This is a genomic window from Streptomyces sp. NPDC096311 (assembly GCF_044763085.1).
Classification (GTDB): Bacteria; Actinomycetota; Actinomycetes; order Streptomycetales; family Streptomycetaceae; genus Streptomyces.
In genome coordinates this window covers 3,180-114,702 of record NZ_JBIWFN010000030.1, presented here as the reverse complement: position 1 = coordinate 114,702, position 111,523 = coordinate 3,180, and the positions used below count along the sequence as shown (strand labels likewise).

Here is a 111,523-nt window from a genome sequence, read left to right as displayed (position 1 = left end):
TGCTCGGTTTCCACGATGTACCGGATCCTGCGCGACAAAGGCCAGTCCGGAGAGCGGCGCCGCCAGGCCACCCACCCGGCCAAGGCCGTGCCCGAACTGGTCGCCACCGCCCCCTCGCAGGTCTTCACCTGGGACATCACCAAGCTGGCCGGACCGGCCAAGGGCAACTGGTACCACGCCTACGTCGTCATCGACATCTTCAGCCGCTACATCGTCGGACACACCGTGGAGCGCGCCGAATCAGCCGAGCGTGCCGAGGAGTTGATCCGGGACACCATCGAACGCAACGGCATCGTGCCCGAGACTGTCCACGCCGACCGGGGCACCTCCATGACGTCGAAAAAGGTCTCCCAGCTGCTGATCGACCTCGGTGTCACCCGCAGCCATTCCCGGCCCAAAGTCTCCAACGACAACCCCTACAGCGAGGCCCAGTTCAAGACCACCAAGTACATGTCCGACTACCCGGAACGGTTCGATTCCCTGGCGCACGCCCGCGAATGGTTCGACGCGTTCACGTCGTACTACAACCATGAGCACCGGCACTCGGGTATCGGCTGGCACACGCCTGCCAGCGTCCACTTCGGCACCGCCGAGGAGGTCCGCGACCAGCGCGCCGTCACCCTCGCCACGGCATACGCCCGCCACCCCGAACGCTTCGGCCGCCGCCCCACACCACCCGAGATACCGCAGAAAGCATGGATCAACGACCCCGCCAAACGCAGGGAACCAGCACCACAGATCTCATAGCACCACAAATGTCTCACTGGACTTGAAATCTTCCGGGCGAGCCGGACCAGCGTGGCCAGGGGCATGCCGGAGGGCAGGTCGGACAGCCAGAACTGCACCGGCTCGGGCTCACCAGCGGGCCACTCGGCCAGCAGCCAGCACTCCGGCAGCTCCGGGCCGTCAGTGGCCTGGCGGACCTCGCGTCCCGCGGGCCGGATACGCAGGGCCACGAAGCGGGAGTACATCCGCTTGCGGCCGGAGCGGCCGGTGCCAGGCCGGGAGCCCTCCCGCCACTGCACCGGCCGGGCTGCCTTCCGGCCCGCGGCGATGACCAGCTCCTTCACCGAGCGCGGCTTGTCGGGATACTTCGCCACCGGCGGGCGTCCGTTGCCCGAGTACGGTTCGGCCACCGGCACCGCGTCGGCGCTCTGGGCCGACAGTGTGGTGGAGATCCCCACCACGTAGTTCAGGCCGCGCTCCTGCAGTCCGTGCCGGAACGCGGCGGCGTCGCCGTATCCGGCGTCCGCGATGGCCAGCGGCACTTCGATGCCCCAGGAGCGGGTCTCGTCGAGCATGTCCAGGGCCAGCTGCCACTTCTCCACATGCCCGACATCGTCCGGGATGCCGCAGGCGGTGCGGCGGGCGATCTTGTCCGCATCGGCCTTCGGTGAGGCGGGATCCCATGTCCGGGGCAGAAACAGCCGCCAGTTGACCGCCGCCGAGGCGGTCCCGGACGCGAGGTGGAGTGAGACGCCGACCTGGCAGTTGGTGACCTTGCCCGCGGTGCCGGTGTACTGCCGCGACACACACGCCGAGGCGGTCCCGTCCTTCAAAAACCCGGTGTCGTCGAAGACCAGGGCGTCCGGCCCGATCGCCTCCTCCATCCGCCAGGCCAGTTTCGCCCGGATGTGTGCCGGGTCCCAGGGGCTGGTGGTGATGAAGTTGGCCAGTGCCTGACGATTGCCGTCCTCACCGAGCCGGGCGGCCATCGGCTCGACCGACTTACGCTGCCCGTCGGTCAGCAGCCCCCGCAGGTAGACCTGCCCCCAGCGGCGCTGGTCATTGCGCGCGAACGGCTCGAACACCTCCGCCGCGAACTCCTCCAACTCACCACGCACCACAGCAATCTCGTCCGGAGTCACACACCCTCAACGCCACACCGGGCCCGGAGGACACGCACCACCACAGCCGACCTGACCAAGCACTACTAGTCAGTTCTTGTGCTGGGGGTGGGCCGCCGGTATGGGTTCGAAGAAGGCGAGCTCGTCGAGCTCGCAGCGCACGCCGTAGATGCGTGCGGCCTCCAGGGCGGCGAGGTCCTGGTGCACGAGGTCGTCCGGCTTCGTCAGCCAGTGGACGAACACCCCTGTGTCGTCAACGCCGCTCCGGGAATGCCGGACGATGATGCCGATGCTGTCGGGGACCGCGCCGAACTCGTATTCGAGGTAGCCGCTGGGCTCGGCGAGGAGGACGTAGCTGCCGACGGCGGGCCGGACACGCTGCTCCACCGCTTCGCGATGGGCTCAAGTAGTCCTTTGACCAGGTCGCCCACTTTGCCGCCTAAGCCAGGACGAAAGCGTTGCCGGGGTGGACCGGGCAACAGTCGGCGTTGAAGGGGGAGTCCATGTCACCGTCGGCCTCTTCGGAGCAATCGGCCACCGGGCACCTCCATACGAGGGCGGATGGATCAGGGCCGGGGAGGCTCGCGAAAATCGTCTTGCTGCCGTGGTTCTTGGCCTTCGGCTTCCGTCCGATCAGGTCCGGTAGGAGGAAGGCGAGTCCCATCGTCGCGAGGGCGACGGCGAAGACGATGAGGATGATGGGCAAGCCAGGCATGGTCTGGAGCGTGTTCATCGGCGTGGTTTCCTTCGCGACCGCAGTGGAGGGGAAGAGGAAAGGCAGGGCGAAAAAGCCGCTGGTCAGCGAGTCTCGCTGTAGCCGCACTCGGAGCACGTGTGTGTGACCTTCTTGGCCTTCTTGCTGGCGCGGACGCCGTGGGCGTTCGACGCCATGTCGATGGCGCAGTTCGGGCAGTTCATGGCTCGGCTCCTGACGTGACGAGGATGTTCTTCAACGCCAGATCCGGATCAGCTCCGCTGATCCCTTGTGCTCACTGCCTTCACGGGACAAGCAAGGCGAGCCACGAAGAAGAAAAAACACAGCACCCCGGCGCAGCGTCTGCCCGAAGGCAGGCGCGCACCGGGGTGCTGGGGAAGCCGGAGCCGCGGAGATCTCCAGGGGCGCACCGCAGGGATCATCTGCGGTGCTCAGGAATCGAACCTGTTCCGCGGTCGGTCTGCACGGTGTGCCAACTGGCGTACGCCGAGGATCAGTCGACGCACTACGGGTCCGAACCGCTCCGTGCAGAAGTCGTGGTGGTGTGTCGTAGATCGCCCGGATCAGCTGCTCTGATCTCGGAAGGCCGGGGTTCATTTCTCGCGCATCACGGCACTCGCAGGAACCGATGGGGAGGCCGACCGTGCTGCCTTCGCACGCGCCGCCGCAGGATCTCACGGTGTCCGCGCCCTCCTCGCAGACGATGGCGATCCCGCACCCGGGGCAGGGGGGTGGCGGGCGCGGGAGCTGAGGGTGACCCGGTCAGCAGGGCTCGGCGAGCATGCTGGCCAGCGCGCGGTCCAGGTTCGTGAGGAACCCGGGCGTTTCCGCCTCCCGGCCGTAGGGGGACGGCCTTCGCGGTCCGTCGGAGAAAGTCGCCGAGCGCCTGACCAGGCAGGCTCAACTCGGAGGTCCCGTGTGGGGAATCCAGGCGAAGGCGCAAGGTGTGCGAAGGCAGATCGGTGGGCTCGATCTGCACATCGCTCATTCCCGCGGGCCCGCTCAGTCCGTCCCTCAGCAGCTCCCGCCCTAGGGTCCACATCACTGGCGCATGGTCACCGCCCAGGTCGAAGGTGACCTCGACGCAGTGGGGGGTGTCCGGCGAGTAGGACACGCGGGCCAGGACACACGCGGCTGCCGGGAAGTCGAGGTGCACGTAAAACTGCGTTTCCATTCGGTGCTCCACTTGAAATGTTGCCCCAGGCGGGCCGGTGCGTTGCCGCAGAGGCGCTCAGAGCCCCCGGCGCGGTGCTCTGCCGCGCCAAGCCAGCCGGGGAAGCGGGCGGGCGGGGGTCTGGGTACCGGGCCGGGCCGGTACGCGCAGGCCCACCCGGCCGGGGAGTGCGGCTGGGTGGGCCTGCGTGAGGGAGAGAGCTGCGAGGGGCACGGATGCGGCGCCGGAACGAAGCCGCGGCGAACCGCGGGGCGTGCCCCGGAAGGTGGCTGCCGGGACGCTTCGTCTTCTTGCGAGGGCTGCTCTTACAGGTGAGGGTTGCGGAAAGCCTCGTCGGTCGAGTCGGCGGCCTCTCGGTCCTCGCGATTCTCGATTCTCGCCGCGAACGCTCTCCACGGCTCCGCAGCGGGCTCGCGCGGGTACTTGTCCTGGTTGATCTCGCGGACGAGCGCGGTGATCTCGTGCTGCGGGCGGCCCAGGAGCCCCGCGGCGCCCATGAGCCGGTTGGCCTCGTACGCGGCGGAGGTCAGCGCTTCCTCGACCTCGGAGCGGTGCGGGTTCTCAATCGCGGCCCGCAGGGCCTCGGTCAGCCGACAGTACGACTGCATCGCGGCCCGGGTCGTGTCGTCCATGTCAGCTCGCCTTTCGAGTACGGCAGGTGGGCTACTCACCGAGGTCACGTGGGTTTCCCCTCGGGTTGTGTCGGTGGAAGGCCCCAGGGATGTCGACTCCGTGGGGCCGGGCGACTGCGTGGGTGCCAGTCCCTCACAGCACACGAGAGGGGATCGTGCGGAGCGATGCGCGGCTGAACCGGCGTTGGTCGAGAACGGCCCCGGCCGGTTCCCGCTAGCAGGGCTCAGCCGAACGGCAGCTGCTCGTCCTGTACGGCGCTGGCGTGCGCGACGGCGACGGGAGCGACAGTCGCGACCGGGGCGGGAGCCTGGGCCTGCAGGTTCTGGTTCTGGACCTCGGCCTTGGTAACGCGCTCGGCCAGGCGGGCCTGGGTGGTCGCGCGGGACTCCAGGAAGGAGATGTTCTGGATCTCGAGCTTGACCTCGAAGACCTCCACCCCGTTCTTGGTGTAGCGGTTCATGCGGGGCTCGTAGCTGAGGGAAACCAGGTCGCCCTTGTGCACATGCGCGAAGGGGCCGATGCCCGGGGTCTGGGCGCGGACGAAGGCCTCGAACGGAAGGGCGTCGGAGATGCGGTTGCCCTGGGCGTCGGTGTAGCTGCGGTCAACGAAGACGGTGAGCATGACCTTCTTCGAGCCGTCCTTGTTCTCGAAGACCTTCGGGTCGTTCGCCAGGCGGCCGATGACGGAAGCGGTGCTGTTCGGGTTCGACATGATGAATTCTCCTGGAATACAGCGCAGCGCCCGGATCGATGTCATCGTCCGCGCGCAGTGGGTGGGTTGTTGAGATGTTCAGTTGTCTGTCACGCCACCATCCGGATCAGCTTCGCTGATCAGATGATGTTCTCTTTCAGTGCTTCTTCCGAATCAGCTGTGCTGATCGAATGCTTGTCATTCCGAGTCCCGAATCGGCTTTGCCGATCAGACTCGTGTTCTTCGCTGGGTTACCGGCCACTCCCCCGACCAGACCTCCGGCGTGATGCCCGGATGTCCCGCAACTCGGCCTCGAGTTGGTCCGCTCGTGCGGTCCTCGGCGTTTTCGAGCTCCAGCACGCGGAGCTCGTCGTCGTGTACGAGCACGCCGGTCAGCTCGATGCAGCCGAAGTCGACGGTGACGTCGTGCGTCACGGTGATCGTGGAGTCAGCCATGGTGGTCTCGCTCTTCTCGTGATGTGGATGATGGACGCCCACGGGCGCGATCGCTTCGTGGGTTCGAATCCCACTGCTGTGCTGGAGCCCATGAGGCCGGCTATGCGAAAGCGGAGGCATCAGCTGATCGCGCCCGTGGGCGAGGGGATGCAGATGCCTCTGCAGATCTACTTCCGGATCACTGCGTCGATCCAGATCAGTCACCAGCCAGTGCCTGCTCGTGATACAGCTCGCAGATCTGGGCAACGGCTTCGGCCGGAGGCTCGTAGACCGGCGGCAACTCGCTGATCGTGACGTCGAGTTCCCGAACACCCGGCAGTGGCGCAGGCCGCGGCATGGCCTTGCCCTCGGCGGTGTCGAGGTACTGCGAGATCGCACGCTCGATGCACCGGTTACGGGTCAGCACTCTGTTCATGCCGTCGACCGGATCGAGGTTCAGGTCGAGGGTCACCGCCCGGTTGAGTGCCTGGCGCACGCGGCGCTCGATGGTGCGGTGCGCGTTCAGATCGATGACGGTGTCCTTGTATCCGAGCAGCACCGTGTCGAAGACACCCTCTATGCTGTCCGGGAGCTGCCAGCCGGGCAGGTGCCCGAAGGTGCCGTCGGTCTCAGGGTCTTCAGCGTCGAGCAGATGGTTCCAGTCGTCGCGCCGGCGCTTCCACTCGTCGTCCGAGACCTTCGCCGGCCGGTCAGCCTGGTTCTGGTAGTGGTAGTCGACGAAGATCGGGTGGCCATCGACTTCGAGGGCCAGGAGCGCGTCGGTGTACGCGCGGTTCCCGGCGAAGGGGTACGCCAGCCGGTGTGTGCCGTAGTCGTCGTCGACCTGGCCGAAGACGATGCTGAAACGCAGCGGGTCGTGGAACGTCATGCGGTTATCGAGCCCGGCCTGCTCGTCGAGCCAGAGCTTCCGGGCCCGGTAGACGGTGTAGTTGTGCAGGGGGCCGCCCATGTCGCGTTCGCGCACCTCGGTGTCATCGACGACGCGGGCGACGTTCCTGGCGATGACGGGCACAGCCAGCTCGCGGAAGACCTCACGCATGCGTTTGGAGATCACGCGGGTGAGTTCGAAGAGGCCGGGCGCGTGCGCGGTCAGTCGCAGCCCGTCATACAGCTTGGTGCTCATCGGATTTTCCGTTCTCAGGATGCTCCTTGAGCTGTCAAGCAGCTGGAGCGAGGTCGTTTTGAGTGATATGCGTGGCCGGTGTGCTGGTCAGGGCGTGGTGGACCTCGCGGGCGACGAGTCGCTTGCTGCAGCGCATGATGTCCTTCTTGGACAGCCCTTCCTTGGTGCGGCGTTCGACGTAGGCGCGGGTGCGTTCGTCGAAGCGCATCCGGACCAGCCCGATGGTGTGCAGCGCGTTGTTCGCGGCCCGGGCGCCGCCGCGGTTGAGGCGGTGGCGGTGGGTACGGCCGGAGGAGGCCGGGATCGGAGCGACACCGGCGAGGTGCGCGAACGCCTTCTCGGACCGCATGTGTTCGGGGTTGTCACCGGCCAAGGTCAGCAGCTGGCCGGCGGCCTCGGGGCTGACGCCGAACAGCTCCAGCAGCGTGGAGGACGCCTGCTTGACCAGCGGGCCGATCTCGGTGTCCAGGGCCTGGTGGCGGCGGGCGGTCCACAGCGCCCTCACCGCCTCGCCACGGTGTCCCGGCTCTTCGGCGTGCCGGCGGTCAGCCGGACAGCACGGCCGTCGCGGCGGCGTAGGGGTCGATCGGGTCGGACTTGCCCCCCCATCTGCCGCATTTTGCTGTCCGGACGGACCATGTCCCCGACGGCGACACCGGCGGCAGCCAGCACCGGGCGAGCCCGGCACCGTAGGCGCCGGAGTCCCCCGTCCACATCGGCCGGGGGCGACGGAAGCAGGCGGATGTTCTCGGTCAGGCGCGGATCGCGCCCATCGGGTCCGGCACCTGCACCAGCAGGTGCACCGGCTCGCCGGGCACCGGCGGGATCGGTTCGGCGGTCAGGATGTCTCTGCACTGGGTGCTGGCCTGTGCGTTCAGTTCCTTGTGGATCAGCGTGTGCAGCTCGATCGGGTTCATCGCTGGACCTCCTTGACGCTCGGGGTGCCGTTGAACTTCGCGACCCACGATCCAGGCGGTCCGGTCAGGCGGGCCGTTGCGGTTCCGTCCGGGCTCGGCGCCCAGCCGGCCATCGCCGTCCGGCGCGCGTCCTTCTCGTCCAGCGCACGGACCGTCGTGGTGATCGGAGCCGTGATCGTGACCGTGAACGTCTTGAGCGGCGGCGCCGTCCTGCGCCACTTTCGGTACTGAGCAACGGCGTGCTGGTAGCGCACCAGCTCCCGCACGCACTGCTCGATGCGTGCGAACCCGCGGGCCGCGTCGTGGCTGGTGGTGTCGATGTCGCTGAACCGCACCCACTCTCCGGTACCGACCCCGCAGGGACCCGAACGCTCGTACAGGGTGTCCAGCGGTGCGCCTGCGGCCTTCGCCTTCGCGCAGCGGTCCTTGATGTACTCGGCGTGAGAACCGATCTCTACAGCCCAGGCGACCATGTGCAGGTAGCCGTGGTGCTCGGCGGGGTCCGTGACGTGGTTGATGGCGCCACCGTAAGGCGGGTCGAACTTCGGCTCCTGCACTGTCAGCTCTCCTTCGCGCTCAGGCTGTAGGCGGTCTCGATCTCGGCGCTGTCGTTGTTCTTGCCGACGGAGGTGGGGCGGCCGAAGAACCCGGCGCTGATGAGGTCCGTGTCGCGTTTGGTACGGACCAGGTAGTGGGAGTTGTTGTCGGGGTTTTCGGACACGGGGTTCCTCCTGGGGTGGTTGGCCGGGCGGCCACCACCACGCCCCCGAAGGGGCGGACGGAAGCTGTCCGGTCAGCTGCGCAGGCGTCGCTTCGCCGCGTACAGCGCGCAGGCTGCGAGCGCGATCTCGTTGTGCGCGTTGGTCTCGGCCTCCAGGAAGTCCTCGTCGTCCTCGTCCCAGGACAGGCGGGCGTCCTCCCAGGAGAAGACGGCCGCGTCGAGCTGGATCTCGGCCAGGGCCAGCTGTTCGCGCGGGTCGGTGGGCTCCTTCGGCAGCACGACCCAGCCGCGCTCCTCGCACCACACGCCGCGGGTCGCATGGTCGTGCAACCGACCGTCCGCCGGTCCGGTCACCGCATCGGGGAAGTGCTCCCCGGGCGTCAGGGTCGGGCCGTAGATCTCGACGGCGCCGGTCTCGATCTGCTCACGGGTAAACGTGGTGGGCGTCGGTTTGCCGGCCACGGTGCCGTCGGCCTCGGGCAGCCAGATCACCTTCGAGCCGTCGCGGCGGATCACGTCGTAGGAGAGCTGACCGAGCATGTCGGGCTGCCCGGGGCGGCGGAACATGACGATCATCCGGTCCGGGTCGATCTCGTGCCATTCGCGCGGCATGGTCGTGTTCATTGCGGAGGTGTCCTTGTCTCTAGGTCAGGCGTTGGAGTCGCTGATCAGCGGGCACGGCTCATCGCCGCAGTTCTCGCAGGATTCGCACTCGTCCTTGCAGCGGTGGCTGGAGACCTCCAGGGCCTCGGTGAACGCGGCGCGGACCTGCTCGGGGAAGCGCGGGTCGGTGGAGTGCTTGTACATCGAGCAGGCCCAGGCGTGGTCTTCGCCGGAACGACCGCCGTCGATGGTGTGGTGGTGGATGTTGTGCGGCAGCAGCGCGTCGATCTGGGCGCCGTTGACGAAGGTGGTGGTGTCGGGATTACCGTCGGAGTCGATGTAGGTGATGACGTCGATCCGCGGGCGCCACAGCTGCGTTTCCGGCTTTGTTCAGGCTGACTAGCGCTCGGACTCCCTCAGAACCCGAAGCTCACGGCTGAGTTGGCCGCCGAGCTTGACGAACTCGGTCACGTCCTCCTGCCGCGGGCGCCGGGTCTTCTTGCCTTTGCCGGCCGCCTTGACCGGCGGGCGGTAAACCTCTGCGTCCTCCGGGTTGCTGCCGGCGTACGACACGGTGTGCAGCACTTGCGTGAGGTACCTGCGCAGCCAGGTCGCCAGCCGGGGGATGTCCCGCTCGCCCAGGTCCTCGTTGAAGTGGAAGCCACTCACTGTGCGGGCGACGGCGTCGGTGACCGTCGTGGACTCCGCTCCGAGCGGCACTGTGCACCGCAGTGTCTGGAGCACCAGCCCTTCGGGGGTCGAGATGTACCCCACGAACATCACGCCCAGGTCCTCGAACCGGTCGTCGTTCGAGGAGCACAGGCGTTCCCCGTCGTCCCACCGCCCGAAGGTGTAGGCGACGAGGGGGATGCCGATCGCGTCCCGGTAGTACTGCGTGTCCTCGTCGGAGAAGTCCGGGGTGTTGAGGACGATGAGTGGGTTTCTGTACTTCAGACCCCTCACCACAGCCGTCGGCAGCTCAGCCGGCGACTCCGACAGGGTGGCCAGCAGGTACTCATCCATCGCGAGAACCGTCTTGCCGCCCCTCCACAGCTCGTGGATCGCGGCGTCACGCCCCATCGCCGACATCTCGCGGCGGTCGTTGGGACGGACCGGGATCAGACCCTTCGGCACCTCCTTGGTGCCGGCCGTCAGGTACGCCACCAACTCCTTCAGAGACGGGTACCTGCTCACACCTCCCTGGATGTGCGACGCCATGGCCTTGACCATCTCTCTGGCCAGTTCCAGCGTCTTCTTGTCGGTGCGCTGTTCCACCTCTGCTCTCTCCTCTCAAGAAAACGAGAGAGAGCCCCACCGGACCACCGGCAGGGCTCTCTCGCTGTGTCTGTGCTACATGTCCTTGTTCGTCTTATCGAAGGCTTCGCGGACCTCGGCCGGCACACGCCCGCGGCTGGCGATGTCGGGCCAGCCGTTCGATCTGGCCATCAGCGTGCGTCGGACGGCGTCGAGGAACGCGGCTGCCGGACTCACCGAGGTAGGTCAGGGTCATGTTCGGTTCGAGCTTCGTGGGCATGAGTTCTCTCCTAGGAAAGCAAAAGGCGGTCCACCGGAATGGTGAGCCGCTGAGTTGTTCTGATGTCCTTGGGTCTACTGCTCTTCGTGACAGAGCCCGTTGTCGATCAGGTACGTCTTGTCGGCAGCGAGCTGCCGGATCCTCTCGATGTGGCTGGAGCTGGTCCTGGCCCGCGTCGCGGCTGCGCCCGTGATGATCCTCATTGCGGACTGCCACTCTTCTGCGCTGCCTTCTGGCTGGTGCGCCTGCTGTAGTCGTCCGATCAGGCGGTAGGACCGCACGAGATCCTGGGCCAAGTCGCTCGGTGCGGGAAGCAGCATGTGGTGGAGGCTGCTCCACGACGTGGTGAGCAGCGCGGTCGAGCTGACAACGGCGATCTTCATTGGTCAAGGGTTCCTCTTGGAGATGAAGACGCGCCCGTTCCCCTGGACGAAGACCTCGTCCTCCCTGAGCACGTATTCCTTGGAGAAGCCGACGATCCGCAGCATCTTCGCCAGGTGCTCCTGCACGTCGCTCACCGGTGCCCCTCCTGCTCGATGATCGTGGCCAGCGTCAGCTCGGCCCACTGCTTCTTGACGTTCTCCACTCCGAGCCTGGAGTTCGGGTGGCCCTCGCGCGGGTTCGGCACATTCTCGCGGATCGTCATGCTGCCGATACGCGAGCCGTCGCTAAGGCTGAACTTGCGGCCGTCGAACTCGGCGTACTCGCACGCCTCGGTCGACTCGCAGTTGTAGACGCTCGTGATGCTGTCGACGAAGATGCTGTTGCCCTTGAGGCTCTCTCCGAAGTACTTCACGGCCAGGGAGCGGCGGACCTCGCCGAACACGTCCAGTGACATGTTGTGATCGTCGGCGTACTTCTCCAGCAGGACCACGTCTGTCTTACGTTCCGCGGTCTCCTCCTGCCCCGGGCCGCCGCGCGGGTCCCGGTAGTACCAGATCACTTCCACCGTTCGGGCCAGACTCACTTCTCCGTCGTTCATCGGCTGGTTACGCGGTGCATGAGGGTCCAGCCCTCGGTGCCCACGGTGGCGCTGCTCATTCGCCCTCGCCTTCTGATGTCGATGTCGTTTCGTCGAGCCATTCCAGGTCGCCGACGCCGTGCCAAGTCCAGGACGCCAGACCGGGATTGACGCCCGGCGGGACGTCCCAGGTGATGAGGACGATGCGGTCGCTGAAGCCACGCCCAGTGATGGCGCCCTTTGCATCCTCCGAATGCGGGGACGCGGAGACGACGCCCCGATCCCACGGGAAGTCGTCGGGGTCGATCGTGATCGGCATCAGCGCGTCAGCTCCAGCACGCGGTCTCTGGCGGCCCGCATGTTGATTCGGACCGGGGCCTCCCCGCCGGTCCACTGACAGATCAGGAAGCCGGTCGCGTAACCGATGCCGCTGTAGCCCTGGTCGATGTGCTCGGCACCGATCACGCGGTAGATCGCACCGACGAGCCGGAACAGAGTGCCGGGCACGATGTCGCACGCGTACGTCCAGCAGTCGGCCGCGTAGTAGGCCACCGCTGCATCCGGGATATCCCACGGACTGGCGTAGGTGCCCTCGATCTCAGGGCCGGCGACCAGGTTCGAGAGGTCGCCCAGGAGCTGGCCGGCCTCGTCGAAAATCTCGACGGTGTACGGGAATCTGCGGCACTCACGAATTGCTGCTGCGTCCTCGGTGTCGAAGTCCCACCACGTGTACGCGTCGGGTTCGTCGGGGTGCTGAATCCGGACCCGGATTTCAGGCAGCGGCTGCCGCACTCCGCGCCTCCTTCCACTGCGCGTACAGCTCGGCCGCGGGCCTGGGGACGAGCCAGGGAAAGACGTCGGCCCACTCCCTGTACTGCTCGGCGGGCGACTTGTCCCAGGTGTCGGTGCTGGCCGGTCCCGTGATCAGCGTCGGGTCCGCACGCAGCTCCAAGATCGCCTGCTTGGCGTTGCGCTGGTACATCAGCGCTTCGTGGGCGAGCCCGGCACGCTGCTCGGAGGTGTTGCAGTCGTCGCAGAACCGCTTCCTGCGCCCGGACACCTTGTGGACCGCCATCACCGTGGCGGGCGGCGGGTAGGAGCCGTGACGGCCGATGCACTGGTAGACCCCGTAGTTGTGCTGCGGCCCGCCCTCGTGGACCTGGGACCACTCGGTGACGATTTCGAAGTCCTCGATCTCCGCGACCAGTTCGGACAGCGGCACGACGTGACTGCGGGTGTACTCCGGGTGGAGAAAAGCGGCGTACGGCCTGGCCACGTTACGACGGTAGAAATTCCCGTCGGGCCTGCGGAAGTTCTCGATCGGACCGTAGTGGTGCTCGGTGAAACCGTCCTCGACCTCCACCGTGATGCGCGCCCAGTCACCGACCATGAACCGGATGTGGTGCTTCTCGACGGCCGCCTTCCACACCTCGTCCGACCCGTTACCGTTGACCCAGGCGTCCCGAACGATGCCGTCGATGTTGTACCGCTCCGGGTCGCGACGCTTCCCTTCGAGGTATTCACGAGCCGACTCGCGCATTTCACGCATGCTTACACTCATGGTTTCCCTTTCTGCTGCTGAGACGAATGTGTGTAAGTGCCCGGGGCGGGAATCGAACCAGCTGAATGCCGCACAGGGGAGGACGGCATCCGCTGCTCATCGACCGGGCGGGCTTTCAGATCTCCCAGCCCTCGAAAAGGCCGTCCGCCACGCCGACGATCTGAATGCGCTTGGCGAGGTTGGACGCCTCGTCGGCCACGCGCTCCAGCTCCTCGTGGATTCCGCGCGGGTTGTCTCCCTCCCGCTTGAGCTGCTTCCACGCCTCGATCGCCGACCGCAGGGAATCGGCCTTGCCCTTGAGGATGTTGCGATTCTCTTCGGAGATCACCCGGTCACCGGCGATCGCGAGAGCCGTCATGTGCGGGTGATCGATCTGCATGCCGGGCTTGGCGTGCCAGGCATTCGGGAGTCGGCCGCCCTCACGGGCCGCCTGGTCGATCGCGCCGAAATTCACGAAGACCATCTGCATGAACTGGTCCAACGTCCCGCCCTTGTTCACGGTGTGGCGGCAGGCTTCGAGCATGCCGGTCAGCACCAGGTGGGCGGAGTTGGCATCGGGCTGGTTGGGAGCGGTCGGCATGACTTTGGCCCTTGCAGCTGGTGATTTTGATGGCGATCGGGCGCGCTTCAGTACCAGACGAGTCGCTTACTGCGCTCGCGGGTGGACTCATGCGCTTCTTCGGTGGGGATTTCGAAGCGCCACAGGTTGACGCCCCCGCCGTCGTAGTCGTCGGCGGACTTGATCTCGTAGGAGCCGACCGGCCAGCCATTGCCGACCAGCCATTCACGGGCCGACTGGCCAGCCGAAGGTTCGCTGTCGATCACGTCGTACGGGCAGTCGATGCACTCGAAGAAGTCCGGGTGCTCGTGCCGGTACATCCGGTACTCGATGCGGTAGAACAACCTCAGTGTTGCGCCCGAGGAGATCTGCTTTACCCAGTGCGGCGTCTGGAGGCCGTAGTCCTTCATGGACAGGCCCCCGCCATCGGCGCGTTCACTGAATTCGAGGTACGCCCCCGTGACCTGTCCGGCCTCGTCCCGGCGGACGTCGTACACCGACCACTTCGCGCCGCGGCCGTCGATCAGGACTCCGATGGGTTTCCGCTGGTCCGTGCCGTTGCGTTCCATCAGCATGTGATCAGTCCTTCTGCTCGACGGTGAGGGGTGACCATTCGTTGGCGAAGCGGACGTGTCCGTACGTGTCCAGCTCGATGAACCCGGTGGTGCCAGCGACCAGCCAGCCGGTGCGCTCACGGCCGGTCTCGGTCTTGCGGGACAGCACCTTGAAGCCGATCGGCTCTCCGCACTTCGGGTAGCTGGTGAGGAACGCGCGGGCCATGGACACGTCCAGCGCCGGGACGATTCGCCAGCCCATCTCCCGGGCGAGCTGCTCGGCCCGGTCGACACCGGCCGCGAAGATCCCGTCCTGGTAGGTGCGGGGGTTGGCGGTCGTGAGGTGCAGCTCGCCGAAGCTCTCGGTCAGCGCGAACGGCCACGTCCACGCGATACCGATGACCTTCTCGGTCTCGATCACGAGCACGTCGCCGGCGCGGATGTCATCGCGACACTGCGTGGCGTTGTATGCCTCGGTCGTGTCGTCGAAGTGGTGGACGTTCGGCCCGGCGTTCGCGCTGCTCACGCTGAGACTCCCTGTGAGTGGTAGCGGCCAGCGAAGAGGTTGGAGTGAGTCGGAATGTCGATCCACGTGTCGCGGTAGGTGCGGGTGACGTGGTCGCGGATCTCGGTATCGAGCGGCACGACGACGGAGCGGAACCACCAGGTAGGCAGAGCGCGGCTGTTCTCCACGAAGCGGACTTCGGCGCTCGGGATGTCCCGCGTGTGCATCTCGTGGGCCGCGTCGCGCATCTCCTCGAAGCGCAGGGACTGGACGCCGTAGAGCTGCTTGCCCTCGACGTAGACGTAGAAGCGGCCGGTTGTGTGGGTCACGGTGCGGCCCACACCGATCTCGTAGACCTCGGTGCCGTACCAGCCCTGGTTGTCCTTGCAGAAGCTGCTGATCCAGCTCAGCGGGTCGGGCATCCCGTCGGGGCGGCCGTCGTCCAGGTGCAGGAGCTGGCCGTAGCCGTTGTCCAGGATGCGGACCGGAAGGAGCCTGCCCACCAGGCCCAAGTGCATCATGCACTCGGACGCTCCGACCTTCACGACGACGGTGTCACCTGGCTCCACGTAGTGTTTCGCGGGCCTCTTGTAGTGGTGCATATGAATTCCCTGGAATGGAGTTGTGGTTGACAGTCGAAAGCCCGGGGCGCGGGCGTTGCTGCTGCGTCCTGGACTTCCGTGAGCTCAGTCGCTGATTGATGTGCGGGGGCCGTCAACGTGCACCACAAACGTCTGCTGAAAGTCACGTCCGAGGTACTCGCGGATCTTCACGCGGAATGGGCCGCCTTTACGTCCGCTCATATGGCGGACCGCCCAGTCTGCAACTGGGTCTGGCTCAGCTGAATTGCGACGCGGTTTCAGCTCCACGTAGCGCGTCACGGTGTCGACCCATGAATCCGGACCCTCGCATCGCTGAAGCATGAAGAACCACAGGGGCTCGCCGATTTCAGGCGGGTTCACCTTCGAACAGCTCCGTGCCGATCGGCACGCTGTACGACGAAAGGCGCACGCGCTGGTCCTGGTCGCCGACGATGTTGTACAGGACGAAGCGTTTCTTCTCCGCGTACTCCATGGCGAACTGCGCCGTCGGGAATACCATGGCGCTCGCCAAGGTGTGGAAATGCCCGTTGATGGAATTGCCACCGACGCCCATGATCCGGAAGCGCTGGCCCTCGGGCGGCATCACGTCCTCGTACAGGTAGCCCGGCAGCGAGTCCCAGCCGAGCGTCTTGACGTACTCCCGGTCGGCGCTCTCACGCGTCTGGTGCTCGGTGATGGTGAGCACGCGCTTCTTGGCGTGCAGACAGCGCGGCGGCCATGAGCTGGGGAACCGATGCCAGACCGGACACGGGCCGGGGTCGTAGTCCGGCTCGGACTTCTCGCAGCACGGTTCCATGACCACGACGGTCAACGTCATGTCAGCCCTCCAGGCGCAGCAGATCGCGCAGCACGGCCGGCCCCTTGTCGGCCGGCGGTTCCTCGGACGTCTCGGCCGGCTGATGGAGACGGGGCTTGTGTCCGACTCCGGCGTCCAGCTCCCACCCGGCGCGGCGCCGCGGTGCCAGGACGTCACGGCCGAACGTCGTGACCCGGCACTGCCCACCCGAGGTCAGATCCAGCAGCCCCTCATGGACCAGCTTCTGTCCGGTGTCCGCTGTGACCACGAACCGAAGTCCGTTGCCGCGCCCCGGATTTACGGACCAGTTGGTCAGTCCGTTCAAGTGAGTCAGCCATCCCCGGTCCGCACACTCCAGCACCAGGTGCGCACGGCCGGACAGCTTGTACGTCGTCGGGTCCGTGGCGTTCGCGTCCTCGCCCTGGGTCTCCTCGCTCTTGTCCCTCACTCGTTCTCCTCGATGATCTCCGGGTGCTGCTCGGCGTTGTTGCAGTTGGGTCCGCGCTCGTGCTCCTTCTGGAGCTGGTTCGCCGTGTTCCAGAAGTCGAAGACCCGGAAGAGGGCGGCCAGCCTGTTCGTCTCACCGCAGCCGAGTTCGGCGCCGCACTCGTAGCTGTCCGGGTCGACCGTGCCGGACCACGTGAAGACGAAGTCCTCGGTCGCCTGGAGCTGCTCCTGCCGCCTCTTTCGCCGGTCGCGCCAAACACTGACCCTGTCGAGAACTGCGTCGATAACCACGGGGAACCTCCTAGCCCATTCGACGGACGGGCTTCGAAATGCAGGATGGACAACGGAACGTCACGGCGAGGATGGCGGTCTCCTGATTGGCGGAGTTGCTGCTGCATGCCCGCCGACTCGGCGGCCGGCCGATCCTCAGCCCGACCGTGCACGGCGCGCACAGCCACGGCCGGACTCGATACCTCCCTCGCACCGAGTCCGACCGGAAGCCATCTACGCGCCCAACTCCCGCCGCCGCCGAGTGGTCTGGTTGAACACGCCCTGCCTTGCGTACTGCTGAAGCAGGTCTCGAATGTCAGCCGCCACGGATTCCAGGTCGACGGGGCGTGTCTCGAACAGCGGCATCGACGCGTCTCGGGCGTGACTGGGCCCCAGTACGTACGCGGAATCAGCGACGCGGCACCAGTCCTTCCACTGCCACAGCACCAGCCCATCCGGCACGGTCCGGTTCTCGGCCAGCAGCCCGGTTCGGGTGAACAGAAACGCGCCGCTCACCCCGGTCACCTGCTGCTGCACCCACAGTCCCGGCAGTAGCTCGGCCCTGGTCAACAGGCCGTCACTCGACTGGAGTTGTCGTACCTGCATCGCGGTGCGCGCGATACCGGCCAGCTCGGGCGACAGCCGGTCGGCCTGCTCGTCCTGGGGCGCCGACGGCCGGGTCTTCGGGGCGCTCGCTCCGTAGACGTACGGCTTGATCAGATTCACCAGCGCCAGGTGCGACTCGTGACGGGTCGGCGACTGGCCGCGCGCCATGGCCCCTTGCCGACCCTCGACTGTGGTGATCCGATTCCGTCGGAAATTGGTCATGCGGTGCGGATCCCTTCCTTTTCGATGATGGGCGGCAGCACCTTCGTGGCGGTCTCGGCCAAACCGCCACGCCACCAGATCGGGCACAGCAGCATCGGCGGAAGCGGCAGGGCGCGAGGCAAGAGCAGTCATGGTGAACAGTTCGTAGGAGGAGATGGAGAAGCCCACGAACAGCCGCCCCGACAGGGGCCACCCGTAGCCGACATGCGCATGACATGCCACAGAGTCGTCCGGATCAACTCCGTTGATCCCCCAGCGCCAAACAGACCCGCAGGCGCCTTGCGCGCCCGAGCCCCGCTCGGCACGCCCTGTGTGCCCTCTGTCTCGTGGCATTCTGGCTCATCGCCGACCGTCATTCAATGGGCATTCGAATAAAATGCCCTCGGAGGTTAGTCGATCCAATCGGACTGGTCGTTGACAGGAGAGGCGAGATGAGAAGCGATGAAGACCTGGAGGACGAGGAAGGCTGGGCTCTCTGCTGCGGCGCCGGCTGCGGTCGCGGGCGTTGTGCTCGTCGGGTGTTCCGGCAACGGCGGAACAGCCCAGGGGCCACAGCCGTCGCCTGCGCCAAGTCCGACCACGGGCAGCGCCAAGGTCACTGACAAGACCCTCGGCGAGGCGCTCGGCAAGCTCGCCTTCCAGGGCACCAGGAGTTCCAGCGAGCCCGAACGGCAGCAGCCATACGGTGGAAGTAGCGGTTGTCGAGGCGGGCACGGGCCAGGATCATGGCGGCTCTCTCCTTCAAGGGCGGCCCCAGGCGTGAGAGTTGAGGGCGGTCAGATGAATGGAGTGCTGGACTTCAGAGACCGTGCTTCTCGTGGTCGTAGGGCTCGTCCGGCCGGTGGACCGCGATGTGCACCATGGGTGTGGACCCGTCGGTCTCCGGGCGCTGCGCGGCCGGTGCCGGCGTCCGGGTCTGGGTGCTGATCTCACGGGCGATCAAGAGGATGCAGGCGACGATGGCCAGCACGATGAAGAGGAGCGCCAGGCTCTGTAATGGCGTCAGGGGGGACATGGGGACGGTCCTTTCGGCGAGTGGAGCGTGGAGCCGCCGACTCACAGAGCTCGGCGAGGGTGTGGCCGCAGGAGAGGTAGGTGACCTCGTACAGCGGGCCCTGGCCCCAGCGCGGGTCCCAGTCCTCGGGCGGAAGGGCGGGTTCGACGGTGCGTTTGACGATGTCGCGGGGCAGGCCCGGCTCGCTGGTCTCGTCGTAGGAGCAGAAGAGGCACCACTCCAGCTCGGGCAGCTGCGCGGCGACGCCGAGCAGAAGAGGGTTCACGGCGGTACGGGACATGGCAGATCTCCAGATCGGTACGGGAAGAGGTGAGAAGCAGCCGACACTGCCCCGGGCGGGGCCAAGCCCCACAAAGCCCGGCAGCCGGGTGGGGTGGCCGGGCAAGAGCCTGGGGGACGGCGCAGTGTCTGGGCACGCCCCCTGCCCGTCTTCCGGCCAGCGGCCGCGCGGGTGGGAGTCAGGTCAGGTCGCTCCACGACTCGGCGTTGAGGGGCAGGAACTGGTACGACTCATCAATGGCCTCGGGATGGTCGCCGTCGGAGGTGGGGCCGTCACAGTCGAAGCCGCTCAGCAGCGCGCAGGTCGCTTCCGTGCCTGCTTCCTGACACAGACCGCAGGCCAGCGTGAACGACCCGCACGCCTCGGGATCACCACTGAGGTGGCGCCAGTAGAACAGGTGGCAGCGGGTGCACACCGACCCGCGGGTGCGCTCGATGCCGAGCGTCGTCGCGGTGAGGGCATACGCGGCCTGGTCCATGCCGATCCTGTAGAGGGTGAGTTCGGCTGTCCGGCCCCCGCCCTTCGCGACGCTCAGTGTGTCCTCGACGCCGTTTTCATCGCACGGCCCGAAGTACTCGCCGGGTTCGGCACGGATGAGGTCGAGGGCCACACCCTCAGGAGTGGTGAAATGGCCGCCGCAGGGAAAGAGCGCGTCGTGGAGCTCGGCCCATGCGTGGCGGACGAGACCGGCGACACGGACCGTGACCTCAAACGAGTCACCGATCAGGAGATGACCGCTGCCGTATCCGGGCAGGTTGAACTCCAGGCGGTCATACCGGAGTTGCCCGTCGACGCCGGTGGCCCCTCCCAAGTGGGGGCAGGCGGCTCTCAGGTAGGCGGCTGCAGACCGGGCGGCATCGGCCACAGCTGCATTCCATGCGGTGCGGGCAGCGTGCTGCGGGCTGTCTGCGGGGAACATGGAGTCGGTATCCACGGCGTGCCCTTCGCTTGACAGGAGGGGGTGGCTTCTTGAGGGCTGGATGGCTCCGGGGCGAACCTGGGGGGCTCCGGCACACGGTGACAGGACCTGGGCCAAGGGCAGCAACCCGCCGGGCCGGGCGGGCGGATTGGACGGGCCAGGAGCGCGGGTTGTCAGTGGTCGGGGGTGCAGGACGGGGCCGGAGGCCAGGGCGGGGTGGTTCGGGTGGGTCAGCCGTGATGGCGGGCGATGTGCTCGTTGCGCAGTGCACGGGCCAGGTTCTCGTCCGGGGTGAAGACGATCTGGCCGTGGTCGGTGCAGTGGGCGGCGTAGTCGGTCAGTTGGCCGCTGCGGATGGGCGTGAGCGGGCCGACCGTCGGATGCTCGGGCACGGGTTCGGGTGACGAGGCAGGCGCGGGATGCGGGGCGAGGTCGCGGTAGCAGGTGCAGGAGCGTCGGCGGTGGACTTCGACGGCCTGGCCGTTGTCGCTGTCGCTGTCGGGGACTTGATGGTGTTCACCGTGAACGTCGAACACGACATGGCCACGGTCGTCGGCGGGGTGGGCGGGGCAACCGTCGCCCTGCCATCGCAAATCTGCGGAGAGAGTGACCTGGTGGCATCGTGCGAACTCTTCGATGGCCGCGAAGTCCTCCCGCCAGGACCACGATTTGGCCCAGTCGCCGGTCTCTTCGTCCACCTGGAAACCGGTGATACAGCGGCCGGTCGATGTGCCCTCGGCCTGCTCGATCACCGGGGTGAAGAACCGCGTGAGACCGGAGAGGCAGTCCTCTTCGTCGGGACGGGCCAGGCTCACCGGCCGGCCGAAGGTGATGCGGCCCTTGTAGTACAGCTCGTATCCCACAGAGGGTCTCCTTGGCTGGTGCTGTTCGGGTGTTGTGGAGGTTGGAGCGGGAAGGAGCAAGCCGGGCAAGACCTTGCGGCTCATCCCCTTGCCCCTCTGATGGGTGAGTTCTCCGGAGTCGACAGCCCGTCTGAGGGCACGGGGGCAGGGCAGCGCACAAGACACACCCCGGCGACGGGGTGTGCCTTGTGCGCGTAAGCGCGGTGCGCGGGATGTCAGTTGGCCGGGCTGGCCGGTCTGGACGGGGTTGTTGGCGTGGCGATCGCCCCGGGAGATGTCACCCTCGATGTAGGTGATCATCGATCCGTCAGGGGCGCGCATCGTGCAGTAAAGCGAGGACTCCACCCAGACGGTGGTCCAGCCTGCGGTGTACAGGGCGGCGCTGACGGGATCGTCTCCCCCGGACCCGCTGAAGAACCCAGGGGCTGTGGCGAAGTCCGAAGCCAGGGTGCGCAGGACGTCGTCCGCATTCTTCGCGGAAGGAAGCAGGGTGTGGAAGGCGTGGCGGTCCGGCCCGGGGGTCGATGGCGTACGTCTGCGGCAGCCGGAGGCTGTCGGGCGGGCGGCCAGGGCCCGCAACCCGCTGGCCAGCCGCCCAGCGGGGCGAGGTTCACTCCGCCGACGTAAACGGCGAGGATCACGAAGCGGGCACTAGCCATATGTGGCCTTGGAGCGGGCTGGGCTGCGAATCGTCCCGTGAATTGCGGGGCTGTAGGTGGCCCGCCAGCCTACCGGCGCCTGCCCCACCTCTCAGCGCAACATGCCAGAACCGATACCGACCTGACCAAGCACTTCTAGAAGTGGCGATTCAGTCCTCTCTGCGGGCGACGCTAGCGATCAGCGCCATGTCGTCGGCGTCTCGCCATTCGCTGATCAGTCGCCACCCAGCTTCGCTCAGAAGCCGCTCAGCCTCGCGCCTGCCGTCCTCGGGGTCTCCGCTTTTGGCGGCGATCGTGGTGCGCTCGCTGAACGCGGGGGGCGTGTCATAGTCGGGCGACCATGCACGCTCGTCCCCCGGGTGCTCGCCGGTCAGCTTGTCCTGCCATACCGAAACATCCATGTGTGGCTGAGAGAGGTGACCGGTGCCGTAGGTCATCCAGGCACTGAAGTGTGGGCTGCTCGACCATTCGGTCTCACGCTCGTTCTCCAGGTCCCAACGCTTGAACAGCTCGCCGAGCTGAGCGTAGATATGGCGGGCCTGCGCCTCGCTCAGGGTGAGTGTTCCGCCCCGGAGCCTGCCGTCTTCGGTGGGGGCAATCGGTGCGTAGTACTCAATGCCTGCGCGGTACCGGGTGATGCCGCCGATGATCAGCTCATGGCGACCGTGCAACGACTGCTCCACCGGCAGCAGATAGTTGAGGTCGGCCTTGTAGTAGGACGGAAGCTTGCGGACGTCGATGATGTCGCGTTCGGACATAAGGTTCCCCTTTTCCTTTTGAGGTACTCTTCCAAGTCATGCCTTCTTGCGCCGTGCCTGAGAGCACTTAGGCCGATCCCGGTAATGTCGTGCCATTCGGCGATGGACCGGGTCATTCCGAATGCGGTGAAGACTTCCGAGGGCTTCCCGGTATATGTGCTGGCCCCTTCGACTTCGGCACCCCCCGTTCCGCACACTCCGAGTGTTGGGTATGTTAACGCTTCCCCGCCTATGACCCATGGGCGTGTTGCGGGCCTCATCGAGTTTCCAGCCCATAGCCAATCGGGGCTAGAAGTCTTTTTCAGAGACACGCATCCCTGATGTGGGAATTGGCTTCTCCTCAGGGAGCTCCGCCGGGATGATCCTGCGCCTGTCGACGTTCTCGCTGAACAGCCACACCTCATCCGGATGGACATAGGACTGTTGGTTAGCGCGGTGCTTCGAACCGCAGCGTCAGCGTGGACGCTCGACCGCCGGTGTACGCATGGTCAGCCTTGTACTTGGTGATGGCAGTACCCACGATGGTGAAATCGTCACCTTCCAGTGGCCATGTGTACCGTCTCGGCGTCCCCTTGGTCGGATTCATCCTCACCTCGGATGCGCTGACTTCGGCAACGCTCAGTTGCCCCCGGAACTCGTTGGCCTCGTAGCTGGTCCAGTGCACGGTCCAGCCCGATTGGATAAAGGCGATCAGTTCCCGGAGCCTTTCCATGTTTCCGGGGAAGATAACGTTTGCACCAGAGACCCTGGCGGATGTCTCCTTGACTCCCGGCTCAGCAAACAGCGAGCGATAGGCAACACGACGATCCGGGAATTCCACCCCAGGCGGAATCTGATCGGCGTTCGGTCCCGGTTCAACTTCCCCAAACGGAACCAGAATCGGGGGAGCCGAGACACGCTCCACCTCGTAATGGCCAGTGTGCTTGTGACCGTCGCTGTAGCGGACCCTGGCGAGCCCATACACGGTCTCACCCTTCGCATGGACTCGTACGCGGAGACCCGTGAGAGGCCGCTTTTCGGTTGACATAACAGTTCCCCTTTCCAGATCCTTGCGGTTCAGCGCCCCATTCGGGGACCGAACGGTGTCGCAGATGCCGATGGATCTCAGCCGCAAGCCAGCTCGGTGGCCCGCGACCAACTGCCCATCCGGAAGCGGATGGTGGTCGCCGGCGGGACATCACCCTTCAGGTCCGCCGGATCCGTGCGCCAGGCCTCGTAGGCCGCTAGCGTCGTGGATCCCGTCTCCCGCAGGCACTGCCGGATCGCAGCAATGAGCTGCTCCTGGGTCCACTTCGTCGTCGCAGTCTGGAGCTGCTGGGGCTGTTCGATCACGGCGAGACCCGCGAGCTCCAGCGCACGGTTCCAGCTGCCGAAGCGGCGCTCGTAGAGCGGAGCTGATGGATCGGTGCCCCTGCGGCGCTGCTCGAAGGTGCGACGTCCCAGGGTGTTCTCTCCCTGCGCCAGGTGGATGAGCACGTGCAAGAGCTGCTGGTTGGTGTAGACGACCGGCCCGGACTTCATGGGCGCAGGGACGTGCACAGCAGACAGAGTCATGGTCGGTCCTCTCGTTCTGAAAGCCGGATGTGCGTCAGAGCGTCTGCACCTGCATCAGCTGCCGGTCGCGGGCGATGGACGCGAACATCTCGTTGAAGGTCCTGGGGAACTCGCCGTAGCAGGTCGAATCGTCGATCTCGACGGTGAGGTCCGGCCGTTCCTTGAGCCAGGCGGCGGCCTGCTTGTCGACATGGGCCGGGCTCTCGCCGTCGAAGTCGATCGGGTGCCAGGTCTTCTGGTCATCGCTCACGTGCAGCGTGAGCGTCACCAGATCGGCGTCGGTGGGGGCCGGGGCAGGAGCAAGAGCAGTCATGGCGAGCGGTCCTTCGTGGGGTGGGATGAGAAGCCCACGAACAGCCGCCCGAGAAGGGGCCACCCGCAGCCGACACGCACGACGTGTCACAGAGTCCTCCGGATCAACTCCGTTGATCCCCAAGCGCCAAACAGACCCACAGGCGCCTTGCGCGCCCGAGCCCCGCTCGGCGCGCCCTCTCCACCCCCTATCTCGCGGCATTCTGACTCATTACAGGATGTCATTCAATAGTCGTTTAGATAGGATGCCCTCGAAGACCAGTCGATCCAATCTGACTGGATGGCGACAGGATGGGCGAGGCGAGAGGCGATGAAGACCTGGAGGACGAGAAAGGCTGGGATCTCTGCTGTGACGTCGGCTGTGGCCGCGGGTGTTGCGCTCGTTGGATGTTCCGGCGGCGGCACAACCCAGGCACAGCCGTCATCCGCTCCGAGTCCGACTGTGAGCACCGCCAAGGCCACCGACCAGGCCCTCGGTGAGGCACTGGACAAGCTCGTCTTGCATGACACCGGAGGCTCAAGCAAGGACGGAGGGGCCTGCTTGGCCGCCGCCGTGCGGAAGGCCGGCATGTCGGAACAGGCGCTGGCCTATCTGGTCAAGACCGGCGGCGACGCCATGGGTGCAGTCGTCGACGGACTGAACAAGGTGAGCGAGGACGACGCTGCGCTCCTGGCCTCGCGGTCGCTGCGCGAGGACTTCGACGCGTGCATCGACAAGGTTGTACTTCCGAACGGCAGCAGCCCCAAGACTCAGAGCTACGTGCCGCCGAAGGCAGCCGCGAAGCCTGTAGCCGGCAAGCCGAACCTGCAGCCGGCTTACCCGGTCCGCGCGGATCAGCCGGTCAATTCGTCCCTTGAGCTCACCAAGGGCCTGGTCTCGATGTTCTCCTCCTACGCCCGGGACAAGGGCCAGAAGAAGACCTACGCGGCGGCCGGCCAGTGCCTGTCGACCTTGGTGTACAACGCGGACTTCAGCCAGGAGGCGCTGCACTTCTTCGCCGGCGGCGCGCCCCTCGGCGCCGGGTCGATCGTCGAACACCTGCCGAACGACAAGGACAAGGCGATCTGGCTGTCGCCGAGGTTCACCCAGGGGCTTGCCGACTGCACGACGAATGCGACGCCGACTCTCACGCCTGGCTCCTGAATGGGAGCCCATCAGACACAAGAAGGACCCGGTGCGATGTGTCGCACCGGCCCTCTTCTCTTCCCGCCGTCACGTGAAGGTGGGTGCGGTCCGCAGTAGGTGACCCCGCCCGAGAGGAAAGGAATCGAGCAGGGTCACCTGCTGCAGCGATGCGCCGCCAGGGGGGGGACTGACTGGGCGCGACTGCGACTCTACTGGTATCCGAGCAGAAGCGAAAAGAGTGCAGGTGGCTTATCGACTAGTATCGATAAGATGGGCCTCATAGATCAGTCAAATAGGGCAAGGAGAAGCCGCGCATGACCGCCACACAGGAGTTGGAGAAGACGAAGCAGCCCGTGCGCGGCACGAAGAAGAAGCCGCCGGGCGCGACACAGAGCAGCAGTAGTGGGCGCCAGGGCATGTTCGTCCGGCTGGATCCGGACGACAAGCAGCGCGCGGAGTACTGGGCTGGCAAGCGCGGGTTCTCCTCGGTGAACGAGTACGTGGCCGAGGCGGTGGTCGAGAAGATCCGGCGCGAGAACCTCGACTACGACCTGCCGACCCTGGAGATCGCCCGCCTCAACGAGCTCGTCGACCAGGTCGCGGCACTGGCGAAGAACTCGGCGAACCTCGAACGCGTCGTCACCACGGGCTTCGACTCGCTGATCGGGCTCACCCGCGGCGACAACTACCTCTTGGACGACGAGGACGGTGAGCTCGGATGAGCCGGGACTTCACAGAGATGCTGGAAGCGGCCACACCCACCGCCGAGGTGATGAAGGTGGACACGTCCTTCCTCGACGCCTACCGGCGCGGCGGGAGCGAAGAGCTCAAGCGCGTCCAGGCCCAGGTTGCTCAGCCTGGGCCTGAGGTGGCAACGCCCGAGCCGGGGGCGCAGCTTGATGAGGCCGGCAACGTCGACTCTCAACCCGAGGTTGAAAGTCTGCAGGCTGATCCCGACGTGGACGCCGAAGAGGATCGCCTGGACCTGGAGCCGGAACACGAGCCCGATGACGGCGACTCCGAGCGGGCCGGCGGATCCAACCAGCGTGGTGGTGACGGTGGTGGACAGGGAGGAACTGCGGGGGTGCTCCCCGGCGGTGCGCCGACGGGCCCTGCGGCCGATGCTGCTCCGGCTCCCGGGGCACAGCCAGACGTCGAGAACGCTGCCGCGACGGAAGTCACTTCTCACGACGTCGTCGCCGCACCGGATGAATCCGAGCATGTAACGCCCGGCTCGCTCCAGCTCACCGACCATCAGGACGCCGTGCAGAGCGCGGCCTCGAAGGGGGGCTCGGGCAGCACAGCCGAGACCGCCACGCTCCCCCAGTCGGGCTTCCGGCTCGCCGGCGTGCAGAGCCAGCCGCATATCAAGGCGCTGCCCGAGAGCATCATGAACGCGCTGCGGGAGCAGCTGCGAGCAGCCGCGGTCCGTGAGCTGGCTGTGAGCGACAGCGCTGCTCGGGAGTTCAGCCGGCGGCTGAGCCAGGGCACGCTGGTGACGGCGTTCCTGCTGGCGCAGCTCGACCTGCACCTTGATGCCGATCCTGCCACCGAGCGCGCCGTCGAGCTGTTCCGCTCCAGCGACCCGCTGCTGAGCAGCGTGGTGGCACGCCTGGCAAACATCGAGGCCGCTGAACGCGAGCGGGACGGGTTGCTGCGCAAGCTGCGCGACGAGCTGGGCGAGGTGCGCCAGACCAGCGCAGTAGTCGAGCAGGCACTGGCGTACTCCATAGCCGACCGCACGGAGAACTTCCTGCGGGGCTCGCACAACCTCCACGACGCGCCGATCACGCACAAGGAGGCGATCCACCTCCGGAACATGGCCCGGGAAGCGACCAGGAAGCAGTTGAAGCTTGAACGCGAGCGGGAAGGACGGCCGATTCGATGACCACGACGAGCAAGGCGAAGCTCTTCCCCGCCCGGCAGCGCTGCAGCCGTGCGGCAAAGTTCGACTCGCCGGGGTGGAAGACCCTGGCCACGGCACACGCCGTCCTCGGATCCGTGGTCGGGACCGAGGAGGTGGTGTGGGCCCGGGACCTGAGGCATCTGCTCACCCACCAGAACGGCGCACTGCGCACGGAGAGCGCGCTGACGAAGTTCCGGGACCTGGATGCTGAGCGCGATGAAGACGAGGTCGATCACGCGCACGTCGGGGGCAAGGTTCCGCTCGGTGTTCCACGAGCCTTGAAGATCCCCGATTCGCTCGCCGCAGTGATCCGGACAGCGGATGCTCCTGTATAGGCGCTCTGCTGGAGCCGCAGCGGCCGCGCGGACTGGCCGGAGACTGTCTCGAAGCTGCACGAGCAGAAGTGCGTCGTCATCGATCCTGCCTGAGAGGGTGCAGTCCCGCGCTGTCTCTGTTGGTCCCGGCGCGCGCAGGGTCGCCGATCTACACTGAAGGCCTCGCAGGAGGTCCCCGGTGCCACCCTTCGTTCTGCCCGCCCCGCTCGCTCTGGCCCGCGCAGTCACTGCCGTGCTGGAGGCGCCGGTCTGGACGCTGGAACCGAAGTGGGATGGGTGGCGGTGCCAAATCCACACCGCCGGCGGACGGGTGTGGAGCCGCCACGGCACGGACCTGTCCGCCGCGTTCTCCGACGTCGCAGCCGCCGCCGTCGCCCTGCCGGACGCCGTGCTGGACGGCGAACTGGTCGCCGTACTCGACGACGGCAGCGGGGTTGCCTTCGACCGGCTGCAGTCGCGCGCCGGCCGCCGGGGCCCGCGGCGCGGCGCCGACTTCACCGTCCACGTCGCCCTGTTCGACGTCCTGGCCGTCGGCGACACCGACTGGCGGCCGCGCCCGTATGCCGAGCGCCGCATCGAACTACTGCGTCTACTCGAAGACGGCCCGGCAACCTTGCGCGCGGTGCCGACCACCCAGGACCACGGGCAAGCCCTCAAATGGATCGGGGCGCTCGCGGGCGTGGAGGGCCTCGTGGGCAAGCGGACCGACGGGCTGTACGCCGCCGGCCTTGCCTCCGGCTGGGTGAAGTGGCGCGAGCGCCACACCACCGAGGCGTCGTCATCGGATTGACCGGAACGACGCCGGCGGCGCAGGCCCTCGTGTTGGGCAGGCCAACGGGAGGCCGGATGCGGCCGGTTGGCGTGAGTCTGCCGCTCACTCAGCCAGTGCGCCTGGCCGTGGCTCCGCTCCTGCACGCGGCCGGCGAAGAACTGCGCGAGCTATCGGGCACGGTGGGAGGGCTGCCCGGGGCGGCCCCGGTACGCTTCTGGCCGGTCAAACTGGAGGTCGTGGTGGAGATCGAGGTCGACCACGAACGGTTGGAGTTCGGCCGTTATCGGCACCGTCCGCGTGTTCGACGCGTGCGCGGCGACCTGACGCCCGAGACGCTCGAAGAAGGGCACTGACCGACGAGCGCCGTAGTCCCCTGAAAGGTATTCGCAAAGGTACCCATGGGTGCATACTCGGGGTATGGCTGACACCACCGTGAAGGTCGACTCGGACACCAGGGACCGCTTCGCTGCGGTCGCCGCAGCCCGCGGACAGAGCGTGCGCGCCTACCTGGCCGACTTGGCCAAAGACGAAGCGAACCAGATCGCCCTCAGTAGGGCGACGGCCGTGTTCCGCGACATCATCGCCCGACCCGGCCTGGCCGAGGCGTTCGACGAGGCCTTCCCCGACGACGCCCCGGCTCGGCGAAGCACCGCGGGGCGGACGGCCTGACCCTTGGAACTGCACATCGACATCCGCTGGCTCCTTGACCGACAGGAGGAACTGCTCGGCAAGGAACTCGGGGTTCGGGACTATTCGGGCCTGGTAGCCGCCGTAGCTCGGCACAGAGTGAACACACCGCAGCTAGATATGGGCGATCTCGACGCCTACTGGCCGGCTGCGGCCCTGCTCGAGCAGCTGGTCCTGCTGCGCCCGCTGCCCGCCCGCAACGCGTACTTCGGGTACGGCGTGGCGGTGGCATACATCCGCGCCCGCGGGGAGGAGGTCGATGACTCCTTCGAGCAGTGGCGGGATCTGATCACCGATATCCGCGCACTGCGGCTCACTGTCTACGACATCGCCGACCGACTGCGCTCCTGGCGCAGCGACGGGTAGACAGCACCAGCTAGAACTCACGCCCAGCGGGCCAGGCCGGCTCTCCGTACCGGTCCGACCCGCTACTTGCTGCCCGAAGCCACTTGATCGCCGGGGCGAGCTAACGATTGAACGACTGCGTCTACCACCGCGCCGAGCGGCATCACCGGTGCGCAACAATCAGCCACGCACGAGACATTGCGAGGAAGTCATGGAGGCACAGTGGGCGTAGGCACCACCAACCTCGGAGTGGTGTTCATCCACGGGCTCTTCTCGTCCGAGGAGACATGGGACCCACTCGCCCGACTCCTCGAATCCGATGAGGAGCTGGCTCATGTCGCGGTGAGACGGTTTGGGTACGCAACACCCAAGTTCCGTTTCAGACCCGACCGTCGTACTCCCGACTACAACGACCTCGCAGAGAGGCTGAAGACGTTCTTGCAGTACGACGCGGCCGGGCACGACCGCCTGTTCCTGGTTGCCCACAGCCAAGGCGGGCTGATCGTTCAGCGCTACCTCGCGCGGATGATCCAAAGCGGGCAAGGGCAGCAACTTGCCAAGATCCGAGGCGTCGTGCTGTTTGCCTGCCCCAACGGCGGCTCCGACTTCGCACTGCCGCTTCGTAGCGCGTGGTGGTCGAAGAATCCTCAAGTGCGCTCACTGGGACCGCTCAACGCTGACGTGCGGGACGCCCAACAAACGGTCCTTGACCAGATCGTCTATGCCCAGGAGGTGGGAGCGTCCTCGTGCCCCATCCCGTTCTGGGTATTCGGGGGAGAAGAGGACCAAGTCGTCGTTCGCGCCTCCGCTCAGGGAAGCTTTCCTAAGGTCTTCATGCTTCCCGGAGATCACTTCAGCATCATCCAGGCCAAGACGCACGAGCACCCTGCCTACGTCGCTCTCCGCACCCATCTACTGGAAGTTGAGCAGACAGATCCGGAGGATCCAAGCGCCCCTGCTTCGAGCTCCTCCGGATCCGCGATCCAGGCTGCGCCGTGGGGCGACAGCGCGAAGGCCGCGCGGATCTTGGACGTACTGCCTCCCTACGCAGACTGGCTCAAAACGCTGCGCGCCCAGGATTTCTTCGTGGTCAGCGGCCGCATCAACAGACTCTTCCTCGAAGCAGCCGATGCCCTCAGCAACGACCCCCTCCAGTTCATCGACCCCGCCTTGCGCGATGCAGCAACGGCGTGCAGCGGTGCCGCCACTGACCTCAGCGCAGCAATGCTCGAACTTCTCTTTGCCGACCGTGTTGACGCCAAGGCGTCCGAAGCTCTGCCGGCACGGGAGAGGGAAGACGCCTGGACATTCGTCCTCGGCGAGTACCAGCGCGGTGAGGGTGAGCTGCGACTGCAGACGCTGCGCACCGCCTTCTTCGAGGCCTACGACGCCCTGGTGCGCCTCCTCAATGAGCGCCTGCTCGCACCAGCAGGAACAACACCGCCGCTCAGTGGCACGAGCACGCCGGCAACCGTGGCCGGCCCACCGGCAGCACCCAACGCCTCCGGCCCGCAGCCGCGTGTGGGCCAGGGCCTGCCCCGCTACGAACGCGAGCTGCGGGAAGCGTACGACCAGCTGCGGTCAGCAGGAATCGGGGCGCCGGACTCCGACGCATACCTCTCCGGCGCCACCGCCGTGCAGCACTTCACGGCCGCCGAGAAATCCGGCCCTGGCTGGGTGCTCAGCCTGAGAAACGGCCGGGCCATAGCCGTAAGTGCACCTCTCTGGAGTGCCCTTGTACGGGCTGGACGTCCAGCGGTGGACGGTGACCCCCTCAACGCGGTCGGATACCCCAGCGCCCCAGGGACCGATCCCGCAGTGCTCGGCCCAGACGTGCAGCGTGTCGCACTCGAAGGCGGAAGCTGGGGCAAGGGCTGGCTGGTCCGCCTCGACAACGGCTGGCGCTGGGAACCCCAAGTGGATCTGGGCTTCAACCAAACACGATCCGCCACCAACTGGACCGCTACCCAGCCCGCACCTCAACTGCGGCTGCGCGCCGTCATCACGTGGCCCTGGGACATTGCTGCTGAGGAACTGGAGGTCACCCCGGCGCGGCGCCGCGACCTCAAGACCCAACTTCCCTTCAGCCGTGTTGCCGGTGCGGTGAGCACGCTCTCGCTGAGGAGAGGCGCAGATCTACGTGCCGCGGACTGGGACCTGGGGCCGAACCGTAACGCCAGCGACTCCGTCAGCTATTCGGCAACCATCACCTCCCCGGACGGGAGGCCGGCCCTGACAGGGGCGGTCATGGCCGCTCTGCCCGGCGCCATGCAATCGTCGACCGTGACCTGCGCCGAGGTCACGATCCAGGACGCCGACGCCTGGGCTGCCGCACTCCCACCGGGTGCGTCGACCAAACTCACCCTCGAGGAGATGGCATCCGTCCTGCTGGCGGCCTGGGAGACAGCAGCCGAAGTCCTGCCGGCGGCTGTGTGCGAGGCCACGATGATGCGGTGGGCTGGCCCACCCACCGTTGAGCTGCGGATGAGTGCCGAGGGGCCGCACGATCAGCCCCGGCCTGCCCTCGACACTCTGATCGATTTCGGTGAGGTCGGGCCGACCGACCGCAACTCGCTGTCGGAGATGGCAGTCACGATCACCGTGTCTCCGATGCTGGAGGACACCGAGCGCCGGAAGGTGCTCCGGCGTGCTCTCGTGCGCATGCTCGGGCGCTTCGGATATTTCGAGGCCGACGAGCATCTCTTCACGTGAGGTACGGACAACTGCCTTCGTGAACAGCACGGGAGAGCCGACGGCGGCAACCGTGAACTGCTCTGACGGGCCGAGGAGTTGGGCCCGTCAAAGCGAGCAGGATCAGGCGACGACTTTCTCTCCAAGACGTTTCGTCACCCAACTTGGGGCCGACGCCAGGAACGTGAGCATTTCCAGCGCGGCACGTATCGCCAAGCGCACGGTGCCCGCCGCCCAGCGGCAGGAAGTCGCGCATGCCCTCCCAGTTGCGGCGCCAAGGTGCTGCGGGCGTACCGCGTCCGGCTCGGCGCGGCATTGCCGACTGGGTGGTGACAGCGCTCGACAGGTGACGGCCCCGAGAAGCACAGCTTCTCGGGGTCTCCTTTTTCTCACGAGCGGCGATTGCTCGAACAGCGTGCCGGCGTCGGGCTTGTTTACATGACTCCCGCACCATCCCGATCCCTTTCAGATCCTTTTTAATCATCATTCAATCGCCCTTTTCGAGTAGGCTCTTACTCGTTTCAGAGTCAACGGCGAGAAGGAGTCGACATGGTCGCGATCGTGGTCGCAGAGAAGCCGAGCGCAGCGAGGAACATGGCCAGTGCCCTCGGCGGGACGAAGGGCAGCTACAAGGGCACGGCCTACGAGGTGGCGACCTTGAGGGGTCATCTCTACGAGTTCGCCCAGCCCCACGCGATGGTGGACCCCTCGCTCGCGGACGGCTATCAGAAGTGGGACCTGGGCAATCTGCCGTGGAACCCGCAGGATCTTTCGTGGAAGCGCGAGCCGCAGAAGAACGTTGCGGACGTCATCAAGACTCTGCGTGCGGCGCTCGGCCGCGGCGACGAGATCGTCATCGCCACGGACCTGGATCCGTCCGGCGAGGGCGACCTGCTCTTCTGGGAGGCGATCGACGAACTCGGCTTCCACGGCAAGCGGTTCAGCCGCATGGAGTTCACCGACGAGTCGAAGGTCTCGATCCAGAAGGCCTTCGAGCAGCGCCGGCCGGTGAAGTCCATGCAGGACGAGGGTGATTACCGCAAGGCGATGTACCGCTCGCAGTGGGACTTCCTCTCGATGCAGTTCACCCGTATCGCCTCTGTTCTCGCCCGCCAGTCCGGTCAGGACCTAGTGCTGCGCCAGGGCCGGCTGAAGTCGGCGATGGTCTCTCTCGTCGGCGACCAGCAGAAGGCTTATGACGCGTACGTCAAGAAGCCGTACTTCCAGAACCGTTTCCGCGACGAGAACGACGTCATGTACACGAACCCTGATGAGCCGCGGTTCGACCAGAAGGGCCAGGTGCCGCAGCAGTACGGCCCCTCCCCTGTCGTCCTGGACAGCAAGGCGGGCAAGAAGACCGCGCCGCCGAAGCTGCTCGACCTGGCGTCCCTGTCCTCGATGCTCGTCGGCAAGGGCGTGAAGGCGAACCTGACGCTCTCGACCTACCAGAAGATGTACGAGGACCAGGTCGTCTCGTACCCGCGCACGGAGGACAAGACGATCACGCCCGAGCAGTTCAAGGACCTCGCCCCGCTGGTCGACAGGATCGCCGCCGTGGTCGGCGTCGACGCTGGGCTTCTGACGCACCGCCAGCCCCGGTCCACACACGTGAAGCCCCAGGGCGCGCACGGCGCGAACCGTCCGGGACCGAAGGTGCCCTCCTCGCTGGACGAGGTCGAGCACAAGTACGGCAAGGCCGGACGGCTCATCTACGAGATGCTCGCGAAGAACTACCTGGCCATGCTCGCCGAGGACTACCTCTACGAGCAGCAGAAGGGCCACTTGGAGAAGTACCCGGACTTCGTCGGCATCGCCAACGTGCCCAAGAGCCCCGGCTGGCGGGCCGTATTCGATCCGGACGCCAGCGACGACACGGCCGAAAGCGACGAGAACGAGTCCGGCAAGGGCCTGGGCCAGACCGCGGAGCCGTTCGTCTTCGAGGGCGCGAACAAGCGCCCCGAGCATCCGACGATGAAGTGGCTGATGAAGCAGCTGGAGAAGCACGACGTGGGCACGGGCGCGACCCGCACCTCGACGTACTCGGAGGTCACCAACGACAAGGCGAAGTACCCGCTGCTGACGGAGAAGGGCCGGAAGCTCAGGCTCGCGCAGGCCGGCGAGATGAGCTGGCGGCTCCTGCCGGGCACGCGCATCGGCAATCTCGGGCTCACCGAGAAGGTCTACGCCGACATGCGCGACATCGCCGCCGGGACGGCGACGGCCGAGGAGCGCCTGGCCGTCGTCGCCGGCTGGGTGCGCGAGGACATCGCCACGATGACGAAGAACGCCGCGTCCATGCGCGCCGAGTTGGGCCTGAAGGAGCAGGTGGTCGCCGCCCGCGCCGAGGGCGTGTGGCAGGCCGCTCCGGGCGGGCCGAAGAAAGTCGCCTTCAAGAAGATCTGGTCGGGCCACGAGTTCAGCGATGACGAGGTGGCGAAGCTCCTCGCGGGCGAGACGATCTCTTTCGAGGCTTCGAAGGCGGACAAGCCCTTCACGGCCACCGGTGCGCTCGGCGTCGGCGACTTCAAGGGCCGCAAGTTCGTCGGGTTCCAGCTGGAGGTGCCGGACAAGCCGACGAAGTGGTCCGGCCGGACGTTTACTCCGGCGGAGGTCGCTGGGCTCCTGGCGGGTCAGACGCTGGAGATCGACGACTTCGTGAGCTCCAGGACCGGTAAGACCTTCGGCTGCAAGGTCAGTTGGGACGCGAAGGCCAAGAAGATCGTTCCCGACTTCGGCTCCGGCGACGCGCCGCCGCGGTCCTGGTGCCAGCACGTGTTCACGCAGCAGGAGCGTGATGACCTGGCGGCGGGCAAGACGATCCAGGGCAAGGGGTTCGTCTCGAGCCGTGGAAAGACGTTCGATGCTGCCGTGGCCTGGCGAGAGGAGGGCGGCAAGAAGAAGATCGTGCTGTCGTTTGGCTGACGCCCGACCGAGCACTGACGAGCAACAGCGGGCCCCGGATCTCGGGGCCCGCTGCAGCCTTTTCACGACAGCGACGACAGGATCGTATCTGGCGCTCCTCCCCCGCTTCAGTCTCGTGCGCGCCGGCCAGCACTCCGCCGGCCGCCTGGCAGGGGCCGCGAGTATCGACCGGTGCGTGCGGATGCCGAGCCTGACGTGGTGGGGCAGCGGGTCTTCTGGACGCCGGGGCAGGCCCTGATGTGGTGCTCGCCCACGAGGCGCTGGCGGTCCAGGGGTTGATCCAGCGGCTCGGCGACAGCCACGGCTGGCACCCCGACGACTTGGCGTACGCGAGCGAGGCGCAGCGGGTGCACACCGCGCGGGTGTTCTTGGTGCTCGATCCAGCCAACGAGACGCTGTGCGTCCCCGGGCACTACCACTTCCGGCACTCGGAGCAGGCAGTGCTCGACGGAATGCCGGTCCGTCAGGAGATCTTCGACCGGGACGACTCAGCCGATGCGCTGGTCGTGCTCGACCTGGGCGACGACGTTCCGCGCTTCGAGGCGGTAGCGATCGGCTGAGCGCCTCTGCCCCCGCGGCGCGACTGATCTGTCAGCCGCTCAGACGACACCCGATGACTCGGACCCGCTAGTCGGAGCCATCGGGCGTCACCATTCAAACCACTTTCATTCTCGATTCAAATGACCTATCTAAGATATGATGCTATCTACACACCTCATGTATGTGGTTATTCGGATAGGCCAGTCGGTGACCATTGGGTCGCGGGAGGAGATGAGGATTCATGGCGAAGCTGTCCTACAAGGTGCCTTCATCGCTCTCGCGAAGTTTCCTCGACCACGAGATCACCCTGAGCAAGGGGGGTTGGGCGGCCAAGCCCTCCCCCATCAAGCAGCTCCTCTTCTTCGGCGGTGGTTTCCTTGTTCTGCTGTGGCTCAGCACGTCGACGTTCGTCGCGAGCTCGGGACCAGTGGCCATCACGTTCTTCGTCCTCTGGGGACTGGCGGCGATCGCCTACTTCGGCGGGCTGATGAAGACGAAGGAGCTGCGCATCATGCGGGTGCCGGCCTTCCTGGCTTACGTGCCGCCGAAGGCCCGTCACGTCTTTGCGCGCCGCAGCTCGAACCCCACGGACTTCTACTCGATCGTCGGCATCGACGGGATCGACGAGGACGGGCTGATCCGCTTCTCCGACGGCGGCGAAGGTCGGGTCTACCTGGTCGTCGGCTCGGCTAGCTACCTGCTCTTCGACGAGGACCGGGTCGGGATCCTCGATCGGGTCGACTCCTTCTGGCGCAAGGTCGAGACGGCCTGCGAGCACAGCTTCATCACGACGAAGGAGCCGCAGCGGGTCTACCACCAGGTGGCGAACCTGGAACGGCGCAACCAGGCCCTGCAGGTCCGCGATCCCGATCTGATCGAGCTGCAGAACGAGCAGTACGACATTCTCACGCAGCACGTGGGCGGGAAGTTCACCTCGATCCACCAGTACCTGCTGCTCAAGGGCAAGAACGCCGACGCACTGCGCAAGGGGCACCAGGTCCTCCAGGCCGAGGTCGGTGGCTCGACTCTGATGATCAAGGAAGCCACGGTGCTCGACCGCGAGGAGGCTCTGCCGATGCTCCGGGTCTTCTACCAGGGCATCGACGACGAACTGCTCGATCTCAAGGCGTCGCTGAACTGACCAGCGCCAGGCCGGCCACCACGACGAGGAACGAACGAAGGACACCATGGCGCTGATGACGAAAGTCCGGGCACAGCTCGGCATTCCGGGAAAGAAGCCTGCCGAGACGAATGAGACCGCGGAGCTTGTGGTCGATGATCCGCGCGCGGACGGTGCTGCTCAGGCTGAGGGCGTGCAGGACGCGGCGGACATCGCAGCCGATGAGGCCGCTGAGCCGAAGAAGAACTGGTGGCAGCGCCGCCGGGAGGTGAAGCACCTCCAGGGCACGTTCGACGCCTACCCTCACCTGCTCGCGCTGAAGCCGAAGGAGAAGTACCTCTTCCGCTCCGACTACTTCGAGGTCGACGGCTCGGTCGTCTGCATCCTGGCGTACTTCCACGACGACGCCGCACACGAGAACTTCGCCGCTTTCTGGGGTATCGACCGGATCCCGGACGGCCTGGACGAGCGGGTCACCGCCGTCGTGCTTGAGCAGGTCAAGCGGATGGATGAGAAGTGGATCGACTCGTACACCAAGCAGTCGGAGAAGCTGGACCGGCTGGATGCGAACGAGCAGGAGGAGACGGGCACGGCCTCCTCCAGGCGCAGGGCCGCGAAGATCTCCGGTGACCTCGGGATTACGATCGGTGAGATCCAGGACGGTGCGAGCTACCTCTCGGTGCACAACCGGCTCTTCCTCAAGGCTCCCGATCTGGCGACCCTGGACGACACGATCGACCGGGTCACGCGTCTTTACATCGACCGATTCGGCACGCTGAAGGCTGCGCCCTACGCCGGCGAGCAGCGCCAGGAGCTCTCGGGCCTGTGGAAGAACAACGAGAAGAAGAAGGGCAAGGGCTTCCACTTCACCTCGACCGAGCTGGCTGGCTCGTACTCGCTGGTGACCAACGGCCTGAACGACAAGGGCGGCGAGTACGTCGGCTACATGGTCGGCGACGTCAACAACAGCGCCGTGCTCATGGACGTCAACGCCTATGACCACCACGCGATCGTCGCCGACGCCACGCTCAGCGAGTACCTGGACCGCCAGCGGGTGGCCAACATGTGGTGCTCGAAGATCTCGCAGGCGGCGCTGCTGAGCAACGGCCAGGTCGTCCACCTCATCCTCGACGGAGCGAACCTCGACAAGCTCGGCCCGAAGTTCGAGCGGCTCACCTCGCGCGTGGACCTGAATCAGGGCGACGTGAACATGTTCGAGATGTTCGGCGAGGAGGAGGACGAGCTGACGGTCTTCTCCGCCCAGATGGAGAAGCTCAAGCTGATGTTCGAGCAGCTCTACGAGACCAGCGACGGAGCGATCGGCTCGATCATCCGCAGCGCCCTCGAAGACACCGCGACCGACTTCTACATCGAGCAGGGCATGTGGCGGCACAACGCCAAGGAGCAGCGTCATCGCCTGCGCGTGGTGAACATCCCGCACACCCAGGTGCCGCGTCTTCAGATGTTCGTCTCCTACGTGGCGACCGCGCACAAGGCACTGCTGAACTCCAGCAAGACCGACCCGGACCAGCTGCGCGCCTACAACGTGCTCAGGGGCATCGCCAACGCGATGCTGAGCACCAACGGCGACCTGTTCAACAACCACACGGCCTCGGCCGTGGACGGGGTCCGGGATGCGCGGCGCGTGGTCTACGACTTCTCGCGGCTCATGCGCCGCGGCAAGGGCGTGGCGATGGCGCAGCTGGTGAACATCGTCGGCTTCGCCGTCGGCAAGCTGGGGCTCGGCGACACGGTGATCATCCACGGCACCGAGCACATCGACGACCGGGTGAAGGAGTACATCAAGGATCAGTTCGACCATATGTACGAGCGCGGCGGCCGGGTGGTCTACAGCTACAACGACGTCGACAAGATGCTGGCCGACAGCGACTTCAACAAGTTCGACGCCGCGGACTACACGCTCTTCGGCCCGATGCGCGACGGCACGGTGGCGGAGTACCAGAAGCAGCTGCACCAGCGGATTCCGCCGGATCTCGCCCAGCTCATCACGACCAAGGGTGAGAACCTCACGTATCTGCGCCGGGGCGTCTCCAACGTGGTCTTCCACCTGGACCTGGCACTGGGGATCAACCCCTACCGCGAGGCCCAGCGCAGGCAGGTCCGCCTGGAGGCGGCCAGGGCCGAAGAGGCGGCCCGGATGGACGCGATCATGCACGACAAGCCGGCACCGGGCGTGAACCTCACCAGCATCCGGAAGCACAGCGAGGGCGGCGACGAGCCTGACGCGGGCCAGAACGACGGGGGCAAGCGCCGCGACGGCAAGAAGAGCCTGCAGCAGCCCGAGGACGGCGCAAGGCGGCCAGCGAGGAAACCAAAGCCGAAGAAGCTGGTCAAGGCATGAGCGGGATCAGCACTGATACGAAGGCGAGGAGCAGGGGAGAGACGATGAACGGGACGATCACGGCGGTGGCTCGGATGCGTGTCTGGGCCTGCCCCGGCGGTGGCGGAGCCCGCCAGGGCAGGCTCGCGCGCGGGCTCGCCCTCGTGCTCCTGGCCGCGCTGTTCGTGCCGGTCCTCATGATGGCGACCTCTTCGCCGGCGTCCGCGGACGACCAGAAGGAGCGCGACAACTACAGCCTCTACCAGCTGGCTTCGAACGCGAGCTCGTACTTCAGCGAGAAGAACTCGCCGTCGAACGACAAGGGCATGCACGAGAACTGGAAGCCGGTCACGAGCAGTCCTGCTTCGGGCGGTTCCATGCTCGGCTACGCCGACCCGGACTTCAGCCTGGGCAACATCGTGGGCTGGTTCTTCGCCGAGGTCTCAGGGTCCTCGCAGACCGTCACGTACGAGACCCTGGCAGCGAAAGACGACAAGGGCAACGCGAAGTACTCAGGCATGCTCGACTACGCGCACTTCGGGGCGGCCAACAACGACCTTGGCCTGGACACGATGTCCTCGGGCATCGGCGGACAGATCGTGAGCGTGATCGGAGGCTCCGTCATCTGGGTCCTCTACGCCCTGGCGCTGGCGGTCGGCACGCTGTTCTACGTCATCCTCCAGTTCCTGAAGCTCATCAACCCCTTCATGTGGTTCTACCAGGCGGTCAGGGCGGTCAATCCGACCTTCGCCGACGGGATGACGGAAGGTGATACCGGAGGTGGCGCGCTTTCGGGCCTCCAGCACTGGATCAGCGGCTGGTACGGCCTGCTCGTCGACATCTCGTGGCAGGCGCTGGTGCCGATCTTCATCGGCTTCCTGCTCATCGGCCTGGTCATGTTCAAGAAGATGGACCGCGGCTCGGCGATCAAGAAGCTCATCGTGCGTGTCGTCTTCATCGGCGTCGGCCTGCCGCTCATCGGGTCGATGTACACCAGCGTGCTCGACAAGTTCGACAACTCGGTTCTCGGCCAGCATGCCGGTCCGACGCGCGTCGTGCTGAGCACCTACGTCGACTTCGAGGCGTGGATGATGAACGACCGCCTCGGAATCCCGGACCAGGCCACTGTCTCCTGGAACGGCGACCAGGCCAGCTCTGACGCGATGATGTCGGTGCGCACGAGCGCGCTGGCGATCAACAAGCAGTCCCACGGAGCGACGTTCAACGGCATCAGCGTCGGCACGAAGGCCAACGACGCCGAGTCGGCCTGGAAGGACGGCACGGTCTCCGTCGGCACCGGTGCGTCGGACGACTTCAAGGCGGTGTTCTCGACCTTCGGGATCATCGGCAAGTACATCGCGAGCAACGAGATCGCAGCCTCCGACTTCGAGTCGGGGATCAAGAGCTCGATCACGCAGTTGGACGAGAGCGCGGATGTCAAGAAGAGCTGGTTCGTCGACAAGAACAGCTACGGCGACGTGGAGCAGTTCGGTGAGGAGAAGGGGCCGAAGCCGGTGGATCACCCGGTGATCTCGACCGACGGCACGGGCCTGACCTCCTCTCGTCCCGGCAAGGACTCGACGGTCTTCACGACGACCGGGACGAAGAGCAACTGCGGCTTCACGGTGGGCAAGACGCCCTCCTCGTGCAACCTGTCTCCTCTGGCGGCGTACAACTACCTCAACACCGGGTTCAGCCCCAGCTCGCTGAACATGTACAGCTCGAACAACGCCACGTCCGGCTTCACCCGCGAGAACCACATGGCCGTCAGCCAGGTGGGCACGGGGCCGGCGAAGTTCATGTACTGGTCCAACGCCGCCACGGTCCTGGGTTCCATCGTCCTGCTCGGCTTCTGGTACGCCATCGGCATGCTGGTCGGCTCGGTCAAGCGGATTTTCGGCCTCGTAGCAGCCGTGCCGTTCGCGACGCTGGGCGCGATGGCCGCGATCGCCAAGGTGATCGTCTATTCCATGGCGCTGATCCTGGAGGTCCTCGTCACGCTGTTCATCTACCAGTTCGTCTCGGAGTTCCTGATCTCGGTCCCGGACATCATGGCCGGGCCCGTGTCGAGCTTCATGAGCCCGGGCGGACTGTGGGGCAGCGCCGCGCTCGGCGGGATCATCGTGGTGATCCTCACGCTGGTCTCCTCGCTGCTGATCACGGGCGTCACCTTCGGTCTGCTGCGGGTCCGCAAGACGGTGCTGCAGGCGATGGACGAGGTGGTCACCAAGCTCGTGGACAAGTTCCTGGAGACCAACACAGTGCCGAAGCCGGACAAGGGCGGGCTGATGCCTGCTCTGGCCTCGGGTGTAGGGGCAGGCGCGGGTATGGCCCTGGGCAACAAGCTCGCCAACGGGTTCAACAGCAAGACCAGCGGCCCGGCGTCTCCGAGCACGGGCGAGCCGGCGGGCAAGACCGAGTCGACGAACGCCGGCGGCACGAACGGCGACGCCACGGCTCTGACTGCTGGCGAGCAGGCGCTGGCCTTGGAGGGCGGCGGCGAGGGTGGTCCAGGCGATCCGAGCAGCCCGGCGCTGGACGGTGGTCCTGGTGGCGGTGGCTCCGGTGGTGGTGGCGGTGCCGACGCCAAGGCTCTGCCGGGCGGCAGCGGTCCGGCTGGTGCTCTGGGCGCGTCTGACCAGGGCGACAGTCCCGACGACAAGGGCGGTCCGCTGCAGCTGACCACTGGCGGAGCGGGCAGCTCGCACTCGGACAAGCAGACGGCACAGAACCTGAGCAACCAGGGCGGCCTGTCCAACCTCGGGTACACCTCGGACGGCAACAAGGTCATCCCCGGCGAGGTCCTGGCCTCGTACACGGAGCCGCCGAGCTCTCGCGGTGGCGCTCAGAGGAAGAGCAGCGCCGTCGGCGCTGGTTCTGTCCCGACCAGCGGAGAGGCTGTCCCCGGCCAGACGGGCCCGACGCAGTTCGGCACGGGTGCCCCGGGCCAGCAGAGCTCCTCGGGCGGGAATCAGCAGGCTGCACCGCAGCGCTTCAGCGGCGGCGCTACTCCTGGTCTCGTTCCCGTTCCTGCTTCCGGGCAGCCGACCGCGCCGAGCACGCGTCCGACGCGCTCCGCCCAGGACACCCCGGCTCCGAGGCAGCTGGGAGCCGGAACGTCGGCTCCTCGTCCCGTGGCCGCTCCGGTTTCGGGTCAGACTCCGGCTGCGCCTGGTGCGCGGACTCCGGCTCGGACGCAGGCTGCCCGTCAGCCGGGTTCCATCCAGGCGTCGACGCCGACACCGCGCCAGACGCCCGCCCCGCGGGCTCAGGCACCGCGAACGTCGCCCCCTGCACCGGCTCCTTCGCCGCGGCAGGCTCCGGTTCCCCGTCCCCGTCCGCGCCAGGTTGCCGATCCGGCCCCTCAGAGCGTGGAGACTCCGGAGCCGCAGCAGCGGCCGGCCGGTGGTCCTCGCCGGGGCCGGCGCGAGGAGCCGCAGGACTGATCGGGCGAGCGTGGAGGGCTGACGCACGGCAGGAGGAGAAGGGGGAAGAGCATGAGGCTCGGATCGAGGCTTCACGGCGAGTTCCCGCCCGGCTGGTGGCGCTCGGCGCGATGGTGGATCACCGGGGTCCGCGAATTGGCATTGAACATCACGGCGGCCGTGGCCACCGTGGTGTTCGTCGGCGAGATGATGCGCGCTGTGCGGCATCGCGACGAGCCGCGGACTCTGGCGCGCATGTCCGGCACGTTCGAGGGGCACGTGGCCAGCCTCTTGGTCAACAGCGCAGGCTTGGTCGTTCTGGCCATCATGGCGATCGAGGACGGTCTGCATGTGGTGCTGACAGCGCTGCTGGCCGGGTGGTGTCTGCTCAACATCGCCATCAGTGCGATCGTGTTCGTCGTGGTGGCCCGGTCGAGGATCCGGCAGCCAGCAGCGTGGGCTGAGCTGGATTTCGTCGAGCAGCACGCGCCGAAGTACGGCCGGCCACCGCAGACGATTGAGGAGTACCGGGCGCAGCAGCTCCAGGAGTAGGTGTCAGAGGAAAGACAGAACCCCGTGGACGTGATGTCCACGGGGTTCTGTGCTGCGTGGGTGGTGCGGCAATCAGCTGTGCTTGCCGCAGTCCTTGGCCATCAAGGCCTTCGCCTGGTCGCTGTCGGCGGGGATGAGCTGGACCTGGTCGATCGAATAGGCGAAGGTGTACCCGAGCGTGATCATGCTGTCCGACATCGAGATCGAGCCGGATCCCGGGTCAGTGCCTGTCTGGTCGGAACCGTTGACGTCGTCCCAGAGCACACTGGTCCGGCTGTCGTTGATCGTGCCGGCCGAGAGAACCTGGTACTGACCCTTGTCGGTCTTGCCGTCCTTGACGATCGAGCCGTGCTTGATGTCGTCGAGGGCCTTCGTGGTCAGCTGGCACTGCTGATCGCCAGCGGTGACGTTGATGTACGTGATCTTGTGGCCGTTGATGGCGGCGATGCCGCCGCGCGCCCCGTCGGTGATGGAGATGTAGGCACCGTCGAAGCTGGAGGCCTGGCTGCTGCTGGGGCTCTGCGAGGAAGCAGCATCGCTGCTCCCGCTGCAGGCGGTGAGCATGAGAGCACCCGCAGCCAGGGCCGCGGCGGACACGGTGATCCTGGTCCGCGTCGCACGTGCGGTCCTGGTGAAGTTCATGGTGTTCTTCCTTCATTCGCGTTCCTGGACAGTCGGTTTGGTTCAGCTCTGCGGAGGTTGGACCGGCGGCATGCTCGGCATCGGCGGAACCGCGGAGGCCTGACGCGGCGGCAGCAGCATGAGGATGGCCGCAGCCAGCATCACGACCGACAGCAGGGACAGAAGTACCAGCCCGCCCCCGACGGACACGCCGTCGGTGCCGCTGACGGAGCCCATGGTCCCGAAGCCGTCGATCATGCCGATCAGGCCGGCGACGATGCCGACGACTCCGGCGGTGATGCGGGACCAGTTCGCCTTGCGGATGACTGCCACGGCAGAGGCAGCGATGGCCACGAGCATGATGAAGAGCAGGAAGCCGTCCTCGTCGCTGAAGTAGTTGACCGAGGAGCCCATGGCTGAAGCGACCGGCATGAACAGCGAGATGATCGCCAGGAACGCCGCGGCGGGAAGGATGAAGGTGGCCATCCCCCTCAGCTTGGCCAGTCCCGGACGCGAGGTGCTCTGCTGCATCGAGCGCGTGGCGCTCTGCGCGGCGGGGGCAACGCGGTTGCTGAGGAACTCCTTGGCTCCAGAGTTCTCAACGGCCGGCGCGACCTTGGTGTTGAAGAAGTCCCGGGCACCGTTGACGACCTGCTTGGCTCCGTCGGCCATCTGCTGCATCGACCGATCACGGGGCCGGCGCTCGGGGGCGATCAGTCCGGCATGAACAGCGGTCTGATACTCGGACATCGTCGGCTCGCGGTGATGCGTCTGCTGGAACCCGGCGGCCCACTGCTCGGCCGTGACAACGGGTGTACCCTGCGGTCGCGGCGGCACGGCCTGTAATGCTGTTGCATGGCCCTGTGTCGGCTGCTCGGGTAACCGAGGCTGATCCTCAGTCATGATCGCCCCCGCTTTCCCTCGTTCAGTCCTGCGTGTCCAGGTGGTGCCCTCTTCACAGGGACCAGCGTCTCGGCTCTGCAGTTCCACACTGCATCCCCGAGACCCGGCTCCCGACCACGCCCGGGAGCCGAAGCTGGCCCCTCGAGGACCACTTGACCGACGTCCGGGCTTTCTTCTCACACATCAGCACTTGCGAAGGCATTCGCAAGCGCACTATCAGTATTGCAGATTGATGTACCGGATGTACCACCTAACGACAGAAAGCCAGTCAAAGTCGCCTATGGATAGGTGACTTTGACTGGCCAGGACTCGGTCTGTCAGACGTCTTCTCGGAGGTTGTCGAGTCGATGCTCAGTCAGCGCCAGTGCGACTTCGGACTGGTTGAGCGCGTGCTCGCCGTCCTGGATGCGCCACTGAAGATGCTGCACGGGCGGGGCGTCTGCTTCCTGGAGCGCCAGGTCGCCGAGCTCGCGCAGCTCCGCGTACGCGCCCTGCAGCTGTTCCTCGTGGTGCGCCGACCGGACCCTGAGGCGGGCGACCCGCTCTTTCCACCAGCCCACCCGCGACTCGCGGTCGAGCGTGGTCTTCCCCTCGAGCCAGGCACGGAGTTCGGTCTGGTCGACGTCGCTCGGGAGCCCGGTGGCGAGGGGCCCTTCGGGTTCCGGCATGTCGATGGGAATGTGCGACAGCAGCACCGCGGGGGTCGTGTCGAGCACGTAGGCGATCGCGACGAGGTCGTCGACGGTCACAGGACGAGCGCATCGCTCCATCTCCGCGAGGGCGTCGGCCGAGATCGGGTGATCGAGCATCCGGAGCACATAGGCCAACTCGTCGACAGTCAGCTCGCGCAGCTGACGGTAGTGAGTGATGGCGTCGGACACAGCAAGGGACGTGGGAAGGGACGACGGCATGTACCGATCATAGGCACGCTCGGCGCGACCCCCGGGTGGGTTGCCCCATAGCTCTCGGCCGTCGTCACGCAGGCCCGTGACGGATCCCGAGAGAGGTACCATCCACCCCCTTTCGGGCTGAGGGTGGGCGCCAGAAGAGGCGCACCTTGGGGAAGAAGTTCAGGTCACCCTTGTCGTCGCAGCCAGGACTGCGCATGCCCCGTGCAGTGGCGCTCATCGCGTCGGAGTCAACTGCCTATCGAGTAGCATTCTGACTAATGTTTCAATAGAGTGCCGATAGGCATTCGGTTCACTCTATACAAGGCGGGCAACATGTTCGGGCACGACTCTTCCGCTGATTGCGGCGTGGCGCTCCAGAAGGTGGCCTGATGGCGTTGACCGCTGCGGAGATCGCCGACATTCGTCGCTACGCCCAGGAACTGGCCGACCAGGCGCCCCCACTCACCCCCGAGCAGCGGGACCGCCTGAAAGCCCTGCTCCGGCGTAAGCCGACCGAGTCGAAGCCAATCGCCGCCTAGAAGCGCCCCCACCAGGCCGGTGACTCCTCAAGCAGCACCTACAGCCTGCTCTGTGACGACCACGTAGCCGTGAACTGGTCTGAACGCTCCGATCTTCCCGTCGGTGCCCAGCCGTCCGGGCGGAAGCTGACCATCGGCAACCTGTGGGCCCCTGCGAATCAACGGTCACACAGGAACGAGCGGCGTCCGCCGTAAGGGTGCGCGTTGAACACGCACCCTTTGCGCGGGCTGCTCCGCCCGCGGGGTCAGCCCATCCCCTGGAGCGGCTCGATCTGTACCGATCGCGGATCGAACGTCGCCCTGCCCGGACGGCCGGGCAGGAGCGTTACCGTGGCCAGCGTCGTGACCACCGCGCGCTGCCGGTCCAGCGTCAGATCCTTCCAGGCCTTGGTGGGATCTTCGGCGGTGACGATGTCCACCAGGATGCGTGTCCGCTGCGGGTGCGCCATCTGCGCCTCGACGTCAGCCAGCCGGGCCTTGATCCTGCGGGTAGCGGCCTTGAATTCGGCGGCGTCCGCATCGTCGTCATCCGCGAACTCGTCGGTCAGGGACTTGATTCGGGACCGCAGGGCAACGGCTTTCGCTCGCAGCTCCTCCGTCCTCGGTGCGGTCTCGTCGACGAGGAGATCGACGGCGTCGGGGCGCGACAGGCGCCGGATCACGTACTCCTCGACGGTGAGGTCGATCGGTTCCGTACCGCGCGCCAGGTGCTTCGTCTTCCGGCACCGGTACAGCGGCGCCGTGAGCCCCCGCGTGCCTTTCGGGCCGCCTCGCGACCCGGACGTCACGGTCGTCCCGTCGTCGCAGACACCGCACCGGGCGATCCCCGACAGCAGCCACCGCCGGCCCGGTCCCGGGCTTGTCGCCCGGCTCTCGTCCTCAAGGAGGTGCTTCGCCGCCCGCCATGTGGCCTCGTCCACGATGACCGGCCACTTACCCGGGTGCAGCTCGCCGCGGTACTGACGCAGCCCTGCGTAGCGCTCGTTCAGGAGTACGCCGCGGATGGCGTTGTGTGACCAGGGTTTGCCGTTGCGGTTGAGGATGCCCCGCTTGTTGAGGTCGGCGGCCATGCCGGAGAGGGTCGCTCCGGCGAGCAGCGCGTGAAAGCAGTCCTTGACCTCGGCGGCCTCGTCTTCGACGAGCTCCGTGCCGTCTGCGGTGTAACCGAAGCAGCGCGGCCCGGTCGGCGGCAGGCCGCGCTCGACGCGCTGGCGCATCTCCCGCTGCTCCCGCTCCGACATCTGCTCGACCTCGAACGTGTCGACCTCGCCGAGGAGGCCGGCGAGGAGGCGGCCGGCGGCCGTCGTGAGGTCCAACTCGGGGCCCTTGACGCACAGCACGGACACCTCGTGCTTGCGGAGGATCTCGATTCCCTCGGCCCGTTCGCGCCGGTTCCGCCAGAGCCGGCCTAGCCGGCCGAGCATGTAGACGATGATGACGTCGACTTCGCCGCGCTGTACGGCAGCCATGAGGAGCTCGTACTGGGGCGGTGTTTGCCGTGGGTGGCCGACTTGTCGTTGTCTCGGAAGCGGCGCCCCTGGAGGGGGATTTCGCGCCGTTCGGCCAACTCTGCGGTGTCCTCGCCTTGACGGATGACACCGTCTTCGTCGCCGGCATCCGCCTTGCTGATGCGCTCGTATGACGCACCCTTACTAAACGGGGTCATACATTGAAGCACGGGTGCGAATGCCCTCTGAACTGCGTGTTCCTTGATCACGACCTGGTGACTCGACGTGCACCAATGAGGGAGACAGAACGGTCGTCGAGGCAGCGCCTGATGATCGTCGACACGTGCTTCGCCGGCTCATTGATCAGGTACGAAAAGGCGAAGGTGAAGGCCGACTGTGCGATGTCGCCGATCATGAACAGGTTCGGGAAGCCGGCGGTCATGATCCCGTGCAGGGATCGCTCGCCTCCAGCCCACTTGTCCGACAGCAACTGGCCATCGCGTCCGGGCACGGCGAACTGGCCGATGCGGCTGCGGCCCGCGCTGACCGCGATGCCGGTGGCAAAAATGACGCAGTCGGCCTTGTACTCGACACCGTCCACGACGACACCGGTGGTCGTCAGCCGCTCCACTCCCCGCCCCTGCGTATTGACGAGGTTCACGTTCGAGCGATTAAAAGGTCGGGCAGATAGGCGCGGTGCTGGTACCCCGGCAGCAAGACAGGCACAGGTCCTGGCGATCATGGAGTTGCGACGCTCTGTGATCACTGAGGAGACCTGTGCCTGTGCTGCCATCATGGCTGACCGAACCACTCTGGGGCCAATTCGCGGCCCTGCTGCCCGAACGGCCGGAGTACCACCCGGACCATCCGCTGGGCTGCCACCGCCCACGCATCAGCGACCGGATCATCTTCGACAAGATGCTGCAGCTCCTGCGCTTCGGCTGCTCCTACCAGGCGATCGCCGACACGACCTGCTCGGCCACCACGATCCGTAACCGCCGCAACGAGTGGATCCGGCTCGGCGTCTTCGCCAGGTTCAAGCAGATCGCGCTGGAGTCCTACGACCGGATCGTCGGCCTCGTCCTCGACCAGATCGCCGTCGACGGCTCGATCACCAAAGCCCCCGGCGGCGGCGAGGTGACCGGGCGTTCCCCGATCGACCGCGGCAAACAGGGCCTGAAACGCTCAGGCATGACGGACGGTTATGACGGACGGTTACGGCATTCCACTGGGCCGCGTCCTGGCTGGAGCCAACCGCCACGACTCCCCGCTGCTCGCCCCGACCCTGGACCGCCTGGACGACCTGGGACCGTTACCCGACGACATCACCGTTCATCTGGATGCCGGCTACGACTCGACAAGACCCGCGCCTTGCTCGACGAACGCGGCCTGCACGGCCGGATCGCGCACAAAGGCGAGAAGGCGCCGATCCAGGCAAGTCAGAGGTGGCACGTGGAGCGCACCCATGCCTGGCAGAACGCCTTCCACCGCCTTGCCCGCTGCTACGAACGCCGGGCCACCGTCATCGACGCCTTCTTCGACCTCGCCGACGCCGTCATCACCGTACGCAGCCTGATCCGCCAGGCTTGGACGACCCACCGCTGGGACGCACGCCCGCACCGTCGTCCATGAGCACACGCCTATCGGCGCGACCTCTTAGTCCAGGCCAGCCACAAGATCAGCTCAGGGCGCGCTGGAGGAGAGCTTCCGACGCCTCCAGGTAACGGTCCGCGTAGGCCCCTTCAAGCCCTTCGGTCGGGAGGATCGGCTGGGCCTTGCTGTTGAACATGACGCTCGTCCGCCCCTCCAGGTCCTCCGTGAACAGCAGCGGCACCATCCGGCGCCCGTAGTCCTCCGGCGACTGCCCGAACAGGCCGACCAGCCCCTCGGCGAAGCGGTGCTTGAAGCTGCCCTCACCCAGGTAGTTCGACCGGATACCGGTCTTGATGAAGCCGGGGTTCAAGCCGAAGTACGCGGGACCGGGGAGCCGTTCGGCGCCGACGAGCGCCAGGGCCTCGTTGCCGACCACGGTGTTGGCGTGCGCCTTCATCGGCTTGTAGTTCTTCTCAGAGTTGAAGTCCTCGGGGTCTCCGGTCATCCCGTTGCCGGGCGCCCCCATGATGAAAACGCGCGGCTGCGGCACACCCGCAGGACGGGCCGCGCCGAGGCGGGAGTGCATCCCCTTCAGAACCGCGAAGCGGCTGAGATAGCTGATCGCCATGTCACGCTCGATACCTTCGGGCGTCTCCTCACGCTCCGGCGCCGCGAGGATGCCGAGGGAGAAGTACGCGACGTCGAAGGACTCGACATCCAGATCCTCGCCCAGGCGGACGGCCTCACTCAGGGACGACAGATCGGCCCGCACGAACGTAAGCCGCTCCGACGGCGCGTCCCGGAAGGTGCGCCCGACGACCGTCACGTGCGCGCCATTCTTCAGCGCTTGCTGGGCAACGGCACGGCCGAGGCCATTGGTACCGCCGACGACCAGGAGGCGCTTGCCACTCAGGTCGAGACGATCGATCGGCGCCATGTTCACAACGAGGTTCTTGTCGCGGACTCCGTTGATTCGCTGCTTGGGCTTCTTGGGAGCGGCGTGCGTTGATGCGTTCACGAGGGGGGATCCGTTCTATGTGCGTGCGTCCGGGTTGCTGTCGGCCGCCACCGGGGCTGCGGCCTCCGCGGTCGACTGGGGGCGCACCGAAGGCGGTATTTACTTGGTCGACCATAACAGATAACGGACTCTACCCCGCTTAGACATTTGTGCCGTACGCTGTGCTGCGTGGAAAGAGTCCTGATCCCCCTCGGCAAGCCGCGCACGGAGCGCGCGGACGCGGTGCGCAATCGCCGGCAGCTGCTGAGCACGGCCCGGAAGGTGATTGCCGAGTCCGGAGTCGACAAGGTGACCATGGACGGACTGGCCGAGCTGTCCGGCCTCGGCAAGGGGACCGTCTTTCGACGGTTCGGCACCCGCGCCGGTATCTTCCACGCGATCCTGGACGACGACGAGCGTGCTTTCCAGGAGAGCGTGCTGTCCGGCCCTCCGCCGCTCGGACCTGGCGCCGAGCCCGTCGAGCGACTGGTCGCATACGGCCGCGCCCGCATCGCTTTCCTGATGACCCATCTCACGATCGCCCGGGCCGCACTGGACCGCAATCAGCCCGCCCCGGTCGGCGAGGCGAGCATCTCCCAGACCCACATTCGCATGCTGTTGAGACAAGCGCAGCCAGACATCCGAGACCTCGGCACTCTCGCAGTCCAACTCGCCGCCGCCCTTGAAGCTCCGCTGCTGCTTTACCTGGCGACACCGGAAAAGACCGACATCGACCGACATGTCGAGCGCCTGGGCAGCAGTTGGGAAGCGCTCATCGCGCGCGTCTGTCGGGCTTAGGGCGACTGGCAGCCGAACTGGTCCCATGCAGACCATAGTGATAGACGAGTGATTGGCTGGCAAATTTTATGGGCGCCGGAGACGCTGCCGACGGCACACCCTCAGGTGCGCGCCGCACGCCTGAAGCGATATGCGCCTGGCCACAGCCGCTCGCGTGTGTGAGCGCCGGGAGGCAGCGACGAGCAGAGATGCGTTCCCCCGTGGAGGGGGTCCGGCTCTGTTGAACATCTGCCATTTCAACATCTTGGAAGTGATCGCGACCTTCGACGACGCCTGAGCTCCAGTCGGTGGCGCAAACGGCAGTAACCGCGTCCAGGCCGGTGGCCCATTCCTTGGCGAAGCCGACAAGATCGGGCAACCCGCTGATGCCGACCGCCTCGATCCAGGTCGACGATTCTGCGGCCTGGCGTATCTGAAGCGCCTGACCGCGGCCAACTGCAGGAGTGGCGGGTGAACTCGTCGGGTGTGGCAGGTTTCCAGTTCGGCGACTGGTTCGACCCGGCCACGCCACCGGACGACCCATTCGCCGGCCGTTCGCCGCACATCGTCGCCACCACGCGCCTGGTCCGATGCGCGCCGTCGCCCGCACCACACTGGTGCTGGGCCGATCCAAAGAGGCCCCAGAGCGCTCCGAGCTCGCCGCCAGGACCCGGGCGCGGGCCAGGTCCGCCACGCCGTGGCGCGCCATCGCCTCGCGGTAGGCGGCCCGGACGTGGTGCCCAGGCCGCTGCTCCCACTGGCTGCCCCGCACCGGCCGGTGACGCTCCGGACCGTGGTGTAGGAGATGGCGCCGTCGAACCGGCGCCCTGGCCGTTACAACTGGCCGAAGACTGATCCCCCTGTATGCGCGTTGCACACCGTGGCCAGCGCCACCAGATTCGCCCGGCACCGTGTGAGCACTACGGCGACCTCGTCATCCCGAGGCGGCTGGAGGGTGACGGAGCCTATGGCCCGGTCCGCCGCCAGGCTCGAAAGAGGCCTCCAACGGCGAGCGTCGCGACCGAGGACGACCTCGAGGGAGAAGCTGATGCACCTCTTGGACATCAGCCGCATGCAGCGCCCACCAGGCCGCATCTCATCCGCGCCCTGAGTCCGCCTCGATCCTTGGGCTCCTTCCGTCTTCGACAAGGCGCCTCAGTCCGGGAAGCAATGCATCCAGGTCCTGTTCAGTGCGGAACGCGACAACGGTCGTGCCGCACCCACCCGTTGCCCGGGATGACTGCGGCCCAGGGAAGAGCGCCAGCACCTCTTGCATCGCTTCGTCTACCTCTGCGACCGGATCGGGAGCCTCCCCCCGGAGCCAGCGGCGTAGGACGTGATTGTGGGCCGCGACCACAGCCGCCGCCATGAGTTCGGCCCTGAGAGACGCGGACTTCGTCGGATCGCCCATCCAGTCAGCGATGAACTCGCGGAACAGCCGCTGATACCGGGCGACGCTCACGATCTCCCGGTCGCGAAGTGCATCGACCTTGCTGGTGAGCGCGTAACGTCGGCGCGCGAGGTCTCCCTCGTCGAGGTAGTGAAGCAAGACCAGGCGGACCGCATCGGAGACCGCGACCAGAGCGGTGCCCTGGCTCGAGCCTGCCAGGCGTTCCTTGATGAGGGCGAGCAGCCTGTCGTGGTCAGGGAAGATCACGTCTTCCTTGGAGCGGTAGTGGCGGAAGAAGGTCGTACGCCCGACGCCGGCCCTCGCTGCGATGTCATCAACGGTGGTCTGTTCGTATCCGCGCTCGTCGAAGAGGGCGAAGGCGGCGTCTGCGAGTCGGATGCGCACGGATGGCTTGCTCATGTCTGCCCATCTTTCCGCGTCTCGGGGGTTGAGACTATTTGCCCCCCGTAACGGTACTGAGTACCGTTACTGCGATATCGAGTACCACTGGAGGTTCGGCGTGGATTCCGTGGCATACAGCGAGTCCGCTCTGCCAATTCAGCCGCTGTACGAGCCGTCAGCACTGGAGGGGTTCGACGCGGACGCCAAGCTGGGCTCGCCCGGCGGGTTTCCGTTCACCCGCGGTGTGTATCCGTCGATGTACACCGGCCGGCCGTGGACGATGCGGCAGTACGCCGGATTCGGCACGGCGAAGGAGTCGAACGAGCGCTACCACGAGCTGGTCAGTGCCGGGACCGGTGGCCTGAGCGTGGCCTTCGACCTGCCGACGCAGATGGGCTACGACTCCGACGAGGCCATCGCACGGGGCGAGGTCGGCAAGGTCGGCGTGGCGATCGACTCGATCGAGGACATGCGCACCTTGTTCCAGGGCCTGCCGCTGGACAAGGTGTCGACCTCGATGACGATCAACGCCCCCGCATCGACGCTGCTCCTGCTGTACCAGCTGGTCGGGGCCGAGCAGGGCGTCACAGGAGATCAGCTGACCGGCACGATCCAGAACGATGTGCTCAAGGAGTACATCGCCCGCGGCACCTACATCTTCCCGCCGAAGCAGTCCCTGCGGCTGATCAGCGACATCTTCGCCTACTGCCACAGGGAGATCCCGCGCTGGAACACGATCTCCATCTCCGGCTATCACATGGCCGAGGCGGGAGCGAGCCCCGTCCAGGAGATCGCTTTCACCCTCGCCAACGCCCGGGAGTACGTGCGCACTGCGATCGCAGCAGGCCTGGACGTCGACGACTTCGCGCCACGCCTGTCCTTCTTCTTCGTCGCCCGGACCACCCTGCTGGAAGAGATCGCGAAATTCCGCGCCGCCCGCCGCATCTGGGCCCGCATCATGCGCGACGAATTCGGCGCCAAGAACCCCAAGTCACAGATGCTCCGCTTTCACACCCAGACCGCCGGTGTGCAGCTGACAGCGCAGCAGCCCGAGGTCAACCTCGTCCGAGTGGCCCTGCAGGGCCTAGGCGCCGTGCTCGGCGGCACTCAGTCCCTCCACACCAACTCCTACGACGAGGCCATCGCCCTGCCGACACAGAAGGCAGCACGGCTCGCCCTGCGCACCCAGCAGATCATCGCCTACGAGACCGACGTGACCCGCACCGTCGACCCCTTCGCCGGGTCCTACGTCATGGAGTCGATGACCGATGACATTGAGGCGGCAGCCGTCGAATTGATGCAGGCCGTCGAGGACCGGGGCGGCGCGGTCGCCGCCATCGAGCAGGGCTTTCAGAAGTCGGAGATCGAGAAGTCCGCGTACCGGGTGGCGCTGGAGATCGACGGCAATGAGCGCACCGTCGTCGGGGTGAACAAGTTCGTCCTCGAAGAGGAGGAACCCTACGAACCATTGCGGGTCGATCCCCAGATCGAGCTCGACCAGCGCGAACGCCTCGCCGAGCTCAGGCGGGAGCGCGACAACGACGCCGTCGAGCGTGCTCTCGACACCCTGCGGGCCGCCGCACGGGGCACCGACAACGTCTTGGTCCCGATGCGGGAGGCGCTGCAGCTTCGCGCCACGGTGGGCGAGGTTTCCCACGCCCTGCGCGACGTCTGGGGCGTCTACGTCCCCAGCGACACGTTCTGACCCGCACGCAGCCCCCCACACCGGGGAACGCCGCAGCGATTCCGGAGGACTTCCATGGCTCTCTCCCACGAGACGAGCAGGGCGCTCGGGCAAGCGAGCGATCAGTGACCACCATCGACATTCGCACCACCGCGGGCAAGCTCGCGGATCTCCAGCGTCGTATTGACGAGGCGACGCACGCCGGCTCCGCACGTGCCGTCGAAAAGCAGCACGCCAAGGGCAAGTTGACGGCCCGTGAGCGGATCGACCTCCTCCTCGACGAGGGCTCCTTCGTCGAGCTGGACGAGTTCGCCCGCCACCGCTCCACCAACTTCGGCATGGAGAACAACCGCCCCTACGGCGACGGCGTCGTGTCCGGCTACGGCACGGTCGACGGCCGCCCGATCGCCGTCTTCTCCCAGGACTTCACCGTCTTCGGCGGCGCCCTGGGCGAGGTCTACGGCCAGAAGATCGTCAAGGTCATGGACTTCGCGCTGAAGACCGGCTGCCCGGTCATCGGCATCAACGACTCCGGCGGCGCCCGCATCCAGGAGGGCGTCGCCTCTCTCGGCGCCTACGGCGAGATCTTCCGCCGCAACACCCACGCGTCCGGCGTCATCCCGCAGATCAGCCTGGTCGTCGGCCCCTGCGCGGGCGGAGCCGTCTACTCCCCCGCGATCACCGACTTCACGGTCATGGTCGACCAGACCTCGCACATGTTCATCACCGGCCCCGACGTCATCAAGACGGTCACCGGCGAGGACGTCCGCTTCGAGGAGCTGGGCGGCGCACGCACCCACAACTCGACCTCCGGCGTCGCCCATCACATGGCCGGCGACGAGAAGGACGCCATCGAGTACGTCAAGCAGCTGCTGTCGTACCTGCCGTCCAACAACCTCTCCGAGGCCCCGGTCTTCCCGGAGGAGGCCGACCTGACGGTCACCGCCGAGGACCTCGAGCTGGACACGATCGTGCCGGACAGCGCGAACCAGCCGTACGACATGCACACGGTGATCGAACACATCCTGGACGACGCCGAGTTCTTCGAGACGCAGCCGCTGTTCGCCCCGAACATCCTCACCGGCTTCGGCCGCGTGGAGGGGCACCCGGTCGGCATCGTCGCCAACCAGCCGATGCAGTTCGCGGGTTGCCTCGACATCGACGCCTCCGAAAAGGCCGCACGCTTCGTGCGCACCTGCGACGCCTTCAACATCCCGGTCATCACCTTCGTCGACGTGCCGGGCTTCCTGCCGGGCGTCGACCAGGAGCACACCGGCATCATCCGCCGCGGCGCCAAGCTCATCTACGCCTACGCCGAGGCGACCGTCCCCCTCATCACGGTCATCACCCGCAAGGCCTTCGGCGGCGCCTACGACGTCATGGGCTCCAAGCACCTCGGCGCGGACATCAACCTCGCCTGGCCCACCGCCCAGATCGCCGTCATGGGCGCCCAGGGCGCGGTCAACATCCTGCACCGCCGCACCATCGCGGAGGCGGAGACCGCCGGCGACCTGAAGGCGACCCGCGCCCGCCTGATCCAGGAGTACGAGGACGCCCTCCTCAACCCCTACATCGCGGCCGAGCGCGGCTACATCGACTCGGTGATCATGCCGTCCGACACCCGCCGGCACGTCGTACGCGGCCTGCGTCAGCTGCGTACCAAGCGGGAATCCCTGCCCCCGAAGAAGCACGGCAACATCCCCCTCTAGGAGTCGTTGTGACGATCAAGGTCGTACGGGGCAACCCGACCCCGGAGGAACTGGCTGCCGCCCTGGCGGTGGTCAGAGCCCGCGCCGCGGCGGAGGCCTCCATCCCGCCGGGCGCGACACGAGACAGGGACTCCTGGTCGGACCCGGCCCGCATCGCAAGCCACCGCCTGCCCCAGCCGGGCCCGACGGCATGGACCCGCACCTACTGGCCCAGCTAGCCATTGCAAGCCCAGGGCCATTGGGGATACCGCCGCACGTGGCTCCGCCGCGTGGACGCGTCAGGACATCAGCAAGTCGCACGTACCAAGCAACGGACCGTCAACTCGGAGAGACCATGAACGCTCTGCAACCGTGGACGCATCACGCCGATGCGACACCGGCGCCGCGAGCCCGCGTAGTAATCGCCAAGCCCGGGCTCGACGGTCACGACCGCGGCGCGAAAGTGATTGCAAGGGCCCTTCGCGACGCAGGGTACGAAGTTATCTACACAGGTCTGCACCAGACTCCCGAGCAGATCGTGGCCACTGTCCTCGCTGAGGACGCGCCTCTCCTGGGACTCTCCGTGCTTTCAGGCGCCCATCTGACGATCGTGGAAAAGGTGATCGAGCTTCTTACCCACCAGGACGCGGGCGACACCCGCATCATGGTGGGCGGCATCATCCCCGATGCCGACATCGAGAAGCTCAGGGCCATGGGGGTCCACGCCGTCTTCACTCCCGGCGCGGACATCAGCGGCATAGTCGAGACCGTCCACCAGCTCAGCGTCACTTCCACCGAAAAGCTGGAGGCGACGTGCTGACCAAAGTGCTCATCGCCAACCGTGGCGAAATCGCTGTCCGCGTGGCCCGGGCCTGCCGGGATGCCGGGATCGCGAGCGTGGCCGTCTACGCGGACCCGGACCGCGACGCTCTGCATGTCCGCGCCGCGGAAGAGGCTTTCGCCCTGGGCGGTGACACCCCGGCGACCAGTTACCTGGACATCACCAAGGTCCTGAACGCGGCGCGCGAGTCCGGCGCGGACGCCATCCACCCCGGATACGGCTTCCTGTCCGAGAACGCCGACTTCGCGCAGGCCGTCCTGGACGCCGGGCTGATCTGGATCGGCCCGCCACCGCAGGCCATCCGCGACCTCGGTGACAAGGTCGCCGCCCGGCACATCGCCCAACGCGCCGGCGCCCCGCTCGTGGCCGGCACGCCCGACCCGGTGAACGGCGCCGACGAGGTCGTCGCCTTCGCCGAGGAGCACGGCCTGCCGATCGCGATCAAGGCCGCCTTCGGCGGCGGCGGACGCGGCCTGAAGGTCGCCCGCACCCTCGAAGAGGTCCCCGAGCTCTACGAGTCCGCGGTCCGCGAGGCCGTGGCCGCCTTCGGCCGCGGCGAGTGCTTCGTCGAGCGCTACCTCGACAAGCCCCGCCACGTCGAGACCCAGTGCCTGGCCGACACCCACGGCAACGTCGTCGTCGTCTCCACCCGCGACTGCTCGCTGCAGCGCCGCCACCAGAAGCTGGTCGAGGAGGCCCCGGCGCCGTTCCTGTCGGACGCGCAGGTCGAGGAGCTGTACTCCTCGTCCAAGGCGATCCTCAAGGAAGCCGGCTACGTCGGCGCCGGCACCGTGGAGTTCCTCGTCGGAGCCGACGGCACGATCTCCTTCCTGGAGGTCAACACCCGCCTGCAGGTCGAGCACCCGGTCACCGAGGAAGTCGCCGGCATCGACCTGGTGCGCGAGATGTTCCGCATCGCCGACGGCGAGGAACTCGGCTACGGCGACCCCGCCCTGCGCGGCCACTCCCTCGAGTTCCGCATCAACGGCGAGGACCCGGGCCGGGGCTTCCTCCCGGCCCCCGGCACGGTCACCACGTTCGCGCCGCCGTCCGGCCCCGGCGTCCGCCTGGACGCGGGCGTCGAGTCCGGCTCGGTCATCGGCCCGGCCTGGGACTCCCTGCTCGCCAAGCTGATCGTCACCGGTGCCACCCGCGCCCAGGCCCTGCAGCGCGCGGCCCGCGCCCTGGAGGAGTTCCAGGTCGAGGGCATGGCCACCGCCATCCCGTTCCACCGCGCGGTCGTCAAGGACCCGGCGTTCGCCCCCGAACTCACCGGCAGCCAGGACCCCTTCACGGTCCACACCCGCTGGATCGAGACCGAGTTCGTCAACGAGATCAAGCCCTTCGCCGCCCCGGCCGACGCCGAGGCCGAGGATGACTCGGACCGCGAGACGATCGTCGTCGAGGTCGGCGGCAAGCGCCTCGAGGTCTCCCTCCCCTCCTCCCTGGGCATGTCCCTGGCCCGCACCGGCCTCGCCGCCGGCGCCAAGCCCAAGCGCCGCGCCGCCAAGAAGTCCGGCCCGGTCGCCTCCGGCGACACCCTCGCCTCGCCCATGCAGGGCACGATCGTCAAGGTCGCCGTCGAGGAGGGCCAGGAGGTCAAGGAGGGCGACCTCGTCGTCGTACTCGAGGCGATGAAGATGGAACAGCCGCTGAACGCGCACCGGTCCGGCACCATCAAGGGCCTGTCCGCCGACGTCGGCGCGTCCATCAGCTCCGGCGCCGCGATCTGCGAGATCAAGGACTGACTGAATCTTTCTCGGTAACGGTTCGTGACGGTTCGTGATCTTCGGTCAGGCGGTGCGGCCGTGTTCCAGTTGGAGCAGGACGAGGGCGGCTCGGGCGATCCGGGTGATGCCGCTGGGGTCGAGGCTGACCCAGCGCAGGGCCTTGAAGGTGACCTTGAGCAGGGCGTTGGCCCGCTCGGCGACCGCATGGACGCCTCGGATGACCGAGTTGAACGCCTGCTGCTCGACGTCGAGTTCGCTGCCCTTGGGCTTCTTGACCGGGTGACGGAAGCCGTCGCCGGCGTTCTCGTAGCCGAGGTCGGTCAGGGTCGGAATATCCAGAGTGGATGCGAGCCGGTTGAGGGCGTCGACCAGGCCGTGGGTGCGGGCGCAGGTGGTGTCGTGCTCGCGGCCGGGGCGGACCGGGGAGACCCAGATCGGCCAGCCGTCGGGGGCGGAGACGACCTGGACGTTGCCACCGTGGTGCTTGTGCTTCCCGGACCACCAGAGGTCGGCGCCGTTGGGGCCGGGGGCGGCGACGCGGTCAGTACGGATGACGGTGCCGTCCAGGTTGAGATGGGTGTAGCCGACGGCCGCCGCCCGTTCCAGCGCGGTGGACAGATCCGGGGCGTGGTCGGCGAGCACGGTCAGCCCTTCGTGCAAGTAGCGGTACGCGGTGGGCACCGAAACCCCGTTGTCCCGGGCGAGTTGGGCCAGCCGGGTCCCGTCGACGAACCACCGCAGCACCAGGACACCCTGCTTGAAGACGCCCAGAGCGCGGGTTCCCCTGCGGGTGCCGAGCCGTTCGCGGTGCTCGCGCAAGAGTTGGGCGAGAGTCTCGGCGGTCTCCCTGCCGACGCCGAGTGTTGCGGTGTAGGTGATACTGGTCAACGCGTGAAGCCTCTGGGTTCCGGAACGTGATCTTCGCAGACCTGTTCCTACCAGGGGCTTCTCGCGTATCTGATGCCGGATCAAGCCCGTCTGACGGCCTGGCCGGCCAGGAAGATCGCGGATCTGTCGGACGGGCGGCACGGGCCAATAATCTGAGTCCCGTCCGCACTATCTGGGAGAGTCATGACAAGTAGGTTCACCGAGTTGGTTGTTGACTGCCACGATCCGGAGAGGCTCGCGGCCTTCTGGTGCGAGGTCCTGAACTTCAAGGTGATCGACCGGAGCGAGGGCAAGGTCGAGATCGGCTCCTGGATGCCGACCATCGAGGATGTTCGGGGCCGCCAGATGCCGCCCACCTTGGTGTTCATCCAGGTGCCCGAGGACAAGACTGTGAAGAACAGGCTTCACCTCGATGTCAGCCCGATCGACGGCAGCACGGAGGACGAGGTGACCAGATTGCTCGGCCTCGGCGCCACCAAGACGGACGTGGGCCAGGGCCTAGACCGAAACTGGGCGGTCATGGCAGACCCCGAGGGCAACGAGTTCGACGTCCTACGCACCCTGGCACCGCAGACCTAGGCCGCGAGCGGGCACCCGCGCCCCGTCACACACCGCAACCGCTACGTTGCTGAGAAGACCTCACTGGCGCTTCCGCTCGGCCATGGCAGTAAAACCGCACGCTACGTAGCCGGTCTGCACGGTGCGGTCGGCCTTGCCAGGGCCCCGGCCGTCGAGCTGGGCTCACACGGCTCGACGCCGTCTGCGTCGCCCGGCCGAGCAGCTGAATGATGTTCTGGACGGCTCGGGCGCTCCGCTGCCGTCGGGGCGCCCCGGGCGCACCGGAGAGGGCAGCGCATGCACCGGCTTCGCCAGGAGCGACCCGGTCGCGATCGTCACTGGATCGGTCCCGGCCGTCGGCGGGGGCAGCCTGGCCTCCTATTACGTCCAGCGTTGGCCGAGCGTACAGGTCAGACGTGCGCGCACTCCCTCGTGCGCCGCGCGACGGTTCCAGCTTGCTATTGGAGCATGCGGCAGAGGATCGTGAACATATCCGCAGTGCGGTAGGAGAGCCGGTCAGGACACGACGATGAAGTCTCACGAGCCGCCGGGGCAGCGATTTCCGCTGCTGCCCGGCACCGTCCTCGATGAGGCTGTCGCTGTCTCGATTGCTGATGCCGATGGCCGGATCACCCACTGGAGCGAAGGCGCGCAGGCGCTGTGGGGGCACGCTCCGGAGGAAATCGTGGGCAGACCATTGGCTGATCTGTTCACTGAGGCGGGGAGCGTTCCCCGGCATCGGGACGGCCATCCGTTGGACACTCAGGTGCACGCGGTTCCCTTGTCGCAGAACGGGCGGGAAGCCGGTGTCCTGGTGATGGCTCTGCCTGTCCCACCGCCGGATATGGGCGGGCCGGAGTCGCTCAAGCAGTGGGCGTTCGACCAGCCCCCCTTCGCTCTCTCGATCTACGGCCGGGATGCACGTCAGCTCGACGCGAACGAGACGCTGACGCGCGTCACAGGCTTCTCCCGGGAGCAGACGCGCGGCCGGCTCATCACCGAAGTCGTCCAAGGCGCCATGTACAGGGACACCGAACACCGCATTCAGCGGGTTCTCGAAACTGGGAAGCCGGAGTTCATTGAGCACTTCCTCCGACTGCCGGGCGAGTCGAGAGCGCATGGCTGGGCCATGGACATCTTTCCTCTCAAGGACGCGTCCGGCCGGGTGCACGCTGCGGCTGTGTCGGCGTACGACTATTCCGAGCAGTACGACTCCCGGGAGCGGCTGGCGCTGCTGGGCGAGGCTCGCACCCGCATCGGCACCAGCCTGGACGTGGCCGGAACCGCTCGCGAGCTCACCGAGGTGACGGTGCCCCCCTTCGCCGATGTCGTCTGCGTCGACTTGTTGGATGCCGTCCTGCGTGGTGACCTGCCTGTTCCCGCCATGCCAGGTCCCGTCCTGCTGCGTCGTGCAGCTATCGGGGTGGCGTACCCGGGGTCCTGGAAGCATCCCGAGCCGGGCGAGTCGAGCCGCCATCCCGCCTCATCGCCCATCGCCCGGTGTCTGGCCACCGGACGCGCAGAGCTCCATCACGTCGGTGATCCCGCGGTCGCTCGCTGGTTCGCCGACGACCCGGACCACGCGGCGCAGGCCCGTGAGTGCGGGATGCACTCACTGATCGCGGTACCGGTTCAGGCCCGCGACACCGTCCTGGGAGCGGCCCTGTTTCTCCGGTGCGCGCCGCACCGGGAGCCTTTTACAGCCGACGATCTGGCCATCACCGAGGACTTGATCACGCGGGTCGCGGTCTGCCTCGACAATGCGCGCCGGTTCACCCGTGAACGTGGCGTCGCTCTGGCGCTGCAGCGTGCGTTGCTGCCGCAAGGGCCGGTCCCTCACCCGGCTGCGGAGACGGCCGCCAGGTATCTGCCTGCAGGCGGTGATGCGCAGGTGGGCGGGGCTGGTTCGACGTGATTCCGCTGCCCGGAGCACGAGTCGGCTTGGTCGTCGGTGATGTCGTCGGCCATGGCATTGCCGCCTCTGCCACCATGGGTCGGCTTCGGACCGCGGTGCGCACCCTTGCCGACATCGACCTGCCTCCGGACGAACTCCTCACTCACCTCGATGACATCGTGACCCATGCCGAGGCCGAGCGGAGCGACACGAGCGATGAGATCCCCGGCGACGTGGGGGCCACCTGCCTGTACGCGGTCTATGACCCGGTCTCCGGCGTCTGCTCCCTGGCTCGCGCCGGCCACCCGGCACCGGTCCTCGTTCGCCCGGACGGAACCAGCAACGTCGTCGCCTTGCCCGCTGGGCCGCCATTGGGGCTGGGCAGCCTGCCCTTCGAGGCAGCCGAGGTGACCGTGCCCGAGGGGAGTCTGCTCGCCCTGTACACCAATGGCCTGCTCGCCGCGGGAGACGTCGATGAAAGGACGGATGTGCTCCGCCGCCACTTGGCCAGCCCTGCGTCCTCACTCGACGCGCTGTGCGACACCGTCTTGCGGACGCTGAGCCCTACCCCCGGAATCGATGACAGCACCCTGCTGCTGGCCCGGCCTCGCCTCTTCGGCGAGGACCGCGTCGCCTCCTGGGACGTTCCCGTCGATCCTGCGGCCGTGGCCGAGGGCCGCCGGCACGCCTCGGTGCGGCTCACTGCCTGGGGACTGGAAGATGCCGCCTTCGTCACGGAACTCGTCGTCAGTGAGCTGGTCACCAACGCCATCCGGCACGCCGTCGCACTGATCCGCCTGCGCCTCATCAGGAACGAGACGCTGGTCTGCGAAGTCTCGGACGGCAGCAGCACCAGCCCGCACCTACGCAGGGCCCGGCTGAGCGACGAGGGCGGCCGCGGCCTGTTCATGGTCGCGGAACTGACTCAGCGCTGGGGCACGCGCTACACCCGAGCAGGCAAGACGATCTGGGCAGAGCAGCTACTGCCGACGCGGTGAAAGGGTCGCTTGCTTGCTGGAACTGGCAGTGCTGCGCGGCGCCGAGGCGATCACCGCTGGGTGCGGCAGTCCACCCGCAGGCTCTCGTACGTCTAATGGGACAGCGGTCGCTTGACGGCGTGGGAACGGACGCGGAGTCGGCCTGTCATCGCCTGGTTCAGGACCGCCCGTCCGATGGTTCCGACGAGGTCGACGGCAGCGTCGGCGATTACGCCTGCGGCTTGGATGACCTGGTCGCGGGCCGTTTGGAGCATCAGCCCCGTGAGGAAACATCTCACTGAACCAACATCTTTGCGTGCCGCAGTGGGGACGGGCGGGCCCGAACACCCACCCGCCCCCTGCTGCCCGAGTTGCTCAGGCGGGCTGCTCGGCAGGCGTCGGACCGACTTCCACTGCCGTGTCCTGGCCGACGGGCCGACGTCCGTGGCGCATTGCGAACGCGACGACCGCCGCCGCCAGCGAGCAGGCCCCCGCGATCCAGAACCCGAGCTCGTATCCCCGCTCGGTGAACATCACGCCGCCGGCGGAGACCGACAGCACGTGGTGTGAGAGGACGGTGGCGGCCACCGTGGTGGACACGGCGTTGGTCACGCCCTGGGCGGTGAACGCCATCCCGGAGGCCACGCCCACCGAGGACCGCGGGGTCGCGGCCATGACGAGGTTGGACGTCGCGGCGAAGAAGAACCCGAACCCGACACCCAGTACCCCGGACGCCAGCGCGTACTCGTACAGGTGGGTGTGGAACAAGGCCAGCAGAAGCATGCTGAGGGCGGTGAACAGCAGACCGAGCAGCATGACCAGGCGCGGCGAATTGCGGCGACTCAGCCAGCCGCCCAGCGGACCGGCGGCCATCGCGGCCAGGCCGTTGGGCATGGTCACCAACCCGACCTGCACGAGGCTGAGCCCGAAGGCGTAGGTCGCCCCGGGGGCGTGCGGGGATTCCAGCATCTGCGGCACCAGGAAGGGGAAGACCGCGTTGGGGAAGCCGCCGACGATCACGACGAGCATGGTGATGCTGAAGGCGCGGCCGCGCAGCAGGCCGAGGTCCATGAGAGGTTCGCGGCTACGGAGTTCGACCGCGATGAACGCGGCCGTTGCGACCACGAAGCAGGCGGCCGAGCCCACGGTGCGCGCGCTGGTCCAGCCCCAGATGCCGCCCTCGCTCAGGGCCAGCAGAGCCGCGCCGATGGCCACCACGAGCAAGGCTGCGCCGGCCAGGTCGAGGCTACCGCCGAACCGCGGTGGCGTCGCCGGCAGCAGCGGGATCGAGACGGCGGCCGCCAGGATCGCGTAGCCGAACATAAACCAGAACAGGCTGTGGTACCCGAAGTGGTCGGTCAGCGCACCGCTCAGCAGCGGACCGGCGACGATGCCGACGCCGAAGCCGGTGGCGACCACGCTGACGGCGATCGGCACGAGGCGGGACGGGAGGATCGAACGGAACAGCGCCCACGCGATCGGCGACAGCAGGATCGCGCCGGCCTGCAACGCCCGCCCCACCAGGGTGAGCGTGAAGGAGTCCGACAGCGCGCAGATCAGCGAGCCCGCCGCGAAGCCGCCGACGAGTACCGTGAGCATGCGGCGCTCACCGAAACGGTCTGCGAGTTTGCCTCCCAGGGGGAACAGTGCCCCGGACACCAGCAGGACGATGGTGATGATCCAGGCGATGTCGGTGGTGTGCAGGGCTCCGGCCATCAGCGGAAGCGCCGGGTAGACCATACTCACGGACAGCGTCGCGGTTTCCACGACGAGTTCCACCAGAAAGATGATCAGGATGTAGTAGCCGAGCCCTCGCTCGGGTCTTTGGTCCATGAGGATTCTCCTTCCGCGCGCCTCTTTGGGCGCGGTTCGGTGTCGAGAAGTGCCGTGCGCGAACGCCGCCTGGACTCCGCGCGGCCGCTGTCGCTCAACGCGGCAGGTCGATGGGCCCTCGAGATGGGGCGGTCTGCGGGAGGAGTGGCGGGATCAGCGGAAGCCCGCGCTCCAGCCGCCGTCGATGACGAAGTTCTGGCCGGTGACCCATGCCGACTCGTCCGAGGCCAGGTAGAGCGCCATCGCGGCCGTGTCGGTGCCGCTGCCCGGGCGTCGGAGCAGGTGCAGGTCCACCATGTAGTCACGCATCTCGGTGCCGTGTTCCTTGGCGGCCTCCTGGGCGGCCGGGGAATCGACGAATCCGGGCGAGATCGCGTTCGCGCGGATACCGACGGCTGCTCCCTCGGCCGCCAGTGTGCGGGTCAGGGAGATGACCGCTCCCTTGGCCGCGGCGTGCGCTGCCTGCCCCAGAGGTGCGATGCCGCGGATGGCGGATATGGAACCGACGTTGATGAGGGAACCGCCGCCGTCAACCAGGGGTTTCCATGCGGCGTTGGTAACGGTGAAGACGAGGTCCAGTTCCGCGCTCAGGACGTGCCGCCACAGGGCGAACGTCATCTCGCCGAAAGGAGCGAAGCCGAACCCGGCCGCGTTGTTGTAGAGGACGTCGATGCCGCCGAGTCGCGCAGCGCTGTCCTCCACCCAGGCGCGGGCCGCCGATTCGTCCCGCAGGTCGACGGTGGTGCCGGTGACGTCGTAGCCCTGACGGATCAGCTCGTCCGCGCTCGTCTCGGCGCCGCCGGGCTGCAGATCGCATCCGGCGATGCGCGCGCCTTCGGCGGCGAACAGACGCTGGGCGGCGTGTCCTTGGCCGCCCGCGGTGCCGGTGATCAGTACGCGTTTGCCTGCGAGGCGGCCCGGTGCCCGGCTCGGAGTGGGTTTCGCGGGGCCGCTGGTCTCATCGCTCATGCACTTTCTCCCTTTGGCGTACGAAGGTGTGCTGATGATTGACTTCGCAACTGGCGAGGGCGCCGACGCGGACGTGCGGACAGTCGTCCCGCCGCTGGCGGGCCTCGGTGCGGAGTGCGGGAATGGCGGTCGATGCGTAGGGGCGCGCGGGCGCTGAGCGCACCGCTGGAAATGCCGTGATGTGTTGTCGGTTGTCTGCGGCGCCGTCGTCGCTGGTCGCGACCACGTTGCGGAGCCGCACCTCGGCACAGCCCCGCGCCCCGTCAGGGTGCCGCCGAACCGCTGCGGACTTCACCCGACATGTTTAGGACCGCACCAGGCCGCCGTCCGCGGTGACGGTCTGGGCGGTGATGAAGCACGCGTCGTCGCTGACCAGGAACCACAGCAGTCCAACTAGGTCCTCAGGCTGTTGCACGCGCTGGATGGCCTGCATGTGGGCAGCGGCCTCGAAGGGCTCGGCCTCGAACGCCTCGGTCGTCGCGGTGCGTACCAGGCCGGGGGCGATCGCATTCACTGTGTCCCGCCGGCGGCGACCTCGGTCACCGGCGCGCGGGTGAAGCCGATCACCGCCATTGTGCCGGCGACGTAGTGGCTGACGCCGGTCGCGACCAGCCCCACGGAGTTCGACGTGACATTCACGATCCGGCTCCAGTCCCGAGTTCGCATGCCGGGAACGAACGCCTTGCAGGCGTGAAAGACGCCGTCGATGCTGATAGTGAAGGCCTTGCGCCAGTCGTCGAAGGCCATGTCGTCGAAGGGCTGATGCGGCGGATGCCGGCGTTGTTGACCAGGATGTCCGTGTCCCCGAGCCGCGTTGCCACCTCCTGTCGGGCCTCCTGCACTGCGCCCGGGTCGGCCAGGTCGGCCACGACGCAGATCGCGCGGCGTCCAAGGCTCTCCGCTTCCTGAACTGTCTCGGACGCGACGACGCAGTCCAGCACCGCGACGGCGCCGCCGGTGACGATCTTCTTCGGTCCGCAAGTCGGCTCGTCACGGAGTCGCCCCGACCTCGGCCCGCCGCGAACAAGGGTGCCGGGTCCTGGAAGATCCGCAGCGAGGTGATCAGCGGTCCAGGGGGTGCTCGACCACCGTGACGCAGGGCAGTACCACCTCGGTGCCCGTGTGTGAGGTAGTGGACTCGCGTCTCCCGGACCGTGGTGGCGGCAAACGGGCTGCACTGGTTCAGCCCCTCGTGGCGCAGCCCCCTGACGGAGGACCGGAAGCCGGTGAGCAGCCCGCGGACGGCGGCGTGCCCGACCGCCGAAGGGCTGTTGTCAAACCCCATCTCGAGGTCGGGATCGAAGCGGCCCGCGACCTGCTTGAGTCTCATCGCGTCGACGTCGGCGTAGAAACCAGTGATCCAGTCAGACATCTGTCTCCCTTTCATTCGATCCGCTGGAGCCGTCGCAAGACTGCGGTTGCTGCGTGGGGCAGCGGGAGTCGTGGGCGGGCTCGCGGGGAGTCGCTGGGCGGTGGCCCGCAGATCGTCTTCATCTGCTGCGTGTCGCCGTCGAGCGGTAACTGTATGCACTCTCGCTCTGGCGGGGTCAAGGGGAGTGCATGCACTTTCGTAGGCCGAAGCCCATGACGGACGGGCCGGACCTGTCGGCACCAGAGCACTTCCAAGCCCGGCCGGTGCGCGTTCGACGCATCAGAACCACCTGCTCAACTCCACACGGAGTCAGGCTCGTTGTCGTGTCGGTCACCACCCGGGCTGCGCGTTGCGCCCAGCTTCACGCACCCGACTTCGGCCACGGCCATGGAGAGGAAGGCGCATGCCTCAAGCACACGGTCCAGGACCAATGCCCAGTCCACTCGTCGCAGAGGAGGACCTCCGCGCCGACTTCACCACCGCCTCGCATCAGCTCGCCGGGGCTCTCCAGCAACTGCTCGTGGACCTCGTCGAGCCGACGCTGCGGTCGACCAGGCGTCAAGTGCGGTAGTCGGGCATGGGCCCGTGAGGCAGCAGGGCGAGCCGGTCGCCCATACCCATTCGCGGGTGTGCGGCTTCACAGTTGAGATGCCTTTCGTTGATCTGTCGATTGCTGTCGGGCCCGCCGTGGACGGGCTTGGTCGTCGACCGAGTTGACCCTCATGTGAATCTCGCGCCAGGCCCAGCTCCACTCGTAGCGTCCGGGCGCGATCCGGCATCCGGGCGGCGGCTCCGGTCCGACTGAGGCCGTGTCGAGTCCGCGGTTGGGCGAGGTCGAGATGGACGACGGTCTCCGGCCGCTCGGTCGGTTCCCACCAGTGCGCCGCATACTCCCCGTCGTCGACGCCGTGGCGCGGGGCGCTGAACTGCAGCGACCGGTCCGCGGACAGCGTGATCGTGCCGGGCTCGCGGCCCAGTCGTGCCCAGTGGACTCTGCTTCGGCCGCCCTTCTGACGGACCCCGCGCTCGTGCACCCCTGGCACGCTCAGACGGCGCCGCGCCGCCAGACCCGGCGCATCGAGGTCTCGGTCAGCCTTCTCTGCACGTGGGGGAGTCCCGCCTGTCGAGTCCGGTCCCAATGCTCGATCCCGGCCGACTCGGCCAGTGCTCTGTACGGATAGATGGAATTCGAATCTTTTCTTGACAACCGATCAGCTGCTGGAGCAATCTCGGAGCGCAACGCAGCGTGGTGAACAGCGGGCTCAGCGTGTCGAGGCGCCCAAGTCCGTACTGCCGCCGACGCGATGACCGGCCACGCACGAGATCACGAAGTGTCCGCAGGTAGCCGCGGAGTTCCACAACGCTGCGTCGAAACGGCCGAGACGCCCAGACGCAGGCAGGTGTTCTGGACGCCCAGTCCAACTCACTCGGCCGCAGCAGCATCCCCATCACCGGCCCCTACACGGGTGCGCGTATGTGTCTCCCGGAACCACGACGGAGACCGGCGAGGTGAAGAACACTCACTTACCTGGCCGACGGGGACCTGGGGCAGGCCCGCCTCGCCCACACTCATGGATGCACAGGAGCACACATGCACATCCACGCAGACGTCGCCCCGGCCACCGGGCACGTCCTGAGCGGACCAGCCGCGGTCCGACGCGTCGAGCCCCCTGCGTGGCGCAGTGCACCGCGCCGGCACGCGAATGGCGGTGCCCAGTCCTGAGCAAGAACCAGGTGCTCGGCGCCCCACGGCCACGACAGTGGCCACGCCCACAACCCCCGATGTCTCTGGCGGCACCCGCGGCGAAACCCGACCTTCGCGCCGGATGTCCGCCTGCCCGGTTCACGTCCTCGCGTAAAGCGCGGACCTCCACTACATCACAGGATTACCTAAGGTTTCGAATGCCCTCTTATTTCGGCTGGAACCCAGCGGATTCTCCCTCGCACCCTTACCTGCCGGATGGCGAAAAAGAGCTGCAGCGAAGTTCGGCGCTGGGAGAGGCTATACTTCGCGTGGAATGCGCGTTTATCCTGGTAAACGCGGTTCCTTTTATCCTGGGAGTCGCTCTGTCCTTCACGGACATACTCACTGTACGCGTGTACGGGCCTTTCACCCTGGGCCTGCTGTGGGGCGCCCTGCAATGCTTCCTCTTCGTCGCCAGCGCTTGGTGGTACGAAGTCCGCAGTACTCGGTCATGCGATCCCATTGCGAAATCCATCAACGAGTCCGGGTGGTGAACCGATGACTGTGCACAGCTTGAGCGTGGGGGCAATCGACTCACTTGGCGCGAACGCCAGAGTACCCGTGATCACCGCTTATCTGAGCTTCGTCGCAGTGGTTCTCCTGTGGCTTCTCATGAGCGCGGCGACTGAAATAGAGAATCCGGAAAGCTTCTACGTCGCCGGGCGTTCCCTCTCTCCGTCCTTCAATGGCATCGCCATTGCGGGAGAAAGTATTACCGTCCTCACTCTTCTGGGGTTTTCTGGAAATATCACCCTGTCCGGATATGACGGGTTCTCCGTCGCCATCGACATTTTGCTGGCCCTGGGAGTCCTACTGTTCCTTGCGCAAAGGATTCGCAACAGTGGCCGTTACAGCCTGGGGGACCTGTTTTCGTTGCGGGCGGCGGGGTCGGGGCCATGCATCGCTGGGAACCTGGTGACGCTGGCCATCACGATTCCCCTTCTCATGGTCCAACTGCACGCCGCCGGCGTCAGCACGGCACTCTTGATCGGTTTGGACAGCACGCACTCCCAGATCGTGTGCACGGTGCTGATGGGCGGCTTCGTCACGTGCGTGGCTTCCGCCGGTGGCCTGAGAGGCACCAGCCTCATGCATATCGTCAAGGTCTTCTTCGCCATCGCGGTACTCGTCGTGATCGCGGTGCTCAGCCTCAGCAGCTTCGGATGGGACCCCGGACGTCTGCTCTTGACCGCCGTGGAAAAGAGCGCAGTACCGGACAAATACCTGACCCCGGGGTTCTGGAAGTACTCACAGGATTTCAAGCTCGGGCCATTGAACACCATAAGTAACCATGCGGTCCTGATTCTTGGCGTGGCGATGATGCCGCACCTGATTCTGCGTATCAATGCGTCACGGAATGGGCGCTCGGCGCGGCGCTCCGTGGCCGTCGCCGCAGTCCCGCTCGGCATGTTCGTTCTGCTCCTGATCGCAGTCGGTTTCGCAGCGGCGGCCGTAGTGGGCGGCAAGAACACCGGTATGGCTGACCTCTTCGGGCCGTCATTCCTGATATCGCTGGCGTCGGGATTGGTCTCCAACGGTTCCGCGGCGGGTGTCGCACTTATCACCGCCATTGCGTGCGTCGTCTTCCTGGCTCTGATTACAAGCGTGGCCAGTATTACCTTTGCCGCCGCAGTCTCCTTGGTGCACGATCTGCAGGCGCGAGGCGAGCGGCGCCGTACCTCCGGAACAGAAGTGCGCTCCGTGAGGATTGCTGCCGTGGTCGTCGGTGCCACGGGCGTCCTGCTGTCGGCGGTCACGCACAAGTATCCGCTTGAGTTCCTGTCCTCTTTTTCTCTGTGTGTTGCGGCGTCATGTATTTTTCCGCCACTGATCTACTCGTTCTTCTGGGTCAGGTTCAATCGCAGGGGACTGCTGTGGTCCGTTTATGGAGGACTACTGCTTTGCGTGATGCTCACAGTGTTCTCTCCAACCGTCTCCGGGAAGCCCTTCTCGCTGTTCCCGGAAGGCCACTTCGACTGGTACCCGTTGCAGAGCCCAGGGCTGGTTTCCATACCGGCAGCATTCTTCCTGGGATGGCTCGGCAGCCAGAAGGCGGAGACAAGCCCTGCGCCTGACTTCCGCTACATCGAACACCAGGCACTCACAGGAAACGAGGCCGGACTGAGGGCTGACACCTGAGGCGGCGCCGGGCTACGAGGCCTGTCACGCCGGACCAGGGCACTTCAACAAGATCGTGTCACGAGGTCACAGGGTGTGGCTCTTCTCCGGTGAGCCCCTTCGGGGCGGGTCGTCGCTGATCGCTGTGGTGTGCCGGATCGTCGTATCCAGGTCGAAAAGCCGGTGCAACGGCCGGCCGGGCAGGAGGAGGTGGTGTCCTGGCCGGGGATCGCTCGGGAGACGATGCCCGAGACCCTGTCCGGGAACGGCCCGGTCACGGTCACGGTCGAGGACAGCGTGACGGAGGCGGAAGAGCCGGGCGATCGACTCCGGCGCCGGCCGCGGAGGCGGAGTCGGGGGTCGATCCCCTTCCGTGCACGGCAGCCGGACATCGTGGAGACGCTCGCCGAAGCGGTGCGCCCAATGCGGCCGATGCCGGAGATTTCCCTCCGACGCCACCGACCCGCTGCCTGGCCTCCCGACAGGGCAGCTACCTGGACCGGGCTTCCACCGGTAGGCGACGGCGAGCCCTCGCACAGCAGGAACACCGCTTACGTCTCGGTGTCACTTCCTGTTCTCCCGGGCGCGCGGACAACTCTCAGCGGCCGCACACGCGGCGGTAGGGCACATGGGGCCCGTAGTTGTACCACCGGGACTGGGTCAGGTCCGCGCCGCCGACGCGGGCGCAGATCGGGGCGACGGCGCCGCCGGGGTCGATCGTGTACCGTTGGGGAGGGGCGTGGACACCGGTCGTGAGGATCGCGGTGCTGTCGCGGTCGGCCGCGACGACGGCGCCGGGCGGCAGCGGGCCCGAGGTGAGCCGGCGGTGCGTGCGCACATGCCAGGTGTCATCCGCCGTTCTGAGCAGCGCGGCCAGGCCGTCGAGATCGAGCAGCAGCAACGTAGAGTCGTTCAAGCCCGTCGTTCCCGGTGATCAAGCTGCGTAGAGAACAGACACGATCAGCTGTGGCCACGTGCGTTCTGCATCAAGGGGCACCGCCCGAGCAAGAACCTGACGCGGAGTGACAGAAGGCCAGGCCCTCAGCGCCGCCGCACCGCTCAATCTCGAAGACCCAGTTTCCCGCTGGGGCGCAGGCCTTTCGGGAGGGCGTCACCGAAGATGTCGTCAGGCACCGTTGTCCTCCAGGCCGTTGGCGTCGGTGCATGTGCGCCAGGCATGGCCGATGACGTTCGCGGCGCTGTCCGGGGAGCGCAGGCCGAGGCGGCGGGCTGCGTCCTCGATGCGGCCGGTAGGTTCGCACTCCTCGACCGCGGCCCAGGCGGTGACGGAGGGCGTCGGCAGGCACGCCCGCAAGGCACGGTCACGCCACCTCGCCGTCCACCTGCCAGGGCACCGGGCCGGCGTGCACCAGAGCCATCGCCTTCGGCACGGCCAACGGCACATGGCCGGGCGCGTGGTCCTGCAACACCCTCAGCGCCGTACGTTCCAGATGGTGAGCAAGGCATGAAACCGCTGCGCTGCGGTCCCCAGCCACGACCGCTTCGAGGATCGCTGGATGCTCGACGTCACCTGCGGCGGACCAGCTCTCGGGGTCGAAGCCCTGGACGATCCGGATATAGCGCACGCTGCGCTCGGACAGCGCACGGAGCTGACGCCTCAGTGACTCACTCGCGCCGGCAGTGAGCAGAGCGTGATACTCGCCGTGAACGATGAACCACGCGTCGAGGTCCTTCGCCCGGGCGGCGCGCCGCATCGCGGTGATCCGGGCTTTGGCCTCCCTCTTCTCCCGGGCTCCGAACCGGTCGAAGGTCATGGTCAGGGCCAGTGTCTCCAACAGGATGCGCTGGGCGTAGTCCGCGTCCAGTTCGGCGGGGTCGACACAGGCGACGCGCATCCGCTGGTTCGGCTCGGATTCGACCAGCCCTTCTTCCTGCAGCATGCGCAGGGCCTCCCGGACCGGTGTGCGGCTCACGCCCAGCTGCTGGCCCAGCGCCACCTGAGAGAGGGTGGTACCCGGAGGCAGTCGGCCATCGAGGATGCATTCCCGCAGGAAGGCATGAAGGGGAGTCACGGACTGCCGGGAGTCCGGCAGGTTCAGCGGCTCAATACCCGGGATGTGGATGGTCGGCTGTGGCATGACACCCATTATGAGCTATGTGCATACACATTCAGTTTCAGGTGTGTGAACCGCCCGGAAGGCCGGGCCTACGGGAGAGTGTCGGCACAAGGGCCGGAGCCGACCGGACACGACGGACCCCGGCCGGGCAGTACAGGAGAAGCCGCTCCCACGGCACGCCGGGCGAAGCAGGAAGGGGTGGTGGCGTCGGTGCTCGCCGTGGAACTCGGCGAGCAGCCCGTCCCCTGTCGGCGGCGGGCGAAGTGCATGCAAACGCCGATATAGCGGGACGTCCGCAGGAAGGTTGGCCCACTTGACGCCGTTGTCGACCGCGTGGCGGACCGCGTCCAGCATCACGCCATGGCAATAGCCCTCCGGCCACCCGCCCCGTCCCTCCCACCAGGCCGGAACGGACAGCGACGGCCGGACGACCCGCCACTCCGCCTCCGTCATGTCAGAGACATGGCGCTGGGTGCGCTCCGGCCCGTCCGCCGCGTTGCCAAACCTGTGCGCGAGACAGTCACCCGACCGCAAGTCGAGCTGGACTCCACGCACGCGAGCGCAACAGGCTGCGTCGACAGGGCCTCCTGGTACTCGGTTTGGTTCGCATCCCCCGAACTGCCAAGAGGCCCTGCTGTCATGCATCGGCCCTCGCGCGAGCACCCGATGTGGGAACCCTGTTCGACAAGGCCATCCCCGTGATCGATAAGCGGACTGCGTCCGAGACAAGGCGTCACGCCGAAGGCGGCCCACCACACGTCGAGCGTGGCGGGCCGCCATTGCTCAGCGGCCGTCGGGGTCCGCGTCGATCTGCATCACCACTGCCTTGGGCTCGGTGAAGAACTCGCGGCTGAAGTTGCCTCCTTCGCGGCCGATGCCGGAGTCGCCGGATCCGCCGAAGGGGGCCCGCAGGTCCCGGATGAAGAAGCAGTTGACCCAGATCGTGCCCGCGTTCAGCGCTGCCGAGACACGGTGTGCGCGGTGCAGGTTCTCGGTGAACAGCATCGCGTTGAGGCCGTACCTGGAGTCGTTGGCCAGTTCGACCGCTTCGGCCTCGGTGTCGAAGGGGATCACCACGACGACGGGGCCGAAGATCTCCTCGCGGGCGTGCCGGGCCTTTTGGTCCATGCCGGTGACGACGGTGGGGCGGATGGTCCAGCCGTCGCCTAGGCCGCCGGTGTGCAGGGTGCCGCCATGTTCGGTGATGGTGTCGACGTAGCCGGCGACCTTGGTGTGGTGCTCCGCGGAGGCGAGGGGGCCGATCTGGGTCTTCTCGTCTCTGGGGTCGCCGATGACCATGGCGTCCGCGGCGGCGGTGAAGCGGGTGAGGAACTCGTCGTAGATCGCCCGTTGGACGTAGAGCCGGGAGCCGGCCAGGCACACCTGCCCGGAGTTGGTGAAGATCGCGCGGATGGACCAGTCGACGGCGCCCGCCAGGTCTGCGTCGGCGAAGACGATGTTGGCGCCCTTGCCGCCGAGTTCGAGGCTGACCGGGGTGAGGTTGCGGGCGCCGGCGGCGGCGATGATGCGGCCAGTGCCGGACTCGCCGGTGAAGGTGATGCGGTCCACCGCGGGGTTCTCGGTGAGGGCCTGGCCCGCCGAGTCGGGGCCGTATCCGTGGACGACGTTGAAGACGCCCGGGGGCATGCCCGCTTCGAGGGCGAGGCGGGCCATCAGGGTGGCCGAGACAGGGGTGTCCTCAGCGGGTTTGAGGACAACGGTGTTGCCCCAAGCGAGGGCGGGGGCGACCTTCCAACTCTCCAGCATCATGGGGAAGTTCCACGGGGCGATCGCCGTCACGACGCCGGCCGCGTCGAAGCGCGTGTAGGCGTGGTGGCCGGTGTCCATCGGGTAGGCCTCGGACGTGGACAGCCGTGCGTGGTCGGCGAAGAAGCGGAAGTTGGATGCCGTGCGCGGGACGTCGTTGCCACGGGACTGGGTGATCGGCTTGCCCATGTCCCGGGTGTCCGCCATGCCGAGTTCGTCGGCGTGGGATTCGATCAGGTCGGCGAAGCGGTGCAGGATGCGGCCGCGTTCGGCCGCGCCCATCCGCGGCCAGGGCCCCGAGTCGAAGGCGTGGCGGGCGGCAGTCACCGCGCGGTCCGCGTCGGCGCCGTCGCCGAGGGCGATCTCCGCCCAGGGACGGCGGGTGTAGGGGTCGATCGAGGTGAAGGTGGCGCCCGAGAGGGAGGGCACTTCCTTGCCGTCGATCACATGGCCGTAGAACTCCATCAGTTGCCGCCTCCCCCGGCTTCGGCTGCCGCCGCCTCGCGTTCGGCGATGGTGACGTCACCGGCCGCCCAGTGCGTCTTGGGCAGTTCGCGTAGGGCGACGCGCACACTCTGCTGCGGCACGCCCAGCGCCTTGATGACCCCCTCGGTCAGTTCGTGGATCAGCGAACGGAGTTCCTGCGGCGTGCGGCCGTTGACCAGCGTGACTTCAATGAGCGGCATGTCAGCCTCCCGTGAGGTGGAGTGAACCGAGGTGGGTGAAGTGGACGGCGACGGTGGTGCCGGGCGGCACGAAGACGGCGTCGGTCATGCCGCCCGTGAGCACGAGCCAGCCGGGCTCGATCGCCAGCCCCCGGCGGCCGAGTTCGTTGGCGGCGAGGGCCAGCGCCTCGGCCGGATGTCCCTGGACGGCCGCGCCGGTGGCGCTGTCGGCGACCTGGCCGTCGACCTCGACCAGGCAGGCCTCCATCGCCAGGTCCAGCTTCTCCGGCGGCACGCCGACGGGCCCGGTGACGAAGCGGCCGGAGGAGGCGTTGTCGGCGACGGTGTCGGGCAGTTTGAACCGGAAGTCGAGGTAGCGGCTGTCGATCACCTCGATGCCGCCGTGCACCGATCCGACCGCGGCCAGCGCGGTGGCGGCGGTGATGCCGGGACCGGCCAGCCGGTCCTTCATCACGAAGACAATCTCCGGTTCGGCGCGCGGGTGGATCAGCCGGTCCTGCGGGACCGGCTCGCCTGCGGGCAGCAGCATCGCGTCGGTCAGCCAGGCGGTGAGCGGTACGTCGATGCCCATGCGCTGCTGCTTGGCCCGCGAGGTCAGGCCGAGCTTGATGCCCACGATGTGCTCGCCCCGGTTGAGCCTGCGCTGCAAGGTCTCGTCCTGCACGGCGTAGGCGGTGTCCAGGTCGAGGTCAGGCCATTCGTCGGTGATCGGACCACGGCCGGTACGGGTGTCCTCCGCCGCCAAGAGAGCCGTGGCGGCGGTGTCGAGATCCCAGCTCATCGCGCGGCCTCCGCCTTCTCGCGCTCCTCGGCAAGCCGCAGCGCGATGTCGATGATCATGTCTTCCTGGCCGCCGACGTAGCCGGCCTCGCCGACCTTCTCGAGGATCTCGTGGGCGGGGACGCCATAGCGTTCCGAGGCCCGTTCGGCGTGCAGGAGGAAGCTGGAGTACACGCCCGCGTAGCCCTGCACGATCGAGGAGCGGTCCATCCACGGCAGCCGGGGGATGAACGGCTTGACCACGTCCTGCGCGGCGGCCAGGGCCAGGCCGACGTCGACGCCGGTGGGGATGCCCATGCGCTCGAAGGTCGCGGCCAGCACCTCGGTCGGCGAGTTCCCGGCGCCGGCACCGAGCGCGCAGAGGGCTCCGTCGATCTGCTGGGCTCCGCCTTGGTAGGCCAGAACAGAGTTGGCGACACCGAGGGAGAGGTTCTGGTGGCCATGGAAGCCGACCTGCGCCTGGTGTCCGATCTCGTTGACCAGGGCCTGGACACGGGCCTGCGCGTCGGTGAGCACCAGGGCACCCGCCGAGTCCACGACGTACACGCACTGGGCGCCCGCGTCGACCATGATGCGGGCCTGCTTGGCGAGTTCGTCCGGCTCGATGCGGTGCGAGAGCATCAGGAAGCCGACCGTCTCCATGCCCAACTCCCGCGCGGCGGCGAAGTGCTGGACAGAGGTGTCGGCCTCGGTGCAGTGGGTGGCGATACGGGCCACGCTCGCGCCGACCGCATGGGCACGCTTCAATTCGGTGACCGTGCCGACGCCGGGCAGCATCAGGACGGCGATCTTCGCGCGGGTCGCCTCGTCGACGGCGGCCCCGATCAGCTGGATCTCATCAACCTTGGAGAAGCCGTAGTTGAAGCTGGAGCCGCCCAGGCCGTCGCCGTGGGCCACCTCGATGACCTCGACACCGGCCTTGTCTAGGGCGTGTACGACGCCACGCACCTGCTCCTCGGTGAACTGGTGCCGCATAGCGTGCGACCCGTCCCTCAGGGTCGAGTCGGTGATCCGCAGCTTGCGCAGCTGGGCGGTCTCGGGGGTCGTCTCAGGGATCATGCGGTCACCGCCGTCGTCTTCGCGCCCGCCAGCAGCTCGCCGACGCGAGCGGCCGCGGCCGTCATAATGTCCAGGTTTCCTGCCCAGGGCGGCAGGTAGTCGCCCCGGCCGCGCACCTCAAGGAAGACAGCCACCCGGGCCTGGTCCTTCCACTCGGGGCGCGGGTCGTCGAACTGCGGGTCGGCACGCAGCGTGTAGCCGGGCACGTATTCGGCCACCTCGCCGACCATCCGGACGACCGACTCGGTGATCGCGTCCCGGTCGGCGTCCTCCGGGATCGCGCAGAACACCGTGTCCCGCATGATCATCGGGGGTTCGACTGGGTTCATGATGATGACGGCCTTGCCCTTGCCGGCGCCGCCGACCTGCTCGATCGCCTGCGAGGTGGTCTCGGTGAACTCGTCGATGTTCGCGCGCGTTCCGGGCCCGGCCGAGCGGGAGGCGATCGACGCGACGATCTCCGCGTACGGCACCGGCACCACCCGGGAGACCGCGTGCACGATCGGGATGGTGGCCTGTCCACCGCAGGTGATCATGTTGATGTTGGGGGCGTCCAGGTGCTCCCTCAGGTTCACCGGCGGGCACACCAACGGGCCGATGGCCGCCGGGGTCAGGTCGATGGCCTGGATGCCCGCCTCGGCGTACCGCTTCGCGTTGGCGATGTGCGCCTTGGCTGACGTCGCCTCGAAGACGATCTCCGGCAGCTCGTCCTGGGACAGCAGCCAGTCGACTCCTTCCGCGGACGTCTCCAGGCCGAGCTTGGCCGCCCGGGCCAGACCGTCCGAGGCCGGATCCACGCCGACCATGTAGCGCACGTCGACCGACTCGCTGTGCAGCAGCTTGGCGAGCAGGTCGGTGCCGATGTTGCCGGGGCCGACGATGGCCGCAATCGCCTTGCTCATGAACTCTCCTCCTCGGTGAAACGTGCTGTGACACTGCCGAGCCCGGCGTAGGCCGCGGTGACCGTGTCCCCGGCAGCGACCGGCACGGACGCGGTGATGGAACCGGGCAACACCACATGCCCTGCCTCCAGGACCACGCCGCGGGTGCCGACGGTGTTGGCGAGCCAGACCAGCGAGGTCAGCGGCGAGCCGAGCACCGCGCCGCTCGCACCGGTGCCCGCGAGTTCGCCGTTGCGGTGCAGGGTGCATCCCCCGAGCCGGAGGTCCACGTCCTCCAGCCGGGCCGGGGTGCTGCCCAGCACGACTCCGCCGGAGGAGGCATTGTCGGCGATGGTGTCGATGATGCCGATCCGCCAGTCACGGATGCGCGAGTCGATGAGTTCCAGGGCGGGCAGGACGAAGTCCACCGCCGCGGCAGCCTCGGCCACCGTGACGCCCGGGCCGACCAGCGGCCGTTTGAGGACGAACGCGATCTCCGGCTCCACGCGCGGCTGCAGGAACCGCGACGCCGGTACGGGCGCGTTCTCCAACCAGAACATGTCGTCGAGCAGGTGGCCATAGTCGGGCTGGTTCACACCCATCTGCCGCTGCATGGCAGGCGAGGACAGGCCGACCTTGTGGCCCTTGATCCGGGCGCCGGCCGCCACCCTGCGGCGGATCTGCAGCAGCTGGATCTCATACGCGTCGGCCAGGGTGAGGCCCTGGTACTTGTCCACCAGCGGTTCGACAGGCACCCGGGTCTCATAGGCGGTGAGCAGGGTCTCCGCCGCCTCGGCCAAGGTCACGGCGGTCATGACGGCACCCCCTCGTCCCACTCCGCCGGGTGTGCGATCAAGTCCGTCATTGGTGATCTCCGATCGGATCGCTCGAGTGCGCGCCCTGCCTCGTCCAGGCAGACGCCACAGGCAAACTGTGTGCACTTTCGCGGATCGAAGTCAACCCTTGGTCGACCTATTGACTGGGGCCGAAACTGTATGCACTGTGGACCCAACGAGCCGCCTACCAAGGCGCTGCCGCCGCTTCTGGCAGTAGTAGGACGGCCAATTATCGAGCTCGGGAGTTCGAATGTCCGTATGGAGCCTGGTGACCTGCCGCCCGGAGGATCCGGGAGCCGCATCATTCGCCGCAGTCGCTGACGCCGAGGGGCGCATCCGACGTCACCCGTCGCTGTCACGCTACCCCGACGCGGGTGCGGCACTGCGGGACTGGGCGGAGCTGGAGCCGGTCCTGCGCAACTGGGAGCCCGTCGAGGGTGAGCCCGTCGACGGGGTGCGGCTGCTGGCGCCCCTGCCCGCGCCGGGCAAGCTGGTCTTCGCCGGCGCCAACTACCACGATCACCTGCGGGAAATGGGTGTCGGGGACGTGCCGGAGGGCATGGAGCCGTACTTCTTCCTGCTGCCGACGACGTCGATCGTCGGACCGGACGACGGGATCGAGATCCCGGACGACCCGAGCGCCAGGGTCGACTGGGAGGCCGAACTCGGCGTGGTGATCGGACGACGCGTCCACAACGTTCCGGTGGAGCAAGCACTCGACGCGATCGCCGGCTACACGATCGTCAACGACATCTCCGCCCGCGGTCTGCACGCCCGGCAGAACCCCCTCGCACCGCCGTTCGCCTACGACTGGCTCGCCGCCAAGGGGCGCGACACCTTCAGCCCGATCGGCCCCGGCGTGACGCCGTCCTGGTTCGTGCCCGACCCGCAGACCCTTTCCGTCCGGCAGTGGCGCAACGCCACGCTGGAGCAGGACGGAAACACGAAGGACATGATCTTCAGCGTGGCGCAGCTCATCTCCGCCGCCAGCAAGCTCATGACCCTGGAACCCGGCGATGTCCTCGCCACCGGCACCCCGGCCGGCGTCGGCGCAGCCAAGGGCATCGCCCTACAGGCCGGTGACCGGCTGCGCGTCGAGATCGAAACGCTGGGCGTACTCGCCAATGACGTGCGGGAAGCCGCGAACACCCTGCAGGCGGCGCTGAACACACGGGAGCAGGCATGACCTCCAGCACGAGCGCCGGCACCGCCGCTCCGGCGGACCTGGCCCCGCTGTTCACGCCGGTCAGCTATGGCAGTCGCAGTGCCCGCAACCGGATCGTGCAGGCTCCCATGTCGGTCGGCTACGCCAACCCCGACGGCACCGTGACCGAGAGGGAGATCCAGCACTACGCCCGGCGTGCCCAGGGCGGTGTCGGTGTCGTCGTCACGGAGAACTTCGCGATCAGCCTCTCGGGACGGCAGATGCCGCTGCAGACGCTGGTAAGCGACGAGGAGCAGCTGCCGGGGCTGACCCGGCTGGCCTCCGAGATCCGCCGGCACGGCGCCCTGTCGTTCGTCCAGATCGTGCACTCCGGTCGGTACGCGGGCCCCTGGGAGGAGTACGAGGCCCGGCCCCGGCTCGCGCCCTCCGCGACCCCCTTCGAACTGCTCCCCGGCCGGGTCGTCACCCCGCAGGAGATCACCCCGGAGGAGATCGAGGAGGTCATCGAGGAGTTCGTGCGCGCAGCGCAGCTGTGCGAACGCGCCGGATTCGACGGCGTCGGCATCCACGCCGCCCAGGGCTTCCTCCTCTCCGGGTTCCTCTCCCCGCGCACCAACCAGCGCACCGACGAGTGGGGCGGCGACTTCGAGGGCCGCACCCGGCTCACCCTGGAAGTGGTGCGGCGCGTCGTCGCGGCGACCGGCCCGGACTTCGTCGTCGGCGTGCATCTGCTCAGCGACGAGCGGGTGGAGGGCGGCTGGAGCCTCGACGACGGCGTACGGCTGGCCGTGCAGCTGGAAGAGGCCGGCGCGGCCTTCCTGTTCGGCATCCCGACCACGTTCGAGACCATGCGCATGCCGCAGAACGCGGGCATGCTCGGCAAGCCCGGCTACGCCCTCAAGGACACGGCGGCGCTGCAGCAGGCGGTGACGATCCCCGTGATCGCCAACGGCGGCCTCGCCGACCCCGAGCTGGCGGTGAGTGTCCTCGACTCGCACCAGGCCGTGGGCCTCGCCCGGTCGCTGTTCACCGACCCGGACTGGCCGCGCAAGATGCAGGCCGGTGCCACCGACACCGTCCGCAGCTGCGCCTGCGCCACCGCCCTGTGTCTGCGGACCCAGCTGACCGGTTCGCTGTGTGAGGAATGGCCCGAACACGCCAAGGAACAGGGCTACCTCGGATACGACGAAGGGAACGACCAGTGATCACCCTGACCGACATCGCCTACGTCCGCTCGGGCGTGGAGGACCTCGAAGGCGCCGTACGGTTCGCCAGTGAGATCGTCGGACTCGAAGTGGTCGACTCCGACGAGCCCGGTGTGGCGCATCTGCGTGCCGACCAGCGAGGCCACTGCCTCACCTTTGTCGAGGGTCCCTCGGGGGTGATCGCCTCCGGCTTCACGGTCGCGGGCCCCGAGGCCCTGGCCGAGGCGGAGACCGAGCTGGAGAAGCAGGGCATCCGGGTGGACCGCGGCGACAAGGCCGGGGCGCGTTCCCGCGGGGTGTCGGAGTACTTCGGCTTCGACGACCCGTTCGGCAACCGTGTCGAGCTGGCCGCCGCCCAGTTCCGCTCCGCCGATCCGGTGCGGCTCGGCCGCGGGTCGGGGATCACCGAGTTTGGACACCTGTGCCTGGACGCCCCGGACGTCCACGAGGCGTACCGCTTCTGGAACGGGACCTTCAACGTCCGGGTGTCGGACTGGGTCGGCGACGGCGCCTGCCTGATGCGCATCGACGAGGTCCACCACAAGCTCGCCGTCTTCCGCGGCGAGGAGGCCGCCCTCTGCCACATCAACTTCCAGGTCGGATCCATCGACGACATCTTCCGCAACTGGCACTATCTGGTCGACCAGGGTGTGGAGATCGTCCAGGGCCCCGGCCGCCACCCCACCTCCGGCTCGGTGTTCCTGTACTTCCTGGGTCCGGAGAACCTCACCTACGAGTACGCGACCGGCGGCGACCTCATCACGGACGAGGCGGCCTGGACCCCGCGCGTCTTCGACCTCGGCCAGCCCTCGTCCATCGACATGTGGCGCGGCCCGGTGGCACCCACCACCCGCCAGCGCCAGCTGCCGCGGCTCGACTCCCCCGCGAAGTAGCAGCCAGCCGGTACCGCATACGAATCGGTACCGCATACAGCCAGAACGAGGCCGGCAGTGGCGCCGGCCGAAGGAGAACCGATGCTCTTCGTAACCCACGTGGTCCCCGTCAATGAGCCGGGGCAACCCCGGCTCGACCGCGAAGCCGTCTGGGAAGGGCTGGTCATGAAGGCCAACAACGCCCTTCCGTTCGTGCCCGCGATGAGCGAGTGCGAGGTCGTCGAGCGCCATGGTGACAGCAGTTTCGACCGTGCCATCCGCATCCAGGGCGATCCCTACCGCGAGCGGATCACCCTCGAAGCACCCCACCGCGTGGTGTTCACCCGCCTGTCCGGCCCGATCCTCGGCACCATAGCCAACGAGATCGAGGGCGACGGTGACGACATGCAGTTGCGCTTCAGCTTCGCACTCGTCATCGCCGGCACCCCGGGCAACTCCCAAGGCGAGGAGGACTACGCCAAGAACATGACCGGCATGTACATCGCCGCCCTTGAGGGGACCCTCGACGCGATGCGCCGCATCGCCGTCGACAACGCCGCCTGACGCCCTCCGGGACCTGATGGATCACGTCTTCCAGCGAGGCCGTCCAAACCATTAAAATTACGGACGAAAGCGACAAAGGTGTCTGACATGTCCGACTGGATTGACTCTTTCTACGCCGACATCGACGCCCAGCTGACGGACCGCGTCCTCGACCGGTTCGCCCCCGACGCGGAGCTGGTCTTCGGCAACAACCCGCCCGCGATCGGGCACACCGCGATTCGCGAGGTGCTGGACAACCTGCGCCAGGCGATCGGCGGGATGCGGCACGAGTGGTGCAACCGCTGGACGGTGGACGGCGGCAGCCTGGTCCTTGAGGCTCGCGTGCACTACGTCACCCACGGTGGCACCGAGGTAGTGGTCCCCTGCGTAACGCTCATCGACCGCGACGCAGCGGGTCTTGTCAGCTCCCTGAGGATCCTCATCGACGCCGCGCCGCTGTTCGCGGCCCTCGGCACCGAGGCCGCAGCGGCTCCCGCCACGGCCTCCGAGGTGGCCGGATGAGCGGTCGCCTCGCCGGCCGCACCGCCGTCGTCACCGGCGCAGCCGGCGGGATCGGCCAGGCGTTCGCCCGGCGACTCGCCGACGAGGGTGCGGCGGTCGCCATACTCGACCTGGCCGATGCGGCCGATGTGGTGCACGGAATCGAGGAGGCCGGAGGCAAGGCGATCGCCCTGACCTGCGACCTCACCGATCCCACAGCCGTCGGGGCAGCACGCGACGAGGTGACGGAGCGCCTGGGGACGGCACAGATCCTCGTCAACAACGCGGGCGTCTACCCCCACCAGGCATTCGACAGCCTCACCTTCGAGGACTGGCGCAGGGTGTTCTCCCTCAACACCGACGCCCTGTTCCACACCTGCCAGGCGTTCCTGCCCGGCATGCGGGCCGGCGGCTGGGGACGCATCGTCAACGTCACATCGAACTCGGTCGCCCTCGTCGTCCCCGGGGTCACGCACTACGTGGCCAGCAAGATGGCGGCCATCGGCTTCACTCGCGCACTGGCCACCGAGGTGGCCGGTGACGGCGTCACTGTGAACGCGCTCGCACCCGGCCTGGTGCGCACCGCGACAACCGAGGCCGGACCGGACACAGCCTTCCAGGCAGTGGCCGACATGCAGGCCATCAAGCGGACCGAGGTTCCCGAGGACCTCACCGGAGCGCTCACGTTCCTCGTCTCCGACGACGCGGCCTTTATCACCGCTCAGACACTCACGGCCGACGGCGGGCTGGTGCGATCATGACAGTGCAATCGGCGGACCGGGCGTCGGCGAGCGATGCGACCGAAGTCGTCGCGGCAGGGCGCACCCTCGCAGCCCTCGGCCTCGTGGGCCCGTTCGGGCACGTGTCGGTCCGACAGGGCGACCGGATGCTGATCACACCCGCGATCGACCTCGCCCAAGCGTCGAAGGACACACTCGTCGAGGTCCCCCTCGACTCGGCCTCCCTGCCGGCGAGAACACCCGGTGAGGCCTGGATCCATCTGGCGATCTACCGGGTACGGCCCGACGTCCGCTCCGTGGCCCGCGCCATCCCGGAGTCCGCCTTCGCGGCCGGTGCCGTCACCTCTCGCAGCATCCCGCCCCTCCATGGGCAGGGCGCCATGCTCGGTGAGACGGTTCCGGTCCACGACGACGCCCGTCTGATGCGTTCGGCCGACATCGCCGAACCAGCGGCCCACACGCTCGGCGACGCCGACGCGCTGGTGCTGCGGGGCAACGGCGCGGTCACCACCGGCAGTTCACCCGGCCATGCCGTGGCCCGGATGCGCCTCCTCGACACCACGTGCCGGCTGTACCTCGCCGCCCGCGGTGCCGGGACCATTCGGACCCTCACTTCAGAGGAGATAGCCGGCTGGCGAGCTGCCGCCCCGCCCCTGCTCGACCGGCTCTGGGCACACCTGCGAAGAACCGACGGAGTCTGAGCCGTGCCCCCACGCCACCGTGACCTACGAGTGACGCAACCGTCCTCCCCCATCCCGAGGAGGACCTACCGACGAAGGAAAGCACCATGCGTGTCAGCGGCCTGCTGCACTACGGCCTCCAACTGCCCGACCTTGCCCAGGGCAAGGACTTCTACACCGACTTCGGCCTGACCGTCGACGAGCGCGACGACAGCCTGATCGTGCGCTGCGACGGCCGCGACCAGGACCAGACCCTCCTCGTCGAGGGACGCGAAAAGCGCCTGCACCACGTCGCCTTCGCGACACCGCAGGGCTCGCTGCCCGAGTTGCAGCGCCACCTCGAATCACTCGGCATCGCCCTCCAGGACGCACCGGCCGGCGCCCCCCAGGGCGGCCTGTGGTTCCGTGACCCCGACGGCAACGCCGTCAACGTACGCGAACAGGACCTCGCCGCACCCCGCCCCACCGAACCCTTCAAACAGAACCCGGCCGGCGACTACCAGCGCGTCGACCAGGCCCGCTGGCTCACCGCGAACACCGCACCCCGCCCGCGGCGTCTCGGCCACATGCTGATCTTCTCCTCCGACGTCAACGCCTCCCAGGACTTCTACGAGCGCACCCTCGGCCTGCGCCTGTCCGACCGCATCACCGACAAGGCCGTCTTCATGAACTCCGGCCCCGGTGACCACCACGTCTTCGGCTTCATCCAGTCAAGCCACCCCGGCCTGCACCACTCCAGCTGGGAAGTCGACAACCTCGACCAGTTGGCCATGGGCGCACAGATCATGGCCGACAAGGGACACACCACCGGCTGGGGCCTGGGCCGACACACCCTCGGTTCCAACCTCTTCCACTACATGCGCGACCCGTGGGGCAGCTGGATCGAGTACTTCTCCGACATCGACCAGATCACCGAGGACTGGAAGGGCCAGGACTGGGACGTCCCGCCTGCCGTCTGGTGCCCGCTGATGCCCGACAAGTTCCTGCAGAACTTCGAACCCAAGCCGTAGCGACACCTGCCCTGCCACAACGGCATGGGCGGTCGCTCTCGGCAGGTCCCTGCACACCTTTCCGCGCCGAAATGAGGACGAGAATGGCAACATCCGAGCAGTTCGCCGGTCGGGTCGCGATGGTCACCGGTGCCGGATCGGGCATCGGGAGGGCCTCGGCGCTCGCCTTCGCCGCCGGGGGCGCCACGGTCGGCGTGTGCGACGTCAACGACGAGGGCGGCAAGGAGACGGTGTCCCTCATCGAGGACGCCGGCGGCAAGGCCCTCTTCCTGCACACCGACGTGGCATCCGGAGACGCCGTCCAGGAAGCCGTGGACACGCTCGTGACGACCTACGGCGGCCTCCACTTCTCCCACAACAACGCCGGCACGCACGCCATGGCGCTCACCGGCGAGCTGTCGGAGGCGGAGTTCACCCGCGTGCTGAACGTCAACCTCCTCGGTGTATTCCTGTGCATGCGATACCAGATCCCGCGCATGCTCGAAGCGGGCGGTGGCGCGATCGTCAACACCGCCTCGATCTGGGCGCAGACCGGCATGCCGACCCAGTCCGCCTATGTGGCGAGCAAGCACGGCGTCGCGGGCCTGACCAAGACCGCGGCCGTCGAGTACGCCGCCCAGGGCGTCCGCGTCAACGCGGTGGCCCCCGGCTACATCGACACACCGATGACGGCCGGCAATCCAAAGGAAGCCCTGACCGCCATCCTGTCCCGGCAGGTCATCGGCCGAGCCGGCCAGCCGGAGGAGGTCGCCGCCGCGGCGGCCTGGCTGTGCAGCGACGAGGCCTCGCTGATCACCGGCGCCGTCCTCAACGTCGACGGCGGCTACCTGGCCCACTGACCGGTCCCCCCCTCCTCCGACGGACCACGACAACCACCCTCGAGAAAGGCAGATCCAATGGCGGACTCTGCGAATGTCACCACCATCAAACGTTTCTACGACATAGCCGACCACAGGATCGAAGGCAGCCCCATCGACCTGTTCACCGAGGACGTCCAGATCTACACCCCCAAGTTCGGCGTCGCCGCCGGCATGGAGGCGATGATCGCCGCGGGCAAGGGCCGCGCAATGTTCCGTCGGATGGAGCACCACGTAGACGAGTTCCAGATCGTCGAGCGGGGCGACCGGGTCGTCGTCGAGGGCACCACCGAGGGCGAGACCGCCACGGGCCGCACCTGGGACGGCCGCAAAGACATCCCCGGCCACTTCTGCGCCGTCTTCGACTTCCGTGACGGCCGGATCTCCCGGATGCACGTCTACTTCGACCCCGACCTCGGCCACGAGGACGCCGACCGCTACCCGTGGTGGACGCAGCCCTCGGCCACGCCGGCAGACGCCTGACCCCACCAGCCATAACCAACCGCACACCACCATCACGAAACGAAAGACGGGAAACATGCCTCAGAACCTGGACGGCATCATCCGGCACACCCTCGAAGCGAACGAGGTCGAGTTCTCCCGGCACTTCGACGCACCGCTTGAGGAACTGTGGCGCTTCGTCTCCGAGCCGGAGCTGCTCGAGAAGTGGCTGGGCGGTCCAGTCGACAAGCTGGAGCCGGTCGAGGGCGGCGAGTTCGTCCTCCAGATCGCGCCGAAGATGGGCGCGACGGTCTACGGCAAGGTCCTCGAGTACGTACCGCAGCAGGTCGTGGCCCTCACCTGGGAGGTTCCGGCCTGGGGCCACACCCCGGACCTCATGGGCACCAAGATGCGCTGGGCCATCGAGGCAGAGGGTGACGGATCGAGGCTCACCCTGACCCACACCCTGCCGCACGACGTCTTCCGCGAGCACCTCCTGGCCGCCGCCTGGCACCTGCACATGGACCAGCTGGGCCAGTTGCTCGCCGGCAACGACGAGCACTACACCATCCAGCAGCCCGAGATCTACGCCCTGGTCCTGGCGTACCTGGAGCAGGACCAGGCCGAGAAGCGGGCGTACTACGAGCACCTGCTCGGCATCCAGAAGCCTGCGGCATGACCTGATCGACACGAGAGGGGGTGCCTCCAGCACGGGACGCGGCCCCCTCTCTCCCACACACGACGAGTCCGTCAGCAGCGTTCTTCTTGCCCACGCCCGACAGACCATCGTTCGAAGGAGAGCCGGCATGGCATCCGAGCCAGAGGGAGCCAAGAGGGTCGCCGTAGTCACGGGCGGCGCCGCAGGCATCGGCCAGGGCTCTGCCCTCCGGCTCGCCCGCGACGGCCATATCGTCATCGTGGCCGACCTCGGCCCGGCCGACGAGACCGAGAAACTGATCCGCGAGGCCGACGGCGAGGTCTTCTCCGCCCGCTGCGACGTGGCCGACGCCGACAGCGTGGCGCAGTTCGCCGCCGCCGTCACCGACCGCTTCGGACACGTCGACATCCTCGTCCACAGCGCCGGTATCTACCCCATGGCCTCCTTCGCACAGACGGACTGGGCGACCTGGCGCCGCATCATGGACGTCAACCTCGACTCCCTGTTCCATCTGACCAAAGCGTTCCTGCCTGGCATGGAGCGGCACGGCTGGGGACGCATAGCGGTCATGGCCGCCGCGACCTCCCATGTCGGGCCGCCCGGCATGGTCGCTTACGCGGTGAGCAAGAGCGGGCTGAACGGTTTCGTCAGCACGCTCGCCGCGGAGGTCGGTGAGCACGGGATCACCGTCAACGCGATCGCGCCTGGTCTCATCCGCACGCCGGGCACCCTCTCCGGGCCGCAACAGGAGCTGGGACTGTTCGGTGCCATGGTTACCAGTCAGGCGATCAAACGCACCGGCGTGCCGGACGACCTGGCAGGCACGGTGTCCTTCCTCACCTCCGACGAGGCCGCCTTCATGACCGGCCAGACGCTGGTCGTGGATGGCGGATTCGCCCGGGCCTGAGCCGATCCCGCGGGGAGTGGTCGTAACCGAGACTCAACTCCACACCGCTTAGACCGGCGGCACACCCGCCTGGGGCCACGCCCCGAACCTCAGGCCTCTTCCACCATCCGGCCGCCCGAGGCCTACGCCCTCGGGCCGCCCGATGGGCGCCCGCCCACTCGCCCCCCACACGACAAGGTCCATCGAGAGTGCCCTTCTTAACAGCACAAGGCACATCGTCACACGAAGGAGAGCCTGCATGGCATCCGAGACAGAGAGAGCCAAGAGGGTCGCCGTAGTCACGGGCGGCGCCGCGGGCATCGGCCAGGGGTACGCCCTCCAGCTGGCGCGCGACGGCCACATCGTCGCCGTGGCCGACCTCGGCCCGGCCGACGAGACCGAGAAACTGATCCGCGAGGCCGACGGCGAGGTCTTCTCCGCCCGCTGCGACGTGGCCGACGCCGACAGCGTGGCGCAGTTCGCCGCCGCCGTCACCGACCGCTTCGGACACGTCGACATCCTCGTCCACAACGCGGGCATCTACCCCATCGTCCCCTTCGCACAGACGGACTGGGCGACCTGGCGCCGCATCATGGACGTCAACCTCGACTCCCTCTTCCACCTCACCAAGGCCTTCTTGCCCGGCATGGAGCAGAAGGGGTGGGGACGCATCGTGGTCATGGCCTCTGCGACCTTCCACTCCGGACCGGCTGGCATGGTCGCCTACACCGCGAGCAAGGGCGGAGTGATCGGCTTCGTCCGCACCCTCGCCGCCGAGGTGGGCGAGCACGGCATCACCGTCAACGCGATCGCGCCGGGCCTGGTCCGCACGCCGGGCACCCTCTCCGGGCCGCAACAGGAGCTGGGACTGTTCGACACGCTGGCCACGATGCAGGCGATCAAGCGCGCCGGTGTCCCGGAGGACCTGGCAGGCACGGTGTCCTTCCTGACCTCCGACGCCGCCGCTTTCATGACCGGCCAGACGCTGGTCGTGGACGGCGGATTCGCCCGGGCCTGAGCCCGGACCCGTCTCGAGTGGACCCGAGACGGCCGCACCAACCGCAAGGACAGCAAGCGCAGGGCCTAGGGACGACAAGACGTCAGGGAGAGACCGTGAACGACACCCAATTGCACACCGCTCGGCCATCCAACGAAGTGCCCGCCTGGGTCACCGAGCTGTATGCGTGCTTCGACAAACTGGATCTGGACGCGCTGCTCACCCACTTCAGCGAGGACGCCCGAATCCGGTTCGGCAACGCGGAGCCGACTGTGGGGAAGGACGCGTTCCGCGCCACATCCGGCGCGTTCCTGGGGACGATCCGATGCACCATTCATCGCTTCATCCAGGTGTGGGAGCACGACGAGTCGGCGGTACTGATCGCCGACGTCACCTATGACTGCCACAACGGCAGGACGATGTCCCTGCCGGCCGCGACGGTGCTGCATCGCCGGACCGACGGGTTGATCGACGACATGCAGGTCTTCGTCGACGTCACCCCCCTCTTCGCCCCCTAAGAGGAAGACGCCCGGTTCCAAGCGGCACATACGCTGGGAACCGCCCGCCATAGCTCGGCCCGTCCACGCTGTCGAAGCCGGATCGACAGCATGGACGGGCCGACGGCTGCCGCTTTAGTCGGCGCCGAGCGCACGTGGAGCAAAGTCCGGCGTCGGCGGCGCCTTCAGACCCACCTTTGAGGTCGACGTCTACACCTCACCTCGCCGCACCCTTATTAAAGTGGTCGACCAAATTATATCGACACGCCTCCGCTACATGACCCTCTACCCAAGCGGACCAGACGCCCCGTGAAGTCACATAACACCAGGTAGAGCAGCCACTTGGGGAACGTGACGCCAGTCACGTGCGCAAGGGGAACCATTCTTCGTGTTTACTTGTTCAGACAGTAACCGGCGTGAATGGATGCGCCGATCCGTCTGGGCTGCCGTGGGGCGGCCTGTGTCTGCGAAGCAAGGATTGTGATCATGTCGACGGCTTTCGAGTCCTATGACCTGTCCGGTACGTCTCTGTCGAACCGGATCGTGATGGCGCCGATGACCCGCTCCCGCGCCTACGGCGAGGGCAACAGCCCCACCGAGCTGATGGCGGAGTACTACGCCCAGCGGGCGAGCGCGGGTCTGATCGTCACCGAGGGCACCCAGCCCTCGGCGATCGGCCAGGGCTACCCCGACACCCCCGGCATCCACTCGGATGAGCAGATCGCCGCCTGGCGCAAGGTGACCGACGCCGTGCACGCCGAGAACGGCGTGATCTACCTCCAGCTGATGCACACCGGCCGCGTCGGCCACTCCACCTGGCAGGGCCGCAAGCCGGTCGGCCCCTCCGCCGTCCAGGCCAAGGGCCAGATCTACACCCACGACGGCATGAAGGACTTCGAGGTTCCCCAGGACCTGAGTGACGCCGAGGTCGAGCAGACCATCGCCGACTACGCCGCCGCCGCCCGCAACGCCATCAAGGCCGGCTTCGACGGCGTCGAACTGCACGGCGCCAACGGCTACCTCATCCACCAGTTCCTCGCCCCCAACTCCAACACCCGCACCGACCGCTGGGGCGGTTCACCCGAGGCCCGCGCCCGGTTCGCCGTCGAGACCGCCAAGGCCGTCGCCGACGCGATCGGCGCGGACAGGACCGGCTTCCGCATGTCGCCGGGCAACCCGTTCAACGACATCGACGAGAGCGACCGTGCCGACGTCGAGGCCACCTACACAGCCCTGATCAACGGCCTCGCCCCCCTCAACCTGGCGTACCTGCACCAGATGGAAGCTCCCGGCTACCGCGTCTTCACCGCCCAGGCCCGCAAGGCATGGCCCACCACCTTCATCCTCAACCCCTTCACCGGCCAGGCCCCCACCGGCCCCGAAGAGCTCCAGCTCCTCGAGGACGGCACCGCCGACCTCATCGCCTACGGCGCCCTCTTCCTCGCCAACCCCGACCTCCCCACCCGCCTCAAGCAGAACGGCCCCTTCAACACCCCCGACCGCGCCAAGTCCTTCGGCGGCGACCACACCGGCTACACCGACTACCCCACCCTCAACGCCTGACCCACACCGCGGCGCCCGCACCGGCCACCGGCCCGGCGGGCGCCGCGGCGCGTCACACCGCCACGGCGAACTCACGACGCACGGCATTCGGAGGACCGATGACCCAAAGAACAGGAGCAAACGGGCTGCCAGCAGCGCCGGCCCCAGCCAACACCGAAGTGCCCTCACCGGCCACGTCCTGCGACACCCTGGGGCACCACATCGCCCGTGTGGCCCGCCAGTTCCGCATGGCTTCCAGCCAGTTGCTGCGCGAGGTCGGGCTCCACCCGAGCCAGGACATCGTCATGAAGGCGCTGTGGGAGCGCGGCCCGCTGCGCCAGGTGGACCTCGTCCAACACGTCGGTTCCGACGCCGCGACGATGACACGTACCGTTCGGCGCCTGGAGCAGGCGGGCTTCGTACGCCGGGTCCCCTCCCCCACCGACAAGCGGTCGGTGATGGTCGAGCCGACCGCGGCCAGCGTCGCGCTGCGCCAGCAGGTCGAGCAGAGCTGCGCCGCGTTGGAGGAACGCATCACGCGCGGCCTCACGGATGCCGAACAGAGTCAGCTGCGCGCCATACTCGAGCGGCTGGAGAAGAACATCGGCAGCCAGCTGTCGTCGAAGTCTCAACTCCTCGACGAGGATTGTGATCTGGTGTGAGGCTGGACGTCGGCTCGTTGCTCGATCATGCCGCGATCACCCGCGCCAGGCACGCCCACCGTTCGAGGTCTCGACATCTCGGCGGTCCAGCTCACCGCCGCACCCAAGGACCCACCCCGCCCTACCTGCCCGAGTCGCAAGAAGTGGTACCCGAGCCGCCACGCCGAGCAACTTGGCCGCAGTTGTGGGTCGCTCGGCACGCGCCCGCAGGACCCGACAGGGGTGATCCAGACTCGTTGCCGGCGCATGGTTGACCGCATGATTGGCTGGCCAATACTTTGCTGACCAAGGAGGTCAGATGAGCTTCGACGCATCTTCCGGCACGCATGGTGCACGCCAACCCGGGCGAGGAACCCGTTGGCTCAACAAGTGGACAATGAGGCGCATACGCCGCAATAACGGCGGCAAGCTAATGGGCATGAACGCCCTGGTCTTGACGACCATCGGGCGTAAAAGTGGCGAGCCCCGCGAGACCCCTGTCGGCTGGTTTCCCGGGAAGGACGGCAGCTGGATCGTCGTGGCCTCGGCGGCCGGGGCGGCGAAGAACCCGGCTTGGTACCACAACCTGGCCGCTCATCCCGGCCAAGTGCAAGTGCAGATCGGCAGTCGCAAGGTGGACGTCGTCGCCGAGCAGCTCCACGGGGAGGAGCGCGAGGAAGCATGGCGACAGATTACGAGCGCCGTGCCTCGTTTCGCTCAGTACCAGGTGAAGACCGACCGCGAATTGCCGATCATCCGGTTGGCTCCCCGCTCCTCCGACTGAGCGGGACGCCAGACGTACGGTGCCTCGTACGACTCGGAGCGAGCCACCCTCCTCAAAGACCGTCCTCGGCCGTGTCGATCTACCTCACCGCAGACTTCGATTCGGTACGAGCTTGATTTCAATCCTGAGCTAGCAGCTTCCCACTCTCAGGAATCGAGGACCGAGCCCGGTGTTTCCCGGACGGCGGGTCAGTCGTTGAAGGTCACATGACGACATGGGGCGAGGAGGAGGCACGGGTGGTCTTCGCTCGACTGCCGGACACCTACTGGCTCGAGCAAGGAGGCGACGACCGCCCCGTTTGCCCGGTACCGGACATGGCGGGGAGTCAGAAAGATGCTCTGACGTGTGCGCACGGATTGGCGGCGTGGATGGGTCGCGCGCTCGTGGTCATGGCGCCGGTGACCGCCCCTGAGTTGGCGACGACAGCGGCCGCAGGCGCCGGGACCGCGTCTCCCCTCGACACAGGCGTCCTCGCGCGGGAGCGTCCGCGCGTGCTTGGGGCGTACGGAAGTTCGCCCTGCTTGAAACCGCCGGACGAGGGACGGGCCTCGCTGGTGGCTCACTGCGGGAGAGCCGGCGCCGTCCGCCCAAGGCATGCAGGCGTGGCCGCACGCCGACACCGTGGGTGGTCTCTGGGCAGGTCGCCCTGCCCAACCCCAGAGGTGATAGCCAGGTTTCGAGCCGCAATCTCAAACATTGCCGGGGGTGTGCGCTGCCCCTGTGATCAGCGACGCGGTGCGCTGGATGGGCCGCTTGTGTTCGCGTGCGTGGCGGCGGGCACGCGGGACCAAGGTCAGCGATGCTGCGACACTGCGTCGCTCGCCACGAACATCGACTACACACTCCGCGACGGCCGCACGATGCGCATGCCCGACGTAACCCTCACACGTCGGAGCCATCGAGAACATGCAAGTCTTCCTGGACATCACGCCCTTGCTCGCACCCTGACCACAGCGCTCACCCGTCCACTCCGAAGCTGAAGATCTTCTCCGGGTGGATGCGGATCACCTCCGAACTGAAGCCCGCGCCGAGCGCGGTGGCACCCTCCAGCAGTTCGGCCCGGCCGCGAATCTCGACGAAGCGCGCCTTCCAGGGCCGGAAGCTGACCACATCGTCGACGACGAACGCCAGCTTGGCGTTGACCTTCAGATTGCGCCACTTCTTCGAGCCGCCCATGTTGTGGCCGCCGATCAGGATGGTTCCGTCGTCCGCTAGAGCGAACACGACGGGGTTGTTCTGCGGTTGCCCACCAGGGTCGACGGTGGCCAGCCGGCCCAGTCGCTGCTCAGACAGGTAAGCACGTTGCGCTGCGGAGAAATCAGCCATGATGAGTGCACCTTTCTAGGGGATGGCGCCGACGGGGACTTGCCCGCCGACGGATGGGTGTTAGTTGAGGGTGGGGTAGTCGGTGTAGCCGGTGTGGTCGCCGCCGAAGCTGGTGGCGCGGTCGGGGGTATTGAAGGGGCCGTTCTGCTTGAGGCGGGCGGGGGTGTCGGGGTAGCCCTGGCCGATCGCCGAGGGCTGGGTGCCCTCGGTGACGATCAGACCCGCGCTCGCCCGCTGGGCGTAGTACTCCGCCATCAGCTCGGTGGGGCTGTTGCCCTCGCCGTAGGCGCGGGAGCGGGTCATCGGCGCCATCACGATCCGGTTCGACAGAGACGTACCGGACAGGTCATAGGACTCGAAAGCCGTCGACATGATCACAATCCTCGTTTCCCCACGGCAGCTCAGACGGATCGGCGCTCCATTCACGCCAGTTACTGTCTGAACAATTAAATCTTGTCGATTCATTCCCGCAACCGCGACCAGTCTCACCGAAGAGCGGCATCGCACCTCGTCAGCGCAAGGCAAGCCGCATCATCGCAGGTGCCATGGCAGCGCGGTAGGATTTACCTGTTCAGCCAACCTGAGACGCCAGGAGCGAGGAAGCGGTAGATATGAGCCAGCCGGACACCAGCGGTCCTGCCCGGTCCACCACAGCGGAGACAGCGGCACCGGCGCGCGAGCCGCTGCCGAATTCCGTCAAGGCCGGTCCGATCAGTCACGCGATCTTCCGCGTGGCGCGCCTGCACCGGATGCTGGCCGGCCAGCTCCTGCGCCGCGTCGGCCTGCACCCCAGCCAGGAACTGGTCATGATGCAACTGTGGGAGCGCGGCCCGCAGCGCCAGACCGACCTCGTCCGCATGCTCGGCTCCGACGCCGCCACCATGACCCGCACCATTCAGCGGCTGGAGAACGCGGGCTTCGTCCGGCGCCGCCCGTCCACCACCGACAAGCGCGCCACCATCGTCGAACCGACGGCCGCCAGCAACGCCCTGCGGCAGGAGGTCGAGCAGGTGTGGCAAGACATGGAGAACAGCGTGGCTGAGAACCTCACCGACGAGCAGCAGACCGAGGCCATCGAGGTCTTGCGGCGCATTGAGGACAGCCTCGCCCGGGCGACGACTCAGACCGACTGATCCGACGAGGCCATCAGAATGCGGGTGCGAGTCCGGTCGCCGGCGACGTTGCCGCACAAGGTGCGGCACGTTCACATCGCTCAAAACGCCCAGAACAGCACCACGAAGTACGCGAAGCCTCATGCCCCCGGCGCGCCGTGCAGCAGGTGCGCGAGTTCGGCGTCGCCGACCACGGCTGCCGAGCAGCACACGTTCATCAAGCTCACAACATGCTTGATGCGGGCGGGAATTGAGGCGTCCATGGGGTCGGCCGGAAATCTCGTACGGCAACGCCCTCGCCGAGAATCTATGGATACTGATCAAGAGCGCCGGGTTTCGCGGTCGGACCTTCACCACCCAGGCCGAGGCGGACCTCGCGCTCGACGGCTTCTGCAACAGTCGCCGCATTCCAGGAGAAGCTCGGCCGACTCAGTCCTATCGAGTCCGAAGGGAAGTAATACGCCGAGCAGGCAACGGCCGAACGGGCCGAAGAACCCCGTTAACCCAACTTGACCAGCCGATCAGCGCCTCCCGAACAACGGGAGAACCTCACTCCTGATCTAATATGGCGCGGATCACACGAGGTGAGCGGGGCGCTAAATCTTTTCGGTAAACCCGCAACTCCTCGCGCCTCTGCGCGCAGGCACGCAGGAACCCCAACCCCGTCGACCGGTAGAGTCAGAGTACCTGTCCAGACAGTCATGCCGTTCGCGGGTGAGGTGGAACGCCTATGTCGGCAAACCACCGCCCGTCAGAACGGCTGCGCCAAACGGGCAGTACCGAACGAGCGAACCTGAACTCCGTGACCCGCATTTGGCCGGTCGATCATTACCTTCCGCCCAGGAGGGAGTCTCGGCTGCGCCTGCCGGAACCCCTTACCCCTGGAGGTGCCCGGGCACGGTGTTTCTGCCGCCTCCACAGCAGGAGCGGTGCGTCGTTCGCACCCCGCACTCAATTCGGCACCAGACGCGCGTAGTCCGCGTCGTACACGAAAGGTCCCCATGGACACCAGCCCAGCTTCAGCGAACATCGGCGTCGTCGGCCTGGCCGTGATGGGCTCGAACCTCGCCCGCAACCTCGCCTCACGCGAGGGAAACACCGTCGCCGTCTACAACCGCACACACGCCCGTACCGACGAGCTTGTCGCCGCGCACCCGGAGGCAGGCTTCGTCGCCAGCACGTCGATCGACGACTTCGTCGCCTCGCTGGCCAAACCCCGAACCGCGATCATCATGGTGAAGGCAGGAGCGGGCACGGACGCGGTGATCGACCAGCTCGCCGAACGCTTCGAGCCCGGGGACATCATCGTCGACGGCGGCAACGCGAACTTCCAGGACACCATCGCCCGGGAGAAGCGGATCGCCCCCAGCGGCATCCACTTCGTCGGCACTGGCATCTCCGGCGGCGAGGAGGGCGCCCTCAACGGCCCCTCGATCATGCCGGGAGGTACAGAGGAGTCCTACCGCACCCTGGGGCCGATCCTCGCCTCGATCGCCGCAGTCGCCGAGGGCGAGCCCTGCGTCACCCACGTCGGCACCGACGGCGCAGGCCACTTCGTGAAGATGATCCACAACGGCATCGAGTACGCCGACATGCAGCTCATCGCCGAGGCGTACGACCTGCTGCGCACCATCGGCGGCCTCGAACCGGACACCATTGCCGACGTCTTCGCCGACTGGAACCGTGGCGCGCTGGAGTCGTACCTGATCGAGATCACCGCGGAGGTGCTGCGCCAGAAGGATGCCACCACGGGTAAGCCGTTCGTCGACATCGTGCTCGACCAGGCCGGTTCGAAGGGCACCGGCGTGTGGACCGTGCAGAACGCCCTCGATCTCGGCGTCCCAGTCGGTGGCATCGCCGAAGCCGTCTTCGCCCGCGCCGTCTCCTCAAAGCCGGCCCAGCGCGAAGCCGTACAACGGGTCGTCACCTCGCGGCCGGAGCCGCAGAATGCCGACGCCTCCTTCGCCGACGACGTCGCCAAGGCGCTCTACGCCTCCAAGGTCGTCGCCTACGCGCAGGGTTTCGACGCGATCATCGCGGGAGCGCAGAAGTACGGCTGGGACATCCAGAAGGACAGGATCGCCAAGATCTGGCGCGGCGGCTGCATCATCCGCGCCCAGTTCCTCAACCGCATCGCCGAGGCCTACGACGAGAACCCCAACATCGCGACACTGCTTGAGGCGCCCTACTTCGCACGCGCCGTGGCCGACGGCGAGGCCGCCTGGCGCCGCGTCGTGGCAACGGCCGCGCTCTCCGGCGTACCGGCACCTGGATTCAGCGCCGCGCTCAGCTATTTCGACTCGCTGTCCGTCAAGCGGCTGCCCGCCGCACTCGTGCAGGCCCAGCGCGACTTCTTCGGCGCCCACACCTACGGGCGCGTGGACAAGGACGGTGTCTTTCACACGCTGTGGTCCGGCGACCGCACTGAGGTCACCGTCGAAGGCTCCGGCCACTGAGGGCAGTTGAACGGGTGGGCGGCGGCCACGGGCCAGGACCGGAATAGCCACCCGGGTGCTTGTGATGGCTCCGCGATATCGCGGAGTCAAATGACGATCGCCGTTACGGCCAGGGGGCCATTGCAGATGTAGACCCACTGGTCATCGGGCTAAGCGGGCTCGGTGAAGTCAACTCCACATGGGGGTAGGAGCTTTGGCGGCAGTGGTCGTGATGCCGAAGATCCTGACGGTGGAGTTGGCCGCCGAGCAGCAGGCCGAGGTACGTCGGCGGCTGGCGGGACCTGATCTCTCATGCAACCAGCTGCGGCGGCTGGAGTTCATCCGGCTGCTGGGCCGGGTCCCGACCGCGCCGCAGGTCGCGGGCCTCGTCGAATGCAACCCGGTCACGGTGCGCAATGCAGTGTCCGATTCGCCAGTGGCGGGTTCGATGGGTTGGCCGGTGCCCCGCGCCCGGCACTGCCCGTCCAGGTCATCGACGAGGACCTCAAAGCGTGGTCAACTGCGCCCTTTCCTTCTGATGGGACCCATGGTTCGCCCCCCGGACCAATGGATGCCGCCGCGTCGGCCCCCTGCCCCCGACGACGGGCCAGAAAGGGGCATCGAGTCCGTCCGACCAGCCCCAACTGCCTTGCCGACCCAGGACCTTACCCGTTCCTGGTTCACCCACCGCCACCACCCACAACCGGTGGTGGCGGGCCTGGACGGACAAAGACCCGCCCTCCGAGCTCCAAGCCCCGATCGACTTGGTCACCACCGGACACGGATTTGACCTCTACTGCTGGAATTAGCGAACTACCGGTAGGAGTGACATAAAGGAGACACATAGGTCGACCAAGTATTCTTTGTTTCGAGGCCTCCGGATACGCCCGGACGGCCGGTCAGGCAGTACCACGGAAAGGTGTCCTGGAATGCCACGTCACCGCGTCGACGTCCACAGCCACTACCTTGGCGGAACCGTCGCACAGGTCCTGCGGTCCGGTTTCTCGCTTGCCGGCGGGTACAGGATGTCCGTGCGGTGGTCCCCCGAGGAGGCCATCGCCTACATGGATCGCCAGGGCGTCGCCACCCAGATCCTCTCCACCCCATGGACCTTCACCGGGTCGGAGGACGACCCTGACCTCGCCAAGCGCGTCGCCCGTGCGGTGAACGAGGAGTACGCCGAACTGATCGCGAAGTACCCCGGCCGGTTCGGAGCGTTCGCCGCCCTGCTCGGCGACAGCACCGACGCGATGCTGGAGGAGCTGGAGCATGCCCTGGACACGCTCCACCTGGACGGGGTGATGCTCAACTCCAACACCCAGGGCCGCTACCTCGGCTTCGACTGGTACGAGCCGCTGCTCGCCGAGCTGAACCGCCGCGGGGTCCCCGTCTTCCTGCACCCCGCCGACAGCCCGGTCATCGTCGACCAACTCGGTTTCGGTCGCCCCAGCTCGGTCTGCGAGTTCACCTTCGACACCGCCCGCAACGTCATCAACGCCGTCTACCGCGGCGTCTTCCAGCGCTACCCGGACCTGCGGCTCATCCTCGCCCACTGCGGCGGCCCGCTACCCACCCTGGGCTGGCGCATCGCCGAGCACACCACCATGGGGATGGGCCCCGACGACGCGGACATCGACCCGGCGCACGTCACCGAGGTGCTGAGCAAGCTCTACTACGAGACCGCCCTGGCCGGCAGCCGGAACTCGCTCCTGCCGACCCTGGAGGTCACCGACACGGATCACGTTCTGTTCGGCACCGACTGGCCGGCCGCCCCTGAGCGCACCACCGTCCACAACATCGAGAACCTCATGACGAGCGGCCTCCTCACAGACCAGCAGCTCGAAGACGTCGAGAGCGGCAACGCCAGGAGGCTCTTCCCTCGCCTCTCACTGTCATAGCCGCAACGGCAGGACAGACGCATCCATGGAGCGGACGAGGTAGGCGGCGTCGGGCGCCCCGTCGCCCGCCACCGGCCGGCCGTAGGCGGCTCCGATCACGCGCTTCGACACGAAGCCGAGAGCGGGGCTGTCCGACGCGATCTCGCCGCCGGACCGCCCGCCCGGCCAGACGACGCAACATCTCGGGTTCGGCCTTCCGTCCCTGTACGGCCGTGGGCACCAGCCGTGGCCTCTCCCCCACCGGCGCAAGGTGTCCCTGCCGACCCGGCCCTGGCCGCGACCGCGTCCAGGGCCGGGTCGCACCCCCTCGCACAGCAGGTCGAGAACTGCCGTTTAGATGGCGTCCCCGCCCGGATGGCGTCCCGGCGGTCATGCCACACCTCGATCTGTTCGAGCGGCTTCCTTGAATCGAAGGCGGGGAGCTGGTGCACCGCCAGCGCGGCCTCGCCGACCGGCGGCGCCACATCGTGGAGATCACGCCGGAGGCGTCGACGGCCCTCGGCACCTGGAGACCGCGCTGATGAAGGTCAAGGAGGCGCTCTTCGCCGACCTGTCCGCAAGGGAGCACGCCACCCTGCAAGACCTACTGAACCGCGTCGCCGCCGCCCCCGGCGACTACGAGTGCTGAGCCGATCGGCGGCCTCGCTCCGAGCCCTCCCTCCGGACCGCCTCCGTGCTAGCGTTTGATTGGCTGACCAATGAACGACCGAGAGGACGTAAGCCATGCCCACCGACGTCACCAGGGGAACCGTCCTTGTGCTGGGTGCCACAGGCAACCAGGGGGGCGCCGTCACACATGAGCTGCTGCGCCGGGGCTGGCCGGTGCGGGCGCTCACCCGCGATCCGAAGTCGGCGAAGGCGCAGGCCCTCGCCGAGGCGGGTGCCGAGGTGGTGGCGGGCGACCTCGACGACCCGCAGTCGCTCGACGCCGCGATGAGCGGTGTGTACGGCGTCTACAGCGTGCAGACGTTCATGGGACCGGAAGGCGTCGAGGGCGAGGAGCGGCAGGGCCGCGCCGTCGCCGACGCCGCCGCGCGCGCCAAGGTGCAGCACTTCGTCTACGGCTCGGTGGGCGGCTCCGACCGTGACAGCGGCGTGCCGCACTTCGACAGCAAGGGCCGGATCGAGAAGTACATCGCCGAGCTGGGCCTGCCGGCGACCGTGCTGCGCCCGGCGTTCTTCATTAACAACTTCACCTTCGTCGGTCCGCAGCGCGCCGGTGACGGACTGGTCCTCGCGCTGGGGCTGAAGCCCGAGACCACGCTGCAGATGTTCGCCTCGGAGGACATCGGCCTGTTCGCGGCGGACGCCTTCGAGGACCCCGGCGAGTACATCGGCCGTCAACTGGAGCTTGCGACGGACGAGTTGAGCGGTCCGCAGATGGCCGAGGTGTTCGAGAAGGTGTCGGGTCTGCCCACCACCTTCCAGGAGCTGCCCATCGAGCAGGTGCTGCAGTTCAACGAGGAGATGGGCCTCATGTTCGGCTGGTTCAACGCCGAGGGCTTCAGCGCGGACCTTCCCGTCCTGCGGGCCCGGCACCCCGAGCTGACCACCCTGGAAGCCTGGGCGCGCAGGAACTGGACGGCCCCCGCCGCCCAGTAACCGCTCCCGCGCGCAGGTCACCCGTGCCGAAGGACCTCTTACTCCCCGAGGAGGACCTTCGGCACGGGCATGTCAGCACCGCGCGCTACCGCCAGGTCATGCCTCCCAGGGCGACGGGCCCGCGTCGACCAGATGCATCGCCTTGGGCACGGCCTCCGGTTCGTAGTCCGGGGCGTGATCGCGCAGCACCCTCAGGGCCGTCCGCTCCAGGTGGTGGGCCAGGCAGGACACCGCGGCATCACGGTCGCCCGCGACGACAGCGTCCAGGATGGCGGGGTGCTCGATGTTGCCGGGTTCGGACCAGCGTGTCGGGTCGAAGTGCTGGGTGATGCGGATGTATCGCACGCTGCGGTCGGACAGAGCCCGCAGCTGACGCTGCAGGGCCGCACCCGCGCCGGCGGTGAGCAAGCGGTGGTACTCGCCGTGCGCCGCGAACCAGCCCTCGATGTCCTTCGCCCTGGCCGCTCGGCGCATCGCCGTCACCTGTGCCTTGGCCTCGCGTCTTTCCCGGGCGCCGAAACCGTCCAAGGTCATGGTCAGCGCCAGCGTCTCCAGCATGATGCGCATCGCGTAGTCGGCGTCCAGCTCGGCCGGGTCGATGCAGGTGACCCGCATCCGCTGGTTGGGCTCGGCCTCGACGAGACCCTCCTCCTGGAGCATGCGCAGCGCCTCGCGCACGGGCGTACGGCTCACTCCCAGCTGCCGGCCCAGCGCCACCTGCGACAGCACGGTGCCCGGCGCCAGCCGACCGTCCATGATGCATTCGCGCAGGAGCGCGTGCAGCGGGGCGATCGACTGCCGGGCACCGGGCAGATCAAGCGGCTCGATGCCGTCGATGACGATGGTCGGCTGAGGCATGCCGCCCATTATGACGTATCTGCATACACATTTAGTTGCGTCCAGGTGAAACCCTGAGGGGAAGGCGCACTTCGAAGCGCGTGTCACCGGGAACAGACTGCACCTGGAGGCTCCCGTGGTGCTTGGTCACGACGATCCGCCAGGACATGTCGAGCCCGGCCTGCACGAACGTCGCCGCCATCTCCCAGCCGTCGGCTATGTCGCGCTCGTCGAGCCGGTCGGCGAGCGCGTCCTCCCGGTCGGATGCTTCGAGCGGGCTGAGATACGTGCTCTTCGAGACCTGTTCGGCGGTGCGCTCCTGGAGGTGGACGAGCGCCAGGGTGTGCTCCGCGTACGGCCCGACCGCGATCGCCGCGAGCTTGTGCCGTAGCCCGGCCATCCGCTCGCGCAGTGCCGACGTGGCCCGTACGGCGGCGGCAGCGGGGTTGTTCAGCTCGTGGGTCAGCCCGGCGGACAGCGAGCCGAGTGCCAGCAGGCGTTCGCGCTGGTTGACGGTCTGCTGGGTGGCCTGGGTACCGAAGAACAGCCCCTCCAGCAGATGGACGGCCATCGGGAACCAGTCCCGCATGATCGAGGCGAAGGTCGCGGCGGGCAGGACGAAGAAGCAGGTGGCAGGGTCGCCTTCCTGATGTACGGGGCCAGGCTCGAACCTCTCCACCCGGCCTTCGCGGCACAGCCGCGCCAGCTGCTCCTCGGTCGGGTTCTCGAACAGAAAGAGCGTGCTCAGCTCCTCCACCTCGCAGGGTAGGGGCTGTGTGGTCATGACTGCTCCAAGTAGCGGCGGTGGACGAGCATCACGGCCATGGCGCCCTCGCCGGCGGCCGAGGCGACGCGCTTGGCCGACTCGGCGCACACGTCGCCCGCCACGAAGACGCCCGGGACGCTGGTCTCCAGGTGGTACGGCGGTCGCGTCGGTTCCCAGCCCTGCGGGGGCCGGCCGTCCACGGTCAGGTCGGTGCCGGAGACGATATATCCGCGGTCGTCCCGCGCCACGGTTCCCGCCAGCCAGTCCGTGGGCGGGGCGGCACCGATGAACACGAACAGCCACTGGGTGTCGACGAGTTCGGTGTGCCCGGTCGTGGTGTCGCGCAGCGTGAGCTGCTCCAGGTGGTCGGTGCCGTGCGCCTCCGCCACGACCGCGCTGGTGCGGACGGTGATGTTGGGCGTCCGCTCGATCTGCTGGATCAGGTAGTGCTACATCGACGCGGCCAGGGACCGCCCGCGCACCAGCAGGGTGACCGACTTGGCGGTATTGGACAGGTGCATGGCGGCCTGGCCGGCGGAGTTGGCGCCGCCGACGATGTACACATCGTGCCCTGAGGATGCGGAGGTCTCGGTGAGTGCGGAGCCGTAGAAGACGCCGCGCCCGGTCAGCTCGGTGAGGCCCGGCGCGTCCAGCTGGGCGAGCCCGGCCGGGCCGCCGCCGATGACGACCAGGTCGTGGAAGTCCTCCGCCGGTGTGGTCGCCAGACCCACCCGCGCCGCGAGTTCACGGTCGTCGGGCTCCACGAGCGGGATGCCGTCGGGGGTGACCACCAACGGAAGGCGTTCGGCGGCGTGCCCGGCGGCGGCCAGCAGGCGTCGGCCCTCCGGGTCGTCGGCCGAGTACCAGCGGTAGGGGACGTGGTTGCGGGCCAGGAACTCCCGCACCTCGGACGACCGTGCCGACCAGCGGTGACCGACGACCTGGACGCTGGGCGCCGGCCGGTGCTCGGAGGCGCGCCAGGCGGCCAGCAGGTCGTCCAGGACCGGATAGGGCTTCTCCTCCGGCGGGTCCCACGGCTTGAGCAGACAGTGGTCGAGATCGACCGGGTTGATCGCGTCGATCGCCGCGCTCGTGTCCGCGTACGCGGTCAGCAGGACAGCCGGGCGACATAACCGTAGTAGACGTCGCTCATCAGTTGGGCGCTGGTCTTCTGCGGGGCGACATGGCTGAGCGCCGTCAGCGGTACGCACGGCACCCGCCGCGCGTCAAGGTGGATGTCCATCGCCTGTTCGAGGAACTCGATGCCGTTCATCTGCGGCATGCGGTAGTCGGCGAGGATCACCGCCACCTGGTCGCCGCGCAGCTTGAGCTCCCGGAGGGTGTCCAGGGCGGACTCCCCGGACTCGGCCCGGACGATCCGGTGGGTCCGCCGTAGCGGCGTCTCAGGTCGCGGGCGACCACCCGGGACACTCCCGGGTCGTCGTCCACGGCCGGGATGACGATCCGCACCGGGCTCTCCGTCTGTGCCATGCCTCTCCCCTGTTCGCTCATCGCGCTTCCCTCCCAGCGCCGTCGCGGTCTACTCGGGCCGCAGGGCGGCCAGTTGCTCCGCGAAGGGCACGACGTCCGGTTCCTCGGCGGCCCGGCCGCCGCCACCGGGGAGGTCGCGCAGGAGACCGGCCAGGTCCCGGCCCGCGTGGGCGATCCGGCGGGGCAGGGTGTCGGTGAGCGCGTCGCCGTTGCCACCCCAGTCCTCCGACGCCGCGTACACGGCGGTGGGGGTGACCACCGCGCGCAGGTAAGCGAAGAGGGGGCGCAGCGCGTGCTCCAGGGCGAGCGAGTGGCGTGCGGTGCCTCCGGTGGCGCCGACCAGGACGGGCTTGCCGGTGAGGGCGTCGTTGTCGATCACGTCGAAGAACGACTTGAACAGACCGCTGTAGGAGGCGGTGAACACCGGCGTGACGGTGATCAGGCCATCGGCCGAGGTGACCGTGTCGATCGCTTCGGACAGTTCGGGCGAGGGGAAGCCGGAGGCGAAGTTCTTGGCGATGTCGACGGCCAGATCGCGCAGTTCGATGATCTGGACCTCGACCTCGCGCCCGGCGGCGGCCAGTTCGGTGCCGACCGACTCGGCGAGCCGGTCGGCGAGCAGCCTGGTGGAGGAGGGGACACTCAGGCCGGCCGAGACGACGGCGAGGCGCAGGGTCTGGTGGGTGCTCACTTCTCCTCCTCGGCGCTCTCGGAGGCCGCCGCCTCGCGGTCGGCGAGCAGGGAGGCGTGGGTGGGCCCCTCGGGAACGCCGGCGGGCCGCGCGGCGACGAGTTCCTTGCGCAGGACGGGTATGACCTCCTCGCCGAGCAGGTCGAGCGTGTCCAGGACCGTCTTCAGCGGCATTCCGCCCGTGTCGACGGCGAAGAGCTGGCGCTGGTAGTCGCCGTAGTGTTCGCGGAAGGTCAGCGCCTTGTCGATGACCTGCTGCGGGCTGCCCACGATGAGCGGCGTCTGCTCCATGTACTCCTCCATCGTCGGACCGTGTCCGGACATCGGGGAGTTGTCGAAGTACGGGCGGTACTCGCGCACGGCGTCCTGGGAGTTGCGGCGGATGAAGACGAGTCCGCCGGCGCCGACGATCGCCTGTTCCGCGGTGCCGTGGCCGTAGTGGGCGTAGCGCTCGCGGTAGATACCGATCAGGCGGCGGAAGTGGTCCTTGGGCATGAAGAGGTTGTTGACGAAGAAGCCGTCGCCGTAGTAGGCGGCCTGCTCGGCGATCTCCGGGCTGCGCACGGAGCCGTGCCAGACGAATGGCGGTATCCCGTCCAGTGGCCTCGGGACAGAGGTGAAGGACTGCAGCGGGGTGCGGAAGCGGCCTTCCCAGTCGACGTGCTCCTCGCGCCACAACTGGTGCAGCAGCGCGTAGTTCTCGATGGCGAGCGGGATGCCGTGCCGGACGTCCTTGCCGAACCAGGGGTAGACGGGACCGGTGTTGCCGCGGCCCAGCATCAGGTCGGCACGGCCGTCTGCGAGGTGCTGGAGCACCGCGTAGTCCTCGGCAATCTTGACGGGGTCGTTGGTGGTGATCAGCGTCGTCGACGTGGACAGGATGATCCGGCTGGTCTTCGCGGCTATGTGGGACAGCAGGGTGGTGGGTGAGGAGGAGACGAACGGCGGGTTGTGGTGCTCGCCGGTCGCGAAGACGTCGAGTCCGACCTCCTCGGCCTTGACGGCGATCGCGACCATCGCCTTCAGGCGCTCCTGCTCGGTCGGCGGCCTGCGGGTGGTGGGATTGGGGCTGACGTCGCCTATGGAGAACGTACCGAACTGCACTGGGGGCTCCGGGAGTTGGGAATGCTGAAGGGAAGGGTTCCGGGGTGGGCGGCGGGACAGGGCCGCGCGGGGCATGGCTGAGGGGCGGGCCGATCGTCTGCCCCTCACCCCGGCGGGTCACTGCTGCGGCATGAGCCCCATGACGAACGGGATGATCTTGCCGCCGCGGTCGCTGGTCCAGTTCTCGGCCAGTTCGGCCAGGAGCTGGACGGTGGAGGTGATGGTGGCGCCGGCGTTCTCCATGCGGCGGATGGCGATGCCGTCGGCCATCTTCGTCGGGGAGCCGCCCGCGTCGGCGACGACCTGGACCTCGTAACCCAACTGCAGGGCCGTCAGGGTGGGGTAGACGGTGCACACGTCGTTGGTGACGCCGGCGATGATCAGCTTCTTGCGCCCGGTCTCCCGCACCGCTGCGGCGAAGTTCTCGTCGTCCATGGCGTTGACGACGCCGAGGCGCTTGATACGCGCCTCGAACTCCTTGGGGGCGATCTCGGCGAGTTCGGCGAGCAGCGGGCCCTGGGCGTACTCCTCCATGGAGGAGGTCAGCACCAGCGGGATGTCGACCGCCTTGGCCGTGTTGGCCAGCGCCAGGGCGTTGGCCTTCATCTGCTCGAAGGGAATGGAGCGGACCCACCCCATGGTGCCCACCTGGTGGTCGATGAGCAGCATCGCCGTGTTCTCGGCGGTGAAGGATTGTGCGGGCATGAGGGGAACCTCTCTTGCGGGCGGACCGGCCATGCGGCTGATCCACAGTTCGATCGGACGTGATTAGTTTGCCGACCAATTGTTTCCCACAGCGTACGCCCTGCCCCACATATTCCCGGAGGGGCAGAGCCGCAAAAAAGGCATACCGCCACAACTCTCTTCTCTGCGCTCAGAGTTTCGCGAGCGCTTGCCGGGCGGCCGGGACCACATCGTGAGCGAAGACACTCAGCTGACGCTCGTGATCCCTGTCCGGCCAGTAGGTAAACCCGTTCATCCCGTACTCCGCGCACACCTGGGTGATCTGCTCGACCCACTGATCGACCGGGCCGTGGAAGTCGCCGCTGGACGTCGGCCCGATGATGCCGTTGAGGTTGTAGACCTTGCGGATCGAGCCGGGATCGCGGCCCGCCCGCGCCGCAGCGTCGTCGATACGGGCCGAGGCGTCACCGAGCCGGTCCAGCCCGAGGGAGAAGAGCGAGGGCATCCAGCCGTCGGCCCGGGTGCCGGTCAGCTCGAGCATGCGGGGGCCGTAGGCGCCCAGCCAGATGCCCAGCGACGGCGACGGCGTGGGCCCCGGGTGGATGCCGGCCACGCGGTAGTACTCACCGCCCGCCCGCGCGGTCCGCTCGCCGCTCCACATGGCCCGGATCACGTCGAGGGCGTCGACCAGCGCGTCGACGGACTCCTTCTTGCCGCGGCGCGGACCGCCCATGGCCGCGATCGGCTCCCAGAAGGCCCCCGCGCCCAGTCCGAGCTGGAGCCGGCTGCCCGACAGCAGGTCGAAGCTGGCGGCGGCCTTGGCCAGCATGGCAGGCGGCCGCAGCGGCAGGTTGGCGACCGTCGGGACGAAGGTCACCCGTTCGGTGCGGGCCGCGAGGAACGCCATCAAGGTCCACGTGTCGTGGAACGCCTGCTGGTAGGGGTGGTCCTGAACGGTGACGAGGTCCAGACCGTCGCGGTCGGCCTGCAGGGCGTACCGCAGCGGCTGATCACCCTCCCCCCACACCGGGTCGACGTTCGCACCGAAGAGCACGGGCAGGGTCATGGGTTCACTCCACAGGTCAGGGCTTGCCGCCACACACCACTCTATTGGCCGACCAATTTAGTATGGGTGAGATGATTCCACGACAAGCGACTCGTTCGCCCCGCAAGGAGGAACAGCAACCATGCCGCCAGCGTCCGATTCGGTCCAGGGCAAAGACGATGCGGTACCGACCGTCGCCGGTGCTCCGATGAGCGAGGCCATCTTCCGCGCCGCCCGTGTGCATCGGATCATGGCGGGCAGTCTGCTGCGCGAGACCGGCCTCTACCCCGGGCAGGAGCTGCTGATGATGCAGCTGTGGGAACGCGGCGAACAGCGCCAGGCCGACCTCATCAAGACGCTGGGGCTCGATCCGTCCACCGTCACCAAGATGCTGCAACGCCTGGAGCAGTCCGGGTTCGTCACCCGCAGTCCCTCCCCCACCGATCGCCGAGCCGTCGTCGTGAACACCACCCGCGCGGGCCAGGCCCTGCGCGACCGGGTTCTCCAGGCCTGGCGCGACCTGGAGTCGATCACCGCCGCGGGGTTCTCAAAGGACGAGTACGAGCAAGCGATGCGGGTCCTGACCCGGATCGAGACGAACCTCACCGGCACATCCTCCGACGCGGGCGATCCCTCCGTCGTCGGCTGACCGTCGAGGCGGGCTGACCAGGCTGTCTCACTCCCCCGGGTAGCGGACCCCGATGCTCTCGCGAACGGCGTCCAGCGTCGCCATGACCGCGAGCGTGCCGTCCAGCGGAACGAACGGCGACTCGGTGGCGCCGGCCCGCAGACAGCGGGCCACCTCCAGCGCCTCATGGGTGTAGCCGTAGCCCGGGGAGTCCGGCAGCCGGACCTCTTCGGGCTCGCGGCCCGGCCGGTGCAGAACAAAGCCGTCCGCGTGGAAGAAGTCCCGCGCGAACTCGATCCGGCCGCCGGTGCCGTTGACCGAGGCGCGCTGGGCCGTCTGCGTGCCCAGTGAGCAGGAGAGCACCGCGACCGGTCCGCTGTCGTAGCCCAGCAGGATGCCGGTGTTGTCGTCGACGCCCCGGGGATTGAGGTGTGCCCAGGCGGAGACGGCGTCGGGGACGCCGAGCAGCAGATGGGCGAAGGAGACCGGGTAGACACCGAGGTCGAGCAGGGCGCCGCCGCCCTGCAGCGGGTCGTGCAGACGATGGCCGGCGGCGAAGGGCAGGGAGATGCTGAAGTCGGCGTGCACCGAGCGGACCTCGCCTATCGCACCGTCCGCGATCAGCTCCCGCATGCGCAGCACGGCGGGATTGACGTAGGTCCACATCGCCTCCATCAGGAAGACGTTGCGCTTGCGGGCGATGTCCACCAGGTCCTGGGCCTGGGCGAGATTGAGCGTGAGCGGCTTCTCGCACAGCACCGCCTTCCCGGCGTTCAGACAGAGCGCGGCCGCCGCATGGTGGGCCGAGTGCGGAGCGGCGATGTACACGACGTCCACGTCGGGGTCGTTGGCAAAGTCCTGCCAGCTGCCATGGGCGCGGGAGATGCCATGCCGGTCGGCGAACCTCCGGGCGGCGTCGGTGCTGCGGGAGCCCACGGCGACCAGTTCGGCGTCGTCGGGGATGAGGCGCAGGTCCTCGGCGAAGGTGTGGGCGATGGAGCCGGTGGCGAGGACGCCCCAGCGGACGGGGCGTATTCCTGTCATGGGCTGAGGTCCTTCCGTAGCGCGTGAGTACGGGGCCGCGGTGCGCTCACTTGCCGAATCCGGCGGTGAGACCGCTGATGAGCTGGCGGCGGCCGATGGTGTACAGGGCGAGGATCGGCAGGGTGGAGAGCACGACCGCGGCCAGGATCGCCGGAACGTTGATCGTGAACTGGCCCTGGAAACTCCAGACGAACAACGGCAGGACGCGCTTGTCGGGGCTCTGGGTGAGGATCAGCGGGAAGAGGAAGCCGTTCCAGACGTTGAGCGCGTCATAAATGGTGACCGTGATCAGCGCCGGGCGGGACAGCGGGAGTGCCAGGTTCCACAGCATGCGCCAGTGGCCGGCGCCCTCGGCGCGCATCGACTCGTACAGCTCGTCGGGGATGTCCCGCAGGAAGTTGACCATGATGATCACGGTGATCGGGATCGCGAAGGCCGCAGACGGCAACACGATCGCGAGCAGGGTGTCGTACATCTGCGCCTTGGCGATCAGGTAGTACACCGGGATGATCGTGGCCTGGAGCGGGATGGCGAGGCCCAGCAGGAAGACGCTGAACGTCCAGCGCAGCGCGCGGCTGGTGCCGCGCACGATGGCGTAGGCGGCGAGGAAGGACACCGTGAGGGTGATCAGGGTCGCGCCGGTGGTGACCAGGAGGCTGTTGATCAAGTAGTGCCAGAAGCCGTTGTCGAGGACCTGGCGGTAGTTCTCCAGGGTCGGATGCGTCGGCACGGAGAGCGGGTTGGCGTCGAAGTAGCCCTCGCGGGTGCGCAGGCTGGTGACGACGACCCAGTACACGGGCACGATCACGATCACCAGCCACACCGCGCCGGCGAAGGCGCCGAGCGGGTTGGTGCGGCGCAGCCGCCACAGGCGGCCGCGGCCCGGGGCGTGTGCGGGTGATGCCACGGGCGACGGTGCGCCGGGCGAGTCGGTGGACGGGGCTTGGGAGAGCGCGGACATCACATACCTGCCTGCTGGCTGCGCATCCGGCTGAAACCGGAGAACCGTACGAGGGCGAGAGAGAGGACGAGTCCGGCTAGGACGAGCACCACGGAGATGGCGCTGGCGAGGCCCATCTGGTTGCTCTGGAAGCCGGTGATGTACATGTCGAGCGGCAGGATGCGGGTGGAGTAGCCGGGACCGCCGCCGGTGAGCACGAACACCAGGTCGAAGTAGGTGAGGGAGCCGACGGTCATCAGCGTGGAGGACGTGACGATCGTGTAGCGCAGCTGGGGCAGCGTGATGTGCCAGAACTGCTTGGCCCGGCCCGCTCCGTCGATGGACGCGGCCTCGTACAGCGAGGCCGGGATCTGCCGGGCACCGGCCTGGTAGAGCAGGGTGTGGAAGGGCAGGAACTGCCAGGCGATGACGAACACGACAGCATAGAAGGCGAGTTGGGGGTCGCCCAGCCAGTCCTTGTCGAGCAGTGGCAGATGCATGGTCGCCCCGAGGCCGAAGTTCGGGTCGAGCAGGTTCTTGAAGATGATGGCGATCGCCGCCGTGGAGATCAGCAGCGGGACGAAGTAGAAGACGGCGAACAGCGCGCGATAGCGCTGCTTTCCGGCGACGAACACGCCCAGCAGCAGCGCGAGCGGGGTCTGCACCACCCAGGAGATGATCATCATCTTGAGGGTGAGCCACAGGGCGTGCCGGGTGACCGAACTGGTGAGCGCCTCGTGCCAGTTGTCGAAGCCGGCCCATGAGGGGCTGCCCAGGCCGTCCCAGCGGGTGAAGCTGAGATAGACCACGATGGCCATCGGCACGAGCGCGAACAGCGCGAACAGCAGCAGGGCGGGCAGGGCCATCAGGAAGGGCGGGCCGTCGCCGCTCGCGCGCGACGACCGCGCGCGCTTGCGGGGTGGCGCCTTGGAGGCGTTGGAGAGGGTCACTTCGTCGCCGCCTGGTCCATCTGGGAGCCGAACTGCTGCGGGGTGATCTGGCCGAGGAAGAGCTGGTCCAGGTGGGTCAGCAGCGTGTCGCCGAGCTCGGGGCTGAGCGCCTGGTCCCAGGAGAGCTGGAAGCTCTTCGCGTTGCTGGTCAGGTTGTAGACGTACGAGGACCAGTCGGAGTTCTTCGACGCCTTGATCTTGGCGTCGAGGCCCTTGACCGGCGGGACGTCGCCGTTCTTGAGGAGGCTGTCGACGTAGCTGTCGTTGTAGACGCCGTCCTTGAGGTACGACACAGCGGTCTTCTTCTCCTTGGCGCTCGCCTGCGCCGACACGGAGAAGAAGTTGGCGGGGTTGCCGACGATGTTCGTCGCGTCGCCCTTGCCGCCGCTG

The 111,523-nt window shown here is 67.4% G+C and carries 117 protein-coding genes and 7 pseudogenes (1 of these 124 running past the window's edge); 53 read left to right on the top strand and 71 right to left on the bottom strand.

What is annotated here, in order from left to right; genetic code table 11:
- Nucleotides 1-519: pseudogene (locus ACIRA5_RS47930) on the top strand (transposase) (its annotated part extends 219 nt beyond the left edge of the window); the annotation flags it as partial.
- Between the two features lie 2 nt (nt 520-521).
- On the opposite strand, the gene ACIRA5_RS47925 reads toward ACIRA5_RS47930, so the two are convergent.
- From ACIRA5_RS47925 to ACIRA5_RS47860, 14 genes are all read right to left on the bottom strand, one after another.
- Nucleotides 522-1,868 (bottom strand): IS701 family transposase, encoded by a 1,347-nt coding sequence (locus ACIRA5_RS47925; RefSeq protein ID WP_403703283.1) that lies wholly within the window; start codon nt 1,866-1,868, stop codon nt 522-524.
- A gap of 69 nt (nt 1,869-1,937) precedes the next feature.
- The gene (locus ACIRA5_RS47920; protein ID WP_403703280.1) at nt 1,938-2,234 is read right to left on the bottom strand and encodes a hypothetical protein; all 297 of its coding nucleotides are present in this window, start codon (nt 2,232-2,234) and stop codon (nt 1,938-1,940) included.
- Nucleotides 2,235-2,286: 52 nt separating this feature from the next.
- Nucleotides 2,287-2,562, bottom strand: coding sequence for a hypothetical protein (locus ACIRA5_RS47915; protein ID WP_403703277.1), 276 nt, complete (start codon nt 2,560-2,562; stop codon nt 2,287-2,289).
- Nucleotides 2,563-3,169: 607 nt separating this feature from the next.
- Nucleotides 3,170-3,736, bottom strand: coding sequence for an SsgA family sporulation/cell division regulator (locus tag ACIRA5_RS47910; RefSeq protein WP_403703274.1), 567 nt, complete (start codon nt 3,734-3,736; stop codon nt 3,170-3,172).
- 305 nt (nt 3,737-4,041) lie between these two features.
- Complete coding sequence (locus ACIRA5_RS47905) at nt 4,042-4,368, bottom strand: hypothetical protein (RefSeq protein ID WP_403703271.1); 327 nt, start codon at nt 4,366-4,368, stop codon at nt 4,042-4,044.
- A gap of 224 nt (nt 4,369-4,592) precedes the next feature.
- Complete coding sequence (locus ACIRA5_RS47900) at nt 4,593-5,081, bottom strand: single-stranded DNA-binding protein (RefSeq protein ID WP_403703268.1); 489 nt, start codon at nt 5,079-5,081, stop codon at nt 4,593-4,595.
- A 207-nt stretch (nt 5,082-5,288) separates the two neighbouring features.
- Complete coding sequence (locus ACIRA5_RS47895; protein ID WP_403703265.1) at nt 5,289-5,516, bottom strand: hypothetical protein; 228 nt, start codon at nt 5,514-5,516, stop codon at nt 5,289-5,291.
- A gap of 196 nt (nt 5,517-5,712) precedes the next feature.
- On the bottom strand, nt 5,713-6,639 hold the full coding sequence (locus ACIRA5_RS47890) for a hypothetical protein (protein ID WP_403703262.1): 927 nt from the start codon (nt 6,637-6,639) through the stop codon (nt 5,713-5,715).
- 34 nt (nt 6,640-6,673) lie between these two features.
- Entirely contained in the window at nt 6,674-7,144 is a 471-nt protein-coding gene (locus tag ACIRA5_RS47885) for an IS110 family transposase (RefSeq protein ID WP_403703259.1), read from the bottom strand.
- Between the two features lie 247 nt (nt 7,145-7,391).
- A complete protein-coding gene (locus tag ACIRA5_RS47880) occupies nt 7,392-7,556 on the bottom strand; it encodes a hypothetical protein (protein ID WP_403703256.1) in 165 nt (54 codons plus the stop codon).
- Complete coding sequence (locus ACIRA5_RS47875; protein ID WP_403703253.1) at nt 7,553-8,113, bottom strand: hypothetical protein; 561 nt, start codon at nt 8,111-8,113, stop codon at nt 7,553-7,555. The genes ACIRA5_RS47880 and ACIRA5_RS47875 overlap by 4 nt, the downstream gene beginning before the upstream one ends.
- A 2-nt stretch (nt 8,114-8,115) precedes the next feature.
- Nucleotides 8,116-8,277 (bottom strand): hypothetical protein, encoded by a 162-nt coding sequence (locus ACIRA5_RS47870; protein WP_403703250.1) that lies wholly within the window; start codon nt 8,275-8,277, stop codon nt 8,116-8,118.
- A 72-nt stretch (nt 8,278-8,349) separates the two neighbouring features.
- A complete protein-coding gene (locus ACIRA5_RS47865) occupies nt 8,350-8,901 on the bottom strand; it encodes a hypothetical protein (protein ID WP_403703247.1) in 552 nt (183 codons plus the stop codon).
- A 24-nt stretch (nt 8,902-8,925) separates the two neighbouring features.
- Nucleotides 8,926-9,084 (bottom strand): hypothetical protein, encoded by a 159-nt coding sequence (locus tag ACIRA5_RS47860; RefSeq protein WP_403703244.1) that lies wholly within the window; start codon nt 9,082-9,084, stop codon nt 8,926-8,928.
- A 15-nt stretch (nt 9,085-9,099) separates the two neighbouring features.
- Here ACIRA5_RS47860 and ACIRA5_RS47855 point away from each other — a divergent pair, with 15 nt between their 5' ends.
- Nucleotides 9,100-9,279: a hypothetical protein gene (locus tag ACIRA5_RS47855; RefSeq protein WP_403703241.1), complete on the top strand. Its 180-nt coding sequence runs from the start codon at nt 9,100-9,102 to the stop codon at nt 9,277-9,279.
- Here the strand turns inward: ACIRA5_RS47855 and ACIRA5_RS47850 are convergent, their stop codons facing one another.
- From ACIRA5_RS47850 to ACIRA5_RS47740, 23 genes are all read right to left on the bottom strand, one after another.
- The gene (locus tag ACIRA5_RS47850; RefSeq protein ID WP_403703238.1) at nt 9,280-10,155 is read right to left on the bottom strand and encodes a hypothetical protein; all 876 of its coding nucleotides are present in this window, start codon (nt 10,153-10,155) and stop codon (nt 9,280-9,282) included.
- A gap of 75 nt (nt 10,156-10,230) precedes the next feature.
- Nucleotides 10,231-10,371 carry a hypothetical protein gene (locus ACIRA5_RS47845; protein ID WP_403703234.1) on the bottom strand — a complete coding sequence of 47 codons (141 nt, stop codon included), beginning with the start codon at nt 10,369-10,371 and terminating at the stop codon, nt 10,231-10,233.
- A gap of 117 nt (nt 10,372-10,488) precedes the next feature.
- Nucleotides 10,489-10,797 (bottom strand): hypothetical protein, encoded by a 309-nt coding sequence (locus ACIRA5_RS47840; RefSeq protein WP_403703231.1) that lies wholly within the window; start codon nt 10,795-10,797, stop codon nt 10,489-10,491.
- A 3-nt stretch (nt 10,798-10,800) separates the two neighbouring features.
- A complete protein-coding gene (locus ACIRA5_RS47835) occupies nt 10,801-10,932 on the bottom strand; it encodes a hypothetical protein (protein WP_403703228.1) in 132 nt (43 codons plus the stop codon).
- Nucleotides 10,929-11,381: a hypothetical protein gene (locus ACIRA5_RS47830; protein WP_403703225.1), complete on the bottom strand. Its 453-nt coding sequence runs from the start codon at nt 11,379-11,381 to the stop codon at nt 10,929-10,931. The genes ACIRA5_RS47835 and ACIRA5_RS47830 overlap by 4 nt, the downstream gene beginning before the upstream one ends.
- Nucleotides 11,382-11,451: 70 nt before the next feature.
- Nucleotides 11,452-11,694: a hypothetical protein gene (locus ACIRA5_RS47825; RefSeq protein ID WP_403703222.1), complete on the bottom strand. Its 243-nt coding sequence runs from the start codon at nt 11,692-11,694 to the stop codon at nt 11,452-11,454.
- Entirely contained in the window at nt 11,694-12,167 is a 474-nt protein-coding gene (locus tag ACIRA5_RS47820; protein WP_403703219.1) for a hypothetical protein, read from the bottom strand. The genes ACIRA5_RS47825 and ACIRA5_RS47820 overlap by 1 nt, the downstream gene beginning before the upstream one ends.
- Nucleotides 12,148-12,924, bottom strand: coding sequence for a hypothetical protein (locus ACIRA5_RS47815; RefSeq protein ID WP_403703216.1), 777 nt, complete (start codon nt 12,922-12,924; stop codon nt 12,148-12,150). The genes ACIRA5_RS47820 and ACIRA5_RS47815 overlap by 20 nt, the downstream gene beginning before the upstream one ends.
- A 127-nt stretch (nt 12,925-13,051) precedes the next feature.
- Nucleotides 13,052-13,516, bottom strand: a complete 465-nt coding sequence (locus tag ACIRA5_RS47810; RefSeq protein WP_403703213.1) for a hypothetical protein — start codon at nt 13,514-13,516, stop codon at nt 13,052-13,054.
- Between the two features lie 47 nt (nt 13,517-13,563).
- A complete protein-coding gene (locus ACIRA5_RS47805) occupies nt 13,564-14,070 on the bottom strand; it encodes a hypothetical protein (protein WP_403703209.1) in 507 nt (168 codons plus the stop codon).
- A 4-nt stretch (nt 14,071-14,074) separates the two neighbouring features.
- A complete protein-coding gene (locus tag ACIRA5_RS47800; RefSeq protein ID WP_403703206.1) occupies nt 14,075-14,575 on the bottom strand; it encodes a hypothetical protein in 501 nt (166 codons plus the stop codon).
- On the bottom strand, nt 14,572-15,156 hold the full coding sequence (locus tag ACIRA5_RS47795) for a hypothetical protein (RefSeq protein WP_403703203.1): 585 nt from the start codon (nt 15,154-15,156) through the stop codon (nt 14,572-14,574). The genes ACIRA5_RS47800 and ACIRA5_RS47795 overlap by 4 nt, the downstream gene beginning before the upstream one ends.
- A 346-nt stretch (nt 15,157-15,502) precedes the next feature.
- Nucleotides 15,503-15,973, bottom strand: a complete 471-nt coding sequence (locus tag ACIRA5_RS47790; protein WP_403703200.1) for a hypothetical protein — start codon at nt 15,971-15,973, stop codon at nt 15,503-15,505.
- 1 nt (nt 15,974) lies between these two features.
- The gene (locus tag ACIRA5_RS47785) at nt 15,975-16,400 is read right to left on the bottom strand and encodes a hypothetical protein (RefSeq protein WP_403703197.1); all 426 of its coding nucleotides are present in this window, start codon (nt 16,398-16,400) and stop codon (nt 15,975-15,977) included.
- Nucleotides 16,397-16,690, bottom strand: a complete 294-nt coding sequence (locus ACIRA5_RS47780; RefSeq protein ID WP_403703194.1) for a hypothetical protein — start codon at nt 16,688-16,690, stop codon at nt 16,397-16,399. Before ACIRA5_RS47780 ends, ACIRA5_RS47785 begins: the two co-directional genes overlap by 4 nt.
- A gap of 213 nt (nt 16,691-16,903) precedes the next feature.
- Nucleotides 16,904-17,665: a hypothetical protein gene (locus ACIRA5_RS47775; RefSeq protein WP_403703192.1), complete on the bottom strand. Its 762-nt coding sequence runs from the start codon at nt 17,663-17,665 to the stop codon at nt 16,904-16,906.
- Nucleotides 17,666-18,296: 631 nt separating this feature from the next.
- The gene (locus ACIRA5_RS47770; RefSeq protein ID WP_403703189.1) at nt 18,297-18,512 is read right to left on the bottom strand and encodes a hypothetical protein; all 216 of its coding nucleotides are present in this window, start codon (nt 18,510-18,512) and stop codon (nt 18,297-18,299) included.
- A gap of 458 nt (nt 18,513-18,970) precedes the next feature.
- Nucleotides 18,971-19,657, bottom strand: a complete 687-nt coding sequence (locus ACIRA5_RS47765) for a hypothetical protein (RefSeq protein ID WP_403703186.1) — start codon at nt 19,655-19,657, stop codon at nt 18,971-18,973.
- Between the two features lie 284 nt (nt 19,658-19,941).
- Complete coding sequence (locus ACIRA5_RS47760; RefSeq protein ID WP_403703183.1) at nt 19,942-20,574, bottom strand: hypothetical protein; 633 nt, start codon at nt 20,572-20,574, stop codon at nt 19,942-19,944.
- 808 nt (nt 20,575-21,382) lie between these two features.
- On the bottom strand, nt 21,383-21,991 hold the full coding sequence (locus ACIRA5_RS47755) for a hypothetical protein (RefSeq protein ID WP_403703180.1): 609 nt from the start codon (nt 21,989-21,991) through the stop codon (nt 21,383-21,385).
- A 427-nt stretch (nt 21,992-22,418) separates the two neighbouring features.
- On the bottom strand, nt 22,419-22,955 hold the full coding sequence (locus ACIRA5_RS47750; RefSeq protein WP_403703177.1) for a hypothetical protein: 537 nt from the start codon (nt 22,953-22,955) through the stop codon (nt 22,419-22,421).
- Between the two features lie 140 nt (nt 22,956-23,095).
- The gene (locus ACIRA5_RS47745) at nt 23,096-23,545 is read right to left on the bottom strand and encodes a homing endonuclease associated repeat-containing protein (RefSeq protein WP_403703174.1); all 450 of its coding nucleotides are present in this window, start codon (nt 23,543-23,545) and stop codon (nt 23,096-23,098) included.
- Between the two features lie 34 nt (nt 23,546-23,579).
- Entirely contained in the window at nt 23,580-23,858 is a 279-nt protein-coding gene (locus ACIRA5_RS47740; RefSeq protein ID WP_403703171.1) for a hypothetical protein, read from the bottom strand.
- 441 nt (nt 23,859-24,299) lie between these two features.
- On the opposite strand from ACIRA5_RS47740, the gene ACIRA5_RS47735 reads away from it, so the two are divergent.
- The 15 genes from ACIRA5_RS47735 (at nt 24,300) to ACIRA5_RS47665 (ending at nt 42,619) form a co-directional block, all read left to right on the top strand.
- On the top strand, nt 24,300-25,001 hold the full coding sequence (locus tag ACIRA5_RS47735) for a hypothetical protein (protein ID WP_403703168.1): 702 nt from the start codon (nt 24,300-24,302) through the stop codon (nt 24,999-25,001).
- A 296-nt stretch (nt 25,002-25,297) separates the two neighbouring features.
- A complete protein-coding gene (locus ACIRA5_RS47730) occupies nt 25,298-25,705 on the top strand; it encodes a hypothetical protein (protein WP_403703165.1) in 408 nt (135 codons plus the stop codon).
- The gene (locus tag ACIRA5_RS47725; RefSeq protein ID WP_403703162.1) at nt 25,702-26,871 is read left to right on the top strand and encodes a hypothetical protein; all 1,170 of its coding nucleotides are present in this window, start codon (nt 25,702-25,704) and stop codon (nt 26,869-26,871) included. Before ACIRA5_RS47730 ends, ACIRA5_RS47725 begins: the two co-directional genes overlap by 4 nt.
- Entirely contained in the window at nt 26,868-27,224 is a 357-nt protein-coding gene (locus ACIRA5_RS47720; RefSeq protein WP_403703159.1) for a hypothetical protein, read from the top strand. The genes ACIRA5_RS47725 and ACIRA5_RS47720 overlap by 4 nt, the downstream gene beginning before the upstream one ends.
- Nucleotides 27,225-27,402: 178 nt before the next feature.
- Entirely contained in the window at nt 27,403-28,014 is a 612-nt protein-coding gene (locus ACIRA5_RS47715; RefSeq protein ID WP_403703156.1) for a hypothetical protein, read from the top strand.
- Between the two features lie 95 nt (nt 28,015-28,109).
- Complete coding sequence (locus tag ACIRA5_RS47710; protein ID WP_403703153.1) at nt 28,110-28,349, top strand: hypothetical protein; 240 nt, start codon at nt 28,110-28,112, stop codon at nt 28,347-28,349.
- 64 nt (nt 28,350-28,413) lie between these two features.
- Nucleotides 28,414-28,665, top strand: coding sequence for an antitoxin MazE7 (locus ACIRA5_RS47705; protein WP_403703150.1), 252 nt, complete (start codon nt 28,414-28,416; stop codon nt 28,663-28,665).
- A 3-nt stretch (nt 28,666-28,668) separates the two neighbouring features.
- Complete coding sequence (locus ACIRA5_RS47700) at nt 28,669-29,049, top strand: toxin Doc (protein ID WP_403703147.1); 381 nt, start codon at nt 28,669-28,671, stop codon at nt 29,047-29,049.
- Nucleotides 29,050-29,250: 201 nt separating this feature from the next.
- Entirely contained in the window at nt 29,251-31,740 is a 2,490-nt protein-coding gene (locus ACIRA5_RS47695; protein WP_403703144.1) for an alpha/beta fold hydrolase, read from the top strand.
- A gap of 528 nt (nt 31,741-32,268) precedes the next feature.
- Nucleotides 32,269-34,641, top strand: a complete 2,373-nt coding sequence (locus tag ACIRA5_RS47690; protein WP_403703142.1) for a DNA topoisomerase — start codon at nt 32,269-32,271, stop codon at nt 34,639-34,641.
- Nucleotides 34,642-34,883: 242 nt separating this feature from the next.
- Entirely contained in the window at nt 34,884-35,201 is a 318-nt protein-coding gene (locus tag ACIRA5_RS47685) for a hypothetical protein (protein ID WP_403703139.1), read from the top strand.
- A 221-nt stretch (nt 35,202-35,422) separates the two neighbouring features.
- Complete coding sequence (locus tag ACIRA5_RS47680; RefSeq protein ID WP_403703136.1) at nt 35,423-36,322, top strand: hypothetical protein; 900 nt, start codon at nt 35,423-35,425, stop codon at nt 36,320-36,322.
- Between the two features lie 55 nt (nt 36,323-36,377).
- Nucleotides 36,378-38,663, top strand: coding sequence for a hypothetical protein (locus ACIRA5_RS47675; RefSeq protein ID WP_403703133.1), 2,286 nt, complete (start codon nt 36,378-36,380; stop codon nt 38,661-38,663).
- 44 nt (nt 38,664-38,707) lie between these two features.
- Complete coding sequence (locus tag ACIRA5_RS47670; RefSeq protein WP_403703130.1) at nt 38,708-42,088, top strand: hypothetical protein; 3,381 nt, start codon at nt 38,708-38,710, stop codon at nt 42,086-42,088.
- A gap of 51 nt (nt 42,089-42,139) precedes the next feature.
- Nucleotides 42,140-42,619, top strand: coding sequence for a hypothetical protein (locus ACIRA5_RS47665; RefSeq protein WP_403703127.1), 480 nt, complete (start codon nt 42,140-42,142; stop codon nt 42,617-42,619).
- Between the two features lie 72 nt (nt 42,620-42,691).
- Here the strand turns inward: ACIRA5_RS47665 and ACIRA5_RS47660 are convergent, their stop codons facing one another.
- From ACIRA5_RS47660 to ACIRA5_RS47650, 3 genes are all read right to left on the bottom strand, one after another.
- On the bottom strand, nt 42,692-43,261 hold the full coding sequence (locus ACIRA5_RS47660) for a hypothetical protein (RefSeq protein ID WP_403703125.1): 570 nt from the start codon (nt 43,259-43,261) through the stop codon (nt 42,692-42,694).
- A gap of 42 nt (nt 43,262-43,303) precedes the next feature.
- Nucleotides 43,304-44,230, bottom strand: coding sequence for a hypothetical protein (locus ACIRA5_RS47655; RefSeq protein ID WP_403703122.1), 927 nt, complete (start codon nt 44,228-44,230; stop codon nt 43,304-43,306).
- A 230-nt stretch (nt 44,231-44,460) separates the two neighbouring features.
- Nucleotides 44,461-45,054 (bottom strand): DNA-binding protein, encoded by a 594-nt coding sequence (locus ACIRA5_RS47650; RefSeq protein ID WP_403703119.1) that lies wholly within the window; start codon nt 45,052-45,054, stop codon nt 44,461-44,463.
- Between the two features lie 368 nt (nt 45,055-45,422).
- Between ACIRA5_RS47650 and ACIRA5_RS47645 the strand changes: the two genes are divergently transcribed.
- Nucleotides 45,423-45,572: a hypothetical protein gene (locus ACIRA5_RS47645; protein ID WP_351836617.1), complete on the top strand. Its 150-nt coding sequence runs from the start codon at nt 45,423-45,425 to the stop codon at nt 45,570-45,572.
- 245 nt (nt 45,573-45,817) lie between these two features.
- On the opposite strand, the gene ACIRA5_RS47640 is transcribed toward ACIRA5_RS47645, so the two are convergent.
- Nucleotides 45,818-47,212 (bottom strand): recombinase family protein, encoded by a 1,395-nt coding sequence (locus ACIRA5_RS47640; RefSeq protein WP_403703310.1) that lies wholly within the window; start codon nt 47,210-47,212, stop codon nt 45,818-45,820.
- A gap of 73 nt (nt 47,213-47,285) precedes the next feature.
- Nucleotides 47,286-47,681, bottom strand: a complete 396-nt coding sequence (locus tag ACIRA5_RS47635) for a hypothetical protein (RefSeq protein ID WP_403703116.1) — start codon at nt 47,679-47,681, stop codon at nt 47,286-47,288.
- Nucleotides 47,682-47,797: 116 nt separating this feature from the next.
- On the opposite strand from ACIRA5_RS47635, the pseudogene ACIRA5_RS47630 reads away from it, so the two are divergent.
- Nucleotides 47,798-48,652, top strand: a pseudogene (locus ACIRA5_RS47630) (IS5 family transposase).
- A 46-nt stretch (nt 48,653-48,698) separates the two neighbouring features.
- Here the strand turns inward: ACIRA5_RS47630 and ACIRA5_RS47625 are convergent.
- The gene (locus ACIRA5_RS47625) at nt 48,699-49,631 is read right to left on the bottom strand and encodes an SDR family NAD(P)-dependent oxidoreductase (RefSeq protein ID WP_403703113.1); all 933 of its coding nucleotides are present in this window, start codon (nt 49,629-49,631) and stop codon (nt 48,699-48,701) included.
- 168 nt (nt 49,632-49,799) lie between these two features.
- On the opposite strand from ACIRA5_RS47625, the gene ACIRA5_RS47620 reads away from it, so the two are divergent.
- On the top strand, nt 49,800-50,408 hold the full coding sequence (locus tag ACIRA5_RS47620; protein ID WP_403703110.1) for a TetR/AcrR family transcriptional regulator: 609 nt from the start codon (nt 49,800-49,802) through the stop codon (nt 50,406-50,408).
- 1,075 nt (nt 50,409-51,483) lie between these two features.
- Here ACIRA5_RS47620 and ACIRA5_RS47615 read toward each other — a convergent pair.
- The gene (locus ACIRA5_RS47615; RefSeq protein ID WP_403703107.1) at nt 51,484-52,197 is read right to left on the bottom strand and encodes a TetR/AcrR family transcriptional regulator; all 714 of its coding nucleotides are present in this window, start codon (nt 52,195-52,197) and stop codon (nt 51,484-51,486) included.
- A gap of 100 nt (nt 52,198-52,297) precedes the next feature.
- On the opposite strand from ACIRA5_RS47615, the gene ACIRA5_RS47610 reads away from it, so the two are divergent.
- From ACIRA5_RS47610 to ACIRA5_RS47590, 5 genes are all read left to right on the top strand, one after another.
- Nucleotides 52,298-53,884 (top strand): methylmalonyl-CoA mutase, encoded by a 1,587-nt coding sequence (locus ACIRA5_RS47610; protein WP_403703104.1) that lies wholly within the window; start codon nt 52,298-52,300, stop codon nt 53,882-53,884.
- Nucleotides 53,885-53,988: 104 nt separating this feature from the next.
- Nucleotides 53,989-55,572 carry an acyl-CoA carboxylase subunit beta gene (locus ACIRA5_RS47605; RefSeq protein ID WP_403703101.1) on the top strand — a complete coding sequence of 528 codons (1,584 nt, stop codon included), beginning with the start codon at nt 53,989-53,991 and terminating at the stop codon, nt 55,570-55,572.
- A gap of 8 nt (nt 55,573-55,580) precedes the next feature.
- Complete coding sequence (locus ACIRA5_RS47600; protein WP_403703098.1) at nt 55,581-55,790, top strand: acyl-CoA carboxylase subunit epsilon; 210 nt, start codon at nt 55,581-55,583, stop codon at nt 55,788-55,790.
- Between the two features lie 116 nt (nt 55,791-55,906).
- Nucleotides 55,907-56,371, top strand: a complete 465-nt coding sequence (locus ACIRA5_RS47595) for a cobalamin B12-binding domain-containing protein (protein ID WP_403703095.1) — start codon at nt 55,907-55,909, stop codon at nt 56,369-56,371.
- A complete protein-coding gene (locus ACIRA5_RS47590) occupies nt 56,368-58,140 on the top strand; it encodes an acetyl/propionyl/methylcrotonyl-CoA carboxylase subunit alpha (protein WP_403703307.1) in 1,773 nt (590 codons plus the stop codon). The genes ACIRA5_RS47595 and ACIRA5_RS47590 overlap by 4 nt, the downstream gene beginning before the upstream one ends.
- Before the next feature lie 45 nt (nt 58,141-58,185).
- On the opposite strand, the gene ACIRA5_RS47585 is transcribed toward ACIRA5_RS47590, so the two are convergent.
- Nucleotides 58,186-59,010: a transposase family protein gene (locus ACIRA5_RS47585; RefSeq protein ID WP_403703093.1), complete on the bottom strand. Its 825-nt coding sequence runs from the start codon at nt 59,008-59,010 to the stop codon at nt 58,186-58,188.
- Nucleotides 59,011-59,193: 183 nt separating this feature from the next.
- Here ACIRA5_RS47585 and ACIRA5_RS47580 point away from each other — a divergent pair, with 183 nt between their 5' ends.
- The 3 genes from ACIRA5_RS47580 to ACIRA5_RS47570 all read left to right on the top strand — a co-directional run bounded on the left by ACIRA5_RS47580 (nt 59,194) and on the right by ACIRA5_RS47570 (nt 62,460).
- On the top strand, nt 59,194-59,589 hold the full coding sequence (locus tag ACIRA5_RS47580; RefSeq protein ID WP_403703090.1) for a VOC family protein: 396 nt from the start codon (nt 59,194-59,196) through the stop codon (nt 59,587-59,589).
- Between the two features lie 508 nt (nt 59,590-60,097).
- Nucleotides 60,098-61,483: a PAS domain-containing protein gene (locus tag ACIRA5_RS47575; RefSeq protein WP_403703087.1), complete on the top strand. Its 1,386-nt coding sequence runs from the start codon at nt 60,098-60,100 to the stop codon at nt 61,481-61,483.
- Complete coding sequence (locus ACIRA5_RS47570) at nt 61,480-62,460, top strand: ATP-binding SpoIIE family protein phosphatase (protein ID WP_403703085.1); 981 nt, start codon at nt 61,480-61,482, stop codon at nt 62,458-62,460. Before ACIRA5_RS47575 ends, ACIRA5_RS47570 begins: the two co-directional genes overlap by 4 nt.
- Before the next feature lie 354 nt (nt 62,461-62,814).
- On the opposite strand, the gene ACIRA5_RS47565 is transcribed toward ACIRA5_RS47570, so the two are convergent.
- From ACIRA5_RS47565 to ACIRA5_RS47550, 4 genes and pseudogenes are all read right to left on the bottom strand, one after another.
- Nucleotides 62,815-64,272, bottom strand: a complete 1,458-nt coding sequence (locus ACIRA5_RS47565; RefSeq protein WP_403703082.1) for an MFS transporter — start codon at nt 64,270-64,272, stop codon at nt 62,815-62,817.
- 153 nt (nt 64,273-64,425) lie between these two features.
- Complete coding sequence (locus tag ACIRA5_RS47560) at nt 64,426-65,241, bottom strand: SDR family NAD(P)-dependent oxidoreductase (protein ID WP_403703079.1); 816 nt, start codon at nt 65,239-65,241, stop codon at nt 64,426-64,428.
- A 304-nt stretch (nt 65,242-65,545) separates the two neighbouring features.
- Complete coding sequence (locus ACIRA5_RS47555) at nt 65,546-65,755, bottom strand: SDR family oxidoreductase (RefSeq protein WP_403703076.1); 210 nt, start codon at nt 65,753-65,755, stop codon at nt 65,546-65,548.
- Nucleotides 65,752-66,110: pseudogene (locus ACIRA5_RS47550) on the bottom strand (SDR family NAD(P)-dependent oxidoreductase). Before ACIRA5_RS47550 ends, ACIRA5_RS47555 begins: the two are co-directional and overlap by 4 nt.
- Before the next feature lie 933 nt (nt 66,111-67,043).
- On the opposite strand from ACIRA5_RS47550, the gene ACIRA5_RS47545 reads away from it, so the two are divergent.
- From ACIRA5_RS47545 to ACIRA5_RS47535, 3 genes are all read left to right on the top strand, one after another.
- Nucleotides 67,044-67,184, top strand: coding sequence for a hypothetical protein (locus ACIRA5_RS47545; RefSeq protein WP_403703073.1), 141 nt, complete (start codon nt 67,044-67,046; stop codon nt 67,182-67,184).
- A 1,004-nt stretch (nt 67,185-68,188) separates the two neighbouring features.
- Nucleotides 68,189-68,851 (top strand): DUF485 domain-containing protein, encoded by a 663-nt coding sequence (locus ACIRA5_RS47540; RefSeq protein ID WP_403703070.1) that lies wholly within the window; start codon nt 68,189-68,191, stop codon nt 68,849-68,851.
- A 4-nt stretch (nt 68,852-68,855) separates the two neighbouring features.
- Nucleotides 68,856-70,496 (top strand): transporter, encoded by a 1,641-nt coding sequence (locus ACIRA5_RS47535; protein ID WP_403703067.1) that lies wholly within the window; start codon nt 68,856-68,858, stop codon nt 70,494-70,496.
- Nucleotides 70,497-71,073: 577 nt separating this feature from the next.
- Here ACIRA5_RS47535 and ACIRA5_RS47530 read toward each other — a convergent pair.
- The 9 genes from ACIRA5_RS47530 to ACIRA5_RS47490 form a co-directional block, all read right to left on the bottom strand.
- Complete coding sequence (locus ACIRA5_RS47530; RefSeq protein WP_403703063.1) at nt 71,074-71,391, bottom strand: hypothetical protein; 318 nt, start codon at nt 71,389-71,391, stop codon at nt 71,074-71,076.
- 210 nt (nt 71,392-71,601) lie between these two features.
- Entirely contained in the window at nt 71,602-71,790 is a 189-nt protein-coding gene (locus ACIRA5_RS47525) for a hypothetical protein (protein WP_403703060.1), read from the bottom strand.
- Between the two features lie 7 nt (nt 71,791-71,797).
- Nucleotides 71,798-72,574, bottom strand: a complete 777-nt coding sequence (locus tag ACIRA5_RS47520) for a GntR family transcriptional regulator (RefSeq protein WP_403703057.1) — start codon at nt 72,572-72,574, stop codon at nt 71,798-71,800.
- 762 nt (nt 72,575-73,336) lie between these two features.
- Entirely contained in the window at nt 73,337-74,785 is a 1,449-nt protein-coding gene (locus tag ACIRA5_RS47515; protein ID WP_403703054.1) for an aldehyde dehydrogenase, read from the bottom strand.
- A complete protein-coding gene (locus ACIRA5_RS47510; protein WP_403703051.1) occupies nt 74,785-75,006 on the bottom strand; it encodes a 4-oxalocrotonate tautomerase family protein in 222 nt (73 codons plus the stop codon). The genes ACIRA5_RS47515 and ACIRA5_RS47510 overlap by 1 nt, the downstream gene beginning before the upstream one ends.
- 1 nt (nt 75,007) lies before the next feature.
- On the bottom strand, nt 75,008-75,787 hold the full coding sequence (locus tag ACIRA5_RS47505) for a 2-keto-4-pentenoate hydratase (RefSeq protein ID WP_403703048.1): 780 nt from the start codon (nt 75,785-75,787) through the stop codon (nt 75,008-75,010).
- Nucleotides 75,784-76,845, bottom strand: coding sequence for a 4-hydroxy-2-oxovalerate aldolase (dmpG, locus tag ACIRA5_RS47500; RefSeq protein WP_403703045.1), 1,062 nt, complete (start codon nt 76,843-76,845; stop codon nt 75,784-75,786). Before dmpG ends, ACIRA5_RS47505 begins: the two co-directional genes overlap by 4 nt.
- A complete protein-coding gene (locus tag ACIRA5_RS47495; protein WP_403703042.1) occupies nt 76,842-77,747 on the bottom strand; it encodes an acetaldehyde dehydrogenase (acetylating) in 906 nt (301 codons plus the stop codon). Before ACIRA5_RS47495 ends, dmpG begins: the two co-directional genes overlap by 4 nt.
- On the bottom strand, nt 77,744-78,541 hold the full coding sequence (locus tag ACIRA5_RS47490) for a 2-keto-4-pentenoate hydratase (RefSeq protein ID WP_403703039.1): 798 nt from the start codon (nt 78,539-78,541) through the stop codon (nt 77,744-77,746). The genes ACIRA5_RS47495 and ACIRA5_RS47490 overlap by 4 nt, the downstream gene beginning before the upstream one ends.
- 271 nt (nt 78,542-78,812) lie before the next feature.
- Here ACIRA5_RS47490 and ACIRA5_RS47485 point away from each other — a divergent pair, with 271 nt between their 5' ends.
- From ACIRA5_RS47485 to ACIRA5_RS47405, 17 genes are all read left to right on the top strand, one after another.
- The gene (locus tag ACIRA5_RS47485; protein WP_403703036.1) at nt 78,813-79,748 is read left to right on the top strand and encodes a fumarylacetoacetate hydrolase family protein; all 936 of its coding nucleotides are present in this window, start codon (nt 78,813-78,815) and stop codon (nt 79,746-79,748) included.
- Complete coding sequence (locus ACIRA5_RS47480) at nt 79,745-80,932, top strand: NADH:flavin oxidoreductase (RefSeq protein WP_403703033.1); 1,188 nt, start codon at nt 79,745-79,747, stop codon at nt 80,930-80,932. The genes ACIRA5_RS47485 and ACIRA5_RS47480 overlap by 4 nt, the downstream gene beginning before the upstream one ends.
- Nucleotides 80,929-81,825, top strand: coding sequence for a VOC family protein (locus ACIRA5_RS47475; protein ID WP_403703030.1), 897 nt, complete (start codon nt 80,929-80,931; stop codon nt 81,823-81,825). Before ACIRA5_RS47480 ends, ACIRA5_RS47475 begins: the two co-directional genes overlap by 4 nt.
- An 81-nt stretch (nt 81,826-81,906) precedes the next feature.
- Nucleotides 81,907-82,368 (top strand): SRPBCC family protein, encoded by a 462-nt coding sequence (locus ACIRA5_RS47470; protein ID WP_403703027.1) that lies wholly within the window; start codon nt 81,907-81,909, stop codon nt 82,366-82,368.
- A gap of 87 nt (nt 82,369-82,455) precedes the next feature.
- Nucleotides 82,456-82,869, top strand: coding sequence for a nuclear transport factor 2 family protein (locus ACIRA5_RS47465; RefSeq protein ID WP_403703024.1), 414 nt, complete (start codon nt 82,456-82,458; stop codon nt 82,867-82,869).
- Complete coding sequence (locus ACIRA5_RS47460) at nt 82,866-83,609, top strand: SDR family NAD(P)-dependent oxidoreductase (RefSeq protein WP_403703021.1); 744 nt, start codon at nt 82,866-82,868, stop codon at nt 83,607-83,609. Before ACIRA5_RS47465 ends, ACIRA5_RS47460 begins: the two co-directional genes overlap by 4 nt.
- The gene (locus ACIRA5_RS47455) at nt 83,606-84,289 is read left to right on the top strand and encodes a class II aldolase/adducin family protein (protein WP_403703018.1); all 684 of its coding nucleotides are present in this window, start codon (nt 83,606-83,608) and stop codon (nt 84,287-84,289) included. The genes ACIRA5_RS47460 and ACIRA5_RS47455 overlap by 4 nt, the downstream gene beginning before the upstream one ends.
- Nucleotides 84,290-84,375: 86 nt before the next feature.
- Nucleotides 84,376-85,278 (top strand): VOC family protein, encoded by a 903-nt coding sequence (locus ACIRA5_RS47450; RefSeq protein WP_403703015.1) that lies wholly within the window; start codon nt 84,376-84,378, stop codon nt 85,276-85,278.
- An 83-nt stretch (nt 85,279-85,361) separates the two neighbouring features.
- Nucleotides 85,362-86,117 carry an SDR family NAD(P)-dependent oxidoreductase gene (locus ACIRA5_RS47445; RefSeq protein WP_403703012.1) on the top strand — a complete coding sequence of 252 codons (756 nt, stop codon included), beginning with the start codon at nt 85,362-85,364 and terminating at the stop codon, nt 86,115-86,117.
- Between the two features lie 57 nt (nt 86,118-86,174).
- A complete protein-coding gene (locus ACIRA5_RS47440) occupies nt 86,175-86,618 on the top strand; it encodes a nuclear transport factor 2 family protein (protein ID WP_403703009.1) in 444 nt (147 codons plus the stop codon).
- Between the two features lie 55 nt (nt 86,619-86,673).
- The gene (locus ACIRA5_RS47435) at nt 86,674-87,255 is read left to right on the top strand and encodes an SRPBCC domain-containing protein (protein ID WP_403703006.1); all 582 of its coding nucleotides are present in this window, start codon (nt 86,674-86,676) and stop codon (nt 87,253-87,255) included.
- Nucleotides 87,256-87,382: 127 nt separating this feature from the next.
- Nucleotides 87,383-88,141 carry an SDR family NAD(P)-dependent oxidoreductase gene (locus tag ACIRA5_RS47430; RefSeq protein ID WP_403703003.1) on the top strand — a complete coding sequence of 253 codons (759 nt, stop codon included), beginning with the start codon at nt 87,383-87,385 and terminating at the stop codon, nt 88,139-88,141.
- Nucleotides 88,142-88,379: 238 nt separating this feature from the next.
- Nucleotides 88,380-89,138 carry an SDR family NAD(P)-dependent oxidoreductase gene (locus ACIRA5_RS47425; RefSeq protein WP_403703000.1) on the top strand — a complete coding sequence of 253 codons (759 nt, stop codon included), beginning with the start codon at nt 88,380-88,382 and terminating at the stop codon, nt 89,136-89,138.
- 95 nt (nt 89,139-89,233) lie between these two features.
- The gene (locus ACIRA5_RS47420) at nt 89,234-89,635 is read left to right on the top strand and encodes a nuclear transport factor 2 family protein (protein ID WP_403702996.1); all 402 of its coding nucleotides are present in this window, start codon (nt 89,234-89,236) and stop codon (nt 89,633-89,635) included.
- Between the two features lie 465 nt (nt 89,636-90,100).
- The gene (locus ACIRA5_RS47415; protein ID WP_403702993.1) at nt 90,101-91,177 is read left to right on the top strand and encodes an alkene reductase; all 1,077 of its coding nucleotides are present in this window, start codon (nt 90,101-90,103) and stop codon (nt 91,175-91,177) included.
- Nucleotides 91,178-91,386: 209 nt separating this feature from the next.
- The gene (locus ACIRA5_RS47410) at nt 91,387-91,818 is read left to right on the top strand and encodes a MarR family winged helix-turn-helix transcriptional regulator (protein ID WP_403702990.1); all 432 of its coding nucleotides are present in this window, start codon (nt 91,387-91,389) and stop codon (nt 91,816-91,818) included.
- Between the two features lie 298 nt (nt 91,819-92,116).
- A complete protein-coding gene (locus tag ACIRA5_RS47405; protein ID WP_403702987.1) occupies nt 92,117-92,581 on the top strand; it encodes a nitroreductase/quinone reductase family protein in 465 nt (154 codons plus the stop codon).
- A 957-nt stretch (nt 92,582-93,538) separates the two neighbouring features.
- Here the strand turns inward: ACIRA5_RS47405 and ACIRA5_RS47400 are convergent.
- Both ACIRA5_RS47400 and ACIRA5_RS47395 read right to left on the bottom strand, forming a co-directional pair.
- Nucleotides 93,539-93,907, bottom strand: a complete 369-nt coding sequence (locus tag ACIRA5_RS47400; protein ID WP_403702984.1) for a PPOX class F420-dependent oxidoreductase — start codon at nt 93,905-93,907, stop codon at nt 93,539-93,541.
- A 159-nt stretch (nt 93,908-94,066) separates the two neighbouring features.
- A pseudogene (locus ACIRA5_RS47395) lies at nt 94,067-94,279 on the bottom strand (alkene reductase); the annotation flags it as partial.
- A 239-nt stretch (nt 94,280-94,518) separates the two neighbouring features.
- On the opposite strand from ACIRA5_RS47395, the gene ACIRA5_RS47390 reads away from it, so the two are divergent.
- From ACIRA5_RS47390 to ACIRA5_RS47375, 4 genes are all read left to right on the top strand, one after another.
- Entirely contained in the window at nt 94,519-95,040 is a 522-nt protein-coding gene (locus ACIRA5_RS47390; protein WP_403702981.1) for a MarR family winged helix-turn-helix transcriptional regulator, read from the top strand.
- A 980-nt stretch (nt 95,041-96,020) separates the two neighbouring features.
- Complete coding sequence (gene gndA, locus ACIRA5_RS47385; RefSeq protein ID WP_403702978.1) at nt 96,021-97,475, top strand: NADP-dependent phosphogluconate dehydrogenase; 1,455 nt, start codon at nt 96,021-96,023, stop codon at nt 97,473-97,475.
- A 908-nt stretch (nt 97,476-98,383) separates the two neighbouring features.
- The gene (locus ACIRA5_RS47380) at nt 98,384-99,352 is read left to right on the top strand and encodes an amidohydrolase family protein (protein WP_403702975.1); all 969 of its coding nucleotides are present in this window, start codon (nt 98,384-98,386) and stop codon (nt 99,350-99,352) included.
- 723 nt (nt 99,353-100,075) lie between these two features.
- Nucleotides 100,076-100,954 (top strand): NmrA/HSCARG family protein, encoded by an 879-nt coding sequence (locus ACIRA5_RS47375; protein WP_403702973.1) that lies wholly within the window; start codon nt 100,076-100,078, stop codon nt 100,952-100,954.
- Between the two features lie 96 nt (nt 100,955-101,050).
- On the opposite strand, the gene ACIRA5_RS47370 is transcribed toward ACIRA5_RS47375, so the two are convergent.
- The 7 genes and pseudogenes from ACIRA5_RS47370 to ACIRA5_RS47340 all read right to left on the bottom strand — a co-directional run bounded on the left by ACIRA5_RS47370 (nt 101,051) and on the right by ACIRA5_RS47340 (nt 107,592).
- Complete coding sequence (locus ACIRA5_RS47370) at nt 101,051-101,812, bottom strand: GntR family transcriptional regulator (RefSeq protein ID WP_403702970.1); 762 nt, start codon at nt 101,810-101,812, stop codon at nt 101,051-101,053.
- Between the two features lie 139 nt (nt 101,813-101,951).
- Nucleotides 101,952-102,575 (bottom strand): annotated as a pseudogene (locus ACIRA5_RS47365) (histidine kinase); the annotation flags it as partial.
- Nucleotides 102,572-104,048: pseudogene (locus ACIRA5_RS47360) on the bottom strand (FAD-dependent oxidoreductase). The pseudogenes ACIRA5_RS47360 and ACIRA5_RS47365, both read right to left, overlap by 4 nt.
- A 49-nt stretch (nt 104,049-104,097) precedes the next feature.
- On the bottom strand, nt 104,098-104,739 hold the full coding sequence (locus tag ACIRA5_RS47355; protein WP_403702967.1) for an FMN reductase: 642 nt from the start codon (nt 104,737-104,739) through the stop codon (nt 104,098-104,100).
- A complete protein-coding gene (locus tag ACIRA5_RS47350; protein WP_403702964.1) occupies nt 104,736-105,842 on the bottom strand; it encodes a CE1758 family FMN-dependent luciferase-like monooxygenase in 1,107 nt (368 codons plus the stop codon). The genes ACIRA5_RS47355 and ACIRA5_RS47350 overlap by 4 nt, the downstream gene beginning before the upstream one ends.
- Nucleotides 105,843-105,959: 117 nt before the next feature.
- Entirely contained in the window at nt 105,960-106,547 is a 588-nt protein-coding gene (locus ACIRA5_RS47345) for an isochorismatase family protein (protein ID WP_403702961.1), read from the bottom strand.
- A 169-nt stretch (nt 106,548-106,716) separates the two neighbouring features.
- A complete protein-coding gene (locus ACIRA5_RS47340) occupies nt 106,717-107,592 on the bottom strand; it encodes an LLM class flavin-dependent oxidoreductase (RefSeq protein ID WP_403702958.1) in 876 nt (291 codons plus the stop codon).
- A gap of 121 nt (nt 107,593-107,713) precedes the next feature.
- Between ACIRA5_RS47340 and ACIRA5_RS47335 the strand changes: the two genes are divergently transcribed.
- The gene (locus ACIRA5_RS47335; RefSeq protein ID WP_403702955.1) at nt 107,714-108,220 is read left to right on the top strand and encodes a MarR family winged helix-turn-helix transcriptional regulator; all 507 of its coding nucleotides are present in this window, start codon (nt 107,714-107,716) and stop codon (nt 108,218-108,220) included.
- Between the two features lie 27 nt (nt 108,221-108,247).
- Here the strand turns inward: ACIRA5_RS47335 and ACIRA5_RS47330 are convergent, their stop codons facing one another.
- From ACIRA5_RS47330 to ACIRA5_RS47315, 4 genes and pseudogenes are all read right to left on the bottom strand, one after another.
- Nucleotides 108,248-109,243, bottom strand: coding sequence for a Gfo/Idh/MocA family protein (locus ACIRA5_RS47330; protein ID WP_403702952.1), 996 nt, complete (start codon nt 109,241-109,243; stop codon nt 108,248-108,250).
- Between the two features lie 46 nt (nt 109,244-109,289).
- Nucleotides 109,290-110,204 (bottom strand): carbohydrate ABC transporter permease, encoded by a 915-nt coding sequence (locus tag ACIRA5_RS47325; RefSeq protein WP_403702949.1) that lies wholly within the window; start codon nt 110,202-110,204, stop codon nt 109,290-109,292.
- Nucleotides 110,204-111,049: a carbohydrate ABC transporter permease gene (locus tag ACIRA5_RS47320; protein WP_403703304.1), complete on the bottom strand. Its 846-nt coding sequence runs from the start codon at nt 111,047-111,049 to the stop codon at nt 110,204-110,206. Before ACIRA5_RS47320 ends, ACIRA5_RS47325 begins: the two co-directional genes overlap by 1 nt.
- Nucleotides 111,050-111,129: 80 nt before the next feature.
- Nucleotides 111,130-111,523, bottom strand: a pseudogene (locus ACIRA5_RS47315) (sugar ABC transporter substrate-binding protein); the annotation flags it as partial.

What these genes read in the sequence shown, in the direction of transcription:
- ACIRA5_RS47675 (WP_403703133.1), top strand. Translation starts at nt 36,378, where the DNA reads ATGACGAAAGTCCGGGCACAGCTCGGCATTCCGGGAAAGAAGCCTGCC.
- ACIRA5_RS47465 (WP_403703024.1), top strand. Translation starts at nt 82,456, where the DNA reads ATGTCCGACTGGATTGACTCTTTCTACGCCGACATCGACGCCCAGCTG.
- ACIRA5_RS47650 (WP_403703119.1), bottom strand. Translation starts at nt 45,054, where the DNA reads ATGCCGTCGTCCCTTCCCACGTCCCTTGCTGTGTCCGACGCCATCACT.
- ACIRA5_RS47865 (WP_403703247.1), bottom strand. Translation starts at nt 8,901, where the DNA reads ATGAACACGACCATGCCGCGCGAATGGCACGAGATCGACCCGGACCGG.
- ACIRA5_RS47720 (WP_403703159.1), top strand. Translation starts at nt 26,868, where the DNA reads ATGACCACGACGAGCAAGGCGAAGCTCTTCCCCGCCCGGCAGCGCTGC.
- ACIRA5_RS47905 (WP_403703271.1), bottom strand. Translation starts at nt 4,368, where the DNA reads ATGGACGACACGACCCGGGCCGCGATGCAGTCGTACTGTCGGCTGACC.
- ACIRA5_RS47805 (WP_403703209.1), bottom strand. Translation starts at nt 14,070, where the DNA reads ATGCTGATGGAACGCAACGGCACGGACCAGCGGAAACCCATCGGAGTC.
- ACIRA5_RS47825 (WP_403703222.1), bottom strand. Translation starts at nt 11,694, where the DNA reads ATGCCGATCACGATCGACCCCGACGACTTCCCGTGGGATCGGGGCGTC.
- ACIRA5_RS47790 (WP_403703200.1), bottom strand. Translation starts at nt 15,973, where the DNA reads ATGACGTTGACCGTCGTGGTCATGGAACCGTGCTGCGAGAAGTCCGAG.
- ACIRA5_RS47840 (WP_403703231.1), bottom strand. Translation starts at nt 10,797, where the DNA reads ATGAAGATCGCCGTTGTCAGCTCGACCGCGCTGCTCACCACGTCGTGG.
- ACIRA5_RS47815 (WP_403703216.1), bottom strand. Translation starts at nt 12,924, where the DNA reads ATGCGTGAAATGCGCGAGTCGGCTCGTGAATACCTCGAAGGGAAGCGT.
- ACIRA5_RS47480 (WP_403703033.1), top strand. Translation starts at nt 79,745, where the DNA reads ATGACCTCCAGCACGAGCGCCGGCACCGCCGCTCCGGCGGACCTGGCC.
- ACIRA5_RS47730 (WP_403703165.1), top strand. Translation starts at nt 25,298, where the DNA reads ATGACCGCCACACAGGAGTTGGAGAAGACGAAGCAGCCCGTGCGCGGC.
- ACIRA5_RS47795 (WP_403703203.1), bottom strand. Translation starts at nt 15,156, where the DNA reads ATGCACCACTACAAGAGGCCCGCGAAACACTACGTGGAGCCAGGTGAC.
- ACIRA5_RS47415 (WP_403702993.1), top strand. Translation starts at nt 90,101, where the DNA reads ATGTCGACGGCTTTCGAGTCCTATGACCTGTCCGGTACGTCTCTGTCG.
- ACIRA5_RS47665 (WP_403703127.1), top strand. Translation starts at nt 42,140, where the DNA reads ATGAGGCTCGGATCGAGGCTTCACGGCGAGTTCCCGCCCGGCTGGTGG.
- ACIRA5_RS47320 (WP_403703304.1), bottom strand. Translation starts at nt 111,049, where the DNA reads ATGGCCCTGCCCGCCCTGCTGCTGTTCGCGCTGTTCGCGCTCGTGCCG.
- ACIRA5_RS47470 (WP_403703027.1), top strand. Translation starts at nt 81,907, where the DNA reads ATGCTCTTCGTAACCCACGTGGTCCCCGTCAATGAGCCGGGGCAACCC.
- ACIRA5_RS47445 (WP_403703012.1), top strand. Translation starts at nt 85,362, where the DNA reads ATGGCAACATCCGAGCAGTTCGCCGGTCGGGTCGCGATGGTCACCGGT.
- ACIRA5_RS47705 (WP_403703150.1), top strand. Translation starts at nt 28,414, where the DNA reads ATGGCTGACACCACCGTGAAGGTCGACTCGGACACCAGGGACCGCTTC.
- ACIRA5_RS47545 (WP_403703073.1), top strand. Translation starts at nt 67,044, where the DNA reads ATGCCCAGTCCACTCGTCGCAGAGGAGGACCTCCGCGCCGACTTCACC.
- ACIRA5_RS47390 (WP_403702981.1), top strand. Translation starts at nt 94,519, where the DNA reads ATGAGCCAGCCGGACACCAGCGGTCCTGCCCGGTCCACCACAGCGGAG.
- ACIRA5_RS47660 (WP_403703125.1), bottom strand. Translation starts at nt 43,261, where the DNA reads ATGAACTTCACCAGGACCGCACGTGCGACGCGGACCAGGATCACCGTG.
- ACIRA5_RS47915 (WP_403703277.1), bottom strand. Translation starts at nt 2,562, where the DNA reads ATGCCTGGCTTGCCCATCATCCTCATCGTCTTCGCCGTCGCCCTCGCG.
- ACIRA5_RS47340 (WP_403702958.1), bottom strand. Translation starts at nt 107,592, where the DNA reads ATGACCCTGCCCGTGCTCTTCGGTGCGAACGTCGACCCGGTGTGGGGG.
- ACIRA5_RS47495 (WP_403703042.1), bottom strand. Translation starts at nt 77,747, where the DNA reads ATGAGCAAGGCGATTGCGGCCATCGTCGGCCCCGGCAACATCGGCACC.
- ACIRA5_RS47510 (WP_403703051.1), bottom strand. Translation starts at nt 75,006, where the DNA reads ATGCCGCTCATTGAAGTCACGCTGGTCAACGGCCGCACGCCGCAGGAA.
- ACIRA5_RS47895 (WP_403703265.1), bottom strand. Translation starts at nt 5,516, where the DNA reads ATGGCTGACTCCACGATCACCGTGACGCACGACGTCACCGTCGACTTC.
- gndA (WP_403702978.1), top strand. Translation starts at nt 96,021, where the DNA reads ATGGACACCAGCCCAGCTTCAGCGAACATCGGCGTCGTCGGCCTGGCC.
- ACIRA5_RS47690 (WP_403703142.1), top strand. Translation starts at nt 32,269, where the DNA reads ATGGTCGCGATCGTGGTCGCAGAGAAGCCGAGCGCAGCGAGGAACATG.
- ACIRA5_RS47330 (WP_403702952.1), bottom strand. Translation starts at nt 109,243, where the DNA reads ATGACAGGAATACGCCCCGTCCGCTGGGGCGTCCTCGCCACCGGCTCC.
- ACIRA5_RS47375 (WP_403702973.1), top strand. Translation starts at nt 100,076, where the DNA reads ATGCCCACCGACGTCACCAGGGGAACCGTCCTTGTGCTGGGTGCCACA.
- ACIRA5_RS47515 (WP_403703054.1), bottom strand. Translation starts at nt 74,785, where the DNA reads ATGGAGTTCTACGGCCATGTGATCGACGGCAAGGAAGTGCCCTCCCTC.
- ACIRA5_RS47455 (WP_403703018.1), top strand. Translation starts at nt 83,606, where the DNA reads ATGACAGTGCAATCGGCGGACCGGGCGTCGGCGAGCGATGCGACCGAA.
- ACIRA5_RS47645 (WP_351836617.1), top strand. Translation starts at nt 45,423, where the DNA reads ATGGCGTTGACCGCTGCGGAGATCGCCGACATTCGTCGCTACGCCCAG.
- ACIRA5_RS47900 (WP_403703268.1), bottom strand. Translation starts at nt 5,081, where the DNA reads ATGTCGAACCCGAACAGCACCGCTTCCGTCATCGGCCGCCTGGCGAAC.
- ACIRA5_RS47890 (WP_403703262.1), bottom strand. Translation starts at nt 6,639, where the DNA reads ATGAGCACCAAGCTGTATGACGGGCTGCGACTGACCGCGCACGCGCCC.
- ACIRA5_RS47460 (WP_403703021.1), top strand. Translation starts at nt 82,866, where the DNA reads ATGAGCGGTCGCCTCGCCGGCCGCACCGCCGTCGTCACCGGCGCAGCC.
- ACIRA5_RS47540 (WP_403703070.1), top strand. Translation starts at nt 68,189, where the DNA reads ATGCACAGGAGCACACATGCACATCCACGCAGACGTCGCCCCGGCCAC.
- ACIRA5_RS47450 (WP_403703015.1), top strand. Translation starts at nt 84,376, where the DNA reads ATGCGTGTCAGCGGCCTGCTGCACTACGGCCTCCAACTGCCCGACCTT.
- ACIRA5_RS47520 (WP_403703057.1), bottom strand. Translation starts at nt 72,574, where the DNA reads ATGCCACAGCCGACCATCCACATCCCGGGTATTGAGCCGCTGAACCTG.
- ACIRA5_RS47325 (WP_403702949.1), bottom strand. Translation starts at nt 110,204, where the DNA reads ATGTCCGCGCTCTCCCAAGCCCCGTCCACCGACTCGCCCGGCGCACCG.
- ACIRA5_RS47400 (WP_403702984.1), bottom strand. Translation starts at nt 93,907, where the DNA reads ATGGCTGATTTCTCCGCAGCGCAACGTGCTTACCTGTCTGAGCAGCGA.
- dmpG (WP_403703045.1), bottom strand. Translation starts at nt 76,845, where the DNA reads ATGATCCCTGAGACGACCCCCGAGACCGCCCAGCTGCGCAAGCTGCGG.
- ACIRA5_RS47505 (WP_403703048.1), bottom strand. Translation starts at nt 75,787, where the DNA reads ATGAGCTGGGATCTCGACACCGCCGCCACGGCTCTCTTGGCGGCGGAG.
- ACIRA5_RS47535 (WP_403703067.1), top strand. Translation starts at nt 68,856, where the DNA reads ATGACTGTGCACAGCTTGAGCGTGGGGGCAATCGACTCACTTGGCGCG.
- ACIRA5_RS47755 (WP_403703180.1), bottom strand. Translation starts at nt 21,991, where the DNA reads ATGTCCGAACGCGACATCATCGACGTCCGCAAGCTTCCGTCCTACTAC.
- ACIRA5_RS47405 (WP_403702987.1), top strand. Translation starts at nt 92,117, where the DNA reads ATGAGCTTCGACGCATCTTCCGGCACGCATGGTGCACGCCAACCCGGG.
- ACIRA5_RS47380 (WP_403702975.1), top strand. Translation starts at nt 98,384, where the DNA reads ATGCCACGTCACCGCGTCGACGTCCACAGCCACTACCTTGGCGGAACC.
- ACIRA5_RS47565 (WP_403703082.1), bottom strand. Translation starts at nt 64,272, where the DNA reads ATGGACCAAAGACCCGAGCGAGGGCTCGGCTACTACATCCTGATCATC.
- ACIRA5_RS47335 (WP_403702955.1), top strand. Translation starts at nt 107,714, where the DNA reads ATGCCGCCAGCGTCCGATTCGGTCCAGGGCAAAGACGATGCGGTACCG.
- ACIRA5_RS47370 (WP_403702970.1), bottom strand. Translation starts at nt 101,812, where the DNA reads ATGCCTCAGCCGACCATCGTCATCGACGGCATCGAGCCGCTTGATCTG.
- ACIRA5_RS47910 (WP_403703274.1), bottom strand. Translation starts at nt 3,736, where the DNA reads ATGGAAACGCAGTTTTACGTGCACCTCGACTTCCCGGCAGCCGCGTGT.
- ACIRA5_RS47485 (WP_403703036.1), top strand. Translation starts at nt 78,813, where the DNA reads ATGTCCGTATGGAGCCTGGTGACCTGCCGCCCGGAGGATCCGGGAGCC.
- ACIRA5_RS47575 (WP_403703087.1), top strand. Translation starts at nt 60,098, where the DNA reads ATGAAGTCTCACGAGCCGCCGGGGCAGCGATTTCCGCTGCTGCCCGGC.
- ACIRA5_RS47745 (WP_403703174.1), bottom strand. Translation starts at nt 23,545, where the DNA reads ATGACTCTGTCTGCTGTGCACGTCCCTGCGCCCATGAAGTCCGGGCCG.
- ACIRA5_RS47425 (WP_403703000.1), top strand. Translation starts at nt 88,380, where the DNA reads ATGGCATCCGAGACAGAGAGAGCCAAGAGGGTCGCCGTAGTCACGGGC.
- ACIRA5_RS47880 (WP_403703256.1), bottom strand. Translation starts at nt 7,556, where the DNA reads ATGAACCCGATCGAGCTGCACACGCTGATCCACAAGGAACTGAACGCA.
- ACIRA5_RS47680 (WP_403703136.1), top strand. Translation starts at nt 35,423, where the DNA reads ATGGCGAAGCTGTCCTACAAGGTGCCTTCATCGCTCTCGCGAAGTTTC.
- ACIRA5_RS47440 (WP_403703009.1), top strand. Translation starts at nt 86,175, where the DNA reads ATGGCGGACTCTGCGAATGTCACCACCATCAAACGTTTCTACGACATA.
- ACIRA5_RS47860 (WP_403703244.1), bottom strand. Translation starts at nt 9,084, where the DNA reads ATGTACAAGCACTCCACCGACCCGCGCTTCCCCGAGCAGGTCCGCGCC.
- ACIRA5_RS47560 (WP_403703079.1), bottom strand. Translation starts at nt 65,241, where the DNA reads ATGAGCGATGAGACCAGCGGCCCCGCGAAACCCACTCCGAGCCGGGCA.
- ACIRA5_RS47435 (WP_403703006.1), top strand. Translation starts at nt 86,674, where the DNA reads ATGCCTCAGAACCTGGACGGCATCATCCGGCACACCCTCGAAGCGAAC.
- ACIRA5_RS47595 (WP_403703095.1), top strand. Translation starts at nt 55,907, where the DNA reads ATGAACGCTCTGCAACCGTGGACGCATCACGCCGATGCGACACCGGCG.
- ACIRA5_RS47345 (WP_403702961.1), bottom strand. Translation starts at nt 106,547, where the DNA reads ATGCCCGCACAATCCTTCACCGCCGAGAACACGGCGATGCTGCTCATC.
- ACIRA5_RS47580 (WP_403703090.1), top strand. Translation starts at nt 59,194, where the DNA reads ATGACAAGTAGGTTCACCGAGTTGGTTGTTGACTGCCACGATCCGGAG.
- ACIRA5_RS47670 (WP_403703130.1), top strand. Translation starts at nt 38,708, where the DNA reads ATGAACGGGACGATCACGGCGGTGGCTCGGATGCGTGTCTGGGCCTGC.
- ACIRA5_RS47725 (WP_403703162.1), top strand. Translation starts at nt 25,702, where the DNA reads ATGAGCCGGGACTTCACAGAGATGCTGGAAGCGGCCACACCCACCGCC.
- ACIRA5_RS47740 (WP_403703171.1), bottom strand. Translation starts at nt 23,858, where the DNA reads ATGACTGCTCTTGCTCCTGCCCCGGCCCCCACCGACGCCGATCTGGTG.
- ACIRA5_RS47615 (WP_403703107.1), bottom strand. Translation starts at nt 52,197, where the DNA reads ATGAGCAAGCCATCCGTGCGCATCCGACTCGCAGACGCCGCCTTCGCC.
- ACIRA5_RS47810 (WP_403703213.1), bottom strand. Translation starts at nt 13,516, where the DNA reads ATGCCGACCGCTCCCAACCAGCCCGATGCCAACTCCGCCCACCTGGTG.
- ACIRA5_RS47490 (WP_403703039.1), bottom strand. Translation starts at nt 78,541, where the DNA reads ATGACCGCCGTGACCTTGGCCGAGGCGGCGGAGACCCTGCTCACCGCC.
- ACIRA5_RS47770 (WP_403703189.1), bottom strand. Translation starts at nt 18,512, where the DNA reads ATGTCCCCCCTGACGCCATTACAGAGCCTGGCGCTCCTCTTCATCGTG.
- ACIRA5_RS47430 (WP_403703003.1), top strand. Translation starts at nt 87,383, where the DNA reads ATGGCATCCGAGCCAGAGGGAGCCAAGAGGGTCGCCGTAGTCACGGGC.